We start from the raw sequence: 111,608 nt of genomic DNA, 5'->3' as shown, positions 1-111,608 counted from the left end.
CTGCCGCTGGAAGGTGGAGTCGGCCGAGGCCACCGACCACCTCTTCGTCGACTTCGAGCGGGTGGTGTCGTACGACGGTGCCGTGAGCGACGACAGCGAGGCCGAGCAGCTCTTCGCGAAGCAGGTGGAGGCGGCCGACCTGCCCGAACCGGTCGTCTCGGAGTCGGGTTCCGCCGACGACTCCCCGTCGGCCACCCCGTCCTCGGGCACCCCCGCCGCCGGCGCGGGCGGCACCCCCTCGTCCTCCTCGTCCTCTTCCCCCTCCCCCTCCGCCTCCTCGACCGCGGAGGTCCGGCCCCGGCTCCTGGACGACCTGGGCGACGAGGCGTTCGTCGACGACGCGCTCAGCAGCTCCGGTTCGACGGCGAAGCGGCGCACCGTGACTGTGGCGTTCCGCACGTCGAACGTCATGGTGACCGTCGAGTACGCGGAGCAGTCGGCGACGCTCGGCGTGGTGCCGGACAGTGAGGAAATGCAGGACATGGCGCGGAAACTGGCGTCCCGGCTGGCGGATTCCCTCAGCGGCTGAGTGCCGCCGGTACCCCCGCCCGCCCGCGCGCGGCGCGCCCGGAGCGGGGCCGCGTGTTTTGCCCACCGCGTACCGTGGCCCCTCGGACCCGTTCCGAACGCAGGAACCACGAGTGCCATGAGTGAAGGAACCATGCAGCTACGAGCCCAGCGTGACCAGCGAGACCAGCGAGCGAAGCGGGAGCGACTCACCCGCGTTCTTGTCGGCGCGGCCGCCGTACCCGTGATGCTGGTGGCAGCCGGCTGCTCCTCGGACTCCGGCTCGGGCGACGGCAAGGACAAGGCCGCGCAGGAGTCCACCGCGTCCGCGTCCGCGAGTCCGTCCCCGACGGTGCGCGAGGCGGCGTTCGGCAAGCTTCCCGAGCCGTGCTCGGCGGTGCCGAAGAAGACGCTGGACGACCTGGTGCCGAAGGCCGGTTCCGGCAAGGAGGGCCCGTCCAACGACACGGCGGTGCGGGTCAGTTGCTCCTGGGACAGCCTCGAAGACAACGGGGTGAAGGGCTCTCAGTTCCGCTGGCTGAGCGTGTCGATGCTGCGCTTCGAGTCGGACGTGAGGCGCGGCGAGGGCGACAAGCTGGCGCGTGACCACTACCAGAAGCAGCTCAAGGACGCGCAGACCGCCGAGGGCGCGAAGGGCGTCAGGACGACGCCGGTGAGCGGCACGGGCGACGAGGCGTCGGTGGTGCGCTACGACCTGAAGAAGAAGGAAGGCACCTACAAGCAGCAGACGGTCGTTGCGCGCGTCGAGAACGTCGTCGTCGCCCTCGACTACAACGGCGCGGGCCTGGCCGGCGACAAGACCCCGGACGCGGACGACCTGACGAAGGACGCGCAGAAGGCGGCCAAGGAGGTGGTGGCCGCGGTGAGGAAGGCCAACGCCAAGGCGTCGGGCGGCACGTCGAGCAGCGGTCCGTCGGCCTCCAAGTCCCCCTCCGACGCGGCCTCCCAGTCGGCCACGGCGTCCCCCGCGCAGTCGGGCTGACGGTCTGTTCGACCCCTCCGGCCACCCGTTCCCCGTACACATGTGCCACTCTGTTGCGCGCAACAACACGCACTGGGAGGGGAGTACGGGTGGCCGCGCCACTTCCGCTGACACGGGCGCATCGCGTTCTCATCGGCATGGTCGTCTTCGGTGCCGTCGTCATCGCCGGGATCGGCTTCGCGGGGTCTTACGCGGCGGTGCGGGAACTGGCCCTGCAGAAGGGCTTCGGCAACTTCAGTTACGTCTTCCCGATCGGCATCGACGCGGGCATCTGCGTGCTGCTGGCGCTGGACCTGCTGCTGACCTGGATCCGCATCCCGTTCCCGTTGCTGCGGCAGACGGCGTGGCTGCTGACGGCGGCGACGATCGCGTTCAACGGCGCCGCCGCCTGGCCCGACCCGCTGGGCGTGGGCATGCACGGCGTGATCCCGATCCTGTTCGTGGTGTCGGTGGAGGCCGCCCGGCACGCCATCGGCCGGATCGCCGACATCACCGCCGACAAGCACATGGAGGGCGTCCGCCTCACCCGCTGGCTGCTGTCGCCGGTGCCGACGTTCCTGCTGTGGCGGCGCATGAAGCTGTGGGAGCTGCGCTCCTACGAGCAGGTGATCAAGCTGGAGCAGGAGCGGCTCGTCTACCAGGCCCGGCTGCGGTCCCGTTTCGGCCGCTCCTGGCGGCGCAAGGCGCCCGTGGAGTCCCTGATGCCGCTGCGGCTGGCCCGCTACGGCGTCCCGCTGGCCGAGACCGCCCCCTCCGGCCTGGCCGCGGCGGGCATCGAACCGGCCCTGCTCCCGCCGGCGCCCGAGCCCGAGACGGCCGCGGTGGACCGAGCCGACGCCGGTACGGCTCCCGCCCCGCGGAAGGAGGCGCCGGCCGGGGAGCAGCCCCTGGAGCTGGAGGCCCGGCGGCGTGCCGAGCAGCGGCAGGTCCCCGAGGAGGAGCCCGAGCCCGAGCAGAGCCCCTGGTTCAACACCCGTCAGGTCGCCTACCAGGGCGGTTACGACCCCACCTACGACCCGGCCGAGCAGTACGCCCAGTGGTACGAGGAGCAGCAGCGGGCCGACCAGTACCGGGACCAGTACGAGGAGGAGCCGCCGCTCCAGGAGCCCTCGCCGGAGGAGACGGGCAGCTTCCCCATACCCGTCGTGCCGGGCCGCACCCGTGAGCTGGGCGAGGGCGGCGGTCCCGCGCCGCAGCAGCCGCAGCAGCCGCAGGGCCCGGACGAGGACGCGTACTACCAGGTCTTCAAGCAGTCGATCAACGGCAGCTACCCCACGCCGCGCGAGTTCGGCGACAACGTGGAGGCGACCTACGGCACGCCGCTGGCCGACCACGAGGCCAAGCGTCTGGTGACCCAGTTCACCAACCGCCACAGCGCGGAGCTGGAGGAGGACCACATCGCCTGACGCGCGCGCGTACGGCGAAGGGGGCGCCCGGCGGACACCGGGCGCCCCCTCGCGCGTGCCTCGTGCCGCCGTACTACTCCCCGAGCAGGGTCCGCACCCGGTCCTGTCCCACCGCGAGGAGCAGCGTGGGCAGGCGCGGGCCGGTGTCGCGGCCGACGAGCAGGTGGTAGAGGAGGGCGAAGAACGTCCGCTGGGCGGTCTTGATCTCCGGCGGCAGCTCCTTGGGCGTGGCGTCGGCGGGGAAGCCCGCCTGGACCTTGGGGACTCCGTAGACGTGGTGGGTGAGGCCGTCCAGGGACCAGTGGTCGGCCAGCCCGTCGAGCAGCAGCCGCAGCGACTGCCGGCTCGGCTCGTCGAGGGACTTCAGCAGCTCGGCGTCGGGCTCCTGGCGCACGATGGTGCGCTGGTCGGCGGGGACGTGGGTGTTGATCCACGCCTCGGCCTTGTCGTAGCGCGGCCGGGCCTGGTCCAGCGAGGCGATCGGGTTCGCCGGGTCCAGCTCGCCGAGGATGCGCAGCGCCTGGTCCTCGTGGCCGGCGGTGATGTCGGCGACGGAGGCCAGCGTGCGGTACGGCAGCGGCCTGGGCGTCTTCGGCAGCTCACCGGCGGCGGTGCGGACGGCGCGCGAGTGGGCGGCGGCGTCGGCGGGCAGGGCGCTGCCGTCGGCGACCTTGGCGTCGAGGCGGTCCCACTCGTCGTACAGCCGCTGGATCTCCTGGTCGAAGGCGATCTTGAAGGACTGGTTGGGGCGGCGGCGGGCGTACAGCCAGCGCAGGAGCTGAGGCTCCATGATCCGCAGCGCGTCGGCCGGGGTGGGCACGCCGCCCTTGGACGAGGACATCTTGGCCATGCCGCTGATGCCGACGAAGGCGTACATCGGCCCGATGGGCTGCTCGCCGCCGAAGATGCCGACGATCTGCCCGCCGACCTGGAACGAGGAACCGGGCGAGGAGTGGTCCACGCCGCTGGGCTCGAAGACGACGCCCTCGTAGGCCCAGCGCATGGGCCAGTCGACCTTCCAGACCAGCTTGCCGCGGTTGAACTCGCTCAGCCGCACGGTCTCGGAGAAGCCGCAGGCGGTGCAGGCGTACGTCAGCTCGGTGGAGTCGTCGTCGTACGCGGTGACCGTGGTCAGGTCCTTCTCGCAGTTGCCGCAGTACGGCTTGTACGGGAAGTACCCGGCGGAGCCGGAGCTGCCGTCGTCCTCGGCGGCGGCGCCGGAGCCCTCGGCGGCCTCCAGCTCGGCCTCGTCGACGGGCTTCTGCGACTTCTTGCCGGCGGTCTTCGGCCTGGTCCGGTACTGGGCGAGGATCGCGTCGATGTCCCGCCGGTGCTTCATGGCGTGCAGGATCTGCTCGCGGTAGACGCCGGAGGTGTACTGCGCGGTCTGGCTGATCCCGTCGAACTCCACGCCCAGCTCGGCGAGGGAGGCGGTCATCGCGGCCTTGAAGTGCTCCGCCCAGTTCGGGTGCGGGGAGCCCTCGGGGGCCGGGACGGAGGTCAGGGGCTTGCCGATGTGCTCGGCCCAGCTCTCGTCCACCCCGGGGACACCGGCCGGGACCTTGCGGTAGCGGTCGTAGTCGTCCCAGGAGATCAGGTGCCGCACCTGGTACCCGCGGCGGCGGATCTCGTCGGCGACCAGGTGCGGGGTCATGACCTCGCGCAGGTTGCCCAGGTGGATGGGGCCGGAGGGGGAGAGTCCGGACGCGACGACGACCGCTGGTTTGCCCGGGGCACGACGCTCCGACTCGGCGATGACCTCGTCCGCGAAACGGGAGACCCAGTCGGTGGTCTCTGTGCTCTGAGCCACGATCGGCACGTCCTCTTCCCTGAAACTTCTCTGGAACTTCTCCGGAGACAGCCGGGCGGTCGCACGGCTGTCCGCTCCATTCTCCCAGCCCGGCCCGCATCCGCGAAAACCGCTTTTCACCGCGTGGGATACTCGGTTTCTGTACTCCTTCCACGAACCCGAGCAGAACGGCAGCCACTCCATGGCCTCGGTCACGTCCCTCACCGACTCCGTCCAGCAGCAGCTCGCGTCCGCCCTCACGGCCACCCGGCCGGAGGCCGCCGGCGCCGACCCGCTGCTGCGACGCAGCGACCGGGCGGACTACCAGGCCAACGGCATCCTCGCGCTGGCCAAGAGGGCGAAGGCCAATCCGCGGGAGCTGGCGGCCGAGGTCGTGGCCCGCCTCACCACCGGCGACGAGCTGATCAAGGACGTCGAGGTCTCCGGGCCGGGCTTCCTCAACATCACCGTCGCCGACCGCGCGATCACCGCGAACCTCGCCGCGCGCCTCGCGGACGGCGAGCGCCTCGGCGTGCCGCCGAAGACGGACGCGGGCACCACGGTCGTCGACTACGCCCAGCCGAACGTGGCGAAGGAGATGCACGTCGGCCACCTGCGCTCGGCGGTGATCGGCGACGCCCTGCGCGCCATGCTCGACTTCACCGGCGAGAAGACCATCGGCCGGCACCACATCGGCGACTGGGGCACCCAGTTCGGCATGCTCATCCAGTACCTCTTCGAGCACCCCGGCGAGCTGGCCCCGGCCGAGGACGTCGACGGCGAGCAGGCCATGTCGAACCTGAACCGGGTGTACAAGGCCTCCCGCGCGCTCTTCGACTCGGACGAGGAGTTCAAGGAGCGGGCCCGCAAGCGGGTCGTCGCCCTGCAGTCCGGCGACAAGGAGACGCTGGAGCTGTGGCAGCAGTTCGTGGACGAGTCGAAGGTCTACTTCTACTCGGTCTTCGAGAAGCTGGACATGGAGATCCGCGACGAGGAGATCGTCGGCGAGTCCGCGTACAACGACGGCATGCCGGAGACCGCCCGCCTCCTGGAGGAGATGGGCGTCGCGGTGCGCTCCGAGGGCGCGCTCGTGGTGTTCTTCGACGAGATCCGCGGCAAGGACGACCAGCCGGTGCCGCTGATCGTGCAGAAGGCCGACGGCGGCTTCGGCTACGCGGCCTCCGACCTGACCGCGATCCGCAACCGCGTCCAGGACCTGCACGCCACCACGCTGTTGTACGTCGTCGACGTGCGCCAGTCCCTGCACTTCAAGATGGTCTTCGAGACCGCCCGCCGGGCCGGCTGGCTCGGTGACGAGGTCACCGCGCACAACATGGCCTACGGCACGGTGCTCGGCGCCGACGGCAAGCCCTTCAAGACGCGCGCGGGGGAATCCGTACGCCTGGAGGACCTGCTGGACGAGGCCGTGCAGCGGGCCGCCGAGGTCGTGCGGGAGAAGGCGCGGGACCTCACCGAGGACGAGATCCAGGAGCGGGCCGCGCAGGTCGGCATCGGGGCCGTGAAGTACGCGGACCTGTCGACGTCGCCGAACCGCGACTACAAGTTCGACCTGGACCAGATGGTCTCGCTCAACGGCGACACCAGCGTGTACCTGCAGTACGCCTACGCCCGGATCCAGTCCATCCTCCGCAAGGCCGGCGAGGTCCGCCCCGCCGCCCACCCGGAGCTGGCGCTGCACGAGGCGGAGCGCGCGCTGGGCCTGCACCTGGACGCGTTCGGGGACACGGTCTTCGAGGCGGCCGCCGAGTACGCCCCGCACAAGCTGGCCGCGTACCTGTACCAACTGGCCTCGCTGTACACGGCGTTCTACGACAAGTGCCCGGTCCTGAAGGCCGAGACGCCGGCGCAGGTGGAGAACCGCCTGTTCCTGTGCGACCTCACGGCCCGCACCCTGCACCGGGGCATGGCGCTGCTGGGCATCCGGACGCCCGAGCGGCTCTGAGCGCCGCCGCGCACGGCACGCGGCCCGTCCTCTCCCCCGTGGGAGGACGGGCCGCGGCACGTGTGCGGCCGGCCGGTGGGACCGGTTCAGCAGACGGAGGTGTAGTTCCAGAAGGCGGCCCTGGTGTCCGGTCCGGCGACCCCGTCGACGGCGAGGTTCTCGTCCGTGTAGTCGTTCAGGTAGCGCTGGAGCGCCCGGATCGTGTTGGGGCCGACGGCTCCGTCGATCTGGTTCTTGGGATAGCCCCAGTGCGTCGCGAACATGCGCTGGGCGGCCTTCCAACTGGTGGTGCCCAGTTGCCCGTCGATCGAGCCCGGGTTGTACCCCTTGTACTTCAGCCAGCACTGCCAGTTCTTGGCGTGCCTGGTGTCCAGCCCCAGGTTGTTCACGGCGAGGACGGAGACCGCCCCGGCGCTCACCGTCTGCTGCCGGGCCGGCGCGGGTGCGGCCGTCGCGGTGCCCGCCACCGCCAGTGAGCCGACGGCGATCCCGGCCGCGGTGCCCACACTCACGAGTGCCCTGGTCGAAGCGCGCATGGTTTCCCTCCGATGCGTTCGCGGTGCTGTCGAGGACGATCCTGCGGCCACGGCGGCGCACCGGGCGACGGCTGCCGCCCGACTGACGTGCACGCGGGACGTCCCGCCCTCCGACCTGCGGAGACGCCACGCGCGGAGGCGGCACGGCGGGACGACCGCGGTGCGGAGGGTGGCCGCCCGGCGGGCGGAGACCGAGGCCGAGCAGCGGCGGACCCCCGGCGTCGTCAGTCCCCGAGCAGCGTGAGCCCTGCGGGCGCGTCGATGCCGAACTCCTCCGCCAGCACGCGGCGGGCCTCCGCCTCGTCGGCCAGCTTCCGCTCGCCGACCGTGCCGTCGGCGGTACGGGTCACGGTGACGCGGTCGCCGTCGAGGAGCAGGTGGGCGTCCGGGGTGAGGCGCTGGACGTAGGGGCGGCGGGAGAACGGGGAGCGCGGGTTCGTGGCCACGTGCCAGTTGATCACCCCGTAGTCGGCCGGCTCGAACGGCTCCACGGTGAACGCGTACTGCGCCTGCCAGCCGTCCGCGGCGTACGCCTGCAGCACCCATGTCTCCAAGGGGCCCCGCTGCGGCGCGTGCACCAGCCGGTGCCGTCGTCCGGCGTCGTGGAACTCGGTGTCCGCGACCAGCGGCACCGGTGCCAGCAGCGAGCCGAGGGCGCCGAAGCCGACGTCGGCCAGGTACGGCCGCGGGTCGCCGGGCAGTTCGGCGAGCAGCGCCATGTGGGTGCGCGGCCGGTCCTCCATGCGGTCGGCGCCCAGGACGACCCGGGCGGTCAGCAGGGTCACGCGGACGCCGAGCGCCTCGAGGGCCGCCGCGAACAGCGTGTTGTGCTCGTAGCAGTACCCGCCGCGCCGTCGGCCGTCGATCAGTTTCGCCGTCAGGTCGGCGAGGTCGAGGGAGGGGGCGCGGCCGCCCAGGGCGTCGAGGTTCTCGAACGGGATGGCCCTCATGTGGGCGAGCTGCACGCCGCCCAGCGTGGCCGCGTCGGGCCGGCGGTCGCCCTCCCAGCCGATGCGCTCCAGGTAGGCGTCCAGGGAGAAGGGTGTCGTCGTCCGTGTGCTGTCAGCCATGACCTCACCGTACGTGCGGCGGGGACGCCCCCGCCCTCGTCCGTTGGGCCCACGGCGGGCCGACGCCGGTCCTAGGCCCTCCGGCGCACCGCCCCTCCCAGTCCCTCCGCGAGCCTCCGCAGCCCCTCCGTGATCTCGTCCGGGGTCTGCGTGACGTAGCAGAGCCGCAGCGTGGCGCGGTCGGGCTCGCCGGCGTGGAAGGGCGCGCCGGGGACGTAGGCCACGTCGTGCCGGACGACGTCGGGGAGCAGGGCGGTGGTGTCGTACCCGTCCGGCAGCCGGGCCCACAGGAACATGCCGCCCTCGGGCCGGGTCCACCGCGACCCCTCCGGCAGCGCGTCCGCGAGGCCCGCGAGCATGGCGTCCCGGCGGGTGCCGTAGGCGGCGGCGACGCGGGCGACGTGGGCGTCGAGGTCCCGGTCGGCGAGGTAGCGGGCGGCGGCGAGCTGGTTGACGGTCGGGGTGTGCAGGTCGGCGGCCTGCTTGGCGACCGCGCAGGCCCGGAGCAGCGCTGCGGGTGCCCGCAGCCAGCCCAGGCGCAGGCCGGGTGCCATGACCTTGGAGAAGGAGCCGAGGAGCACGGTCCGGTCGCGGGCGCCCTCGTAGGAGGCGATCCACGGCACCCGTTCGCCCTCGAAGCGCAGTTCGCCGTACGGGTCGTCCTCGACGATCCACAGCCCGCTCCGCCCGGCGACCTCGGCGACGGCGGCGCGGCGGTCGGCGGACATGGTGCGGCCGGTGGGGTTGGAGAAGGTGGGGACCGTGTAGAGCAGCTTGGGGCGTTCGCGCGCCACCAGCTCCTCCAGCGCCCGCGGGTCGATCCCGTCCTCGTCCCCGGGCACGGCCACCACGCGCGCGCCCGCGAAGCCGAAGGCCTGGAGCGCGGCCAGGTAGCAGGGGCGTTCGACGAGGACCGTGTCGCCGGGTTCGAGCAGGGCCGTGGCCAGCAGCGACAGGGCCTGCTGCGAGCCGGTGGTGACGAGGACGTCGTCGGCGTCGGTGGGCAGCCCGCGCGCCGAGGTCCGGGCGGCCAGCGCGGCCCGCAGGGTGGGCTCGCCCTCGGTGGTGGAGTACTGGAGGGCTCGCGCGGGCTCCGCCGCGAGCACGTCCCGGTACGCGGCGGCGATGCCCTCGGCGTCGAACAGCTCGGGGGCCGGCAGCCCGCCCGCGAAGTTGATCACCTCGGGGCGGGCGGTGACGGCGAGGATGTCCCGCACGGGCGAACCGCCGACCGAGCGGACCCGCGCGGCGAGGGGCGGCAGCGGAGCGGTCACGGCGGCGGTCGCGGCGGCGGTCGCGGCGGTCGCGGCGGTCGCGGCGGTCGCGGTCTCAGTCACGGTCATGGGCGCAGCGTAGAGAAGTACGTGCCGCCTACACACGGCTTTCCGCGATCCGGACACCCGTGCGACTCCCGTCGGCGGAAGGGAGCCGCCCGGCGGCCGTCGGCCCGCGGCTCGCCCTCAGTCGCCTCAGCCGCCCTCGACCAGCTCCCAGCCGCCACTGCCGCCCAGCGGATACGCGTAGTAGGAGGCGTCCTTGGAGGCGCTGGTGCGGAAGGGCCGGCCGTGGTCGTCGACGCGCGTGACCCCGTGCCGGCCGCCGCTGGACCACTCCAGCTCCAGGTACCAGATGACGTCGTGCCCGCTGGTGTGCGCGGTGACGTGGAAGACCTCCGCGTCGGACTCGCTGACGCTGTACGGGAAGTCCCGCTGGCCCCCGATGGGGGTCGCCGTCGGGGTGCCCAGGTCGAGCGAGACGTCGAAGGACTTGGTGTCCACCTCGCCGCCGCAGCCGTTGCCCATCACGTACTGGTTCCAGTTCAGCGCCGGCCCGCTGTTCACCACCTTGACGTGCAGGTCCTGCAGGATCACCGTCTCCTCGCCGGTGCCCTGCACGGTGAGGACCACCTCCTGCCGGTTCGCGGAGACCGCCTTGAGGGGAGCCGCCCAGCCGACGGCACCCTGCTGCGGCGGCGGCTTCGGCACGTTCTCCGGGCTGCGGTCGACCAGGAAGGCGTGGTCGCAGGGCAGGTACCAGTAGTAGGGGTTGGTCGACACGGTGAACGGGGTTCCGGTGGACGGTGCCCGCCGGGTCGGCGTGGGGGCGGCGCCCGTCGGCTTCGACGAGGCGGAGGAGGAGCCGGACGGGGAGAGGGAGGCGGACGGGGAGGACGACTCGGAGGCGCTCGTACTCGGACTCGGGGACGCCGTGCCGGTGACGGACGCCGACGCGGAGGACCCCGCGACGGCCCCGGCGGGACCGCGGCGCGCCCCGGTGTCGTCGGGGGACGACACGAGGTTCGCCACGAGCGCCACGGCGGCACTGACGGCGACGACGCCGGTCGCGGCCCAGAGCGCGGCGCGCGGGATCCGGCGGCGGGACGGTGCGGGGGCGTCGAGGACGGGCGGGGCGCCCTGGGCCGACGGGGCGTCGTCCGGTGCCGACAGGGGGTCGGCCGGTGCCGGCGGGGGCTGCGGTGCGGGGGATGCGGGTGGGGCCGGAGACGCCGACGCGACCGCTGGGACACCGTCCGCGACCGCACCGTCAGGAGCGTGCGCACCGCCGGGACCGTGCGCACCGCCGGGACCGTGCGCACCGCCGGGACCGTCCGCATCGCCGGGACCGTCCGCGGCCTCGGGCTCCCCGGCGTCCTCGGCGCCCTGGGCGCTCCCGGCCCCGGCGCCGCCGCCCTCCGCCTCCCCCTTCTTCACACCCCGCAGCGCGTCCGCGCGGATCCAGCGGCGGTGGAGTTCGAGCAGTTCCTCGGGCGTCGCCCGGCACACGCGGGCGAGGCGTTCCACGGGGGCGAACTCGACCGGGACCACCTCCCCGCTGACGTAGCGGTGCAGGGTCGAGCCGCTCATGTGCAGCCGCTTGCCGAGTGCCCCGTAACTGAGCCCGGACCGCTCCTTCAGCTCCCGAAGCAGTCCCGCGAAGTCGTCCCCCGCCACTGTTCCTCCCTCTTCTCGCATCCCCGTACCGCATCCCAGAAGAACACCGTTCCCGCAGGTCAGGGCGTTCCCGGCGTCCCATCGTCCCGCATGTTCCCCCGTCACTGGCGGCCGGGACGAGCACGACCGCAAGCTGTGGTCATCAAAGCAGCCGCTCCCGGTGAACGGTCGAGCGGCTCGCCCCGACTCCCCTCTCCGAAGGAGAACTTCCATGTCCGCACGCCGCATCACCCGTACCCGCCTGTTCGCCGCCACCACGGTCGCGCTGGCCGCGCTCTCCCTGACGGCCTGCGAGGGCGACGAACTCACGGGCAGCCCGTCCCCCGAGTCCTCCTCCTCCGCGTCGGCGGACGCGAACAGCAGCCGGCCGGCGGGCGAGGCGCAGCAGGCCGGTGTCTCGGGCGACACGGGGAAGACCGGCTCCACGGGCTCCGGCTCGAACGCCTCCGCCGGAAAGCAGGACGAGGCGTCGGGCTCCAGCTCGAACTCCGGCACCGAGGCCGGCAAGGGCTCCAAGGGTTCCGGCGGCTCCGACTCGTCCCTCCCCGGCAAGTGCTCCGCGAGCGACGTCCGCATCACCGCGGCCAACGCCCCCCGCCCGATCAACCACCTGCTGCTGACCGCCACGAACACCGGCTCGAAGACGTGCGCGCTGCCGCAGTACCCGGCGGCACGCTTCGGCGAGGCCCAGTCGGTGCCGCCGGTCGCGGAGTCCAGCAAGCCGCAGTCGCTGACGACGCTGGCGCCCGGCGAGTCGGGGTACGCGGGCGTGCGGCTGTCGTCCGGCGACGGCAGCGGCGAGAACGGCTACAAGACGACCGCCCTCACCGTCCCCTTCGAGGACGGCTCCATCGCCCGGGTCACGCTGCCCGCCGGCGGCGTGTACGTCGACACCGCGCTGATGGTCACCTACTGGCAGACCGACGCCTCCAACGCCCTCGAGTACTGAAGGGGTCCGCGCACCCGGACCCCCTGCACGAAGGGCCGGCACAGGTCGCTCAGCGCAGCGTGCGGGCGACCTCGGTCGCCCAGTACGTCAGGATGTTGCGCGCGCCCGCCCGCTTGATCCCGGTGAGGCTCTCCAGGATGGCCCGGTCGCGGTCGATCCAGCCCTTCTCGGCGGCGGCCTCGATCATCGAGTACTCGCCGGAGATCTGGTAGGCGGCGACGGGCACGTCGCTGGCCTCGGCGACCTTGGCGAGGATGTCGAGGTAGGGCCCGGCCGGCTTGACCATCACCATGTCGGCGCCTTCCTCCAGGTCCAGCGCCAGCTCCCGCATCGCGTCGCGCACGTTGGCCGCGTCCTGCTGGTAGGTCTGCCGGTCGCCCTTGAGCGACGAGCCGACGGCCTCGCGGAAGGGCCCGTAGAAGGCGGAGGCGTACTTGGCGGTGTACGCGAGGATCGCGACGTCCTCCCGCCCGATCTGGTCCAGGGCATCACGGATGACGCCGATCTGCCCGTCCATCATCCCGCTGGGCCCCACGACATGGGCCCCGGCGTCGGCCTGGACCTGCGCCATCTCGGCGTACCGCTCAAGAGTCGCGTCGTTGTCGACCCGCCCCTGGTCGTCGAGGACTCCGCAGTGCCCGTGGTCGGTGAACTCGTCGAGGCAGAGGTCGGACATGACGAGCAGTTCGTCCCCGACCTCGGCGCGCACGTCACGCAGCGCGACCTGGAGAATCCCCTCGGGGTCGGTACCAGCCGTTCCGACGGCGTCCTTGTTCCCCTCCTCCGGCACCCCGAAGAGCATGATCCCGGAGATCCCGGCGTCCACGGCCTCCGCGGCGGCCTTCTTCAGCGTGTCCCGGGTGTGCTGGACGACCCCGGGCATGGCCGCGATCGGCACCGGCTCGCTCACGCCCTCCCGGACGAAGGCGGGGAGGATGAAGTCGGCGGGGTGCAGCCGGGTCTCGGCGACCATCCGACGCATCACGGGGGTGGTCCGCAGCCGCCGGGGCCGGGTACCGGGGAAGGATCCGTACGTCGTCATACCACCTACGCTACGCCCGCCCCGCCCGTGCCTTTGCCGACGGCAAGTCGGCCCGCGCCGCCCCGCACCGGCCCGGGCGACGCTTGACCTCAACCGGACTTCAGCTTCTACGGTCGCCGCCATGGACTACTCACACACCGACGCCGAGCTGATCCGCCAGCCCATCGGCTACTGGAGCTGGGCGGCGTACAAGGCCGTCGTCGCGCGCACCCGGGCGGCCCTCGCCGAGATCGGCACCACCCAGCCCCAGTGGTGGGTACTCGCCCAGGTAGCCCGTGCCGACGCCCCGAGGACCCGCGCCGAGGTCTCGGGCCTCCTGCGGGGCTACCTCGACACCGGACCGGAGGGGATGGAGTCGGAGATCGACGCGACGATCGCGGCGGGCTGGATCGTGCAGACCGGCCCCGACGACCGGCTCTCCCTGACCCCGGAGGGCAGAACGTTCTTCGAAAGGGCCGCCGCCGTCCAGGACGACCTGTGGAAGGAACGCCACGCCGGGATCTCCGACGAGGAGTACCTGACCACGATGCGGGTGCTCCAGCGCTTCATCCACAACACGGGCGGCCGGGCCTGGCACCACTAGCCAGGCAGTTTCTTCACGTAGCCAGGCAGTGTCTCCACGCGATGGCGAGTGGGAGTTCGTCCGGCCGTTGCCGCCCGAGTCGTCGGTGCGGCCCTCGCGCGTCCGGGCGACAACGGCTGCGGCTCCACAGCGGTCCGCACCTGGCCGCGTCGGCGCGGTGTCAGCCGCACCACTGCCGAGCGGGCCGTCCTAGGGCACCTCGGGGAGCGTCTTCGGCCTCCGGCGTCCCACCTGGGTCCGTACCGCGCCCATGCTGGCGGCGATGACCAGGGCGATGGCGGCGGACTGGGTGGCGGACAGGGCCTGGTCGAGGACGAGGAAACCGGCCGCGGCGGCGATGGCGGGCTCCAGGCTCATGAGGATGGCGAAGGTCGGCGCGGGCAGGCGGCGCAGGGCGAGGAGTTCGAGGGTGTAGGGCAGCACGGAGGAGAGCAGGGCGACACCGGCACCCAGTCCGAGCGTCACCGGGTCGACGAGTTTCGGCCCGGACTCGGCGATGCCCAGCGGCAGGAACAGCAGCGCGCCGACCGCCATCGCCAGGGCCAGTCCGTCGGCCTGCGGGAAACGGCGCCCGGTGCGCGCGCTGAAGACGATGTACGCCGCCCACATCGCGCCCGCCGCCAGGGCGAAGGCGGCGCCGGCCGGGTCCAGGCCGTTGAAGCCGCCGCCGCTCAGCAGGAAGACGCCGGCCAGGGCGAGCCCGGCCCAGACCAGGTTGACCGCGCGACGGGAGGCGAAGACGGACAGGGCGAGCGGGCCGAGCACCTCCAGGGTGACGGCGGGACCGAGCGGGATGCGGTCGACGGCCTGGTAGAAGAGGCCGTTCATACCGGCCATGGCGATGCCGAAGACGACGACCGTGCCCCAGTCGGCCCGGGAGTGGCCGCGCAGCCGGGGCCGGCACACCAGCAGCATGACGACGGCGGCCACGGCCAGCCGCAGGGTCACCACGCCGAGCGCCCCGGCCCGCGGCATCAGGCTCACCGCCAGGGCGGCACCGAACTGCACGGAGAGGCCCCCGGCGAGGACCAGGCCGACCGGCCCGAGGGAACCGAAGCGACCGCCCGGCGCCCCGTCCGGCACCGGCGCGCGGCCCGCGGCGGACGCGACGTCGGGGGCGGCCCCGGCCGCGGCGGCGGGGGCCGCTGTGCCGGGTGTGGCGCTGGGGGTGGCGCTGGGGGTGGTCACGAGAGCTCCGGGACGGTGTACGGGGACGTTCGTCGTTCATCAGGCTGCACTGCTCAGTACAGAGTAATGGACTCCCCCGGATTCCCGGCCGGAGTTTCGCCCGGGAGCTGCGGACCATGAGCTCCCGACCGGGAGTTCCCGAACCGGAATGTCCTGGCCGCCCAGAAGTCCGACCACGGTCTCTGTCAGGCGCGTAGTGCTTTTACGCAACTGTCCGGTCCGGGGTGCCCGCCTGTCAAAGCGCGTCCGCGGTGCGGGCGGGACCGCCCGGATCCGCCGGCGGAGCGACCGGGTACCGTCCGGCCTGTGAGACGACTCCTGACCCGCCTCTGGCGCCTGCTGCGCCCCGTGCAGAGCCGCGTGATGTGGCTGGTGAACGCCAAGTTCGTGGTCGGCGTGACCGGCGTCGTGCGGGACGACGAGGGCAGGGTCCTGATGCTGAAGCACCGGATGTGGGCGCCGGGCCGCCAGTGGGGCCTGCCGAGCGGTTTCGCGCACAGGGGCGAGGACTTCCGGCAGACCGTGGTCCGCGAGGTCAAGGAGGAGACCGGCCTCGACGTGGAGGTGGGCCGGCTGGTCATGCTGAACAGCGGCCTGCGCACCCGACTGGAGGTCGCCTTCGAGGCCCGCCTGCTCGGCGGCGAGCTGTGCCTCGACCCCGCCGAGATCCTGGACGCCCGCTGGTGCCGCCCGGACGACCTCCCCGAGGACGCCCAGCCGGTGTGCGGCCCGCTGGTGCGGGGCGAGACGGCTCCCTGAGGCCGCGGCCCGGGGCCCGGGATCGTCGAGGACGGCGGTGCCCGAACGTCACCCTCGGCACCCCGGGCGGCGAGGACGGCGAGGGCGGCGAGGGCGGCGAGGGCGGCGAGCCGGTCCTCGCACGGCCCCGGCGGACCGTGCCGGTCAGCCCATGCTCTTGGCGCCGTCCAGGGACTCGCGGATGATGTCGGCGTGACCGGCGTGCTGGGCAGTCTCGGCCATGACGTGCATCAGCACCCGGCGGGCCGACCACTCGCTGTCGGCCTCGAACCACGGGGCCTTCGGCAACGGCTGCGTGGCGTCCAGGTCCGGCAGGGTGGCGATCAGTTCGTCGGTACGGCGGGCCACCTCGGCGTAGTCGGACAGCACGCCGGCCAGCGTCTCGCCGGGCAGCATCCGGAACTCGTCGGCCCGCCGGGCCCAGTCGGCCTCGGTCATGGCGGTGAAGTCCCCCATCACCGACGGACCCTTCACGATGAACTCGGCCCAGTTCCGCTCGACCGCGGCCACGTGCTTGATCAGGCCGCCCAGACACAGCTCGCTGGCGGTGGTCCGGAGCCCGGCCTGCTCGTCGGTGAGGTCACGGGTGGTGAAGCGCAGGAAGTGCCGGTGCTTGGCCAGCATCGCCAGCAGGTCGGCCCGTTCACCGATGACGGCCGGGGCCTGCGCCGGGTCGGAGCCGGTCCCCTCGGGGACGGTCTGGTCGGGGGTGGTCTGGTCGGGGGTGGTGGTCGGCTCGCTGGTGCGCGACGCGTCGAAGGTCATGTCTGGTCTCCGCCTTCCGGGTTCCGGCTTCCGGTGTTCCTGCTCCGTCGATCGAGAACCACGTTAGGAGCCCTCTAGGCCGGATCCCGTCCTACTTCGCGCGGTCCTGCTTCGCGCCGTCTTGCTTCGCGTCCGCCTGCTCCGCGTCCGCCTGCTCCGCGTCCTAGCGCGCGATCTGTCCCCCGCCCAACAGCAGCCCCAGCCCCTCGGTGTCGTCGAAGGCGTCCCCGGACAGCCGTGTGACGCCCGAGGCGGAGGGTCCGTCGGCGGTGCCCCGCAGTACGTACGCGACGCCGTCGACCGTGTCGCTGCCCGGCGCGGTCACCAGGAGATCGGCGTGGCCGTCGCCGTCCAGGTCGGTGAGGCCCACCGCGGTGCCGAAGTCGGCGGCCCCGTCCGGGGCGGCGCCGAGGTCGGCGCCGTCGAACAGCCGGGCGCCCGTACCGACGAGCCCGTCCGGCCCGCCCGGCAGGAACAGCACCTGCTCCGGCCCCGGCTCGCCGTAGACGTCCCACCGAGGGGCCCCGGCGACCACGTCCGCGTACCCGTCGCCGTTGACGTCCCCGGTGTCCAGGCTGGTGAAGACGGCGTCCTCGTCCTGGGGTTCCGCGCCGGGCACGCCGGGGGTGTCCCGGTCGACGGTCGTCCTGCGCCGCCCCGGACCGTCCGGCGTCCCGTACACCACCGTCACCGAGCTGCGGCTCGCGTCGCCGCCGCGGGGGCTGAGGACCAGGTCGTCGATGCCGTCGCCGTCCACGTCGCCGACCGCGCCGGTCCCCGCGCCGGGCAGGCGGACGCCCGCGGGCTGCGTGAACCCGTCCCGGCCGCCGCGCAGATAGCTCACCGGCCGGTTCAACCCGGCCCAGGCCGTCTCCGGTTCCGGGTCGGCGGCGTGGAAGCTCACCAGGTCGTCGACGCCGTCGCCGTCGAGGTCCCCGGCGAGGAGGTCGCCGTAGAGCGCGTTGCCGACGTCGGGGGAGGGCCGGCGCGGGGCGGGGACGCTGCCGGTCGCGGCGGGGGTGCCGTCGCGGTCGAAGGGCCCCTTGAGCAGCCCCTTGCCGGAGCCGAGCCCGAAGACCAGGTCGGGGTGGCCGTCCCCGTCGAAGTCCCCGGCGACGAGCTGTTCGTCCAGGATCGGGTCGTTGTCCCACGCGACGTGGCTGACGTCCGTCCCCGGCACCCGGGCGGCACGGGAGAGCCCGTCCCGCGACCCCCACATGATGATCACGCTGGGCTTCCAGTCGAAGACGGAGGCGGCGAGGTCGGTGTACCCGTCCCCGTCGAAGTCCCGCGCCACGACGTCCGTCCCGAAGAACGCCTCGTCGCGGTTCTTCCCCGGTATCCCGGGGTCGTCCTGCGTCAGGTACTGGCACCGGGCGATCGACGTCCCCTCCCCCGCCCCGTACAGGACCTCGATGCTCCCGCCGCCGGACCCGCCCTCCACGCTCCCCATCGACCCGAGGGCCAGGTCGGGATGCCCGTCCCCGTCGAAGTCGGCGGCACCCTCCGGGGCGCGCGCACCGGCCCCGGCGCCCCGGGCTCCGCCGGCCCCGCACTCGTACGGCGAGGCGATGCCGTCCGCCCCGCCACCGGCGGCCACCAGCACCGCGACGACCACCAGCGCGACAGCGGCCGCCCCGCCCCCGACCAGCCGGGCCCGCCCACCGAACCACCGCCGCGGCGCCACCGCCCGATCACCCGAACCACCCATACGAACGATCACGCGAGGACACCGCCCCCCGGTTCCGTGCTCTCAGCCAGTCCGGCGAGTCCGCCCGGCCGGACTCCCCGAGGCGCCCCTGCCCGCGCACGGGACCGGTCCGCCGCCCGCCGGACGAGCGCCGGCCGGGAGCCGGGGGCGCGGGCTCCGAGGCACGGACTGATACCACGGTGCCATCCGGACGCCGGGCGTCAGTCGTCGGTCGTACGCCCAAGTACCGCCCGAAGCCGACGCGTTGGGTGGTGGCGGGCACCTAACGTCGACTGCATGCCCAGCAGATCGAACACCTCACGCAGAACCGTCCTCACCGCACTGCTCGCGGGCGGTCTGTCCGTCCCCCTCCTGGGAGCGGCCCCCGCGTCGTCGGCCCCCGCCGCCGTACTGGCGTTGCCCTCCCCCTCCGGCCACCGCCCCGTGGGCCGCCGCACCCTGCACCTCGTCGACCGGCGCCGCGCCGATCCCTGGGTGCCGGCGGCGCGCGGCAGGGAGCTGATGGTGTCCGTGTCGTACCCGGCACGCCCGTCGGGCGGGTCCCCGGCGGCGTACATGACCGAGAGCGAGGCGCGACGGCTCCTGGAGGCCAAGGGGCTCGCCGGGGTCGTGCCGGCCACGACGGTCGCGGGAACGCGTACGCACGCGCGGGCCGACGTACCCCCCGCGCCGGGCCGCTTCCCCCTGGTCCTCCTGTCCCCCGGCTTCTCCATGCCGCGCACCACGCTCACCGCGCTCGCCGGGGAACTGGCCGCGGGCGGCTACGTCGTCGCCGCCGTGGACCACGCCTACGAGTCCGTCGGCACGGAGTTCCCCGGCGGGCGGGTCCCGCCCTGCGTGGCCTGCGACCGGGTCGGCGCCGGCGTCGAGGAGGCGGCGGTCGTGGAGGGCCGGGCCGCGGACCTGTCCTTCGTGATCGACGAGTTGACGGGCCACCGGGGAGCGGGGGCGCTCGCGCGCCTGATCGACGTGCGGCGCATCGGCGTCGCCGGGCATTCGATCGGCGGGGCGGCCGCCCTGGCGACGATGGCCGCCGACCGTCGCGTACGGGCGGGGGTCAACCTCGACGGGGGGTTCTTCGTGCCCGGCGCGGGGTCCGGGATCGGCCGGCGTCCGTTCATGATGGCCGGCGCCGAGGACATCCACGGTCCCGCCAACACCGGCAGCGACTGGGCCGCCACCTGGGGCCGCCTGCGCGGCTGGAAACGCTGGCTGACCGTGGCGGGGGCCGGGCACTTCTCCTTCACCGACATCCCCTGGCTGGCCGACCGGCTGGGGCTGGCCGATCCGGAGGTTCCGCTCTCGGGCGAACGGGGGTGGTACATCACCCGTGACTACGTCCGGGCCTTCTTCGACCTCCACCTGCGGGGCATCCCCCAGCCACTCCTCCAGGGCCCCACGGCCGCCCACCCCGAGGTGGCGTTCCACCGGCCGTAGCGGGCGCGTGGAAGACGGCACCCGCGCCCGCCCTCACCCCAGCCCCTCCGCCAGCACCTCCGCCAGATGCCGCCCCCGCACCCCCGCCAGGTGCTCCAACTGGGTCCGGCAGGAGAAGCCGTCCGCGAGGACCACCGCGCCGGCCGGCGCCTCGCGCACCGCGGGCAGGAGCTGGTCCTCCGCGCAGGCGGCCGACACCTCGTAGTGGCCGTCCTCGAAACCGAAGTTGCCCGCGAGTCCGCAGCAGCCGCCGCTCAACTCGCCGGTCAGGCCCGCCGCCCCGCGCAGCCTGCGGTCGGCCGCGTCGCCCAGTACGGCGTGCTGGTGGCAGTGGGTCTGGCCGACCGCCGGAAGGTTCACGGCCGGTGGGGTCCAGTCGGGGGCGTGGCGCTCCAGGGTCTCCGCGAAGGTCAGGACGCGCGCGGCGAGCCGGGCCGCGCGCGGGTCGTCGTGCAGCAGCTCGGGCAGGTCCGTGCGCAGGGCGGCCGCACAGCTCGGCTCCAGGACGACGACCGGCGCGGACGTCTCCAGCACCGGGGCCATCAGGTCCAGCGTGCGGCGCATCACCGCGCGGGCACGGTCCAGTTGGCCGGTCGAGACGTACGTCAGTCCGCAGCAGACCCGTCCCCGGCGGGCCGTCAGCAGCGCGAGAGCCGACGTCGCCCTGCCGTCGCCGATCACGGCACGGCCCCGCAGCGTGGGCGGCAGCACCACCCGCAGCCCCGCCGCCTCCAGCACCCGTACGGCCGCCCGGCCCACGGAGGGCGAGAGGTGCTCGGTGAACGTGTCCGGCCACAGGACCACGAGGTCGCCCCCGCCGACCGGCCCCCGGCGCCGCCCCCGCCACCACCGGCTGAACGTCTCCCCCGCGAGCGCCGGCACCTCCCGCTCCCGCGCGATGCCGCCCAGCTTCTTCGCCGCCGCGGCCAACGGCCGTACCGACGCGAGCGCGTTGACGACCGGCGCCGTCCGCGTGCGCGCCGCCCAGCGCAGCCACACCGGCAGCCACCCCATCGCGTAGTGGGCGGCGGGACGGCGGCGCCCCTCGTAGTGGTGGTGCAGGAACTCCGCCTTGTAGGTGGCCATGTCGACCCCGACCGGGCAGTCGGAACGGCAGCCCTTGCAGGACAGGCACAGGTCCAGGGCGTCCCGGACCTCGGCCGACCGCCAGCCGTCCGTCACCAGTTCGCCCGCCAGCATCTCGTGCAGCAGCCGTGCACGGCCCCGCGTGGAGTGCTCCTCCTCGCCCGTCGCCCGGAAGGACGGGCACATCACGCCCGCCCCGGACACCGACGTCGTACGGCACTTGGCGACCCCGACACAGCGGCGCACCGCCGCCGAGAAGTCGCCGCCGTCGGACGGGTAGCCGAACGCGACGTCCACCGGTTCGCGGGGCAGGACGGAGAAGCGCAGGTTCGCGTCGAGCGGTGCCGGGCGGACCAGCATGCCGGGGTTGAGGAGGTCGTCCGGGTCCCACACCGCCTTCGCGCGCTCGAAGAGGGCGACCGTCTCGGCGCCGTACATCCGCGGCAGCAGCTCCGCCCGCGCCTGCCCGTCCCCGTGCTCCCCGGACAGCGAGCCGCCGTGGGCCACCACCACGTCCGCCAGCTCCTGCGAGAACCGGCGGAAGCGGGCGACCCCGGCCTCGGTGAGCAGGTCGAAGTCGATGCGTACGTGGATGCAGCCGTCGCCGAAGTGCCCGTACGGCGTGCCGCGCAGGCCGTGGGCGGTCAGCAGCGCCCGGAAGTCGCGCAGGTAGCCGCCCAGGCGGGCCGGGGGCACCGCGCAGTCCTCCCACCCCGGCCACGCCTCCGAGCCGTCCGGCATCCGCGTCGCCGTACCGCTCGCGTCCTCCCGGATGCGCCACAGCGTCCGCTGCCCGGCGGGGTCGGTGACCACCAGCGCGTCCACGACGTCCGCCGCCCGCACGACCGCCTCCGCACGCGCGCGTGCCTCCGCCTCCGTGGCGCCGCCGGTCTCCACGAACAGCCAGGCCCCGCCCCTCGGCAGCCCCTGCGTGGACGGCACCAGGTCGACCGCCATGCCCTCCACCGTGAGCGGCCCGAGCGGCAGCAGCCCGGCCGCCGCCTCCGCCGCGCCCGCCTCGTCGGCGTAGCCCAGCACCGCCAGCGCACGCGCGCGCGGTGACTCGACCAGCCGTACGACGGCCTCCGTCAGCACGCCGAGCGTGCCCTCCGAGCCGCAGAAGGAGCGGGCGACGTCCGCGCCCCGCTCCGGCAGCAGGGCGTCCAGCGCGTAGCCGGAGATGCGGCGCGGGAGGTCGGGGAAGCCGGTGCGCAGGCGGGCCAGGTCGCCGTCCACCATCGCCCGCAGCCCCTCGGGCGCCCCGGCCCACTCCCGCCCCAGCCGCAGCCGCCGCCCCCGCGCGGTGAGCACGGACAGCTCGCGCACGCTGTCCGCCGTCGTGCCCCAGGCCACCGAGTGGGAGCCGCAGGAGTTGTTGCCGATCATGCCGCCGAGCGTGCAGCGGCTGTGGGTGGAGGGGTCGGGTCCGAACCGCAGCCCGTGCGGCGCGGCGGCGTCCTGGAGCCGGTCCAGGACCAGCCCCGGCTGGACGACGGCCGTACGCGCCTCGGGATCGATCCCGACCAGCCGGTTCATGTGCCGGGTGAAGTCCAGCACCACCCCCGTGCCGGTCGCCTGCCCGGCGATCGAGGTGCCGCCGCCGCGTGCCACGACCGGCACCCCGCGCTCCCGGCACACCTCCAGCACGGCCGCCACGTCGTCGGCGTCCTTCGGCGCCACGACACCGAGGGGGACCCTCCGGTAGTTCGACGCGTCCATGGTGGTCAGGGCCCGGGACGTGACGTCGAACCCGACCTCGCCGCGGACGGCCCTGCGCAGTGCTGCCTCCAGATCGGTCATGCCCTCCAGGATGGCGCTCGTAGCTCCCTACAGGTCCGCAGGGCGGAGATCTCGTCTCATCGGACGGACATGTCTTCGTCCGGTTTGGCCGAGGCGATACCCTCCGGCTCGTGGCTGAGATCCAGATTCCTGCTGACATCAAGCCCGCGGACGGTCGATTCGGCGCGGGTCCCTCCAAGGTGCGGGTTCAGGCGCTGGACGCCCTGGCCGCCACCGGTACGTCCCTGCTCGGCACCTCCCACCGCCAGGCGCCCGTCAAGAACCTGGTCGGCAAGGTCCGTGAGGGCATCCGCGAGCTGTTCCGGCTCCCCGACGGCTACGAGGTGATCCTGGGCAACGGCGGCTCCACCGCGTTCTGGGACGTCGCGACGCACGGCCTGATCGAGAACAAGTCGCAGCACCTGAGCTTCGGCGAGTTCTCCTCCAAGTTCGCCAAGGCCGCCAAGCTGGCCCCCTGGCTGGCCGAGCCGACCGTCGTCTCCGCCGACCCGGGCACCCACCCCGAGGCGCACGCCGAGGCGGGCGTGGACGTGTACGGCCTCACGCACAACGAGACGTCGACCGGCGTCGCCATGCCCATCAAGCGGGTGGCCGGTGCCGACGAGGGCGCCCTCGTCCTGGTCGACGCGACGTCCGGCGCGGGCGGCCTCCCGGTGGACATCACCGAGACCGACGTCTACTACTTCGCCCCGCAGAAGTCCTTCGCCTCCGACGGCGGCCTGTGGATCGGCGTCTTCTCCCCGGCCGCGCTGGAGCGCGCCGAGCGCGTGCACGCGTCCGGCCGGCACGTCCCGGAGTTCTTCTCGCTGCCGACGGCGATCGACAACTCCCGCAAGAACCAGACGTACAACACCCCTGCGCTGGCGACGCTCTTCCTCCTGGGCGAGCAACTCGACTGGATGAACGGCCAGGGCGGCCTGGACTTCACCACGGCCCGCACCAAGGACTCCTCGACCCGCCTGTTCGACCCGTCGGACGTCGAGGCGCTGACGAAGTGCGTGGACCACGTGATCGAGAAGCTGTAGCCGACACCACCGGCACGACAACGGAGGGCGCCCGGCGGATCATCCGCCGGGCGCCCTCCGTGCGTGCGATGCCTACGCGAACTGGCGCAGGAAGGCCTGCCAGCCGTCGCGCGAGACGGTGAGCAGGGGGCCGTCCTGCTGCTTGCTGTCGCGGACGGCGCGACCGCCGGGGGCCGTGTCGGCCACTTCGACGCAGGCGTTTTCCTGACCCGAGTACGACGACTTCCAGAAGGGGCTTACGACCTCGGTCACGATGCGTCTTCCTTCAAACTCCGGAGTATGCCCCGGATGAGCTGCGCACTCGCGTCCGGTGCCAACGCCGCCGATCGTAGTACGTCGTAGGCGTTGGCGTAAGCGGCGAGGTCCTCGGCGCCCTCCAGGACCGACGTACCTCGCAGGTTGTCCATGGCCACGGCTTCGACCGTGGGTTCTTCGTCAAAGCTGAAGGAGTAGAAGGCGGAGGAGTACCCGGCCAGTACGCCCGCACTGAACGGCAGCACCTGCACGGTGACGTTCTTGCGCTGCGCCACCTCAAGGACGGCCAACAACTGCTCCTGGTGAACCTCGGGCCTCACCAGTGGGTGCGCCAGGACCGCCTCCCAGAGAATGACGGTGTACGACGCACCGCCTTCCTCGATCTTCGCTTGCCGGGCCAGCCTCACCTTCACCAACTCGGCGATCCGCTCCGGCGCGAGGTAGTGGGGGCCACCGGCGACGACGGCCTCCGCGTAGGCCTGCGTCTGGAGTAGGCCGGGCACCATGACCGGCTGCCACTCCCGGATATAGGTCGCGTCGTCTTCCAGGGCGATGTGGTCCGCGTAGTCCGGCCGCAGATGCTCGGCATGCTCCAGCCACCAACCTCGATTCTTGGAGTGCTTGGCCAAGTACTCCAGTTTTGCGCGGACTTCCGTGTCCCGGACGCCGAACGCGTCCAGTAGAATTCGCCGTCCCACACATGCAGTGTTCGCGCCTCGCCGACGACGGCACTCCATGTCTCCTGCACAGGAGCGTGACCTGCCGCAAGCAGTCGTCGCCAGGATCGAATGTGGCTCTCGAAGCCTTGCAGACGAGCCTGTAGTTCGTCGAAAGCATCAGGCTGCCCCACCGCCTCGGCCCAGGCCCTGAGGTCGTCCTTCGTGGGGGTCTGTCTGCCGCTCTCCAGTTTGCTGACCTTCGACTGGGGCCACCCCAAGCGCCGGGCCAGCACCGTACCGGTGAGCCGGCCATCGGGGCCCTCTGCGCGCAGCTCCCGCAGCCTTCGGCCCAGTTCCTCACGCGCTCTCTGATAGTCCGTGCTCACCGGTGTCCGCTCTTGCCCCTACATCTCGCTGCGCATCTCCGCCATGAATCGCTTCCACGGTACGGCGTGGTGCCAAGCAGTGTCCCGCAGCATGCAGCAGCGCACGACCTCTGCGGGCTCGGTGATCAGGTCCACGTGTGTGAGCTGGTCGTCGTCATCGAAGCGCAGGAGCGCGACGAGGCGGCTGTCGAAGAGCCAGAAGTCCTCGGCGGGGAGTCGGAGCCGGTCCGCGTCGGCGCGTCGCATATTGCGGATGTCCTCGCCCGACTCGATGTTCCACCGGGCGTGCTCCAACAGGTAGCGCTGACCAGGGGTGGGCGGCGCATCCACCAGCCGCACCCGCTCGATGCGCTTTCCGAGTGCCGTCTGGGCCTGGACCGTCTTGCGGAAGGCACTGACCGAATCGCCTTTGGACCAGTCCTCCTCGACTCGTCCGGCCTCCATGAACTGCTTCCAGGAATCGCCCTCCTCGTCGCTCGCGTACCGCCGCCGCGTCTCCAGGCGCCACGCGGTGTGCTCGAACTTGCCGAACAGCCCGCTGAACTCGGCGAGATCGATCGTCTTTGCCTGCCGAGTCCGATCCTTCGGGGCCCAGTCCACCAGCAGGTCGCGCGGCACGACCACGGCGACCTCGCCTTCCGAGAAGTGCTGTAGCTGAGCGACATCCTCCTGACCGAGCGGAGGCCCGTGCACGATCACCTCGCCACTGTCCACGTCCTCGTGTACGGACGGGCATTCGCCACCGTTGCCGCCCGTCCCGTTGAACCGCAACCTGCGCGCCATGCGCACCAACCCCCATGGGTCTAGACCATGTTGTGCACCCAGCATGGTGGTGACCCTGAGTGAATGTCCACGCATTCAGAGTGGCTGCGTGAGAATAATGAAGAATATTCGCCCCGTTGCTTCCCTGTCCGTCCCTACGGTCGTCCCCAAGCCACACCGACCGCGAAGGGACAGATATGCCGCACCGAAACGACCTCTACCGACTCGACCTCACCAACGCCTCGTTCGCGACGGCGTGCGGAGGCAACACCCACCCCGACGGCGAGTCCAGCGTGACTCTCGCCCGCATCGGCAGCGACGCCTGGGCCCTCGGCGACAGCAAGCGGCCGGACGCCGAACCGCTCCGATTCACGATACTTGAAGCTGACACCGTGTGAGGGCCTAGCGTTTCCGTCGTGGACGACGGTACGTGGTGGACGGTGGGCGAACTGGCGCACGCGTCCGGGGTGTCGGTGCGGGTGTTGCGGCACTGGGACGCGTTGGGCGTGGTGTCTCCCGAGCGCACGCCGAGCGGTCACCGCCGTTACGGCCCCGAGCATGTCACGCGTCTCTACCGGGCGTTGGCCCTGCGCCGGACCGGCCTGGGGCTGCGACAGGTCGCCGCCATGCTGGACCGCGAGGATCCGGACCCGGCGGCGACGCTGCGCGCGCACCTCGACGACGTCGAGGAGGACCTCGCTCGGCGAAGCCGACTGCGCGACCGACTCGTGGCCGCGCTCGGGAGTGCGGGGCCGGACCAGATGATGAAGGTGATCGAGACCATGACCATGTTCGAGCAGTACGTGCACGGCTACCGGCCCGAGGAGAGCACCCGGCTCGCGGACCAGGCGGACGCCCTGGTCGAGCTGCTGCACGGCAACACCCGGTTCCAACCGGGCGAGCGGGTCCTGGAGATGGGGTGCGGCGTGGGGGCGCAGACCGTCGCCCTGGCCTCGCGCAGCCCGCACACGCGCTTCGTGTCGGCCGACATCGCCACCGACTCGCTGAAGTCGGCCTCGGGGCGCATCGCTGCCGCGGGGCTCACGAACGTCGAGTTCGCCGAGAAGGACGTCTTCGCGCTCCCCGAACCGGAGGGCGGGTTCGCCGAGGCATCCTTCGACCACGTCTTCGTGTGCTTCCTGCTGGAGCACCTGCCCGCTCCGGTCGACGCGCTGCGACGACTGCGGCGTCTCGTGCGGCCCGGCGGGACGATCACCGTGATCGAGGGCGACCACGGCTCGGCCTACTTCCACCCGGACGACGAAGCGGCGCGCGCTGCCGTAGCGTGCCAGGTGACGCTGCAGCGGCACGCCGGCGGTGACGCCCTCATCGGCCGGCGGCTCTTCCCCCTGCTGCACGAGGCGGACTGGTCGGACATCGCCGTCAGCCCGCGCACCGTCTACGTCGACGGCAGCCGGCCGGAGTTGGCCGACAGCTTCACCAGACGCACCTTCACCGCGATGATCTCGGGGGTCCGGGAGCCCGCCGTCGCGGCGGGGCTGATCGACGCGCGGACCTTCGACGCGGGCATCGCCGCCCTGCGGCGCACGGCCGAACCCGACGGGGTGTTCTGCTACACCTTCTTCAAGGCCGTGGCCCGCTCGACCCGTCGGACGTCGAGGCGCTGACGAAGTGCGTGGACCACGTGATCGAGAAGCTGTAGCCGACACCACCGGCACGACAACGGAGGGCGCCCGGCGACGCGCATCGCCGGGCGCCCTTCGCGTGCCTGGACGGCTCTACTCGTCGGCGAACAGTTCCTCGGCGCGCGTCACACTCAAAGAGCGGTCGAGCCATGTGCCCAGCACGCCGAGATCCGTGCAGCCGACGACTCGCTCCCGGACGGAGTCAGGGATCCCGATGCCCCGCGCCTCGAGAATGTGCAGGATGTCCTCGGCCTTGCCTTCGGCCTGGCCCTTGGCACGCCCGTCGAGCCAGGACTCCTCGACGATCGTGTTGCTGCCCGGGAAATTCGGGGTGTAAGTGGCCATCAGATTCCTCCAGTAGTCACGACCCGGGCCCTCGCCCAGACCGATCTCGACGATCTCCGCCCAGTCCACACGGTCGATGTCTCCATACCGGGGCTCTTCGGCGTCGTCCACCAGTCGCGGCACCCAGCGCCGCTCGGTGCGGCCGTGCTCGTCGGCGACGCGGAAACCGACGATCCCCAGCCTCGCGTCCGACGCGAACAGGTGCTGGACCTTGCGGAACACGTCCGAGTCGATGAGCAGTCCGTCGTCGTCCAGTTCGACGACGACATCGGTGTCGCCGTAGTCCCTCAACATCGCCAGACCGACGTTTCGGCCTCCCGGACATCCAAGGTTCTCCTCGAGCGGGACCTTGGTCACGTTCTGCGCGGTGTCCACGTCGGTCAGTGGAGTCGCGTTGCCGATCAGCATCACCCGTGCCGCCGGCACACTCTGCTTCTCCACCGAAGCGAGCAGTGCCGCCAGTTCACGCGGGCGCGTCCCCATGGTGACGATGACGACTCCGACACGCGGCAGCGACATGGGGCCAAACTCCAGTGATCGACAGGGTGCCGATGCTAGCGCGGGGGCCCGCCTCGCCCCGAGGGCGCGGCGGGCCGCCCCGGCTGGGTGGCCGCCCCCGGCTCCGGCCAGTCGTCCGGGACCGGACCGGTCCTACCGGCTCAGTCGCTGGAATCTCCGTACCGCCAGCGGGAGGAAGGCCGCTGTCAGGATCAGGGGCCAGACGCCCGCCATCAGCAGGGCGTGCTGTTCGATCCACGAGTCGCCGCCGCCCACCGGTGTGCCGAACAGGTCGCGGGCCGCGGCGGCCGTGGACGAGATCGGGTTCCACGCGGCCACCCAGCCCAGCCAGTCGGGCATGAGCTGCGGGGCGACGAAGATGCTGGAGATCATCGTGAGGGGGAAGGCCACCGCGAACAGGCCGCCCGCCGCCTCCGGGTTGGGGACCAGCAGGCCCAGCCACACGCCGATCCAGATCAGCGCGAACCGCAGCCACAGCAGGAGTCCGAACGCCGCCACGAAGCCCCAGCCACCGTCCGGACGCCAGCCCATGGCCATCGCCGTCAGCATCATGATGGCCAGCTCGGCGCAGGCGACCACGAGATCGGTCACCCCGCGCCCGGCCACCACCGCCGAGGACGCCATCGGCATGGAGCGGAACCGGTCGATGACGCCCTTCGTGGCGTCGTGCACGACGACCGTCGCGGTGTTGATGAAGCCGAACGCCATGGTCATCGCGAACATGCCCGGCATCAGGAAGTCCTTGTAGTCCCCGCCGCCCGGCACGGTCAGCGCGCTGCCGAAGACATAGCCGTAGAGGAGGACGGAGACGATCGGGAAGCCGAGCTGCCAGGCGATGTTGACGGGCTGGCGCTGGTAGTGGGTCAGGCCGCGGCGGACGACGTTGCCGCAGTCGGCGAGCAGCCAGTACAGCCGTCCGCGCTCGCGCGGGGCCGCCGCCGGGCCGGACGCGCCGCCGAGGTCGAGGGCGCTCATGCCGCCACCGCCTCCCGCTCCGTGCGCCGCGCGGGCTCCGCGCCCGTGCGGTGACCGGTCAGGCGCAGGAAGACGTCGTCGAGGCTCGGCCGGCGCAGTCCGATGTCCTCCACCGCGACCCCCTCGTCCTGGAGGGTGCGCGCCACCTCGGTCAGGGCCGGCACGCGGTCGGCCACCGGGGCGTGCACGCGCAGCGCCTCCTCCTCCACCTCCGGTTCGCCCTGGCAGACCCGGGCGACCGTCCTCACCACCCGCGGGATCTCGCCGCGGTCGGCGACCACGACCTCGATCCGGTCGCCGCCGACCAGGTCCTTCAGCCCGTCCGGGGTGTCGTCGGCGATGGCCCGGCCCCGGTCGATGACGGTGATGCGCGAGGCGAGCCTGTCGGCCTCCTCCAGGTACTGCGTGGTCAGCAGGACCGTGGTGCCGCCCGCCACCAGCGCGCGCACCGAGTCCCAGACCTCGCCGCGGCTGCGCGGGTCCAGCCCGGTCGTCGGCTCGTCCAGGAACAGGACGGCCGGGGCGAGGATCATCGACGCGGCGAGGTCGAGACGGCGCCGCATGCCGCCGCTGTACTTGCCCACGCCCCGGTCGGCGGCGTCGGTCAGGTCGAACTGCTCCAGCAGTTCGACCGCGCGGGCCGCGGCCCGCCTGCCGCCCAGGTGGAACAGGCGCCCGAACATCTCCAGGTTCTGCCGGCCGGTCAGCACCTCGTCCACGGCCGCGTACTGACCGGTGAGCCCGATCCGCGCCCGCACCTCGCGCGCCTGCCGGGCCACGTCCAGGCCCGCGACCTCGGCCCGTCCCCCGTCCAGCCGGATCAGCGTGGACAGGATGCGCACCGCCGTGGTCTTGCCCGCGCCGTTGGGCCCGAGCAGGCCGTGCACGGTGCCCTCGCGCACCGCGAGGTCGAAGCCGGCCAGCGCGTACTTGTCGCCGTACCGCTTCTCCAGGCCCTCCGCCCGCACCGCGTGTTTCTCGCCCATGGGTTCAGTCCCCCTTCCCGACTCACAACTGAGTACACCGTACCCGATAACGCGTACACCGTACCCAGTTTTTCGGCGCGGCTCTGCGGCGCGGTTCTAAACTGAGCCCATGGCGAGCGGCACGGAGACCAGCGGCAGCGGCGACATCGGCCGCACCCTCGAACTGTTGTGGGACACCGGCCGGCGCCCCAGCCGGGGCCCGCGGCCGGGCCTGACGCTGGACCGGATCGTCGAGGCCGCCGTCGAGGTCGCGGACCGGGAGGGGCTCGGCGCCGTCTCGATGCGCCGGATCGCCACCGAACTGGGCACCGGCACGATGTCGCTGTACCGCTACGTCCCCGGCAAGGCCGAGCTGCTCGACCTCATGCTGGACCGCGTGCAGCGCCCGTCCCAGGACCCCGCCGACCTCGGCGACGGCGACTGGCGCTCGGCGCTCCATGCCCTCGGCCACGCCACACTCGCCCTCTACCGGCGCCACACCTGGCTGCTGGCGGTCAACCAGTCCCGGCCGATCCTCGGCCCCTCCGCCCTGGACGGCATGGAGAAGGTGCTCGCCCGGATCAGGCCGATGGGCCTGACCGACCCCGAGCTGGTCTCGGTGATCGTCATGATCGACGGATACGTCGTCGGGGCCGCCCGCACACAGGTGTACGAGCGGGAGGCCGAGCGCAGCTCCGGGCTGACGGACGCGGAGTTCTGGCGGGCCCAGGAACCGGTGCTCGTGGAGGCCATGACGAGCGGGCGCTACCCCGTGCTGGCCTCCCTCTCCGAGGACGCCTTCGGCACCGGCTTCGACCACTTCGAGTTCGGGCTCCAGCGCATCCTGGACGGCCTGGAAGTGCTGGTGGCCTCGCGCCGGGCGGCGGCGGACGACCCCGCCGCGAGCGACCCGGCCGCGGACGAGCCTGCCGCGGCGAGCGGCTCAGCGGCGCCGGAGGACCCGGCGTAGACCGAACAGGGCGGCGAGCGCGACGAGCAGCCCGACCGCGCCGACCTTGAGCGTGTCCCCGCCCGCGGCGCCGGAGCCCTCGCCCGAGGCGTGGGACCCCGAACCCGCTCCGCCGCCGGAGTCGCCGCCGCCCCGCCCGGGCACGTCCTGGGCCTTCACGGGGCTGTTGACGCCCTCCATGCCGAGCAGCAGCTTCTTGCCGTCGATCGTGTACGTGGCGGACTCACCCTGCCCCAGGGGCACGTTGATCCGCCCGGTGCGCCGGATCCTGCCGCCGTTCCAGTCGTACCAGATGCCCCCGAGGTAGCCGCGCACGGCGAGTTGCCCACCGTCCGGGGAGAACGCGGCGTCCGTCGCCCAGAGGTCCACCGGGACCGTGGGCCGGAAGACGTTGGTGCCGGAGGACGACAGTTTCGCCGGGCCCTCGTACAGGTGCCCGCCGTCCTCGTGCTTGTCGATGATGTAGACCCGCCCGGTCTTCGGGTGGACCAGCATCGACTCCGCGTCGCGGGAACCGTCCGTGTACTTGACGACGTACTGCGTCGCCTTCACGGTCTGGTCCTTGAGTTCCGTCGGCTCGGGCAACTCGTAGATCCACACGTACGGCCAGGTCACGCCGTCGTTGTCCCCGATGTCGCCGACGAAGATCCGGTTGCCGGGGCCGATGGCGATCGCCTCGACGTCGCGGGGGGTGCCGACGCCGGACAGGGCGACGCGGGCGACGGTCTCGCCGGTGGCGCCGTCCACGGCGTAGATGTACGGCCCGGTGTCCTGGTCGTTGTGCGTCCAGTAGACGCCGGGGTGCAGGCGGGAGGCGGCCAGGCCGCTGGACTCGGTGATGCGCGGGTCCTTGATCGTGAACCCGTCGCTCCCGGCGGGCCCGTCGCCCCCGTCCGCCGCCGAGGCGGGCACGGCGAACGCGCCCACGAGGAGGGCCGAGGCGAGGAGGGCGAAGGGTCGGCGCATGCGCCAAGCCTGCCATCCCTCACGGGCGTTCACGACGGCGGTCACCCTGCGTGGGAGGTCTCACATCGCGCCGGCCAGGCCGATCGTCCATGATGAGCGGATGCTCAGGTTCATGTTCGTCGGCGACTCCATGACGATCGGGAGCGCCGGCGAACACACGTGGCGCTACCGGCTGTGGCAGCACCTGCGCGACTCCCACGGCCGCCCCTTCACCTTCGTCGGCCCGCGCGAGACCCTCCACGACCGGGGGACGGACGCCCCCACCTCGTACGCCTACGCCGACCCCGGCTTCCCCCGCGCCCACCTGGCCGGCTGGGGCGAGGGCTGGCACCACATGACCCCGCTGATCGGCGAGGCGGTGCGCTCCTGCCGCGCGGACGTGCTCCTCGTCTCCCTGGGCCTGATCGACCTCGGCTTCTACACCAACGCCGAGCAGACCGCCGCCAACGTCCGCGCCTTCGTGGCCGCCGCCCGCGCGGCCAACCCGCGCGTCCGCATCGCCGTGCTGCCGGTCCTGCACAACATCCGGGTGGACGCCGACGAGACCTTCGCCGAGCAGGTCGCCCACTTCAACGAACTCCTCGCCAAGACCCTCACCGACCTCGACGATCCCGGCGCCCCGCTGCTGCTCGTCCCGGCCCCGCCGGCGTACGACTTCCACACGGACACCTACGACGGCACGCATCCCAACGAGAGCGGCGAACACCGGATCGCGGAGGCGTTCGCGGAGGCGCTGCACGAGGAGTGGGGGCTGGGCGGACCGTACGCGGCCTCGTCGTAGGGCACCGAGCCTCCGGCACGTGCGCGTCCCCTCGTGTCCTGGCCGCCGTGCGTGTCGACGTACCGCGCGACCGTACTCGCGACACGGGTCGGCTCGACGAGACGGCCGAGCGACTCGAGAGGATGCCCGTCCCCGGGGGTTCGAGGTCGGGATCGTCGGCGGGGTTGTCCGCATGGCGCCGCAGCGGGACATCCACCGGCACACCGTCCTTGAGATCCTTCGGGCCCTGGAAGGATGACCGCCCGCCCCGCTTGCCTGGAGCGCACTCCAAGTCGTTGGCTTGGGGACCATGAAGTACACGCAGCTCGGACGCACGGGACTCAAGGTCAGCCGGCTCGTCCTCGGCACCATGAACTTCGGTCCGCAGACCGACGAGGCCGACAGTCACGCGATCATGGACGCGGCGCTGGACGCCGGCATCAACTTCTTCGACACTGCCAACGTGTACGGCTGGGGCGAGAACAAGGGCCGTACCGAGGAGATCATCGGCAACTGGTTCGCCCAGGGCGGCGACCGCCGCGACAAGACCGTCATCGCCACCAAGGTGTACGGCAACATGGGCGCCGACGGCGAGGCGTGGCCCAACCACGACAAGCTGTCCGCCGTGAACATCAGGCGGGCGGTCGACGCCAGTTTGAAGCGCCTGCGGACCGACCGCATCGACCTGTACCAGTTCCACCACATCGACCGCGCCACCGGGTTCGACGAGATCTGGCAGGCGATCGACACCCTGGTCCAGCAGGGCAAGGTGCTGTACGCCGGGTCGTCGAACTTCCCCGGGTACAAGATCGCGCAGGCCAACGAGACGGCCGCCCGGCGCGGCGGGACCATCGGCCTGGTCAGCGAGCAGTGCCTGTACAACCTGGCCGAGCGCCGCGCCGAGATGGAGGTGATTCCGGCCGCGCAGGAGTACGGCCTCGGGGTCATCCCGTGGTCGCCGCTGCACGGCGGGCTGCTCGGCGGGGTGATCAAGAAGGAGGTCCAGGGCGGGCGCCGGGCGTCCGGGCGCGCGGCCGACGCCCTGGCCGACCCGGCGAAGCGGGCGCAGATCCAGGCGTACGAGGACCTGCTCGACAAGCACGGGGTGGAGCCCGGCGAGGCCGCGCTGGCCTGGCTGCTGACCCGCCCCGGCGTGACCGGCCCCATCGTGGGCCCGCGCACGGCCGAGCAGCTCGCGTCGGCGCTCAGGGCCGTGGAGCTGGAGCTGTCGGACGAGCTGCTGACCGGGCTCGACGAGGTCTTCCCGGGGCCGGGGCCTTCACCGGAGGCCTTCGCCTGGTAGCCGGGGCGTCGGCGGGGTGAGCGTGGGCGGCGGCCCACGGGCAGGTCAGCCGAGGGCCGCCGCCACCGCCACCACGACGAGCATCAGCACGAGCACACCGGCCATGATCCGGTTCCGGGTCTTCGGGTCCACGCCCCGAGCCTAACCGGAGGCGCCGAGCGGACTGCGGGCGACCGCCTCGTAACGGGGCTGCTCGCCCGGCACGCCCGACTCCGGCAGGTTGCTGCGGACCAGCGCCAGGCCGGTCACCGTCCAGGCGGGTCCGGCGTAGCCGGCCAGTGCCTCGACGTGGGGACGGACGTCGAGGGCCCGCCTGCTGCGGGCCAGCGTCAGGTGGGGCCGGTAGCGCCGGTGCCCGCCCATGTCGACGCCCGCCCTGCGCCCCGCCGACTCCGCCCGGCCGGCCAGCAGCCGCAGGGTCGCCAGGCCGCCCTCCGCACCCACCCACAGCGCCCGGCCGCGCCCGAACTGCCCGCCGCCGCGCAACGCCAGCTCGAAGGGCGGGGTGCGGCGGGCTGCCCGCTCCAGGCGCGCCGCCAGGTCGGGTACGACGCCGTCGTCGACCTCGCCGTAGAAGGCGAGCGTGAGGTGCCAGCCGTCCCGCCCGGTCCAGCGCAGCCCGTCCGCCCCGGGCAGCCTCCGCAGCGCGGCCACCTCGTCGGCGAGGGAGGCGGTGACGTCCTCGGGGGGCAGCACGGCGGCGAACAGTCTCATGCCGGTCAGTCTTCCCCGGAGAACACGTGTACGTCCGCGCGTGGCCTGGTCACCGTGCGTATCGTTGTACCGCGCGGCTGCACTCGCGTCGGGGGCAGCCGGGGAGGAGCGCCACGATGACCGTCCTTGACGACAGGATCGAGATGGCCGAAGAGAGCACCGAGCTGACTCTGGACGTCATGTTCGAGTGGCTCGAGAAGATGCCCGTCCCCGAGGGATACAAGACCGAGATCGTCGGGGGTCACATCTTCATGACGCCGCAGCGGGACACCCACTGGGACATCATTCTGGACATCGTCGAGCAACTGCGGACCAAGTATCCCCGCAAGCGCGTGAAGTCCGACGTCCGTATGGACTACCCCGGTTATCTCAACGGTTTCGCCTCCGACGTCGTGGCCCTGGCCGAAGGGGCCCGGAAGGACGACAAGGGACACTGGCGGCCGGAGGACGTCGAGTTCGTCGCCGAGGTCGTCTCCCGGAGCACGGCCGGCAACGACCACGGACCCAAGAAGGACGCCTACGCCGCCGCCGGCGTCCCGGTGTACCTGATCGTGGATCCTTACGCCGGGGAGTGGCACCTGCACACTCTGCCGGAGGACGGCAAGTACCACGCGTGCGTCGGCTTCGGCTTTGGCGAGGACATCGACCTCACCCGCACCGTCGTCGGCCTCACCCTCAGGACCGACGACTTCCCCCGGGACTGACGGGAACCGCCCCCGTCCTACGCCACCGGCGCCAGTGCCTCCTGACGGTCCCGGGGGACGAAGCGGACCTGGGGGTGGCCGCGGTGCCAGCCGACGGAGAGGCGGAGGTTGCCGACGCGGGCCAGCACCAGGCCGATGACGAGTGCGGCGCTCGCCGCCACCGCGCCGCCCGCGGCGAAGCCGGCCCGGGCGCCGTAGGCGTCGGTGATCCAGCCGACGATCGGGGCGCCGATCGGGGAGCCGCCGAGGAAGACCATCATGTAGAGGGCCATCACCCGGCCCCGCATGGCCGGGTCGGTGGACATCTGGATGCTGGTGTTGGCGGTGACGTTGACCGTCATGCTGAAGACGCCGATCGGGACCATCAGCAGCGCGAAGAGCCACAGCCCGGGCGCCGCCGACGCGACGATCTCCAGGGCGCCGAAGCCGAGGGCCGCCGCGATCAGGACGCGCAGCCGGGCGGTGCCGCGCCGGGCGGCGAGCAGGGCGCCGGCCAGCGAGCCGACGGCCATGAGGGTGTTGAAGAGGCTGTACGCCCCCGCGCCCGCGTGGAAGACGTCGTCGGCGAAGGCGGACAGGAAGACCGGGAAGTTGAAGCCGAAGGTGCCGATGAAGCCGACCAGCACGATGGTCCAGATCAGCTCGGGGCGGCCGGCGACGTAGTGGAGGCCCTCGCGGAGCTGGCCCTTGCCGCGCGGGGTGCGCCGCACGGCGTGCAGGTCGCGGGCGCGCATCAGCACCAGGCAGGTGAGGGGCGCGACGAAGGACAGGCCGTTGGCGAGGAACGCCCAGCCGGTGCCCACGCCGGTGATCATCACACCGGCGACGGCGGGGCCGACCAGGCGGGCGGACTGGAAGTTGGCCGAGTTCAGACTGACCGCGTTCTGCAGTTGGTCCCGTCCGACCAGCTCGGCGACGAAGGACTGGCGGGCGGGGTTGTCGAGGACGGTGGCCAGGCCCATCGCGAAGGCGGCGACGTAGACGTGCCAGACCTGGACCTGGCCGCTGAGGGTGAGGACGGCGAGGGCGAGTGCGGACAGGGCCATCGCGGACTGGGTGAACAGCAGGGTGGTCCGCTTGCGCCAGCGGTCGACGAGGACGCCGCCGTAGAGGCCGAAGAGGAGCATCGGCAGGAACTGCAGGGCGGTGGTGATGCCGACGGCGGCCGAGGAGCCGGTGAGGCTGAGGACGAGCCAGTCCTGGGCGATGCGCTGCATCCAGGTGCCGATGTTCGAGACGACCTGGCCCAGGAAGAACAGGCGGTAGTTCCTGACCTTCAGGGAGGCGAACATCGACGTCTTGCGAGGGGTCCGGGGGGTCCCGGTGGGGTCGTCGTGGCCGTCGGGTGCGGGGGCGGAAGCTGCTCCGGGTCCCGTACTCAAAAGGGTTCGCCTCCTCGCGAGAACTGCTTCTACTTGTGTGCGAGCTTCTCCAGCACGGGGGCGGCGGCGCGCAGTGTGGCCCACTCGTCCTCGTCGAGTCCCTCGACCAGCGTGGCCAGGAACGCGTTCCGCCTGCGGCGGCTCTCCTCGAGCATCACCACGGCCTGCTCGGTCTGCGTCACGACCTTCTGGCGCCGGTCCTCGGGGTGCGGTTCCAGCCGGACCAGGCCCTTGGCCTCGAGCAGGGCCACGATGCGGGTCATCGAGGGCGGCTGGACGTGTTCCTTGCGGGCCAGCTCGCCCGGGGTCGCGCTGCCGCAGTTGGACAGGGTGCCCAGCACCGACATCTCGGTGGGGCTGAGTGACTCGTCGACCCGCTGGTGCTTGAGCCGACGGGACAACCGCATCACGGCGGAGCGCAGGGAGTTCACGGCGGCGGCGTCGTCGCCATGCTTGAGGTCCGGCATGTTCATTAGCGTAACTCATTAGTCTCGCGAAATACCACCGCTCGGGCGTCCGCTTGCCCGTGACGCCCGCCACTGAAACACACAGTTCACCCGTACGAGTGAGTCGTTTCCGGAAATCGGAGCGTCACCCGGCGGACCCGGCGACCCTCGTGCTCATGGGGACCAGCGTGCTCAGCCTGCGGATGGACAGGGAGCTGCTCGACCGGCTCCGGGACCATGCGGCCAAAAGAGGAATGAGCGTCCAGGACTATGTCGTCCGGACGCTCATTCGGGATGACTTCGACGAGCGGTTCCAGTCCGCCGTGGAGGAGACGGAACGGTTCTACGGGGTCACCTGAGGCGGCCCCGCGGGTCTCACGTCAGACCCAGGGCCGGCATCAGGTAGTAGAAGGCGAAGACCACCGACACCACGTGCATCGCCACCGGCACCTCACGGCCCCGCCCGGAGGCCAGGCGCAGCACCGAGAAGGTGATGAAGCCCATGCCGATGCCGTTGGTGATCGAGTAGGTGAACGGCATCATCAGCATCGTCACGAAGGCCGGGATGGCGATCGTGAAGTCGGACCAGTCGATCTCCCTGATCGAACCGGCCAGGATCAGGAAGCCGACCGCGATCAGTGCCGGGGTCGCCGCCTGGGACGGCACCATGGTGGCGACCGGCGTGAGGAACAGCGCCACGGCGAACAGCGCGCCGGTGACGATGTTGGCGAAGCCGGTGCGGGCGCCCTCGCCGACACCGGCCGTGGACTCCACGAAGCAGGTGGTGGCGGAGGCGGAGCTGGCACCGCCGGCGGCGACCGCGACACCGTCGACGAACAGGACCTTGTTGATGCCCGGCATCTGGCCCTCGCCGTCGGTCAGCTTGGCCTCGTCGCTGACGCCCATGATCGTGCCCATCGCGTCGAAGAAGCACGACAGCAGCACGGTGAAGACGAACAGGACGCCGGTCAGGACGCCGACCTTGCCGAACCCGCCGAACAGGCTGACCTCGCCGACCAGCCCGAAGTCGGGCGTGGCCACGGGGTTGCCGGGCCACTCGGGCGTGGTCAGGCCCCAGGACGGGATGTCGGTGACGGCGTTGACGATCACCGCGATCACGGTCATCACGACGATCGAGATCAGGATGGCGCCCGGCGTCTTGCGGACGATCAGCGCGAGGGTCAGCAGCACACCGAGGACGAAGATCAGCACCGGCCAGCCGTGCAGGTGGCCGCCGACGCCGAGCTGGAGCGGGACGGTGGTCTGCGCGGCGTCCGGCATGCGGGTGACGAAGCCGGAGTCGACGAGGCCGACGATCATGACGAAGAGGCCGATACCGATGGAGATGGCCTTGCGCAGGCCGTAGGGAACGGCGTTCATGACGCGCTCGCGCAGACCGGTGGCGACCAGCAGCATGACGACGAAGCCGGCCAGCACCACCATGCCCATGGCGTCCGACCAGGACATCCGCGGGGCGAGCTGGAGGGCGACGACCGAGTTCACGCCGAGGCCCGCGGCCAGCGCGATCGGGACGTTGCCGATGACGCCCATCAGCAGGGTGGTGAAGGCGGCCGTCAGCGCGGTCGCCGTGACGAGCTGGCCGTTGTCGAGCTGGTGGCCGTACATGTCCTTCGCGCTGCCCAGGATGATCGGGTTCAGCACGATGATGTAGGCCATCGCGAAGAAGGTGGCGAAGCCGCCTCGGATCTCACGGGGCAGGGTGCTGCCGCGCTCGGAGATCTTGAAGTAACGGTCGAGACCGTTCTGCGGGGGCCGCCGGTCCTCCGGCGGCTCGGGGGACGGGGGGACCTTGGCGGTGGCCGAGGTGGACATGCGTGGACCTCATCACCAACAGGTTCCCCCACGGCCTTGTCGGTGTTCCTCTTGGTGTTTTCTACGAATGAAAGCGGTCAGAGACAAACGGGTTCAGTATGAACGTATGAGCCGCAGATCGCTATCTCCGCGCGTAGACATCGGGTGGTGCCGCGCCGTCACCCCGCCCGCGTGCTCCTCGTAAGCTGTACGCATGACGAAGTGGACACCCACGCACGAGGCACCGGAGCCCCTGGAGGGCCCCGTGGTACCGACCGTCGTCGGCGGCACCGTCCTCTGGTTCGTCCTCTTCCTGGTGCAGCTCCCCTTCTACGGCTGGTTCGACGACCACGGGCACGCCTGGTGGGTGTGGACCTGCCTGGCCGGCGCCGGTCTCGGCCTGATCGGCATCTGGTACGTCCGGGGCCGCGACGCCGCGCTCAAGCGGCAGGCCGCCGCCCGGGACGCCGGGGGCCCGCAGGCGGATCAGCCCACCGCCTAGTACCGGTGTAGTACCGCAGCAGCAGACCGCGCCGCACCCCCTCGTACCCAGGTCGGATCTTCGCCCTGCTCGGTGGGTGGAGGGGCGGAACCGCACGTACCGTCGAATGCATGACGCATCTCGACGCGGACAGACGCGACCCCGCGCCCGCGCACGCCGTGGACAGCCCCTCGCCCGCGACCGGACTGACGGCGGCCGACGTCGCCGAGCGGACCGCCCGCGGCCAGGTCAACGACGTGCCGGTGCGCAGCAGCCGCTCCCTGGCCGAGATCGTCCGCGCCAACGTCTTCACCCGGTTCAACGCGATCATCGGCGTGCTCTGGGTGATCATGCTGTTCGTCGCGCCGATCCAGGACAGCCTGTTCGGCTTCGTGATCCTCGCCAACACCGGCATCGGCATCGTCCAGGAGTGGCGGGCGAAGAAGACCCTGGACTCCCTGGCGGTGATCGGCGAGGCCCGGCCCACGGTCCGCCGGGACGGGAAGCCCACCGAGGTCAGTACGTCCGCGATCGTGCTGGACGACGTCATCGAGATCGGCCCGGGCGACAAGGCGGTCGTCGACGGGGTGTGCGTCGAGGCCGACGGGCTGGAGATCGACGAGTCCCTGCTGACCGGCGAGGCCGACCCGGTCGTCAAGCGGCCCGGCGACGCGATCATGTCGGGCAGCTTCGTGGTCGCGGGCGGCGGCGCGTTCCGGGCGACCAAGGTGGGGCGCGAGGCGTACGCCGCGCAGCTCGCCGAGGAGGCGTCCCGCTTCACGCTGGTCCAGTCGGAGCTGCGCAGCGGCATCTCGACGATCCTCAAGTACGTCACCTGGATGATGGTCCCGACGGCGATCGGCCTGGTCCTCAGCCAGTTGCTCGCCAAGAACCACGCGCTGGACGACTCGATCGCGCGCACCGTCGGCGGCATCGTGCCCATGGTCCCCGAGGGCCTGGTGCTGCTCACCTCCGTGGCCTTCGCGATCGGTGTCGTCCGGCTGGGCCGCAAGCAGTGCCTCGTGCAGGAGCTGCCGGCCATCGAGGGCCTGGCCCGCGTCGACACCGTCTGCCTGGACAAGACCGGCACCCTCACCGAGGGCGGCATGGACGTCACCGGCCTGCGCCTGCTCGGCGGCGCCGACGAGGAGTACGTCCGCGGCGTGCTCGGCGCCCTGGGCCAGTCCGACCCGCGTCCCAACGCCTCCCTCCAGGCGATCGTCGACGCCTACCCGGTCACCGGTGCCGCCGCCGCGTGGACGTGCACGGGGGCGCTGCCCTTCTCCTCCGCCCGCAAGTACAGCGGCGCCGCCGTCGACGAGGGCGACGGCACCACCGGTACGTGGCTGCTGGGTGCGCCGGACGTGCTGCTGGCCGAGGACGACCCGGCGCTCGCGGAGACCGGGCGCCTCAACGAACAGGGCCTGCGCGTCCTGCTGCTGGCCCGCGCCCGGCGGGGCCTGGACGACGCGGAGGTCGCCGAGGGGGCCGAGCCCACCGCCCTGGTCGTCCTGGAGCAGCGGCTGCGCCCGGACGCCGCGGACACACTGCGCTACTTCGCCGACCAGGACGTCCGCGCCAAGGTCATCTCCGGCGACAACGCGGTGTCGGTGGGCGCGGTGGCGGCCAAGCTCGGGCTGTCCGGCACCACCGTCGACGCGCGCCGGCTGCCCGCCGAGCCGGAGGAGATGGCGGGTGCCCTGGACGAGGGCACGGTGTTCGGGCGGGTCACCCCGCAGCAGAAGCGGGACATGGTGGGCGCCCTGCAGTCGCGCGGCCACACGGTCGCGATGACCGGCGACGGCGTCAACGACGTCCTCGCGCTCAAGGACGCCGACATCGGCGTGGCGATGGGTTCCGGCTCGGAGGCGACCCGGGCGGTCGCGCAGATCGTGCTGCTCAACAACAGCTTCGCCACCCTGCCGTCGGTGGTGGCCGAGGGCCGCCGGGTGATCGGCAACATCACGCGCGTGGCGACCCTGTTCCTGGTCAAGACGGTGTACTCGGTGCTGCTCGCCGTCCTGGTGGTCTGCTCGCAGGTGGAGTACCCGTTCCTGCCCCGCCACCTGACCCTGCTCTCCACGCTCACCATCGGCGTCCCCGCCTTCTTCCTGGCCCTCGCCCCGAACAAGGAACGGGCCAGGCCCCACTTCGTACGGCGCGTGATGCGGTACGCGGTCCCGGGCGGGGTGGTGGCCGGTGCGGCGACCTTCGTGACGTACCTGGTCGCGCGGCACCACTACACCGGTCCGGACGCGCTGAACGCCGAGACGAGCGCGGCGACGCTGACCCTGTTCCTGATCTCGATGTGGGTGCTGGCGATCATCGCGCGGCCGTACACGTGGTGGCGGGTGGCGCTGGTGGCGGCGATGGGCCTGGCCTTCGTGGTGGTGCTGGTGGTGCCGTGGCTGCAGAGCTTCTTCGCGCTGAAGCTGGTGGGGGTGACGATGCCGTGGACGGCCGTGGGCGTCGCGGTGGTCGCGGCGGCCGCCCTGGAACTCCTGTGGAGGTGGGTCGACCGCCGCTTCCCCGTCTGACCGCCGCTCGCCCAGGGGGCTACTTCACGTCGACGAAGTCGGAGACCGAGGTGATCGCCCCGGACGTCGAGTTGCCGGCGAAGACGTAGCGGTAGTAGCCGTCCGCGGTGGCCTTGACGGTGGTGCTGAGGTTGCCCGACGTGTTGGACTTGACGGTCTTCAGCGTGGTGTAGCTCTTGGCGCCCTTCTTCAGGTACTGGAGCTGCACCGACTGCCCGCTGTACGCCCCGTACTTGAGCGTCTCCCAGTTGGCGCGGCTGAGCTTGCCGGTGACCGTGAGGGTCTTGCCCTTCTTCACCGGCTCCGGCGAGGCGTTGGTCGTCAGGGCGCTGCCGCGCTGGAACTTGAAGGACCCGGCCTTGTCCTTCCACACGTAGTCGTGGTCGTTGGCGTCGATCCACACGCCGACGTACCAGGTGCCGGCCATCGCGTTGCTGAGGTAGTCCGTCCGCGGGTCGGTCTTCACCGAGGCTGTGCAGGTGGAGGTGGTGGCGCTGACCTTCTTGCAGGACGGCTTGCCCGTCGACTCGAAGCCGTACCCCGGGCCCGCCAGCGTGAAGGAGTCGGCGCCCGCGATGCCGGAGTCGTCGGTGGCGGTGACGCTGACCGAGAAGGTCTTGGCGGAGCCGGTGCCGATGGTCACCTTGTTGTCGCCGTCGACGACGACCTTGGTGATCCGGATGTCGCCGCTCCCGCCGTCGGCCTGCGCGGCCGGGACGGCGAGGGCGGTCAGGGCCAGGGCGCCGGTGGCGGATGCCGCCAGGACTCGTGTGCGCATGTGTTCCCCACGTGGTGACGAGGGACCCCGGCGGTCTTCGCCGCGCCGGGGCCTGGAGGGTCGTGAGCCTGCTGACTCGCCTCGTAGATCCCCGGCGGGGCGCGATGGTTGTACGGGAGGTGAAGGAAATGTGCGCCCGCCTTCACATCCGGTGGGTTCAGTTGGCTTCAGTCGAACCAGCGGTCCCTGGCCAGCTCCTCCGTCCGCGACTCGTCCTCCAGCAGCGCCGCCACCTCGAACCGCCGCGGCCACTGCCCCGCCGCCCAGGCGAGCCCCGCGGCCACCCCTTCCAGCGTCGCCGCGTGCAGCGCCCCGTCGTCCGTCAGGCGCCAGTCGATCTCCACGCCGTCGACGACCAGTTCCCCGTGCTCCACGTACGACGCCGGGGTCCGCGCCCCCAGCAGCACCCGCACCGGCTCCGGCACGGCGTGCTCGGTGCCCTCGGAGTCGACGCGGCCGGTGACGGACTCGCTCAGGCGCCGCACCTGGAACAGCTCGGCCAGTTCGGCGGCCCGCGCCGGGCGGACCGGCAGCAGCGGCACGCCGGAGGTGAAGGGCAGCAGGTCGGGCGAGTCGACCACGACGGCGTCGGCGGCGTCCACCACCCGCACCTCGCCGTCGACCACGGCCCGCACCTCGTCCGGCAGGGTCACCTGCTCCGGGTCCAGCTCGGCCAGCGCGCCGTACAGGGCGTGCAGTTGGGCGGCCGTGACCGGGCGGTCGGGATCGGCGAGGCGGTCCAGGAGTTCGGCCGCGCCGCCGGGCTCGTCGAGGAGGGCGGCGACCGAGGTGCGCACGCCCAGCGCCCGCAGCACCTGCTCGTCCTCGAAGCCGGTCGCGTCGGCCTCGTCGTACAGGCCCCGCAGCAGCGGGTCGCCGCCCGCCGAGCGCAGTCCGGCCGGGCGGCGTCCGCCGAGCACCGGGTGCCCGCGCAGCCACCACGCGGTGTAGGGCCGTACGACCTCGTGGGTGCCGTCGTGCAGCAGGACGCGCACCGGCTGGACGAGCGCGTCGCGCAGGGGCGGCCGGGACAGCAGGGCGAGGGCCTCGGGCCAGTGGTCGTCGTCCACGAGGTCGAGGTCGCGCACGGCGACGATCTCGGTGGCGACCGGCGGGACGGGGCTGTCCGGGAAGCGGTCGAGGACGTCCTCGCTCCACACGTCCACGGCGTCCAGCAGCCCGGCGTCGTCCGGTTCGGCGAAGTCGCCCTCGCGGGGCTCCAGTTCGTCGGGGTCCAGGACGACGTCGGTGGCGCGGACCAGGGCGAAGGTGACGAGGACGCCGCAGGCGGCCAGCGGTTCGGGGCCCCACTTCTCGGCGAGTTCGGCGTCCACGGCGGCGAGTTCGTCCTCGCGCATGACCCGGGCGAACGGACCGCCGGGGAAGACGAGTTCGCCCGCCGGGGAGAGTTCGCCGTCCTCGTCGGGCAGGGCGAGGGCGCCCAGCCAGGGCTCGTCCCCGGGGTCGATTCCGGCGTCGCGGACCAGGCCGAGCACGGTGTCGGCCAGTTCCTCGGCGTCGAGGGCGTCCTCCTCCCAGTTGGTCCCGCCCTCGTCGTCCAGGGAGGCGGCGACGGCGGCCCGGACCTGCGGGGTGGTGAGCACGGCGCGCGGGGTGGCCGGGAGGGCGCCGAGCTTCTCCAGGAGCGGGTGCGCGGCGTCCGGGTGGGCGATCTTGAGGCCGAGCCGGGTGAGGACCTCCGGGTCGAGGGAGACGGCCTCCGGGGAGGGCAGCAGCACCTGCCGGGGCCCGATGGTCGTACGCCCTCCCCCAGAGCCGAAAGCCTGGGAGGTACCCCCAGCCAGCGGCACCGGCAGCCCGGACAGCCGGTCGAGGTCGACCCCGGCGAGGCTGTCGTAGAGGCCGCGCCACCAGGCGGGGTCCTTCTCCAGGCCCGCCAGCCGGTCGATCGCGTCGGTCAACGGCACCCGGGCCACGCCCAGCGTGCGCAGTTCGGCGCGGCGTTCGAGCCCGGCGGGCAGCAGTGTCGGCAGCACCTCGGCCAGCACCCGCACGGTGTCGGCGCCCGCGCCCTCCACCACCTCGGCGTCGCGGGGCCGCAGGGACTGCGGAAGACCGTCCTCCGCGTCCTCGCCCGCGGAGGGGACGGCGGGCGGCAGGAAGGAGGTGCGCGGGAGCCGGGCGAGGATGGCCCGGCGCAGTACGCCGTCCAGTTCGCCCCGGCCCAGCGCGCCGGGCACCAGGTCGACGAGACCGGCGGTGACCGGCCGCCAGTCGGCGAGCAGCCCGGCGTAGGCGTCGGCGGCCCGCTCGGTCAGGAAGTCGGTCAGCGGCCCCGGCGCGGTGTGCCGGCGGGTGGAGTCCAGCGGGTAGGACGCGATGAGCAGCGCGGGCACGCCGAGCGGCTCGTCGCTGGGGGTGGGCGCGTGCACCACGGGGCTGGTGCGGGGGCGGGCCGGGGCACCGTCGGCGTCGACGGGGACCGCCCAGGTCACGGACCAGTGCGGACGCAGCCGCTCCTCGACCGGGCGGTCGGCGAGCAGGTCGGGGGTGAGGGGGCCGTGCGCGGCGGCGGTGCGCCAGCGGGTGGCGCCGTGGGCGGAGTCCTCCACCACGGTCAGGGCGCCCTCGACGCGGCGCGAGAGGGTCCGTACGTCGTCCCCGGCCTCGATCACCACCTCCTCCAGGCCCGGCAGGGCGAGCAGCAGGGCGTCGTCCACGGCGTGCAGCAGCCGTTCGGCGAGGTCGGCGGCGGCCGTGTCCCGCAACGGGAGGATGACGGCGGTGTCGTACGGGGCGGGGGCGCTGCCCTCGGCGGGGAACGGCAGCCGCAGCAGCGGTACGTGCCCGTCGCGGCGCCGGATCTCGTCGCCCAGGCCGGGGCTGTGCCGGGCCGTGTCGGCGGCCAGGTCGTGCGCCTCGGCCAGCGACCAGCGCACCCCGCCGTGCCGTCCGACGACGGCGGGCTCGTCGGTGACCGCCAGGACGGCGGCGAAGCCGACCCCGAACCGGCCGACCGAGCCGTCCGCCGCCTCCCGCTTGGCGGAGGCGCGCAGCGTGGACAGCGACTCGACGCCGGTCGCGTCCAGCGGGGCACCGGTGTTGGCGGCGACCAGGACACCGTCGCGCAGGGTCAGGCGGAGCCGGCCGGGCACGCCGGACCGCGCGGCGGCGTCGGCGGCGTTCTGTGCCAGTTCGACGACCAGCCGGTCGCGGTAGCCGCCGAGGACGAGGTCCTCCTCCGCGTTGGCGTCCTCACGGAAGCGGGCCGGGCTGGTCGCCCAGGCGTCCAGCACCCCGCGCCGCAGCCGTGCCGTACCGAACGGATCGGCACCCTCGGTGGCAGGCCGTACGAACATGCTCACGGTGACTCTCCTCATCGACGGACCACGAAGGTACCGCCCCGGCACCCACCCGTCGGCGCCCACGACGGCGCACCGTCATGCCGACGGCGCTCCGCGCGCTCCGGCCGGCGTCGTCCAGCCCGTCCTCGGGGTACCCGCTCGGGGGAGTTCGAGGGCGGGGCCGTCGAAGCAGGCGGGGCCCGGCAGCGGAACCGCCGCCCACGCACTCGCGCCCTACGAGTGCCCCAGCTCCGCCGACTCCTGGTCCTCGACCACCGGCACCGACCCGGAGTCGGCCGCCGGCCGCAGCGGGAACGGGTCCACGCGCGTCTCGTCGATCACCGGCGGAGCCACCCGCGGCGGCTTCGGCATGACGGCCGCCTCGGAGTGCCCGCCGCAGCCGTAGGCCAGCGACACCACGTGTCCGTCGGCCGGGGAGAACTCGTTGGCGCACACCCCGAAGGCCTGTCCGAGCGAGCCGCCGATGCGGGCGAGGAAGCCGCAGCTCACGCAGGAGGCGGGCGCCGCCTGGGCCATCGCGGTCTTCGGGCCGTAGCCCTCCTCCCAGCGGTCGGCGGCGACGTGCAGCCCGTACCGGGACAGCACCCGGGGGCGGCGCAGCCCCAGCTCCTCGGCGATCCCCGCGATCGTGCCGCGGGCCGGGACGGCCGGCAGCTCGGCGGGCGGACCGGCGGTCACCTCGGCGTCCTCGGCCTCGACCAGGTCGGCCATCTCGTGGGAGACGGCGGAGTTGGGCGGCGGCTCGTCCTCGCCGGTCCAGCCGGGCTCCAGGCGCAGGTCGTCGGCGTCCGTGGGCAGCAGGTCGCCGGGGCCCATGTCGCCGGGGCGCAGCCGCTCGCTCCACGGCACCCACTCGGGGGCCAGCAGCGCGTCGGGGCCGGGCAGCAGCACCGCCTCGTCCACCGTGACGACCTTCGCGCGGGAGGCGCGAGCCACCGTCACGGCCCAGCGCCAGCCCCGGTACCCCATCTCCTTGCAGGCGAAGAAGTGCGTGACGACCCGGTCGCCCTCCGACACCATGCCCTCGTGCTCGCCGACGACGCCGGGGGCGGCGGCCTCCTCGGCGGCTCCCCGGGCGAGGTCGACGGCCTCGGCGCACAGGCGGTCAGGGGTGCGGCTTCGCGTTGTCGCTGCGCTCACAGGTATCGCTTCTCTCCATACGCCGTCTCACGAGTGCGCCGCTGCCTGCGAGGGGGCGGACGGAGCGGACCCGTGGACCGCGTCGACGTCCGCGCCCGATCGCGCTCGGGCGCACCTACGTCATCCATTCTGCGGGATGGCCGTAAGGCGCGCGGCCGAGAACGTTCGCCACGGCGCGCTAGGCACGCTACCTGCTCATGTGCGCTGGGCCTACACCGACGGGAGTTTCGGCGGGGTACGACCTCGCGTTCCCGGGCGGGGCGGGGGCCGGTGTCACCCGACTCGATCACCGCCATACGTGCCGTATCGGCGCTACAGCCGCCGCGGACGGGGCACTATGACGGGGTGGCAGCCGCACGGACGGAGTTCAAGGGCGGGAGCCGCGGGCGCGGCCCCGGCTCCCGGTTCCGTGCGGTCGGCCGGGCGCTGCGCCTGCCGGTGACCGGTACGGCGCGCGGCATCCGCCGGGCGACGCACGCGCACGGCGCGGGCGAGTCGGGCCTCGGCAAGCTGATCGAACTGCACGGGGTGAACGGCGCCGGTGACGTGATGATCACCGTCGCGCTCGCCTCCACCGTCTTCTTCTCCGTGCCCACCGACGAGGCGCGCGGGCGGGTCGCGCTCTACCTCGCCATCACCATGGCGCCGTTCACGCTGCTCGCGCCGGTGATCGGCCCGCTCCTGGACCGGCTGCCGCACGGTCGCCGCGCGGCGATGGCCTGCGCGATGGCCGCCCGGGCACTGCTCGCGCTGGTGCTGTCGGGCGCGGTCGTCACCGGCGGCATCGAGCTGTACCCGGCGGCGCTGGGCGTGCTGGTCGCCTCGAAGGCGTACGGCGTGGTCAGGAGCGCGGTGGTGCCGCGGCTGCTGCCGCCCAAGGTCTCCCTGGTGAAGGCCAACTCGCGGGTCACGCTGTGCGGGCTGCTGGCCACCGGGGCCGCGGCGCCGATCGGCGCGGGGCTCCAGCAGGTGGGACCGCGGTGGCCGCTGTACGGCGCCTTCGTGATCTTCGTGGCGGGGACCGTGCTGTCCTTCACGCTGCCGCGGAAGGTGGACTCGGCCCGCGGCGAGGCCCGGGCGCTGCTCGCCGCGGACGAGAAACACCTGCCGGGGCCGCTGCGGGAGCGGGGCAGGCGTCCGGGGCTGCGCACGGTGGGACCGGCGGTGACCCACGCGCTGGCCGCCAACGCGGCCATCCGCTGTCTGACCGGCTTCCTGATCTTCTTCCTGGCCTTCCTGCTGCGGGTGCACCCGCTGACCGGCCAGAGCGCGGCGGTGTCGCTGGGCATAGTGGGCGTCGCGGCCGGCGCGGGCAACGCGCTGGGCACGGCGGTCGGGGCGTGGCTGCGGTCCCGGGCGCCGGAGGTCATCATCGTGACGGTGGTCGCGGTGGTGCTGGGCACGGCGGTGGTGGCCGCGGTGTTCTTCAGCGCGTTCCTGGTGACGTGCCTGGCGGCGGTCGCCGGGTTCGCGCAGGCGCTGGCCAAACTGTCCCTGGACGCGCTGATCCAGCGGGACGTGCCGGAGCTGGTGCGCACGTCGGCCTTCGCGCGCTCGGAGACGCTGCTCCAGGTCTCCTGGGTGTTCGGCGGCGCCGTCGGCATCGTGCTGCCGCTCAACGGCACGCTGGGCCTGTCGGTGGCCGCCGCGATCATCGCCGCCGGGTGGCTGGCGACCGTGCGGGGGCTGCTCGACTCGGCGCGGCACGGGGGGAGGACCCGGCCGAGGGTGGCGTGACCACGCCACGCCGTACCCAGGTGGGGAGCGGGGCAGGAGCGGCGTATAGCCTTCCGCCATGACCACGTTGCCCCGCGGCACCGCCGCTCTCGGACACCGCGTTGTGCGACGCCGCCGCGCCGTCGCCGCCGCAGGCGCCGTGTCCGCCGGACTTCTCCTGCTGTCCGCCTGTGACAAGCCGACGCCGATCGCGACGATCACGGTCGGCAGTGACTCGGTCAGCTCCCAGGCCACCTGCGGCGGGGAGGGCAAGACCCTTTCGGCCGCCGAGATCACCAAGTGCCTGAAGGACAAGAACGCGAAGTCCATCACCGTCGACCAGGACGAGACCGTGCGCTTCGGTGTCGACCCGGACCTCGCCGACAAGCACTGGACGATCCTGATGAACGGTCAGCAGCTCGTCGAGGACAGCGACAAGACGTACCGCACGGTGCCGGGCAGCGTGTTCTTCAACGCGCAGTACGGCGCCCAGGGCAACTCGACGAACGTCGCCGTCGCGGTCCGGGACGGCAAGGACAACAGCCAGAACATCACCGGTGTGTGGGTGTTCGAGCTGAAGAAGGACTGACCCCCACGTCCTCCGTGCACTTCCTCGTGGCCACCGCGGTCCCCGTCGAACGGGACGCGGTGGCTCGGGCGTTCCCGGGTCCGGGCACGGACGTGTCCCGGCCGGGGATCGCCCTGCACCGGCTGCCGGGCGGCCCGGACCTGCTGGCCGCCGGGGTCGGTCCGGCCCTCGCGGCCGCTTCCACGGCCGCCGCGCTGACCGCCGCGGCCCTCGGCGGCGCGCCGTACGACCTGGTCGTCTCGGCCGGCATCGGCGGCGGCTTCGCCCCGCACGCGCCGGTCGGCTCGCTGGTCGTCGCCGACGCGATCACCGCCGCCGACCTGGGCGCCGAGACCGCCGACGGCTTCCTGCCGGTCACCGAACTCGGCTTCGGCACCGTCACCCACCACCCGCCCGCCGGCCTCGTCTCCGCCGTCGCCGACGCGACGGGCGCCCGTCGTGGCACCGTCCTGACCGGGTCGACCGTCACGGGCACCGCCGAGCGCGCCGCGCTGCTGCGCGAGCGCCACCCGGCCGCCCTGGCCGAGGGCATGGAGGGCTTCGGCGTCGCCGAGGCCGCCGCCGCGCACGGCGTGCCGGTGCTGGAACTGCGCGCGGTCTCCAACCCGGTCGGCCCGCGCGACCGCGCCGCCTGGCGCATCGGCGAGGCCCTCGCGGCGCTGACGGACGCCTTCGGGAAGCTCGCCCCCGTCCTCACGAGTTGGAAACCGCATGAGCGCTGACACCCTGCAGATCGCCTACTCCCCCTGCCCCAACGACACCTTCGTCTTCGACGCCCTCGCCCACGGCCGCGTCCCCGGCGCCCCCGCCCTCGACGTGACCTTCGCCGACATCGACGTCACCAACGGCATGGCCGAGCGCGGCGAGTTCGACGTGCTGAAGGTGTCGTACGCCGTGCTGCCGTACGTCCTCGGCGAATACGCCCTGCTGCCCTGCGGGGGCGCGCTGGGCCGGGGCTGCGGCCCGCTGGTGCTGACCCGGGGGGCCGGTGCCGACCTGCGCGGCCGCACGGTCGCCGTGCCCAGCGAGACCTCCACGGCCTACCTGCTCTTCCGCCTGTGGGCGGCGGACACCGTGCCCGGAGGCGTCGGCGAGATCGTGGTGATGCCGTTCCACGAGATCATGCCGGCCGTGCGGGACGGGAAGGTCGACGCGGGACTGGTGATCCACGAGGCGCGCTTCACGTACCAGAACTACGGGCTGCACAAGCTCGCCGACATGGGCGAGCACTGGGAGCGGACCACGGGGCTGCCGATCCCGCTCGGCGCGATCATCGCGAAGCGCTCGCTGGGCGCCGGCACGCTGAACCGCCTCGCCGACGCCGTCCGCGGCTCCGTGCGCGCGGCCTGGGACGACCCGGAGGCGTCCCGGCCGTACGTCATGGCGCACGCGCAGGAGATGGACCCGGCCGTCGCCGACCAGCACATCGGGCTGTACGTCAACGAGTTCACCGCCGACCTGGGCGAGGACGGCTACGCCGCGATCCGGGGCCTGCTGACCCGCGCGGCGGCCGAGGGCCTGGTGCCGGCCCTCGGCCCGGACGCGCTGGCGTTCCCGTAACGCGACGGCGGGTCAGACGTCGAGCTGGTCGGCGACCGCGCGGAGCAGCCCGGCGATCTTCTTGCCCGCCGTCTTCTCCGGGTAGCGGCCGCGCTCCAGCATCGGCGTGATGTTCTCCAGGAGCGTCGTCAGGTCCTGCACGATGGAGGCCAGCTCGTCGGGCTTCTTGCGCTGCGCGGCCGCGACCGAGGGGGCCGGGTCGAGGAGGGCGAGCGAAAGTGCCTGGTCGCCGCGTTGTCCGGCGACGACACCGAACTCGACGCGCTGTCCCGGCTTCAGGCTCTCGACTCCGGCGGGGAGGACCGAGGAATGGACGAAGACGTCACCGCCGTCGTCGCGGGAGAGAAAGCCGAAGCCCTTCTCGCTGTTGAACCACTTGACCTTGCCGGTAGGCACGTCTGTCCTCGTCCTCGTACTCGTCGGGAAAACTGCTCGGAAACGGCTCTTGATAGCACTTGGGCGGGTCGTCCGGACCCGCCGGTACCAAGGCTAATGGTCTGTGACCGGGTGACAAGACGTCCCCCGGCCGATCCCCAGGCCTGGGAACTACCCTGGTCGGGTGCGTGAACAAACCCAAACGAATTCCGCCGCGCCCGGTGACGGTCTGATCCGTGCCGGTGCGATCATCTTCTTCGTCGGCGCCGTGGCCACTCTGGTCACGGTGGCCCCGCTGCTGCTGGGCACGACGCCCTTCCCCACCTTCATGTTCCTGCTGAGCATGCTGATGGGCGTGGGCTTCCTGGTCGCCGGTGCCGGGGTGTTCCGGTCGGTCGCCGCCGGGCGGCGTCAGGCGCGCGCCGCGTCCCGCCCCTCGGTCTCGCCCTCGCCGTCCCGGTAGGCCGCGAGCCACGCCGGGAAGGCGGTGAGGTCGGCGAGGACCACGTCGGCACCGGCCTCGCGCAGTTCCCCGGCGTCGCACGGCCCGCTGGCCACCGCCACCGAGCGGGCCCCGGCGGCGCGGGCTCCGCGGACGTCGCCGACGTGGTCGCCGACGTAGACGTCCGCGTCGTGCTCGCGCAGGGCGACGGCCTTCTGCTCGGCCCACAGGCCCCCGACGACGGCGTCCGGCTCGATGCCGAGGTGGGCCAGGTGCAGCTTGGCGTTCGGCTCGTACTTGGCGGTGACGACCACGGCCCGCCCTCCGGCTTCGCGCACGGCGGCGACGGCCTCGCGGGCGCCGGGCAGCGCGAGCGTGGGCCCGATCGCGTACGCCGGGTAGATCTCCCGGTACAGGTCGGCGACGGCCTCGATCTCCTCGGCCGGGAACCAGTGGCCCAGCTCCTCGGCCAGCGGCGGTCCGAGCCGGGTGACGGCCAGGTCGGCGTCCACGTACGTCCCCGTGCGCGCGCTCAGCTCCAGATAGCAGGCGCGGATGCCGGGCCGCGAGTCGATCAGCGTCATGTCGAGGTCGAAACCGACGGTGGGCGCGGGGCGGGTCGAGGAGGCCATGGCTCCCATTGTGCCGGGCGCCCGACGAACCCCGTCGGCCACGGGGCGGGCCGTCCACGCAAGCCGTCCACCGGGTCGGCGGGTCGGCGGGTCGGCGGGTCGGCGGGTCGGCGGGTCGGCGGGTCGGCGGGTCGGCCACGGTAGCCGTCGGCCCGAGCCGTTGCCCGCGACGCAGCCTTCGGCCGGAGGGTGGTCGGGCGCGGAAGCAGCCCGCTCCCAGGAGCGACCAGCCGCGGCGACGGACCGCCACGGCACCCGAACGCCGCCCGCAAGCCCCTCGACCCGGACCACGGTCAGCCACGCACGCCCGTCACCACGGACACCGGCCCGCCACGCAAGCAACCCACCCCCAGGACCAGGCAGCCGCAACGGCGTACCGCCACGGGACCCGCACGGCCACGCAAGTCCGTCGCCCCGGGCCCGGCCCGCCGCGCAAGCCCCTCGCCTCCGGGCCGCGGTCGGCCGTGGCGGGGCTGCCGCGGAACCGGGTGGCCGCACGCGGCAGCCGGCCCGGGGTGGTCAGCCGTGGGGGCGGCGGGAGCGCCACAGGAGGTACAGGGCGGTGGCCACGGCGGCGGAGCGCAGGACCCAGGGCCAGGTGTCGGCGACGGCGTCGCTCAGGTGCCCCTCGGCGACCGGGTCGCCCCAGCGGCCCTCGGTACGGCCCCACAGCCAGACCGCGCCGGCGGCGGCGACCGTGCCGGGCAGGCCGAGGACCGCCCACTTCGACTGGGCCGGGGTCAGCCGGCGGGTGAGGTAGGCGATCAGCCAGCCGAGGCCCAGCGGGACCAGGCTGCCCAGGACGGCCCCGGCGATCAGGAGGGCCGCGGCGAACAGCAGCAGGGGGTTGTTCCAGCCGCCCTCGGGCCACAGGCGGGGCAGGCGGCGGCCCTGGCGCCCCCCGGCGGCCTCGACGGCCGGCTCCTCGGCCTCCTCCGGTGGGACCTTCGCCCCGGCGGCGTCCTCCTTCTCCGCCTCGTCCGCCATGCTCGGCGGCTTCCTCAGCAGCTCCGGGATCTCGACGCCGCCGACGAAGCCGGGGACGCTGTCGCCGAGACCCATGCCGGCGAAGGGCCCGTCGTCGACCCGCCACCAGTCCGGCTGCCCGTCGCCCGCCTCGCCCAGTTCCCCGGCGCCCGCCAGATGGGGCGGGGCGGCGGCCTCGGGTGCGGCCGGGGCCTCGGGCTCGGGGCGCCGCCGGGCCCTGCGCCGCTCGGCCCGGCGGGGCTGGGGGTCCGCGGCCTCGGGGTCCCGCTGCTCGGGTACGGCGGTGGGGGCCGGCGCCTGGTCGCGTACGCCGCTCGTACCGCCCGCCGCGGTGACGACGTCGTCGGGGTCGCCAAGGCGGTCCAGGATGCGGCGGACGGCGGCGGGACTGTCCACGGCGGTCTTCGCCCGGTGCCGGTCGATCTCGTTGCGCAGCTCCGACACCAGCCGCATCCGGGTGGCCGACGGCAGTTGCCGCTGCTGGGCCACGTCGCCGACGCGGCTCAGGTACTCGAAGACGACCTGGTCGCTCTCGATCCCCATGTTCCCCTCCGGGGCGGTGCGTTGCGGTACCCGGCGTACCCCGTCGGACGAAGGTACCGAATCTTCCCCGTACGGCCGACGGCACCGCGCCCTCGCACGCGCACCTCCCCCGTCACACCCACCCGCTACCGTGGGCAGGATGAGCACCGAGGAGAAGTCCGCGGCCCCCCGGTCCCTCGCGGAGGCGCTCCGCGTCAGGGACGACGTCTCGCTGGCCGCCCTCCTGCGCAGCCGTCCCGACCTCGTCACCCCCGTGCCGACCGACCTCACCCAGCTCGCCACCCGCGCCGGCACCCGCGCCTCGGTCGTGCGGGCGCTGGAGCGGCTGGACCGGTTCGCGCTGCAGACCGCCGAGGCGCTGGCCGTCGCGCCGGACCCGGCGTCGTACGGCGAGCTGCTCGCCCTGATGGGCGGCGACGAGCAGGACCCGGCCGTCGCCGCCGCCCTGCCCCGGGCCACCGCGCTGCTGCGCGAACAGGCGCTGGTGTGGGGCGCCGACGACCGGCTGCGGCTGGTGCGCACCGCCCGTGAACTGCTCGCGCCCTCTCCGCAGCACCCGTCCCCGACGGGGCTCGGCCCGACCGTGCGGGAGGCGACGGCGGGGATGTCGCCGGGCCGGATCCAGGAGATCCTCGGCGCCGTCGGCCTGCCCTCGACCCACGACCCGGTCTCCGCCGTGTCCGCGCTCGGCGCCCTGTTCGCCGACCGGCGCCGGACCGCGGCGCTCCTCGCCGGACTGCCCGAGGAGTCCCGGGAGGTGCTGGCCCGCCTGGTGTGGGGGCCGCCGTACGGCCAGGTCACCCATGATCCGGCCCCGCACCTGCGCGCGCTGCTCGACCGGGGCCTGCTGCTGCCCACCGCGCCGGGCACGGTGGTGCTGCCCCGCGAGGTCGCCCTGCACCTGCGCGCGGGCCGGGCGCACCGGGCGCCGGAGCCGGTGCCGCCGCCGGTGGAGGCCGCCGCCGCGCACCGTCCGCAGATCGTGGACGCCACCGCGGCCGGGCAGGCCCTGGCGGCGCTGGCGACCGTCGAGGAGTTGCTGAAGGAGTGGGACGAGGGCGGCCCGGCGGTGCTGCGCGCGGGCGGCCTGAGCGTGCGGGACCTGAAGCGGACCGCGGTCGCCCTGGACGTGCCCGAGCCGGTCGCCGCGTTCTGGGTCGAGCTGGCCTACGGCGCCGGTCTGATCGCCTCGGACGGCGAGGCCGACGAGCGGTACGCCGCGACCCCGGCGTACGACGAGTGGCGCGAGCTGCCGCCCGCCGAGCGCTGGGCGCACCTGGCGGGGGCGTGGCTGGCGGCCACCCGGACGCCGGGCGTGGTCGGCGGGCGGGACGCGAAGGACCGCGCGCTCTCGGCGCTGGGCCCGAACCTGGACCGTTCGGCGGCGCCCGAGGTGCGGCACCGGGTGCTGGCCCTGCTGGCGGGCCTGCCCGAGGGCGCCGCGCCGGTCGAGGAGTCGGTGCTGGCCCGGCTGCGCTGGGAGCGTCCCCTGCGCGGCCCGCAGCGGGAGCAGCACGCGTCGGGCGCGGCGCGGGACGAGGACCTGCGCAGCCGGATCGCCCGCTGGACGCTGTCCGAGGCCGAGCTGCTGGGCGTCACCGGGCGCGGCGCGCTGGCGGCGCCGGGCCGGGCGCTGATCGGTGCCCCCGGGGCGCACCGACCGGCGGCGGAGGACGAGCCCGAGGGTCCCGGCGACAAGCTCCCCGTCCACCACCACCGCATGCCCCCGGCGGCGGCTCCCCCGACCCCCGCCGAACGGGCCGCGGCCACCGCGACCGCCGCCCGGCTGCTGGCCCCGCTCTTCCCCGAACCGCTGGACCACGTGCTGCTCCAGGCCGACCTGACGGCGGTGGCGCCGGGGCCGCTGGAGCGGGAGCTGGCCGACGTGCTGGGGGTGCTCGCGGACGTCGAGTCCAAGGGCGGGGCGACCGTCTACCGGTTCACGCCGGGCTCCGTGCGCCGCGCGCTAGACGCCGGGCAGAGCGCCGCCGACCTGCACGCCTTCCTCGCCCGGCACTCCCGTACGCCGGTCCCGCAGCCCCTGACGTACCTGATCGACGACGTGGCCCGGCGGCACGGACGGCTTCGGGTGGGGGCGGCCTCGGCGTACGTGCGCTGCGACGACGACGCGACGCTGGACGAGATCCTCGCCGACAAGCGGGCCGCCGCCCTGGGCCTGCGCCGCCTGGCGCCCACCGTGCTGGCCGCGCAGGCGGAACCGGCGGCGCTCCTCGAGGGGCTGCGCGCGATCGGGTTCGCGCCGGCCGCCGAGTCCGCCGCCGGTGACGTGCTGATCGCCCGCGCGGACTCCCACCGCACCCCGCCGCGGGCGGCGCCGGAGCCGGTCCCGGACGGGCCGCCGGTCCCCGACGACACGCTCCTGGCGGCGGCGGTCCGCGCCGTGCGCGCCGGTGACCTGGCCTCCACGGCCCCGCGCAAGCCGGGCCCCGGCGACGGGGGCAGGGGCGGGGCGGGCGGTGCGCCGGGCGGCTCGCTGCCCCGCACCGGCGCCGCCGAGACGCTGGCCACGATGCAGGCGGCCGTCCTGACCGGCGAGGCGCTGTGGATCGGCTACGTGAACGCCGAGGGCGCCGCCAGCCAGCGCGTGATCGCGCCGATCCGGGTCGAGGGCGGCTTCGTCACGGCGTACGACCACACGGCGGACGAGGTGCGCACCTACCCGCTGCACCGGGTCACGGGCGTCGCGGAGCTCGCCGACGACTCGGGCTGACCCCGCCGCGCGGCGCCGTCACCGTGCCGGCCTCCACGTCCCGGCCTCCACCGCCGCGCCGGTCACGGCGTTCGCCGGAACGCGCGTGGCAGTGGTCCGTCTTCCCTCCCCCGGGGGGTACGGACCACTGCCTGCGGGCCGGGACGAGCTAGCCCTTGACGGCCTTGAGCAGGACCTGCACGTCGTGGCCCTTGTGCCAGCCCGTGTCGATCAGCGGGCTGTGCTTGCTCTCATTGCCCCAGCTGTAGTAGCGGTGCCAGCTCTCCCGCCATGAGCCGTTCACGTTGGAACCCGTGGCCGTGAAGGCCTGGGCGATCTTGCCGTCGTGCTTGTTGTCCCACAGGTAGAGCTGTGCCTTCGTCTGCGTCCTGGAGCCGCTGTACCGGTCGCACTCGCGGTACTTGAGCCCGGTGGCGTTGTGCGAGGTCTGGATGATCCGCCAGCCGGTGCAGGCTCCCTCGGCGGAGGCGGACGGGGCGAGCGCGATCCCGAGGCCGCCGATGCTCAGGACGGCTGCCAGGCCGGCCGTCGTGAACCGCGTACGTGTCTTCATGATCCGGTGGTCCCTTCGGTGTGCGTCGACGGGCCGACGCGGTCGGTTGCGCCGCCCTGCTTGCACCACCGAGATTGACGGCCGTGCGCGGACCGGGCCAGGGAAGCGGGTCCCGTCGGGACACCGCGGGACGTCGGCGCGTTGACCTGCTGGGACGTCCGGCGGGACGCGGCAGGGCCGGGACGTCCGGCACCGGCGGGGACCGGCCCGCAGGGTGCGGCGACCCGCGGTGCGGCGGCGAGGGAACGCCTGCCGTTGCGGCAGGTCTTCGGTGGGGTCTCCTTCGCGCCATGGGCGACCATGGAGAGCGGCGCGCGCACCCGGCGCGCGGCGGGGACGCCCTTCCGGCGTCGGGCACGGGGCATAGCCCGTGCGGTGACGAGCGTTGTGCCTGTCATGAGACGACCCCACCCCTGGAGGTATGTGTGTCCTGCCTGATCGTCCAGTCCGACAAGACCCTGCTCCTCGAAGTCGACCACGAGCAGGCCGGCGCGTGCCGTCGGGCCATCGCGCCCTTCGCCGAACTGGAGCGGGCCCCGGAGCACATCCACACCTACCGGGTCACCCCGCTGGGCCTGTGGAACGCGCGGGCGGCGGGCCACGACGCCGAGCAGGTCGTGGACGCGCTGGTCGAGTACAGCCGCTACCCGGTGCCGCACGCGCTGCTGGTCGACATCGCCGAGACGATGGACCGCTACGGCCGCCTCACCCTCACCAAGCACCCGGCGCACGGCCTGGTCCTGACGACCACCGACCGGCCGGTGCTGGAGGAGGTGCTGAAGTCGAAGCGGATCGCGCCGCTGGTCGGCGCCCGCATCGACGCCGACACGGTGGCCGTGCACCCCTCCGAGCGCGGGCAGATCAAGCAGACGCTGCTGAAGCTGGGCTGGCCGGCCGAGGACCTCGCCGGGTACGTCGACGGCGAGGCGCACCCGATCGACCTGGCCGAGGACGGCTGGTCGCTGCGCCCCTACCAGAAGCAGGCGGTGGAGAACTTCTGGCACGGCGGCAGCGGCGTCGTCGTCCTCCCCTGCGGCGCGGGCAAGACGCTGGTCGGCGCGGGCGCGATGGCGCAGGCCAGGTCGACGACGCTGATCCTGGTCACGAACACCGTCTCCGCCCGGCAGTGGAAGCACGAGCTGGTGAAGCGGACCTCCCTGACCGAGGACGAGATCGGCGAGTACAGCGGCACCCGCAAGGAGATCCGGCCGGTCACCATCGCCACGTACCAGGTGCTGACGACCCGGCGGAAGGGCGTCTACCCGCACCTGGAGCTGTTCGACTCCCGCGACTGGGGTCTGATCGTCTACGACGAGGTGCACCTGCTGCCCGCGCCGGTCTTCAAGTTCACCGCCGACCTCCAGGCCCGCCGCCGCCTCGGGCTGACCGCGACGCTGGTGCGCGAGGACGGCCGCGAGTCGGACGTGTTCTCGCTGATCGGCCCGAAGCGGTTCGACGCGCCGTGGAAGGAGATCGAGGCGCAGGGCTACATCGCGCCCGCCGACTGCGTGGAGGTCCGGGTCAACCTCACCGACTCCGAGCGGCTCGCGTACGCCACCGCGGAGGCGGAGGAGAAGTACCGCTTCTGCGCGACGACCGACACCAAGCGGAAGGTGACGGAGGCCATCGTGCGGCGGTTCGCCGGGCAGCAGATCCTCGTCATCGGCCAGTACATCGACCAGCTCGACGAGCTGGGCGAGCACCTGGGGGCGCCGGTCATCAAGGGCGAGACGTCCAACGCCCAGCGGGAGAAGCTCTTCGACTCCTTCCGGGAGGGCGAGATCAGCGTGCTGGTCGTGTCGAAGGTCGCGAACTTCTCGATCGACCTGCCGGAGGCGACGGTCGCCATCCAGGTCTCGGGCACCTTCGGGTCGCGGCAGGAGGAGGCCCAGCGTCTGGGCCGGGTGCTGCGGCCGAAGGCCGACGGCCACCAGGCGCACTTCTACTCGGTCGTCGCCCGCGACACCCTCGACCAGGACTTCGCCGCCCACCGCCAGCGCTTCCTGGCGGAACAGGGCTACGCCTACCGGATCATGGACGCGGACGAGGTCCTGGCGGAGGAGGGCTGAGACCGGCGGTCCGGTCCCGGCGGCCTCCGGGGCTCAGTGGCGGCGGACGCCGGCCTCCTCGCCGTACTCGCCGAGTATGACCACGTCGAAGGCGGCGCCCGCGAACACTCTGACGGCGCGCAGGGTGTCGCCGAGCCGGTGCCGGTGGCTGCCGGCCACGGGCGTGGCACCGGACGCGCGGCCCGGTGCCGGGGCGGGGGAGATGGTTGCTGCGCTCATGTCTCCATGGTGCGACCGCCCGCCCCCGGCCGGCATCGGTCTGCGGAGCCAACCTCCGGCCTCCTTTCCTACGACCCTGGGGGGAGCGCAACACCCCGGCGCGGAGGAGGTGATCCCCTAGGGGTCCAGCGCCGGGTGGAGACAAAAACGGTTGGCCGTGCCGCCCCCCGCTCCCCTAGAATCTCCGCTCTTGCCCGCCTCCCCACCGGAGTGCTGCCGTCCGGACGGAAACCGGCCGGCCCACCGCGAAACCGCGCGTCCCGCGCCCACCCCACCGCAGGTCATCCGGAGGCACCCCCTTGTCCACGCCCGTCCACGACGACCCCCTCTCCAGGGAACGCGCCCACCTCGCCGCGTCCCGTTCCGCGCTGCGCGCCATGCGCGAGGACGTCGAGTCCCTCGACATCACCGACGTCACCACGAACTGGGTCAACGCCGCCGTCCTGAAGAGCCAGATCGAACAGCGCATCGAGGCCCTCGCCGACCTCAGCGAGACCCCGCTCTTCTTCGGCCGGCTCGACTACCTGCACGCTCCGGGCGCCGGGCAGGCCGAGGGCGGCGAAGGGGAACGCCCGCGGCCGGAGGACGCCGGTCAGACGCTGCACGTCGGGCGGCGGCACGTGCACGACGCGGACGGCGACCCGATGGTCGTCGACTGGCGGGCGCCGGTCTCCCAGCCGTTCTACCGGGCGTCCAAGAAGGACCCACAGGACGTCTCGCTGCGCCGCCGCTTCGGCTACACCGGCGGGGACCTGACCGCCTACGAGGACGAGCACCTGCTCGACCCGTCCGAGGCGGCGACCACCAGCAGGCTGCTCCAGGAGGAGATCGAACGGCCCCGCGTCGGACCGATGCGGGACATCGTGGCGACGATCCAGCCCGAGCAGGACGAGATCGTGCGCGCCGGGCTGACCGGCTCGGTCTGCGTACAGGGCGGCCCCGGCACCGGAAAGACCGCGGTGGGCCTGCACCGGGTCGCCTACCTCCTGTACGCGCACCGCGAGCGCCTGGCCCGCACCGGCACCCTGGTCATCGGCCCGAACCGGTCCTTCCTGCACTACATCGAGCAGGTCCTGCCGGCGCTCGGCGAGCTGACGGTCCGCCAGGCCACCGTGGACGACCTGGTCGCCCGTGTCGAGGTGCGCGGCACGGACGAGGCGGCGACGGCGGTGGTCAAGGGCGACGCCCGGATGGCGGAGGTCCTGCGCCGGGCCCTGTACTCCCACGTCGTCCCGCCCGCCGAGGGCGTGGTCGTGGTGCGCGGCTCGCGCCGCTGGCGGGTGCCGGCGCACGAGCTGGAGGAGATCGTCCGCGAACTGCTCGCCCGGGGCATCCGCTACGGCGCCGCCCGCGAGGCGCTGCCGCAGCGGATCGCACACGCCGTGCTGGTGCAGATGGAACGGGCGGGCGAGGCGCCGGACGACCGGGTGCAGAACGCGGTGGCGCGCAACGCGGCCGTGAAGGCGCTGGTGAAGTCGGTCTGGCCGCAGGTGGACCCGGCCAGGCTGGTCCTGCGTCTTCTCGCCGACGCGGACTTCCTCGCCGAGCACGCCGAGGGGATCCTCACCGCGGACGAGCAGAAGGCGGTGCTGTGGGCGAAGCCCGCCCGCTCGGTGAAGGCGGCCAGGTGGTCGGCCGCCGACGCCGTGCTGATCGACGAGGCGGCCGACCTGATCGAGCGCACCCACTCCCTCGGGCACGTGGTCCTCGACGAGGCGCAGGACCTCTCCCCCATGCAGTACCGCGCGGTGGGCCGGCGCTGCACCACCGGCTCGGCGACCGTCCTGGGCGACCTGGCGCAGGGCACCACGCCCTGGGCGACCCGGAGCTGGGAGGAGGCGCTCGGGCACCTGGGCAAGGGCGAGGCGGTGATCGAGGAGCTGACGGCGGGTTTCCGCGTGCCGACGGACGTCATCACGTACGCCTCCCGGCTGCTGCCGCACATCGCGCCGGGCCTGACGCCGGTGGCGTCGATCCGCGAGAACCCGGGCTTCTTCGACATCCGTACGGCGCCGGACGGGGCCGCCGACGTCGTGGCGGCCTGCCGTGAGCTGCTGGAGCGGGAGGGGTCGGTCGGACTGATCGCAGCCGACGCGCGGGTGCCGGAGCTGGCGGCGGCCCTGGCCGCGGCCGGGATCGGCCACGTCGGCCCCGGCGAGGAGACCACCCGTGCCACCCGGCTGACCCTGGTCCCGGCCTCGCTGGCCAAGGGCCTGGAGTACGACTACGTGGTCCTGGACGAGCCGCGGGCCGTGGTCGACGGCGAGCCGGACGAACGCACGGGACTGCGGCGGCTGTACGTGGCGCTGACCCGCGCGGTGTCGGGGCTGATCGTGACCCACGCAACGGGGTTGCCGCCGCAACTGACCTGACCCCCCGTAGCCGCGGGCGGCCGTGCCGCCGGGGCAACCCGTGCCGTCGCGGGCGGGGTCGCCGGGGGTACCTCCCGGGCCGTACAGGCACTGGGGGAGGCACGACTGCCCGCTGCGGGGGTGCGGCTACTCCCCCAACACCCGCCGCCACTCCGCGACCGCGTCCGCCGACACCGGCCCGCCCCACCCGGCGGGCCGCGCCGCGCCGCCGATGTGGAAGCCGTCGATCCCCGCGTCCAGCAGCACCGGCACGTGGTCGAGGCGCAGTCCGCCCCCCACCAGCAACTGCTGCTCGTACCCCGGCTCACCCCGCCGCCGTGCCTCCGCGAGCAGCACGTTCAGGCCCTCGTCGACGCCGCCGGCCGCCCCGGCCGTCAGGTACGTGTCGAGGCCCGGGAAGTCGGCGAGCTGCTTGCGCAGCGCGTCCCGGTCGGCGGCGCGGTCGATCGCGCGGTGGAAGGTCCACCGGCACCCGTCCAGCACCTTGGCGATCCCCTCCACCGCCCCGAGGTCCACGCCGCCGCCGGCGTCCAGGAACCCCAGGACGAACTGCGTGGCCCCGGCCTCCCGCAGCTCACCGGCGACGCGGGTCAGCCGCTCGACGTCACCGGCGGCGAACCCGTCCGCGAGCCGCAGCATCACCCGCAGGTCGATGTCGACCGCGGCCCGGATCGCGGCGACGGTCGCGGCCGACGGGGTGAGTCCGTCGGCCGCCATGTCGGTGACCAGTTCGAGGCGATCCGCGCCTCCGGCCCGGGCGGCGACCGCGTCCTCGACGTCGAGGGCGATCACCTCCAGGACTGCACGCTTGCTCATGGGACCCCATTCGTCGGCCTGCTACAGGTCTAGTCCAATCAAAGACTACGCCCCGACGGCAGGCCGGGGAGCCCGCGCCGCCGCTCAGTCGCCGAAGATGTTCAGCTCCGCGGCCTCCACCCCGGCCAGCTCGTACCCCGCCGCCCCGTCCAGGGGGCGACCCGCGTAGAGCCGTACGAGAGTGGCGCCGTCGCCGATGTACCGGCCCGGCGTCCGCTCGCCGCTCGCCCCGCCCAGCCTCAGGGGCTCGTCGAGGTCGTCCACGTCGGCGTGGAGCGGCACGTGGCCGCGCGCCCGCGTGACCGCGCCGAGCAGCGCGAGCGCCTCCGGTAGCCCGCGCCCCGCGTACGCCCCCGGCTCGCTGAAGGTCACCCGGAGATCACCGGCGTGCACCCACTCGCCCAGGGCGACGGCGTCCAGCACGCCGCCCGCGCGGGCGATCGCCGGGCCGGCCTCGGTCATGCCGCGTTCCAGTTCGTCGAGGACGCGGGCGTGGCTCCAGTCGGCGCGTTCGGCGATGTCGCGGTCGTTGCACTCGGGCGAGAAGACGCCCTTCTCGAAGCGGCTCTCCACCACCCGGACCAGCGCGCTGGAGCAGTGCGCCACCACGTCGCGCACGGTCCAGCCGGGACACGCGGCCACCGGCAGCGCGAAGTCGGCGTCGGGGCGGGAGCGCAGCAGGGGCACCAGCGCGTCGCGTTCGAGGGTCAGCAGCCGGCCGGGGAGTTCGGGGTCGCGTACGTCGCTCAGGTCTGCGGGAGTCGTCATGGACTCCACGTTAGGGGCCGAGCAGGTCCTGGAGTTCGGCCTCGAAGAGAAGGGCGGGATCGAATCCCATCCCGGTGAACTGTCCGGCGAGTTCCAGGGACAGCACGCCGTGCAGCCGGGTCCAGAAGGACAGGGCCCGGTGCAGGACGGCCGGGCCGGCCGCGCGGTCGCCCGCCCACTGCCGGTGGGCGTCGAGGTGCGCGTCGAACGCACCGCCCGCGCCGTCCGGCGACGGCAGCGCGGCGCAGGCGTCGACGATGACCGCCATGGTCTCGGCGGCGATCTCGGTGATGTCGTCCGGCGCGTGGTAGCCGGGGACGGGGGTGCCGTGGATGAGGAAGTAGCGCTGCGGGTCGTCCAGCGCCCAGGCGCGCAGGGCGCGGGCGAGCCCGGCCAGGCCGGCGCCCGCCCCGGCGGCCGTGCGGAAGGTGTCGGCCTGGCTGCGGTAGGCGTCCCGGATGAGTTCCGTGATCAGTTCGTCGCGCCCGTCGAAGTACCGGTAGAGCGCGGGCCCGCTCATGCCCATCCGCTTGGCGATCGCGTTGAGGGAGAGCGCGGAGGCGCCCGCCGTGGCGATCTGCTCCCAGGCGTGTTCCTTGATCTCCGCGCGCACCTGGGCGCGGTACCGCTCGCGCGGGGTGCTGGTACCCGCCTTCGGCATGGCCCGTCCGCCGCCTCTCCGGCTCCCGCCCGGCCCGACCGGCCGGGACGTCCACACGGTGGTTCCTCGTGGTGGTTCCACATGGGGGTTCCATGAAGGTTCCCCATGGCCGTTCCACCTGACGGTTAGAAGCTATCACGAACATTATCTGGGAGAATGCGCCCATGGCCGCCCTCACCGAACCCGCCGGTCCCGCCGCCCTCGACGCCCTGCGCGCCCGCTTCGCCCGCGCCCTGGAAGGGGCCCGCGGGCCGGGCGGCGGCCCGGATCCGCTGCCGTACGCCGACAACCTGCTCGCCCGCTGGCAGGAACCCCAGCGGCGCTACCACACCCTGGCCCACCTGACCGCCGTCCTGGACCACGTCGACGTCCTGGCGGAGCACGCCGAGGACGCGGACGTCGTACGCCTGGCCGCCTGGTTCCACGACGCCGTCTACCTGCCCGACCGGTCGGAGAACGAGGAGCGCTCCGCCCGGCTCGCCGAGCGCGCGCTGCCCGAGGCCGGGGTTCCGGCGGCGAAGACGGCCGAGGTGGCCCGGCTGGTCCGGCTCACCGTCACCCATGCCCCGGCCCCCGACGACCGCGACGGACAGGTGCTGTGCGACGCGGACCTGGCGATCCTCGCGTCGCCGCCGTCGGCGTACGCGGCGTACACGGCGGCCGTCCGGGAGGAGTACCACTTCGTCCCGAACGAGGCGTTCCGTGGTGGCCGGTCCGCGATCCTGCGCCAACTCCTCGGTCTGGACGCCCTGTTCCACACCCCGCACGGGCGGCGGGAGTGGGAGGCGACCGCCCGCCACAACCTCACCGGGGAGCTGGAAATGCTGTCGCTGCCGGACACGCCGGAGGGCTAGCCTGCCCGGCATGCGAAGCATGGGCGGGGAACAGGTGGAGGAGGCCGTCGCGGGCGCCGTGGCGCTGCTGCGGACGGCGACGGACCGGGACTGGCGCGCGACGCGGGCCGGACGGCTGGAGTGGGACTGCCGGTACACGGCGGAGCACATCGCGAGCGACCTCATCGCCTACGCCGGTCAACTGGCCGGACGCGCCACCGAGGCGTACGTCCCGTTCGAGATCACCCTCGACGAGGGCACCGGCAACGACGACGTCCTCCAGGTGATCGAGACGACCGGCGCCCTGCTCGCCGCCACCGTCCGCACCACCCCGCGCGAGGTGCGGGCCTTCCACCCGTACCCCTTCCGCAGCGCGGACCGCGAGGGCTTCGCCGCGATGGGCGTCACCGAGGTGTTCCTGCACACCCACGACATCGCCGAGGGCCTCGGGCTGGCCTACGCACCGCCCGCCGAGGCGTGCGCGGACCTCCTCGCCCGGCTCTTCCCGCACGTCCGGCCGGGCACCGACCCCTGGCGCACCCTGCTGTGGGCCACCGGCCGCGGCGACCTGCCCGGACGCGCCCCGGTCACCGAGTGGCGCTGGCGCAACAACCTGGTGATCCCCGCCGAACGGCTCACCCTCCAGGGCGTCACCCCCGCCGCCGCCACCGACCTCGCCGCGGGCGGGGACGGCGGCTTCACGTGGGTCGGCAGCGGGCCCTTCCAGGGCACCCGGGACGCCGCCGGGATGCTGCTGAAGGCGTACGAGGCGGGTACGCACCGGCCGGAGTGGGGCGTCTTCGCGCTCGTGCGGAAGGAGGACGGCCGGGCGGTCGGCGCCATGGGCTTCCACGGCCCGCCGGACGAGGACGGCCGGGCCGAGATCGGCTACGACCTCGCCGAGGACGGCCGCGGCCGGGGGTACGCCACCGAGGCGCTGCGCGCGCTGTCGGCATGGCCGCCCGCGCGGCAGGACGGCACCACGCTCCTGGCGAAGATCGACCGGACGAACATACGCTCGCAGGCCGTCGTCACCCGGGCCGGCTACCGCCTGACCGCCGAGGACGGGGAACTGCTCACCTACGAGCTGCGCGACTGAGACCGGGCACGGGGGCGCGATTCGGACCCGGCGCCGGTGGAGCCCTTGCGCCGGCGCAGTCCGGCCGCGTGCAGCAGCCGCACCACCTCGCGGCTGCCGACCTCCAGCGCGCCGGCCGACACCGCGTCGGCGTACCGCTGGGCGGGCAGGTCGTAGTGGTCGCGCTCGAAGGCGCGGCGCGGAACGCCCAGGGCCGCGGCGAAGGCGTGCAGTTCGGCGTAGGAGACGTCGCTGACCAGGTGCGACCACAGGCGTCCGTGGCCCGGCCAGGTCGGGGGATCGATGTAGACGGTCACCGGAGGGTCCTCACGAGGCGGTGCCGCCGGTGGCCGCACCCAGCGAGCCGACCGCCGCGACTTTCACGCCGGCCTTGCCGCACACCCAGTGCGGGTCGGGCCCCAGCTCGGGTTCGACGTCCAGCGCGTGCGGGTCGCCGGAGCCGCACACCGGGCACAGCGGCCAGCGGCCGTACCGCTCCAGCAGGGCGTCCTGCACGTCCTGCGCCACCAGCCCCGCCACGAACTCCGCGCCCTCGGGCCACTGCTCGACCCACCATCGCCGCTGCACGACGGACTCCTCGACCAGCGAGACGACGTCCGGCTCGGCGACCTCGCCCGCCACCAGGTCGGCGAGCACGAGGGCGCGTGCGGCGTGCAACGCCTGCTCCAGGGAGCTGATGGGGTTCATACACCCATTGTGCGCACTCTTGACCCGCGAGCCGAAGCGAAAATATCTTTCATGAGTGACCGATGAAGTGAAGGAAACTTTCGCCCCCCTCGCCGGGGGCCGCCGCGCCACCGGCGGTGGCGGCGCGCCGCCCGCGCCCGCCGCCCTCGCGGCCAAGGTCCGCACCCTGGCGCCGTCGATGACGCGGTCCATGCAGCGGGTCGCCGAGGCGGTCGCGGGCGACCCGGCCGGCTGCGCGGCCCTCACGGTCACCGGCCTGGCCGAGCTGACCGGCACCAGCGAGGCCACCGTCGTGCGCACCGCCCGGCTGCTCGGCTACCCCGGCTACCGCGACCTGCGCCTCGCACTGGCCGGGCTCGCCGCCCAGCAGCAGTCCGGCCGCGCGCCCGCCATCACCACCGACATCGCGGTCGACGACCCGATCGCCGACGTGGTCGCCAAGCTGGCCTACGACGAGCAGCAGACCCTCGCGGACACCGCCGCCGGTCTCGACACCGTCCAGCTCGGCGCGGCCGTCGCCGCACTGGCCGCCGCCCGCCGCACCGACGTGTACGGCATCGGCGCCTCCGGCCTGGTCGCCCAGGACCTCACCCAGAAGATGCTGCGCATAGGGCTCATAGCCCACGCCCCGGGCGACACGCACCTCGCCGTCACCAACGCGGTGCAGTTGCGCGCCGGGGACGTGGCCCTGGCGATCACCCACTCCGGCTCGACGGGGGACGTGATCGAACCGCTGCGGGTCGCCTTCGAGCGCGGCGCGACGACCGTCGCGATCACCGGCCGCCCCGACGGCCCCGTCACCCAGTACGCCGACCACGTGCTGACCACGTCCACCGCGCGGGAGAGCGAGCTGCGGCCGGCGGCGATGTCCTCGCGGACCAGCCAGCTCCTGGTGGTGGACTGCCTGTTCGTGGGGGTGGCGCAGCGGATCTACGAATCGGCCGCGCCGGCTCTGGCGGCGTCCTACGAGGCGCTGGCGCATCGGCACGGGGCGCTCCGCGGGGACCGCGGCAGGTGATCGCCGTGCGCGACCGCGGGTTCGTCGCGGCCGGCCGCGCCCACGCGGCGGAGCCGCACACCGGCACAGCCCCGCGCCCCTCGGAGCCTCGCACCACCCGGCATCCACACGTCACCGGAAAGAGCCATACCCTCATGACCTCCACCCCCCATCACCCCGACCTGCGTTCCCAGTTGGAGACGTTGGCCACCGAGGCGTTCCGGCCCGAGCTGGCCGAGATCGACCGGATGTCCACGCTCGACATCGCGCGGCTGATGAACGGCGAGGACGCCGCCGTGCCCGCCGCCGTCGCCGAGCGGCTGCCCGAGATCTCCGCCGCCATCGACGCCGTGGCCGTCCGGATGGCGCGCGGCGGGCGGCTGGTCTACGCGGGCGCCGGTACGGCCGGCCGGCTCGGTGTGCTGGACGCCTCGGAGTGCCCGCCCACCTTCAACACCGCCCCCGGGCAGGTCGTCGGCCTGATCGCGGGCGGCCCGGACGCCATGGTCACCTCCGTCGAGGGCGCCGAGGACTCCCCGGAGCTGGCCCGCGCCGACCTGGACGCCCTCGCGCTGACCGCCGACGACACGGTGGTCGGCGTCTCCGCCTCCGGGCGCACCCCGTACGCGGTCGGCGCCGTCGGGTACGCCCGCTCGCTCGGGGCGCTGACCGTGGGCCTCGCCTGCAACCGGGGCAGTGCGCTGGCCGCCGCCGCCGAGCACGGCATCGAGGTGGTGACCGGGCCCGAGCTGCTCACCGGGTCCACCCGGCTGAAGGCGGGCACGTCGCAGAAGCTGGTCCTGAACATGCTGTCGACGATCACCATGATCCGGCTCGGCAAGACGTACGGGAACCTGATGGTCGACGTCCGCGCCTCCAACGAGAAGCTGCGGGCCCGCTCGCGCCGCATCGTCGCGCTCGCCACCGGCGCCGCCGACGACGAGATCGAGCGCGCCCTGACGGCGACCGGCGGCGAGGTCAAGCACGCGATCCTGGTCCTGCTGGCCGACGTGGACGGACCGACGGCCGCGCGCCTCCTCCAGGAGGCCGACGGGCACCTGCGGGCGGCCCTGGCGGCGGCGCACGGCTGACCGTCCGGGCCGTCGGCGCGGTGTGCGATTCTGAGGAACATGAACCACGCCCAGCTGACCGCCCTGGGCCGCGCCCTGCGCCTCCTCGGTGAGCACGGCGAGGCCCTGACCGCCGACACGCCCGAGGCCAAGCTGCACGAGGTCCGCGCGGACCTGAAGCGCGCGCTGGACCAGTTGGAGGAGGGCGTCACCTCGACGGCCCCCAGCACGCGCTGCCCGGAGCATCCGAACGGGCCGGTCGACAAGGCCGCCCCCGACCTGTGCCTGCTGTGCGAGACCCGCCGCCGCACGGCCCGCCGCGCCGAGTACGGCGGCGGGCCGGTGCCGTCCCGCCCCGCCGAGCCGGTCCAGTCCCGGTACGGCGTGCGGGGCGACCGGCCGCAGCCCCAGCAGCGCTGGCTGCCCGAGCTGTGGAACGGCCAGGCGTGGCAGCTCTGCGGCACCCCGCGCCGGGACCGCCGCGAGGCCGAGCTGTACGTCGCGGCCCAACTGCGCGGCCCGCACGCGGCGACGGCGTACCGGATCGTCCACGAGTTCACCGACTACGAGGTCCTGCGCGTGTGGGGCACACCGGTACGGGCGGACATCGAGCCGATGGGCGGCCTCTGAGCCGTCGGAACCGTCGCGCCATCACGACACTCCGGCCGTAGTACTCTGACCGCAGTGGTCTGGTCCCGGCGGCCTGACCGCAGTTGCCCGCGAGCGAACTGTCGGGAGACGAACATGGTGAGACGGAACGACCAGCGCCGCGCCGCCCTCGTCGACGCCGCGATCGAGGTGCTGGCCGCGCAGGGCGCCCGGGGGCTGACCTTCCGGGCGGTGGACACGGAGGCCGCCGTGCCGGCCGGTACCGCGTCCAACTACTTCGCGAACCGCGACGACCTGCTCACGCAGGCGGGCGCCCGGGTCTACGAGCGCCTGCACCCCGACGAGGCCACCCTCGCCCGCCATCGCACGGCCGACCGCGACCGGGACACGTACGTGCTGCTGATGCGCGAACTGGTCGACCGCATCGCCTCGTTCCGCACCGGCTACCTCGCCCTGCTGGAACTGCGGCTGGAGGCCACCCGGCGCCCCGGTCTGCGCGCGGTGCTGACCGACCGCATCCGCGAGGACGTCGCGGCCAACGTCGCCTACCACGAGGCATCCGGTCTTCCCGGCGACGCCATGGCCGTCAAGCTGCTCTACCTGGCCCTCAACTGGCTGGTCGTCGAACAGCTCACCCTGCCGGACGTGTTCACCCCGGCCGAGCGCGACGAGCTGGTGGCGGCGGCGGTCGAGCGGATCGTGACGGCGGACGGGGACCGGCAGCCCTCCTGAGCCCTCCCCGCCCGGTCCGTCAGGCGCGACGGCGTTTCGGGCCGAGGCGGCCGACGACCACGAGCACGCCCGTCGCGCCGTAGCCGAACCACAGGCCACCGGTCCGAAGGTCGCTGCTCCTGGCCTCCTCCTGCGCCTTCTTCTGCTGCTCGTAGGTCCGCGTGCCCGACGAGCGGCCGTCGGCGAAGTCGTACAGGTCGCACGTCTCGCCCGGCTTCATGGGACCGGAGCGCTCCGCGTCCCCGTACTCCTGGATGATGCCGTCGCACCGGGGCGTGCCGTCGGCGGTCGCCGCCGCGGCGAGGAAGTACCCGCCGACGACGACCGGGACGGCGAACAGGCCCAGCAGCAGTCCTCGCAGGCTCACGCCTTCGGGTCCACCAGCGGCAGCGGCGCGAACGCGTGGCCCTCCCACAGGCGCCGGGAGACCTCCTCCGGGTACGGCGCGACGGCCGGCTCCTCGTCGAAGACCCGTACGAGGCGCTGCCGCGTGTCGTACGCGGGCCAGCCCGGGTCGCCGGTGCGGGCGAACGCGGTCCAGGCGGCGCGGAACCGGGACGACAGGGCCAGCGCCTCCTCGGACGGCTCCGCGCCGCCGAACTGGAGCAGCGCCAGGTCGGCCTGGAAGGTGCCGAAGAGGAGGGGGATGTCCAGGGCGTGACAGGCGCCCAGGGCGCCGCCGAACCCCGGCGCGGGCCAGGTCAGTTCGTAGAAGTGGGCCCGGCCGCCGCCCGCGAGGTGGGCCTCGGCCAGGTGGAGGGAGGGCATCGCGAACAGCCAGTCGGTCTGGACCTGTTCGTAGAGTTCGTCGGCCGACGCCCCCGGGAACGCCGCACGGTAGGCCGCTTCGCCGCCCGGGGCGTACAGGCGCAGGGCGGCGCTCGCGCGGTCCTCGCCGATTCCGCCGCCGAGCTTGCCCGCCATCGCGGTGAACAGGCGGTTCTCGTCCCGGTTGTGACCGGTCATCAGGTCGACGTCGCGGGCCGCACCGGACGCCAGCGCCTGCCACGGGGTGACCGGCAGAATCTCGCCGTCCACGACGGGTGCGTACGGGGTGATCGTGGGCGCCGCCTGTCCCCAGCGGGCGACGTTGCCGGGCATCTTCGGGGCGAGGAGCTGGCCGGCCCTGACGAGTTCGCCGGGGGCCAGGTCCGAGAGGTCCGCGACGGTCGGGCTCAGGCCCACCTCCGCGGCCAGCTCCCTACCGATGTCCCGGGCGAGTTCCGGGGAGAAGAACGCGCCCGGCACGCTCTGGGCGACGGCCCGGTGGAACAGTCCGGCCGCGCGGGGCATCGCCAGCAGGGAGGCCACGGAACCGGCGCCCGCCGACTCGCCGAAGACGGTGACCCGGTCGGGGTCGCCGCCGAACGCGGCGATGTTGTCCTGCACCCAGACCAGCGCGGCCACCTGGTCGAGCAGCCCCCGGTTGGCGGGGGCGCCCTCGATGTGGGCGAAACCCTCCATGCCGACGCGGTAGTTGAGGGTGACGACGACGAGGTCGCCGTCGGCGGCGATGCGGCGGGCGTCGTAGGCGGGACTGCCGGAGTGGCCGAGCTTGTAGGCGCCGCCGTAGATCCAGACCATGACCGGGCGGCGCGCGGCCGGGTCGGGCTCGGGCGTCCAGACGTTGACCGTCAGCCAGTCGTCGCCCCCGGGGGCGTCCGGGGGACCGGCGGTGTCCGCGACGCCCAGGTCCTGCGGGGGCGGCGGGCCGAAGGCGTACGCGTCGCGTATGCCGTCCCAGGGGCGGGCGCGGCGGGGGGCGGCGAACCGGGCCTCCCCCACCGGGGGCTGGGCGAAGGGGATGCCGCGGAAGACGGACAGGCCGTCCTCCCGCCGGCCGCGCACCGCGCCGCCGGCGGTGCGCACCACGGGTTCCACTGACTCGACGGGTCCAGGAATCGTCATCCTCCGGACCCTACGCCGTGGTGCGCTCGGCCCTCAGCTCAGGGTCTTCAGCGACTCCGCGTCGTACGGGGCGAGTTCGCCGAAGCGGCCGGAGAGGACCTTCTCGGCCCACCGCGGGTCCTGGAGCAGGGCGCGGCCGACGGCGACGAGGTCGAACTCGTCGCGCTCCAGGCGGTCGAGGAGGTTGTCGAGGCCGCGGACGGAGGCGCCCTCGCCCTGGAAGGCCCTGTCGAAGTCGCCGTCGAGGCCGACCGAGCCGACGGTGATGGCGGTCTTGCCGGTGAGCTTCTTGGTCCAGCCGGCGAGGTTGAGGTCGGAGTCCTCGAACTCGGGGAGCCAGTAGCGGCGGGTGGAGGCGTGGAAGGCGTCGACACCGGCCGAGGCGAGCGGGGTGAGGATGGCCTCCAGCTCCTCGGGGGTCTCGGCGAGGCGGGCGTCGTAGGCGTCCTGCTTCCACTGCGAGTACCGGAAGATCACCGGGAATTCGGCGGAGACCGTCTCCCGTACTGCGGCCACGATCTCGGCGGCGAACCGCGTGCGGGCCACGGGGTCGCCGCCGTAGGCGTCGGTGCGGCGGTTGGTGCCGGCCCACAGGAACTGGTCGACGAGGTAGCCGTGGGCGCCGTGGATCTCCACGCCGTCGAAGCCGATGCGCTCGGCCGCCGCGGCGGCCTCGGCGAAGGCGCCGATGACGTCGTCCACGTCGCGCTGGGTCATCGCCGTGCCGGTGACCTCCTCCTCGCCGATGCGCAGGCCGGAGGGGCCGACGGCGGGGGCGTCCGGGTAGGGCTGCTGGCCGGCCTTGCGGACCATGCCGATGTGCCAGAGCTGGGGCACGATCGTGCCGCCCGCCGCGTGCACCGCCTCGGCGACCTTCGCCCATCCGGCGAGCTGCTCGTCGCCGTGGAAGCGCGGCACGCGGTCGCTCAGCCCGGCGGACTCGTGGCCGACGTAGGTGCCCTCGGTGACGATCAGTCCGACTCCGGCGGCGGCGCGGCGCGCGTAGTACGACACCACGTCCTCGCCGGGGACGCCGCCCGGGGAGAACATGCGGGTCATCGGGGCCATCGCGATGCGGTTCGGCACGGTGAGGCCGTTGATCACGGCGGGGCGGGCGAGGAGCTGGGCGGCGCGGGTGGCGGCCTCGGTGGGGGTGGCGGTCACGTGCGGACTCCCTGGGGTCGGTACCGGACGGTATGTGCGCGCGCATTCATCGCACTCCTGGGAGAACCGCCGGGCCCGGCCGGGTCATTCCGTCCGTGGCCGCCGGGCCGCCGTGACCCGGGCCACACCCGGCCTCGGGGGCGGTACGGAAACGCCCGAGGGCGGCACCCCCCTCTCGGGGAGTGCCGCCCTCGGTCCGTACGGGACGGCCGATCAACCGGAACCGGTCGATCAGAAGTCCATGTCACCGCCCGGCATGCCGCCCGGGGCGCCCGCCGGAGCGGCCTTCTCCGGCTTGTCGGCGATGACGGCCTCGGTGGTGAGGAACAGCGCGGCGATGGAGGCGGCGTTCTGCAGCGCGGAACGGGTCACCTTCGCCGGGTCGATGATGCCCTCGGCGATCATGTCGACGTACTCACCGGAGGCGGCGTTCAGGCCGTGGCCGACGGTCAGGTTGCGGACCTTCTCCACGACGACGCCGCCCTCGAGACCACCGTTGACGGCGATCTGCTTCAGCGGGGCCTCCAGGGCGAGCTTCACGGCGTTGGCGCCGGTCGCCTCGTCACCCGACAGCTCCAGCTTCTCGAAGACCTGGGAGGCCTGGAGCAGGGCCACGCCACCACCGGCGACGATGCCCTCCTCGACGGCCGCCTTCGCGTTGCGGACGGCGTCCTCGATGCGGTGCTTGCGCTCCTTGAGCTCGACCTCGGTGGCGGCACCGGCCTTGATGACGGCCACGCCGCCGGCCAGCTTCGCCAGGCGCTCCTGGAGCTTCTCGCGGTCGTAGTCCGAGTCGCTGTTCTCGATCTCGGCGCGGATCTGGTTGACGCGGCCCTGGACCTGGTCGGCCGAACCGGCGCCGTCCACGATCGTGGTCTCGTCCTTGGTGATGACGACCTTGCGCGCGCTGCCCAGCAGGTCCAGCGTGGCGTTCTCCAGCTTGAGGCCGACCTCCTCGGAGATGACCTCGCCGCCGGTGAGGATGGCGATGTCGCCGAGCATGGCCTTGCGGCGGTCGCCGAAGCCCGGGGCCTTGACGGCGACGGACTTGAAGGTGCCGCGGATCTTGTTGACGACCAGGGTCGACAGGGCCTCGCCCTCGACGTCCTCGGCGATGATCAGCAGCGGCTTGCCCGACTGCATGACCTTCTCCAGGAGCGGCAGCAGGTCCTTGACGTTGCCGATCTTGGAGTTGGCGATCAGGATGTACGGGTCGTCGAGCGACGCCTCCATACGCTCCATGTCGGTGGCGAAGTACGCCGAGATGTAGCCCTTGTCGAAGCGCATACCCTCGGTGAGCTCCAGCTCCAGACCGAAGGTCTGGGACTCCTCGACGGTGATGACGCCTTCCTTGCCGACCTTGTCCATGGCCTCGGCGATGAGCTCGCCGATCTGGGTGTCGGCGGCGGAGATGGAGGCCGTGGAGGCGATCTGCTCCTTGGTCTCGACATCCTTGGCCTGCTCGAGCAGGGCGGCGGAGACGGCCTCGACGGCCTTCTCGATACCGCGCTTGAGGGCCATCGGGTTGGCGCCGGCGGCGACGTTGCGCAGACCCTCCTTGACCAGGGCCTGGGCGAGGACGGTCGCGGTGGTCGTACCGTCACCGGCGACGTCGTCCGTCTTCTTGGCGACTTCCTTGACCAGCTCGGCGCCGATCTTCTCGTACGGGTCCTCGAGCTCGATCTCCTTGGCGATGGAGACACCATCGTTGGTGATCGTGGGGGCGCCCCACTTCTTCTCGAGGACGACGTTGCGGCCCTTGGGGCCGAGCGTCACCTTGACGGCGTCCGCGAGCTGGTTCATGCCGCGCTCGAGGCCGCGCCGCGCCTCCTCGTCGAACGCGATGATCTTGGCCATGTGAAGTGGTCCCTCCAGGACTGGGGGTGATTCCTTCGGACCGCGCCCGCGCCCGCGACGGACGGCTCGCCGGCCTTGTGGTTCCTTCCCCACCCGGCCCGCGGGCCTCACCGACCCGGTCCTTCGTTGTCACTCTCACCTTCAGAGTGCTAACGCCAATGATTAGCACTCGGCATGCCCGAGTGCAAGGTGCGCCCGCGAAGCGGGCTCGCCGAGGGGCGGTGGCCGGCCGGCGGCGGACAGGCCGAAGGGCCCGTACCCGGTGGGTACGGGCCCTTCGGACGAAGGCCGGGTGCTGCGGTGGCCGCGCGTCTCAGGCGCTGAGGCGAACCATGTCGGCCTGCGGGCCCTTCTGACCCTGCGAGATCTCGAACTCGACCCGCTGGCCTTCTTCGAGGGTGCGGTAGCCGTCCATCTGAATCGCGCTGTAGTGGACGAAAACATCCGCACCACCGTCGACCGCGATGAAGCCGTACCCCTTCTCCGCGTTGAACCACTTGACGGTGCCCTGAGCCATGCCTAACTCCCCTATTACTGGCCCTTGCACAGATCCGCACTTCGCGGACCCGGGTCAGACCTCACCCCCCACGACTGGGGGCGTGCGCCGGAACGCGTCGACCGCGGCTGAATGTATCTGTCCAACTGCCGTCTGCAACAGGTCAATCGGACGAGAAATCTGGACGCGCCCGGTCCGGAATGTAGCGAGAATTCGCCTGAATACGGGTCAAGTCGGGGCACGCAAAGGGAACAAAAGCCGCAGAACACGCTCGCACTTTGGCTGCTTCTTGTCGGGCGGGCGGCAGGAATTAACGGTTCCCGTTGTGCTGATCGGGAGCGCGTTCCCCAACTCTACCGCGCTCAATCCCATGGAATTGCCCCCTCCGTTTCTCTCACGGAGAGGGCAATACGCACTACAAGGTGTATCTGCGGCGGTCTGCGCCGCAGAGGTCAGCCGCCGGCGACCGCCGGGATGATCGAGACGCCCGCGCCGTCCGGCGTCGCGGTCTCCAGGCCCTGCTCGAAGCGGACGTCGTCGTCGTTGACGTAGACGTTGACGAAGCGGCGCAGCTTGCCCTGGTCGTCCAGGACGCGGGCGGCGATGCCGGTGTGGTTCTTCTCCAGGTCGGAGATGACCTCGCCGAGGTTGGCCCCCTCGGCGCTGACTTCGGCCCTGCCGCCGGTGTAGGTGCGCAGGATGGTCGGGATACGGACGGTGACGCTCACGTGGAACCTCCGGTCAGGTGTCTTGCCTGGGGGCGCGGGGCGGTTGTGCGGCCGCCGCCGCGCGGGCGCGGCCGGCCGCATGCGGTCCGCGGCCGAAGAACGAGGGAGCCGGGCCCCTAGGCGAGGCCGGCCGCGCGGAAGGAGTCGAGGCTGGGACGAATCGTGGCGGTGAGGCCGGTGCCGGCCACCGCGTCGAGGGTCTTGAGGCCGTCACCGGTGTTGAGGACGACCGTGGTGAGCGACGGGTCCAGCAGGCCGTTCTCGATCAGCTTCTTCGTCACGCCGACGGTCACGCCGCCCGCCGTCTCGGCGAAGATGCCCTCGGTGCGGGCGAGCAGCTTGATCGCGTCCACGACCTGCTCGTCGGTCACGTCCTCCACGGCGCCGCCGGTGCGGCGGGCGATGTCGAGGACGTAGGGGCCGTCCGCCGGGTTGCCGATGGCCAGGGACTTGGCGATGGTGTCCGGCTTCTGCGGGCGCACCACGTCGTGACCGGCCTTGTACGCCGTGGAGACCGGCGAGCAGCCCTCGGCCTGCGCGCCGAAGATCTTGTAGGGCCGGTCCTCGACCAGACCGAGCGCGATCAGCTCCTTGAGCCCCTTGTCGATCTTCGTGAGCTGGGAGCCGGAGGCGATCGGCACGACGAGCTGGTCGGGCAGCTTCCAGCCGAGCTGCTCGCAGATCTCGTACGCGAGCGTCTTGGAGCCCTCGGCGTAGTAGGGCCGCAGGTTGACGTTGACGAAGCCCCAGCCCTCGCCGGCCGGGTCGCCGATCAGCTCCGAGCAGAAGCGGTTCACGTCGTCGTAGTTGCCCTCGATGCCGACCAGCTCACCGCCGTAGACGGCGGCCATGACGACCTTGCCCTGCTCCAGGTCGTGCGGGATGAACACGCAGGAGCGGAAGCCGGCCCGGGCGGCGGCGGCGCCGACGGCACCGGCGAGGTTGCCGGTGGAGGAGCAGGACAGGGTGGTGAAGCCGAAGGCGCGGGCGGCCTCCAGCGCCTGGGCGACGACCCGGTCCTTGAAGGAGTGCGTCGGGTTGCCGGAGTCGTCCTTGACGTACAGGCCGCCGGTGACGCCCAGTTCGCGGGCGAGGTTGTCGGCCTGGACGAGCTTGGTCCAGCCCGGGTTGATGTTCGGCTTGGTCGCCACGTCGGCGGGGACGGGGAGCAGGGGGGCGTAGCGCCAGATGTTCGCGGGGCCCGCCTCGATCCGCTTGCGCAGCTCGTCGGCGTCGTAGGCGGAGAAGTCGTAGGCGATCTCGAGGGGGCCGAAACACTCCTCGCAGGCGAAGACCGGTCCGAGCGGGACCTTGTGGCCGCACTCCCGGCAGCTCAGGGCGGCGGCGGGGCCGAGGTCGACCGCGGGGTTCGTGGTGTTCGTGGCGGTTTCGGCAGTCTGCACAGCCATGGAGGCGAGGCCCTTTCTCCTCATCTTCCTCACGACGCATCTCGCCGTGAGACGGATTTGGCACCTTCCCTAGCCGGGAGCCTCGCCACGTCTGTGTGACAAGAACCGACTGGAGGGTTGCCGGGGCTTCATCGGGCCGTATCCCTCTGCCCCTCTGGATGAGCGGTATGCGGTTGTTGTTCGGTTGTGCGCGCGGCGACCCCGGCATGCGGTGGTCCCACGCGTTGTTCAAGACTGTAACCGACGGCCAGGACGGTTGAGATAGTCGTCCGTAAGGCGAGATGGATCACAAAGGAGCCACCGGACGTGCTGGAAGAAGTCGAGCGCTGGCTGAACGCGCGCTCCTGGTCCGCCGGGGACCGGCCGCTCCAGCACCTCCTGTCCGCGAAGCACGCCACCGGGCAGTCGGTCAGCGTGGTGCTCCCCGCCCTGGACGAGGAGGCGACGGTCGGCGACATCGTCACGGTGATCCGGCGGGAGCTGATGCTCCGGGTTCCGCTGGTCGACGAGATCGTGGTCGTGGACTCCGGCTCCAGCGACCGCACGGCGCAGGTCGCCGCGGCGGCGGGAGCGCGCGTCGAGCACCGGGACGCGATCCTCCCCCGCATCCCCGCCCTGCCGGGCAAGGGCGAGGTGCTGTGGCGGTCGTTGCTGGTCACCGGCGGGGACATCGTCTGCTTCGTCGACGCCGACCTGCGGGAGTTCTCCGCCGACTTCGTCTCCGGGATCGTGGGCCCGCTGCTCACCGACCCGGATGTGCACCTCGTCAAGGCCATGTACGACCGCCCGCTGGGCACGGCTCCCGGGCAGGGCGGCCGGGTCACGGAACTGGTGGCCCGTCCGCTGCTCAACATGCACTGGCCGCGGCTGGCCGGCTTCGTCCAGCCGCTGGGCGGCGAGTACGCGGCCCGCCGCTCCCTGCTGGAACGGCTGCCCTTCCCGGTCGGCTACGGCGTCGAGCTGGGCATGCTGGTCGACGCCCTGCACCTGGTGGGCCTGGACGCGCTCGCCCAGGTCGACGTCGGCGTCCGCGTCCACCGCCACCAGGACGGCCGGGCCCTGGGCCGGATGGCCGCCGCGATCTACCGGACCGCCCAGCTCCGCCTGGCCCGCGGCCACCTGGTCCGCCCGACGCTCACCCAGTTCGAGCGCGGCGCCGACGGCTTCGAGCCGCGCACCTACCCCGTGGACACCGAGGAGCGCCCGCCGATGACGGAGATCGCGGAGTACGCGGCCCGGAGGGTGGCCTGAGGGCCGGCCTCAGCCGGCAACGCCGTCCGACCAGCGCCACCTGCCGCCGGAGTCGCGCTCGCAGGTCAGGTACTCGCCGCCGCGGCCGTGGGTGCTCAGCCCGTGGTGCTTGTTGGCGCAGAACTGGCCGTCGGCGTAGCAGTTCCCGGCGGGGCTCTTCAGCTCGCACACCGCGCCGCCGCCTCCGCCGCCCCCGCTCGTGCCGCCGCCGGTGCTGCCGCCGCCGGTTCCGCCCGTGGCGCCGCCCGGGGCCTTCGTCGGCAACGGGGCCGGAGGCGGGGTGTGCAGCAGGCGCCCGGCGCAGTCGCGGCCGTCGCGGGGGACGGTGAAGGTCACGGCGCCGGGGCCGCCGCTCTGCTCGCAGACCTTCTCGTCGAGGCCCCAGGAGGAGGCCCGCCGTCCCGTGCCCTGGAGGAGCACGGTGTAGTCGACGTGCGCGCCCTTGGCGGCGAGGACGGCCGAGCCCATGGTGCGGCCGGTGAAGTCCTCCAGCGTCACGGCGGTCGGGGTCGGGGTGGGGGTCGGGGTGGGCGTCGCGGTCCCGGTGCCGGCCGCCGCCTCGGGGGTGGGGCTGTCGCTCGGCGTGGCGGTCGCGGTGGCCGCCGCAGGCGTCCTGTCCGCCTTCGTGCTCGCGCCGTCGCCGTCGCCGCCGTCGCCGCAGCCCGCCAGGGTCAGCGCGCAGGCCGCGATCAGTGCGGTCGCGGCGGCGAGTCCGCTCGTGCGCCGGTGTCGTGTACGTATGCGTGCGCGCATGGGCATGGTTCGCCCGCCCCCCAGAAGTTGAAATGTGCACCGCATATCCTCGGGCTTTTCACAGTTCCCACACAAGAGGCGTGACCGAATCGTCGTCGAGGTGACGCCGGGAAACGTTTGAGGTTCGTGGGGCCGGGCTAGGTTGAGGCGTATGGCTTCAAGCTTCGGTGCTGCTCAGGTGCTGGTCGCCTCCAACCGGGGGCCGGTCTCGTACGAGGTGCGGGAGGACGGGTCGCTGCACGCCAAACGGGGTGGTGGCGGGCTCGTGTCGGGACTGTCGGCCATCGGGCCCGACGCCGGCGCGCTGTGGGTGTGCTCGGCGCTCGGCGACGGCGACCGCGAGGCGATGCGGCGCGGGGTCGGCGAGGACGGCGTACGGATGCTGGACGTACCGGCCGACGTGCACGCGGACGCGTACAACGGGATCGCGAACTCGGTGCTGTGGTTCGTGCACCACATGCTGTACCAGACGCCCCTGGAGCCGGTCTTCGACGCGGAGTTCCGGCGGCAGTGGGCCTCCTACGAGGCGTACAACCGGGCCTTCGCCGAGGCCCTGGCCGAGGAGGCGGCCGAGGGCGCGGTCGCGATCGTGCAGGACTACCACCTGACGCTGGTGCCGGGGATGCTGCGCGAGCTGCGTCCGGACCTCAGGATCGGCCACTTCTCGCACACGCCGTGGGCCCCGGTGGACTACTTCCGGCTGCTGCCGGACGACATCGCCGAGCAGGTGCTGCGCGGGATGCTGGGCGCCGACCGGCTCGGGTTCCTCACCCGGCGCTGGGCCGACGCGTTCACCGCCTGCTGCGACGCCGTCGTGGGCGGGCTCGACGGCACGGAGATCGGCGTGCACGGGCTGGGCGCCGACGGGGACTTCCTGCGGAAGCGCTCGCACGAGGCCGACGTCGAGGAGCGGATGGCGGAGCTGCGGGCGGAGATCGGGGAGGGGCGCCGCACGATCGTGCGGGTGGACCGGACCGAACTGTCCAAGAACATCGTGCGGGGGCTGCTCGCCTACCGCGAGCTGCTGGCCGGGCGGCCCGAGTGGCGCGAGCGGGTCGTGCACGTCGCGTTCGCCTACCCCTCGCGGCAGGACCTCGCCGTGTACCGGGAGTACACCGCCGAGGTGCGGCGGGTCGCGGAGGCGGTCAACGAGGAGTTCGGCACGCCGGGGTGGACGCCGGTCGTGCTCAATCTGAAGGACGACTTCGCACGGTCGCTGGCGGCGTACCGGCTGGCGGACGTGGCGCTCGTCAACCCCGTCCGGGACGGGATGAACCTGGTCGCGAAGGAGGTGCCGGTCGTCTCCGACCAGGGGTGCGCGCTGGTGCTGTCGCGGGAGGCGGGGGCGTACGAGGAGCTGGGCGCGGACGCGGTGGTGGTGAACCCGTACGACGTGGTGGGCACGGCGGACGCGCTGCACGCGGCGCTCGGCCTGCCGGCGGGGGAACGGGCCGAGCGGTCGAAGCGGCTGGCGGCCGCCGGTACCGCGTTGCCCCCGGCGCGGTGGTTCCTGGAGCAGTTGGACGCGCTGCGCGGCTGACGGGCTACTCGGCCCGGACCGGCGGGCAGTGGCCGGTCTCCTCGCCGATCGAGTTGATCTCGGCGTTCGACCGCGGGTCGCCGGCGTAGTTCACCTGGTCCGTGCACTTCACCCCGTCCTGCTTCGGGGTGCCCGACGGGGTGCCGGCCGCCTGCGGCTCGGGGCAGGTGCCGGTCTCCTCGCCGATCGAGTTGATCTCGGCGTTCGACCGCGGGTCGCCGGCGTAGTCCATCCGGTCCGTGCACTTCTGTGCCTGGTCCGGCTTCGTCGCCTCCGGGGCGCGCGAGGACGTGCCGCCGGTGGCGCTCCCCCCGGGCGCGGACGCGTCGTCCCCGGCGGGGGAGTGCGCGGCGCTCGGCGCGCCGGCCGTGGGGGAGCCCGAGGCGAGGGCGTCGTAGGGGGCGGTGTCGCCGCCGTTGCCGCAGGCGGTGAGTGCCAGGCCGAGGGCCACGGCGGCGAGGGCGAGGATCGGGGTCTTGCGAGCGGACATGGCGGGTTCCTCCACGGTCTTGGGCCTCCCTGAGGGGCTCTACGACCTGCAAGAACGCGGGGCCGCCGGACCGGGTTGCCCCACCCGCGGGGTCCGGACACGTCTGTGACGGACGGGGGAACCGTCCGTGACGTTGTCTCAGGCCAGCCGGTGGGCGAGGGCCGCCAGGAGGGCGACCACCCCGGCGGGGCCGGGGACCTCGACGTCCGCGCGCTTGCGCAGTTCCGTCACCTCGTCGCTGGCGCTGCAGACCAGGAGCCCGGGGGTGCCCTCGGCGCGGAGGGCGTCGACCGCCGCGTAGGCCGGGAGGTCGCCGAGGTCGTCGCCGGCGAAGAGGACGCAGGCCGCGTCGAGGGAGTGGGCGTACGAGCGCAGCGCAGCGCCCTTGTCCATGCCGGGCGGGCGCAGTTCCAGGACCATGCGGCCGGGCTCGACGATCAGGCCGTGGCGCCGGGCCAGGTCGGCGAGCGGGGCGCGCAGGGCTTCGAAGGCGGCGTGCGGGTCGGGGGCGCGGCGGGTGTGGACGGCGACCGCGTGGCCCTTGTCCTCCGTCCAGGTGCCCCGGGCCGCGGCCCCGGAACGCTCCAGCAGCCCCGGCAGTTCGGCGCGGACGGCGGCGACGCCGGGGTGCGGTGCGGGGGTGTCGAGGGTCCCGGTGGCGGCGTCCCAGCGCTCGGCGCCGTAGTGGCCGAGGACGACGAGGTGGTCCAGGCCGGGGACGTCCGCGAAGCCGCCGTGGTGGACGGCGACCTCGGCGGGGCGGCCGGTGAGGACCGCGACGGAGGCGACCTTCGGGGCCAGGGCGGCGAGCGCCGGAACGGCCTCCGGGTGGGCGCGGGCCTGGTCGGGGTCGGGCACGATCGGGGCGAGCGTGCCGTCGAAGTCGAGCACGACCAGCGCACGGCCGGGGTCGGCGAGGAAGGCGTCGAGCCCTTCGCGTCCGGCGGCCGTCACGGGCGTCGGCAGGGAGTGTGGGGAGTCGTCTCGGGTGGAGTCCTGGTGGCTGCCCATACCGGGAACCTATCCCGCCGGAGCCGGCGGCACGCCTCGGACGCGTCCACGCCACGACGGCCGCGTCCCGCGCACCGGTGCCGCCCTGCCGCCCCTCCACCGGACCGTCCCGGCGGGTCGCACCACCGGGCGCACCCCACACGGACCGGCACGGGCTCCCCGCCCCCGTACCCACCCGGAGACACCGCCCCGGGACCGGCCGGTGCGGGTCGCCCTGCAGGTCGGCGTACGCGCGCCGGGGGCCGGTGACCCGTCGCGTGGGCGGGTCAGCGCTCCGCGCGGCGGGAGTCGCGTACGCGGCGCAGGCGGTTGACCGTGACCGGGTCGGCGGCCAGGGCGCGGGGGTCGTCCAGGAGGGCGTTGAGGAGCTGGTAGTAGCGGACGGGAGCCAGGCCCAGCTCCTCGCGGACGGCGCGCTCCTTGGCGCCGGGGCCGGAAAAGCCCCGGCGCTCCATCGCGAGGATGCTCAGCTCCCGCTCGGCCAGCTCACCCGGGTCCATGTACGGCACCGTAACGCCCGCCGCCGACAACGCGGCCGCTACCCCTCGCTGCCCGCCCGCATGGCCGCGGTCTGGATCTGGCCGAGGACCTCCTTGGGGCTGCCGCCCGGGGCGACCGCCTCGCCGATGTGCTTCTTGACGTCCGCGCTGACCGAGGCCCAGGAGGTCTTGCCGACCGGGTAGAGCTGGGAGAGCAGCAGTTCGTCCAGAAACGGCTTGAGCTTCCGGTCCTCCGCCGCCGCGCTCATGGTCCGCGAGGCGGAGGTGGTCACCGGCAGCAGGCCGTACTCGCGGGAGAAGTCGACGACGTTCTCCTCGCTGTAGACGTAGTCGAGGAAGTCGCCGATCTCGTCCTGGTGGCCGTTCTTCTTGAAGGCCGTCATCCAGTCGGTGACGCCGAGGGTGTTCCTGCTCTCGCCGTCGACGCCGGGGGTGGTCACCATGCCGTACTTCACCCCCTTGCCGGAGGCCGCCTTCATCAGCGAGGGGTGGCCGTTGAGCATGCCCACGTCGCCGTTGGCGAAGGCGTCGAAGGCGGCGGCGCGGTTGAGCTTGCCGGGGGCGACGGGGCCGGTGAGGCCCTTGCCGACCAGTTCGTCGCGCAGCCAGGTGAAGGTGGTGACGTTCTGCGGGGAGTCGACGGAGTAGGTGCCGACGTCGTCGGTGTAGCCGCCCCCGCCGCTGAGCATCCACTGCATCGTCTCGGCCGGCGCCTCCTCGGGCCCCAGCGGCAGGGCGTACGGGTACTTCACGCCCTCCTCCTCGAGCGCCCCGGCGGCCTTCGCGAGGTCGTCCCAGGACTTGGGCGGCCGGAGGCCGGCCTTGTCGAAGAGGGTCTTGTTGTAGAAGAGCACGCGCGTGGAGGCCGCGAAGGGCAGGCCGTACTGCACGTTGTTGACCTGGCCCGCGCCGGCCAGCTGGGAGACGAAGTCGGCCTGGACCGGTATGGAGAGGACGTCGTCGGCCCGGTAGAGCAGGCCCTCGGCCGCGTAGTCGGAGTAGGCGCCGATCTGCGCCATGTCGGGCGCCTTGCCCGCCTCGACCATCTCGCGGACCTTGCGGTCGACGTCGTTCCACGAGTAGACGGTGACGTCCACGTGCACGTCGGGGTTCTTCGCCTCGTAGGACTCGACCAGCGCGTCCCAGTACTTCTGGGAGCTGTTCTCCTTGCCGTCGCCGTAGTCGGCGGCGACCAGCTTCAGGGTCACCCCGTCCGAGTCGCCGGTCAGCCCGCAGCCGCCGAGGACCGCCGTCATGCCCAGTGCGGACACCACCGCGATCGTTCCTGTCCTACGCCGCCGCACCCTGAATCCCCAACCCTGCGTCTGTCCGCTTACCGGATTAAGGTCTACACCACGCGAGTGGACTAGACCTCTCCCGGGTCAACGGGCCACACTGTCCCCGTGAGACATGTCATCGCCCTCGATGTGGGCGGCACCGGGATGAAGGCCGCCCTGGCGGGACCTGGGGGCGAACTGCTGCACCAGGCCCGCCGGGCCACCGGTCGCGAGCGGGGCCCCGAGGCGGTCGTCGCGGGCATCCTCGACTTCGCCGCCGAGCTGCGTGCCTACGGTGCCGACCGCTTCGGCGAGCCGGCCCGTGCCGCCGGTGTCGCCGTGCCCGGCATCGTCGACGCCGAGCAGGGCGTCGCGGTGTACGCGGCCAACCTCGGCTGGCGCGACGTACCGCTGCGCGGGCTGCTCGGCGAGCGGCTCGGCGGCATCCCGGTCGCCCTCGGCCACGACGTGCGCACCGGCGGGCTCGCCGAGGGCCGGATCGGCGCCGGACAGGGCGCCGACCGGTTCCTGTTCGTGCCGCTGGGCACCGGGATCGCGGGCGCCATCGGCATCGACGGCCGGGTGGAGGCGGGCGCCCACGGCTTCGCGGGCGAGATCGGCCACGTCGTCGTGCGCCCGGGCGGCATCGCCTGCCCGTGCGGGCAGCGGGGCTGCCTGGAGCGGTTCGCGTCCGCGTCGGCGGTCAGCCAGGCGTGGGCCGAGGCCTGCGGCGACCCCGAGGCGGACGCCGCCGACTGCGCCAAGGCCGTCGAGTCGGGCGACGCCCGCGCGCTCGCCGTGTGGCGGGACGCCGTGGACGCGCTCGCCGACGGACTGGTCACCGCGCTCACCCTGCTGGACCCGCGGGTCCTGATCATCGGTGGCGGCCTCGCCGAGGCGGGGGAAACCTTGTTCACACCGCTGCGGGACGCCGTCCGGCGGCGCGTCACCTTCCAGAGGCTGCCGGAGATCGTCCCCGCCGCGCTCGGGGACACCGCCGGCTGCCTGGGTGCCGGGCTGATGGCCTGGGACCTGCTCGACACCGCTGCTCCGTCCGCCCGTGCCGACACGGCCACCACGACCGACACGGCCGCCACATCCGCTACGGCTCCCACGGCCGACCCGACTTCCACGGCTCCCACGGCCGTGACTCCCCGGAGGTAACCACCTGATGGCCCCAAGCAAGGTTCTCGCCGGTGCCCGGGTGGTGCTGCCCACCGGGACCGTGGACGACGGCCGCCTCGTCGTCGACGGCACGCGGATCGCGGACACGGCTCCACCGCAGGCCGAGGTCGTCGACCTGACGGGCCACTGGGTGGTGCCCGGCTTCGTCGACATCCACAACCACGGCGGCGGCGGCGCCTCCTTCGCCGGCGGCACCGCCGAGGAGATCCTCAAGGGCGTCGAGACCCACCGGCGGCACGGCACCACCACGGTGGTCGCCTCCGCCGTCACCGGTGAGCTGGACTTCCTCGCCCGGCACGCCGGGATGCTCGCCGAACTCGCGCAGCAGGGCGACATCGTTGGCATCCACTTCGAGGGGCCGTTCATCTCCCCCTGCCGCAAGGGCGCCCACGACGAGCAACTGCTGCGCCACCCGGACCCGGCCGAGGTCCGCAAGCTGATCGACGCGGCGCACGGCCACGCGAAGATGATGACCCTGGCGACGGAGCTGCCGGGCGGCCTGGACTCCGTACGGCTGCTCGTCGAGCACGGCGTGATCGCGGCCGTCGGCCACACCGACGCGACGTACGAGCAGACCGTGCAGGCCATCGACGCGGGCGCCACCGTCGCCACGCACCTCTTCAACGCCATGCCCCCGGTCGGCCACCGCGCCCCGGGCCCGATCACGGCGCTGCTGGAGGACGAGCGGATCACCGTCGAGCTGATCAACGACGGCACGCACCTGCACCCGGCCGCGCTGCAACTGGCCTTCCACCACGCGGGCGCCGCCCGGGTCGCCTTCATCACCGACGCGATGGACGCGGCCGGTTTCGGCGACGGCCGGTACCTGCTCGGCCCCCTGGAGGTCGAGGTCGCGGACGGCGTGGCCCGGCTGGTGGAGGGCGGCTCGATCGCGGGCTCCACGCTCACGCTGGACCGCGCCTTCAAGCGGGCGGTGACGGTGGACCGGCTGCCCGTCGGGGACGTCGTCGCGGCGATCTCCGCCAACCCGGCGCGGCTGCTCGGCCTGGACGACCGCGTCGGCTCCCTGGAGCCCGGCAAGGACGCCGACCTCGTGGTCCTGGACGACGCCTTCGACCTGGTGGGCGTGATGCGCCGGGGCGAATGGGTGGTCGATCCCCGACTGGGCTGATCCGTCCCCGGGTCCGCTGCCGGACCGGCCTCCCCGGGGACTGGGCCGACCGCCCGCCTTTTGGCATGATCGTGTCGTGGAGCACCGCTCCGCGGGCATACCCAGCCGCACACGATCGGGGGAGGTCGGCACGGTGATCCTCACCGTCACTCTCAACACCGCGCTCGACATCACCTACCGCGTCCAGGGCCTCAGGCCCCACGCCTCGCACCGGGTGACGGAGGTGACCGAGCGGCCCGGCGGCAAGGGGCTCAACGTGGCCCGGGTGCTGGCGGCCCTCGGGCACGAGGTGACGGTCACCGGCTTCGCGGGCGGCACCACCGGCGCCGTCGTGCGCGAGCACCTCACCGGCGTGCGCGGCGTGACCGACGCGCTGGTGCCGGTCGAGGGGGCCACACGGCGCACCGTGGCCGTCGTCGACGAGCGCACCGGCGACACCACCCAGCTCAACGAGCCGGGCCCGGCCGTGTCGCCCGCCGAGTGGAACGCCTTCCAGGACGCCTACGAGGACCTGCTGGACGGTGCCGCCGCGGTGGCCCTGTGCGGCAGCCTGCCGCCGGGCGTCCCGGTGGGCGCGTACGCCGGGCTGGTGCGGGCCGCGCGGGCCGCGGGCGTGCCGGTGCTGCTCGACACGAGCGGGGAGCCGCTGCGGCGGGGCCTTGCCGCCCGCCCGGACCTGATCAAGCCGAACGCCGACGAACTGGCCGAGCTGACCGGCTCGCACGAGCCGCAGCGGGCCGCGCAGGCCGCCCGGCGCCGCGGTGCCCGTTCGGTGGTCGCCTCGCTGGGCGCCGAGGGGCTGCTCGCGGTGACCCCGGAGGGCCGCTGGCGCGCCGCCCCGCCGGCCCACGTCCACGGCAACCCGACGGGCGCGGGCGACTCCGCGGTCGCGGGCCTGCTCTCCGGGCTGGTGGAGCACCTGCCCTGGCCGGACCGGCTGACCCGCGCGGTCGCCCTGTCGGCGGCGACGGTGCTGGCGCCGGTGGCGGGCGAGTTCGACCGGGCGGCGTACGAGGAGCTGCTCGGCCGCGGGGTCGCGGTGACGGCGGAGGCGGGGGCGGCCTGAACACACCCCCTAGTTCTTGACCTGGCCCTTCTTCAGGGAGAACTGGTCCAGCAGGACGTCGCACTTGTCGCCGTCGGTGCAGGACAGGGTGATGGTGTTGGTGCCCTTGTTGAGGGTGGGCCAGGCGTAGGTTTTGGTCCAGCCCTTGGCGAAGTCGCCGTCCTCGGCCTGCGCGAAGTTGCCCAGGTTCAGCTTGCTGCCGAACTCCTTGCCGTTGACCGTGAGGGTCATCGACTGGTCCTCGCCGGCCGCGCTGTAGGTGGTGAAGAGGGTGTAGAGGCCGTCCTCGGGGATGCCGTTCACGGTCCAGGTGACCGAGGCGCCCGGCTGGTTGAGGTTGGCCACGTAGACGCCGCCGTCCGACTCGGCGCCCTCGACGTCCGAGGCGAGGGAGGCCGGGCCGCCGAGCCGCATCGCCTTCGCGTCGGCGGAGGGCAGGTCGACCTCCTTCTCGGCATCGTCGTCGCTCGCCGACGGGCTCGGGTCGGTGCTCTGGGACTGGGTGGGGGTCGGGTCGCCGCCCGCCTCGTCGCCGCTCTTGTCGTCGTCGGTGCCGCTGCTCGTCATGGCCACGGCGATGCCGATGACCACGGCGGCGACGACCGCGACCGCGCCGATCAGCAGCCCCTTGGTGTTGGGGCCGCGGCGCCCGCCGCCCCCGCCGTGCCCGGACGGCTGCTGCGGGGCACCGGGGCCGCCACCGCCGGGGAAGGTCTCCGGCGCCGCGTAGTGCGCGTTCGGCTGTCCGTACGCGCCCTGCGGCTGGCCGTAGGCGCCCTGCTGGGGCGGGGCGGCCTGGCCCTGCGGTGCGCCGTACTGCCGTGTGCCGACGGGACGCACCCGGTTGACGGAGTTCGGGTAGCCGTAGCCACCGGACGGCGGCTGGGCCCCGTTGGCCTGCCCGTCGGCGTAGAGGTAGCCGAAGGGGTCGTCGTCCTCGGGCGTGCTCGCGCCGTTGTTGCCGGGCGTCATCCCTTGGTCTCCTAACCAGATGCGGTGCGTGGTACGGGTGGGTGAGAGAGCGAGCCTACCCGCTCCCGCTGACCCGAACGGGTGACCCAAACCGCATCAACGCGCTGACCTGCTGATCATCCGGCTCGGCGGTGCTGTTTGGGACGAGATCGTTTCTCGACGTACATCCGTTCGTCAGCCGACTTCAGGACTTCGTCCGCCGTCATGCCGCAGTGGGCCCAGCCGATGCCGAAGCTGGCGCCCACGCGGACGGCCCGGCCCTCGGCCCGGATCGGCTGGATGATCTCGTTGCGCAGCCGTACGGCGAGGTCCTCGGCGTCGGCCCGGCCGAGCCCGTTGGCGAGGATCACGAACTCGTCGCCGCCGAGCCGGGCCACGGTGTCGCCGTCGCGGACGCCGCCGCTGAGCCGCCGGGCGACCTCGATGAGCACGGCGTCGCCCGCGTTGTGCCCGAACCGGTCGTTGATCGACTTGAAGCCGTCCAGGTCGCAGAAGAGGACCGCGAGCCCCTTGGTGCCGTCGTCGCGGCCGTCCTCGGGAGCCACGGCGTGCTCGTGGTGGTCGAAGGCGCCGTACGGCTCGGGGGCGGCGGAGAAGTCGAAGGTGTGGCCGCCGGAGTCGAAGAGGGCGGGGTGCCCGTAGGCGGCGTCCATGGCGTCGGCCACCGCCGCGTGCGAGGACTGCGGGCGCTGGCACAGCCGGGCGGCCAGCCGGGAGCGCAGCTCGGCGCTGTTGGGCAGGCCGGTGAGGGAGTCGTGGGAGGCACGGTGGGCGAGCTGGAGCTCGCGGCGCTTGCGCTCCTCTATGTCCTCGACGTGGGTGAGCAGGAAGCGCGGCCCGTCGGCGGCGTCGGCGACGACGCTGTTGCGCAGCGAGACCCAGACGTAGGTGCCGTCGCGGCGCCCCAGGCGCAGCTCGGCCCGGCCGCCCTCGGCGGAGGTGCGCAGCAGGGTGCCGATGTCCTCGGGGTGCACGAGGTCGGAGAAGGCGTAGCGGCGCATCGCGGAGGCGCGGCGGCCCAGCAGGCGGCAGAGCGCGTCGTTGGTGCGCAGGATGCGGCCGTGCTGGTCGCCGCCCATCTCGGCGATGGCCATGCCGGAGGGGGCGTACTCGAAGGCCTGGCGGAAGCTCTCCTCGCTGGCCCTGAGCGCCTGCTGGTCGCGCTCCAGGCGGACCAGGGCGCGCTGCATGTTGGAGCGGAGCCGCGCGTTGCTGATCGCGATGGCGGCCTGGAACGCGTACATCTGCAAAGCCTCGCGGCCCCAGGCGCCGGGGCGGCGGCCGTTGCGCGGCCGGTCCACGGACAGGACGCCGATCAGCTCGCCGCTGCTGCCGCCGCCCTGCGGGCCCGGCGCGTACATCGGGGCGAAGAGCCGGTCCGAGGGGTGCCACTCGTCCTCGAAGCGGGGCGCGGGGCCGTCGGTGTACCACTGCGGGACGTCGTCGTCGTCGAGGACCCAGCCCTCGGTGTGGGGTATGAAGATCAGGTCGCCCCACTGCTCGCCCATGCTCAGGCGCCGGTCCCAGGACGCGCGGGAGCCCGAGCGGCCGGTGATGAGCGCCTCGGCGGCCTGGTTGCCCGCGAAGGCGGCGACGACGAGGTCGCCGTCGGGGCCGACCAGGTTGACGCACGCCAGTTCGTACCCGAGGGACTGGACGACGCCGTCGGCGACGGCCTGCAGGGTGTCGGCCAGACTGCGGGCCTTGTTCATGTCGGCCATGGCCTGGTGCAACTGCCGCAGGGACGCAAGGCGGACATAGGGCTCCGAGTCGGTCTCCATGCTCGCCCTCCCCCCGAGACCTCGCAGTGAATCAAGGGTTGTCTTCGGCGCCTTTACTGATGGTGCCCTTGCAGGTTCCCCGCCACTGAATCACAGCGCGCTCCCCACTCGGTACACAGGGTCAACAATTACCGCCCCTTGTGACTCAAGTCACAGCAAAACCTGAACAATTGAGAGGGCATTCCGTGTTTTCCCGGCAGGTTTACCGATCGCAAAGTCCAGGCGGAAGCGCACCCTCCGTCCCTGGTCCTAGGTCCCGGTTGGGACCAGGGTCCGATGCCGGGCCCGTGTGCCGGAGATTAGCGTGACGGGGTGCCGAACACTTCGTCCCTCGCCTCCCCCGCGTCCCCGTTGCCGTCGCCCGCCTCCGGGCATTCTGAGGGGGTGAGCAACGAGGAGTTCCGTGCCGCCATGTCCCGGCTGGCCTCCGGCGTGGTCCTGGTGACCGCGCAGGAGCCGCCGCTGGACCCCGACGACCCGCTGGCGCCGCGCGGCGAGGACGTCGGCATGACGGCCACCGCGTTCGTGTCGGTCTCCCTGGACCCGCCGCTGGTCCTGGTCAGCCTGCGCGAGGGCTCCCGCATGGACGACCTGCTCGACGAGCAGCCCCTGTGGGCGGTCTCCGTCCTCTCCGAGAGCCAGCGGCACATCGCGGGCCGCTTCGCGATGAAGGGCCGCGTCAGCGACCGCCTCCTGTTCGCCGACATCCCCTACGTGCGCGGCGAGGCGACCGGGGCGCCGCTGGCGGGCGGCGCGCTGGCGACCCTGGAGTGCCGCACCGAGCAACGGGTCCCGGCAGGCGACCACACCCTCGTCATCGGCCGCGTCCTGACCGCCTCGCTGCCGAGCGCGGACGGCGGGCCGCTCACCTACTTCCGGGGGCGGTACCGGAAGCTGGACTGAGCGGCCGTCGCCCACCGGCCCGGTGGCGGGCCCCCGGTCAGTCCCAGCCGCGCGCCGAGCGGCCCCGTTTGGTCTGCGCGCGCTGTTTCTTCTCCCGCAGCCGGCGTTCGTTGATGCCGCGCGGGACGCGGGTCGGCCGGCGGGGCCTGGGCGGCGGGGCGGTGGCCTCGGCGAGGAGACCGGCCAGGCGCACGGCGGCGGTCTCGCGGTTGCGCCACTGGGAGCGGTGCTCGGAGGCGCGGACGGTGACGACCCCGTCGTTCAGGCGCCCGGCCAGCCTCTCCAGCGCCCGCTGCTTCCACACCTCGGGCAGGGCCTCGGTCCGCGCCAGGTCGAAGCGCAGTTCCACCGCCGTGTCCGTGGTGTTGACGTGCTGTCCGCCGGGCCCCGAGGAGCGCGAGAAACGCCAGACCAGCTCGGCCTCGGGCAGGGAGACGGAGCCGCGGATGACATGGGGACCGGACATGCCCTCCATGTTCCCGCCCCCCGGCGGCCGGAGTCACCCGAATATCCCCCGCCCGGCGTTCCGGTCCGGCGTCCCCGGTCCCGGTTCCGGCCCGGGTAAAGAAAGTAAAGACAGGCGGAACCTTGTGGACCCCTCTCGACGTTCATGGTGGTAGCTGTAGCTTTCTTGCCGTACGTAAACGAGGGAAGGGACTCCCAACAATGGCTGTAAGCCTGTCCAAGGGTGGCAACGTCTCGCTCACCAAGGAGGCTCCGGGCCTGACCGAAGTCACCGTGGGGCTCGGCTGGGACGTCCGCACCACCACCGGCACCGACTTCGACCTCGACGCCTCCGCGATCGCGGTCAACGCGGAGGGCAAGGTCTACTCCGACGCCCACTTCGTCTTCTTCAACAACAAGCAGACGCCGGACAACACCATCGTCCACACCGGTGACAACCGCACCGGCGAGGGCGCCGGCGACGACGAGGCGATCAACGTCAACCTGGCCGGTCTCCCGGCCGACATCGACAAGATCGTCTTCCCGGTCTCGATCTACGACGCCGAGAACCGCTCGCAGAACTTCGGCCAGGTCCGCAACGCCTACATCCGCATCGTCAACCAGGCCGGCGGCGCCGAGATCGCGCGCTACGACCTGTCGGAGGACGCGGCCACCGAGACCGCCATGGTCTTCGGCGAGCTGTACCGCAACGGCGCCGAGTGGAAGTTCCGCGCCGTCGGCCAGGGCTACGCCTCGGGCCTGGTGGGCATCGCCCAGGACTTCGGCGTGAACGTCTGACGTTCACCCGCCGGTTCGCCGCGTACGAAGGTCCCCCGGACGTCCGGCCGGGGGACCTTCGGCGTTCCGTCACGGCAGCAGGCGCTGCTCCTTGGCCACCGCGACCGCTCCGGCGCGGGTGTCGACGCCGAGCTTGTCGTAGATGCGGCGCAGGTGCGTCTTCACCGTGGCCTCGCTGATGTACAGGGCGCGGGCGATCTCCCGGTTGCCGAGTCCGGTGGCGAGCTGGGCCAGGATGTCGCGTTCGCGGCCGGTGAGGGCGGGGCGGGGACTGCGCAGACTGGCCATCACCCGGCCGGCGACGGGCCCGGACAGTGCCGGACGGTCCTGAGCGGCGGCGTGGATGGCCGCGAACAGTTCCTCGGGGCGTTCGGCCTTGAGCAGGTAGCCGGTCGCGCCCGCCTCGATGGCACGGGTGATGTCGGCGTCGGTGTCGTAGGTGGTCAGCACCAGCACGCGCGGCACGCGCCCGGTGCCCGTGGTGAGGCGGCGGGTGGTCTCCACGCCGTCGATGCCGGTGCCGAGCTGAAGGTCCATCAGGACCACGTCCGGCGCCAGTCGCCCGGCGAGCGCGAGCGCCTCCTCGCCGGTGCCCGCCTCGCCCACCACCTCGATGCCGTCGGCGCTGTCCAGCAGGGCGAGCAGCCCGGCGCGTACGACGACGTGGTCGTCGCAGACCAGGATGCGGACGGGTGCGGCGGGTCCGCCGGCTGCCGGGTCGGTCATCGGGGTGCCTCCTGCGGGTCGGCGGGGCCCGGCGGGTGCGCCGGACCGGTGCGGGGCGGGTCCAGCGGCACGGCGGCGGACAGGGCGGTGCCCTCGCCGGGCGCGGACTCGACGGTCAGGGTGCCGCCGAGCTGGCGCAGCCGGGCGCGCATGGCGGGCAGTCCGTGGCCGCGCACCCCGGCCCCGGCACCTGTCCCGGCACCTGCACCGGCTCCCGTGTCGGACGACCGCGCCGGGTCGAAGCCGTGCCCGTCGTCGGTGACGTCCAGGACGACCTCGTCGTCGAGGAGGGTGAGGCTGAGCGCGGCCGTGGACGCCCCCGCGTGCTCCCGGACGTTGGCCAGGGCGTTCTGGGCGACCCGCAGCAGTGCCGACTCGACGCGGGCGGGCAGCGCCGGGAGGCGGGCACCGTCGTCGACGTGGACGCGCACGGTGAGGTGCTCGCCGGACTCCCGCTCGGCCAGCGACCGCAGCGCCGCCTCCAGGCCGCCGCCCCGGGCGAGGTCGGCCGGGGCCAGGTCGTGGACGAAACGGCGGGCCTCGGCGAGGTTGTGCTCGGCGACGGAGGCGGCGCCCCGGACGTGGGTGCGGGCCTTGTCCCGGTCCGACTCCCAGACCCGTTCGGCGGCCTGGAGCAGCATCCGCTGGCTGGACAGGCCCTGGGCGAGGGAGTCGTGGATCTCCATCGACAGCCGCTGGCGTTCGGCGAGGGTGCCCTCGCGGCGCTCGGAGGCGGCGAGTTCACGTCGGGTGCGGATCAGGTCGTCGATCAGGGCGCGCTGCCGGGCGGCCTGCCGTTCGGTGTGCAGGAACACGGCGGCGGCGAGGGCGGCGACGGCGGGCGGGGCGAGCAGCAGGTTCGGGTCGAAGCCCCCGGCGAGCCGCAGTTGCGCGGCGACGACGAACACCGTCAGGACCGTGACCAGGCCGAGCGCCGCCCGGGCCGGCAGGGTGCGCAGGCCGGTGTAGAACAGGGGCACCGCGCACCAGGCGAAGCTGGGCGCGAGCACGACCAGCACCATCCACACCGCGACAACCGGACCCAGCCGGGCCAGGCGTCGCCGGACGGGCACGGCACCGGGCACGGACGGCTGGGGCCCGCCCAGGACCGGCCCGAGCAGGTGCAGCACCGCGAGGGTGAGGGACAGGGCGAAGATCCACGGCGTGCGGGGTTCGCCGGGGTGGCGCAGCAGGAAGCGGGCCAGGGCTCCGCCGAGCAGCAGGAAGAACGCCACGTGCATGACGGCGCCGAGCCACCGGGCGTCCGGGTGGTGGTCGTACGGCTTCGCCCCGGCCATCCCGCACCCGCCTCCTCTCGTCCGGTACTCCGGTCCGTCCGTCACCCGTCTCCTTCCCGCCCCGTCTTCCGCCGCGCGGCTCTGCAACGCGTCGCAGAAGACGGCTGAGCTGCGCGAACACTCCCATGGTGCCCGCTTCGGACGTCTTTCGGGTCAGCCGATCGGACGACCCGGCCGTCGCCCGTTCCGCCGCCCACGAGCAGCCGGAACGCCGACCGCGGGTGCCCGGTTCCGGCCGGAGGGTGGAGAGCACGAAGCCGACCGCCCCCAACCGGAGGAGCAGCCCACCATGAAGAAGACCCTCTCCCGTCGTGCCCGCGTCGCCACCGGCGGTGCCGTGCTCGCCGCCGTCGCCGCCGGCACCTTCGGCACGGTGGCCGCGAACGCCTCCGCCCCCGCGAGCGCCCAGGACTCCGCGGTGGCCGCCGCTCCCGTCGCCGCGGGCAAGCGGGACACCACCACCTCCACGCACCTGACGATCGACGCCGCCACCAAGGCCGCGCAGGCGGCGCTGAAGGCCGCCACGAAGGAGGGCCAGCGAGTCACGGTCGCGGTCGTCGACCGCAACGGCAACACGATCCTCACCCTGCGCGGCGACGGCGCGGGGCCGCAGTCCTACGAGTCGGCGGAGCGGAAGGCGTACACGGCCGTCTCCTGGAACGCGCCGACCAGCGAGCTGGAGGGCCGCCTGGAGAGCGCGCCCAACCTGAAGGACATCCCGGGCACCCTGTTCCTGGGCGGCGGCGTGCCGGTCACCGCCGGCAAGGCGCCGATCGCCGGCATCGGTGTCGCGGGCGCCCCGTCCGGCGCCCTGGACGAGAAGTTCGCACAGGCGGGCGCGGCGGCGCTGAACTAGGTCCTCCCGGGGCGCTCCGGGGTCCCAACAGCCGTTGCCGGCGGGCGTTTCACGTGAAACACCCCATAGGATCACGAGGTGCGCACCCCCCGTCTGCTCGTGACCGCCGCCACCGCCCTCGCCCTCACGGCGTGCAGCGGAGGCGGCTCGGTCGATGGCACCCCCGGTGGCTCGGGGGTGCGCGACCCGTACTTCCCCAAGGCCGGCAACAGCGGCTACGACGTCGGCCACTACGACCTGACCCTGGACTACGACCCCGACACGGACGCCGACGCCGGGCACCTCGCCGGCACGGCGGTGATCACCGCCCGCGCGACCGAGGACCTGTCCGCCTTCAATCTCGACCTCAAGGGCATGGACGTCGAGAAGGTCGAGGTCGAGGGCCGGGAGGCGCGCTTCAACAGGGCCGGGCAGGAACTGACCGTGCGCCCCGCCGACGAGTTGCACGACGGGGAGACGTTCCGCGTGAGCGTCCGTTACTCCGGCGGCCCGGAGACCATCACCGACCCGGACGACTCCGAGGAGGGCTGGCTGCCCACCGCCGACGGCGCGGTCGGGCTGGGCGAACCGACCGGCTCGATGGCCTGGTTCCCCGGCAACCACCACCCCTCCGACAAGGCGACGTACGACATCAGGATGACCGTGCCGAAGGGTCTGGGCGTGGTCTCCAACGGTGAACTGCGCGAGGAGCGCACCCGCAACGGCCGTACGACGTTCACCTGGCACACCGCCGAGCCGATGTCCAGCCACGTGGTCACGGTCGCGGTGGGCACGTGGGAGACCGCCCGCTCCACCACCGACGACGGCCTGTCCGTCTACACGGCGGTGGACCCGACACAGGCCGACGCGAGCCGGAAGGTCCTCAAGCGCATCCCCGAGATCATGGAGTGGGGACAGGAGAACTTCGGCCCCTACCCCTTCTCCTCCACCGGCGCCATCGTCGACCGCGACGAGGACGCCGGGTACGCCCTGGAGACCCAGAACCGGCCCTACTTCCCCGGCGCCCCCGACACCGTCCTGCTCGTCCACGAGCTGGCCCACCAGTGGTACGGGAACTCCGTCAGCCCGAAGACCTGGCGGGACATGTGGCTCAACGAGGGCTTCGCCACCTACGCCGAGTGGCTGTGGGAGGAGGACCACGGCGGCGACTCCGCCCAGGAGACCTTCGAGGCGCTCTACGACGGGACGTACTACGACGACGAGGACGCGAACGACTCGGTCTGGGCGTTCCCGCCCGCGGACCCGCCCGACGCGGCGCACATCTCCGACAGCCCGGTCTACCAGCGGGGCGCGATGGTCCTGCACAAGATCCGCCGGACGGTCGGCGACGACGCCTTCTGGGACCTGCTGCACGGCTGGTCCGCGGCCCGTCGCCACGGCAACGCGGACACCGAGGACTTCACGGCGTACGTGGAGAAGTCGGCGCCGGACGAGGACTTCTCGGAGATCTGGAAGGACTGGCTGCACGGGGACGGCAGGCCGGACAGCCCGTGAGGAGCACCGGCGTGCCCCTCCGGTCCGGGTGGGCGTCCGGTCCGTGACACCATCACCTGCGTGCTCGACATCGGCTACGCCCTCTCCACCCGCTTTCCGGACCCGCCGCAGACGGACTACCGGCGCGCGGACGTCCACGCCCTGCGCCACGACCTGTTCTGCGGGGACGTCTACCTCGCCGACACCAAGGCGGACCGGGAACTGTCCACAGCCTGGGGATGGGTGCCGGTGCTCGACTTCGCCTGGGCGCTGTGCGACATCGTGGAGCAGATCGACCGGGACCCGGCGGGCTCCCGGGCCGCCCGGCCGCAGCGGGCCGAGCTGGACTTCACCGAGTCCACCGACCGCCTGCTCTTCGAGCGCCGCTTCGGCTGGGTCGACGTCGAGGCGGAGTGGCTCCCGGCGGACGAACCCCCGCTCTCCTTCTCCCACACCGAACTGCGCCGGGAGGCACGGGACTTCCTGCACGACCTCCTCGCCGACCTCACCGACCTCCACGAGGACCTGGCGGACAACCCCGCGGTCTGGTCCCTCCAGGCCCGCTTCCCCCGCCTGCCCTGACCGCCGGGACGACCGGAACGGCCCGACGACCGGAGCGGCCCCGCGCCGCTACCCCTCCGCCAGCACCCGCACCCCCAGCTCCGCCGCCAGCACCGGGGCCAGGTCGAGGAGCTGGGTGGGGCTGATCACGGCGCCGGAGAGACGGTCCACGCCGCGGGCGAGTTCCAGCGGGGCGGCGCCGCGCAGGTCGACGTCGGTGAGGGTGGCCGCGCTCAGGTCAGCCTGCTTCAGGGCGCAGTCCACGAACTCGACCCGCTCCAGACGGGCGCCCCCGAAGTCCGGCTCGACCAGGACGCAGCCCTCGAAGACGACGTCCTTGAGACGGGCCCGGCGCAGGTTGAGGTAGTCGATCTTGCCGCCGCGGACCAGGACACGCTCCAGCACGGCGCCGTGGAGCTGGGTGCCGCCTAGGCGGGCGTCGAGCAGCTCGACGTCGCGCAGGGTCGCCTCCGCGAGGTTCGTGCCCACGCCCCGGACGCCGGTGAGCACCGTGTCCAGCAGCCTGGCCCGGGGCAGCGACGCCTCGTCCAGGGCGCAGCCCGTCAGCGCGCAGTCCATGAAGCGGGCGCCCGCGCCGTCCTGGCCGGTGAAATCCGCCTCCCGGAAGTCCAGCGCGTCGTAGTCCCCGTCCGGCTCCAGTCCCCCGCCGTCCTCGTACGGCGTGAGCGGCGGCAGACGCAGCTCGGGGCGTCTCGCGCCGCGCACCGTCGTCGTACCGCGCCCGCCCGTCGTTGATCCCGCCGCTCTCCTCGCCATGGGCCCATGCTGCACCCCGGCACTGACAACCGCCTCCGACCTGCGCCAACACCCCTCTCCCCGGCCGTATGTCACATCCGGCGCGCCCTCGGACGTCGTAGGGGCGGACAGGCGCCGTGCCAGGCGGCGCGACCGCGACCCGAGGGAGAACCCGAGCCATGCACCGCATCACCGTCATCGGTGGCGGCTTCGCCGGACTGACCGCGGCCATCACCGCCGCCGAGGCCGGTGCCAAGGTCACCGTCCACGAGGCCCACCACACCCTGGGCGGGCGGGCCCGGACGTCCGACGGCCCCTACCGGACCAACGACGGTCCGCACGCTCTCTACAACGGCGGCCCGCACTGGGCCTGGCTGCGCCGGCGCGACCTGATCGGACCGCTCGCGCCGATCCCGCCGCTGGAGGCGGCCCGGCTCAGGCTGCGGCACAAGGGAGCGCTGCGCCGCACCCCGCCGTTCGCCATGCTGAAGCTGCTGCGCCGGGGCGTGGGGCCCGCGCCGGTCGACACCGACTTCCTGACCTGGGCGACCGGCATCGCGGGCGAGGAGGGCGCCCGGGCCGCCGCCCACTACTGCGCCGTGGCCCTCTTCCACCACGACCCGGGTTCGCTGTCCGCCGCCTTCGTGCAGGAGCGGCTGCGGCGGGCCGCCAAGCTGCCGCCCGAGGCGCACTACCCGCGCGGCGGCTGGGCCGGGGTCGTGGACCGGATGGCCGCCCTGGCCTGGAACCTCGGGGTCCGGGTGGAGACGCTCTCCCGCGTGGACACGCTGCCCACCGACACGCCCGTCGTCGTCGCCACCTCCCTCGACGCGGCCCGCCGTCTGCTGGACGACCCCACGCTGACCTGGCCGAGCGGCCGCACCGCCCTGGTCGACCTGGCCGTACGGACCCGGCGAGGGGACGCCTTCGCCGTCTCCGACCTGGACGCGCCCGGGTGGATCGAGCGGTTCACGGCGCAGGACCGCACGCTCGCGCCGGCGGGGGAGCAACTGATCCAGGGGCAGATCCCCCTCGCGCCGCACGAGTCGAAGGCCGACGGCACCGCGCGGGCCGAGCGCCTGCTCGACCTGGCCTTCCCCGGCTGGCGGGAGCGGCTGACCTGGCGGCGCGAAGGCGTCGCGAACGGCCGTACCGGCGCCGTCGACGCGCCCGGCACCACCTGGCGCGACCGGCCGGCCCTCGACCGCGGCGACGGCGTCTACCTCGCCGGCGACCAGGTCGCCTCGCCCGGTCTGCTCTCCGAGGTCTCCTTCAACAGCGCCCTGACGGCGGTCTCCCTCGCCCTCGGGCGGCACGGGCTTGACCTCGAGCGAGCTTGAGGTCGTTGGGTGGGGACCACAGCAGCCGCAGCGCTCTCTTCTCTGGGGGTTACGTCATGCACGCCATCCGTCTGCACGCCTTCGGTCCGGCCGGGAACCTCGTCCTGGACGAGGTCGAGGACCCGGCGCCGGGCCCCGGCCAGGTCCGGATCGCCGTCCGCGCGGCGGGCGTCCACCTCCTGGACGCCGCCCTGCGCGAGGGCGTCCGGGGCCCGGCTCCCGCCCTCCCCGAGCTGCCCACGATCCCCGGCCGGGAGGTCGCCGGGGTCGTCGACGCGCTCGGGGAGGGCACGCCGGAGAGCTGGCTGGGCCGGCGCGTCGTCGCCCACCTCGGCTTCGCCCCGGGCGGCTACGCCGAACTCGCCGTCACCGACCTCGCCCGCGTCCACGAGGTCCCCGCGAACCTGGACTTCGCCCAGGCCGTCGCCATGATCGGCACGGGGCGTACGGCGATGGGGATCGTGCAGTTCGCCGAGCTGGGCCCCGGCGCCGTGGCCGTGGTCCCGGCCGCCGCGGGCGGCATCGGCACGCTGCTGGTGCAGTACGCCAAGAACGCCGGTGCCACGGTGATCGGCCTCGCCGGCGGCCCGTCGAAGACCGCGCTCGTCGCGGCGAACGGCGCCGATCTCGCCGTCGACTACACGGACCCCGGGTGGCCGGCGAAGGTCCGCGCCCACCTGGACGGCGAGGCCGCCACCGTCGTCTTCGACGGTGTCGGCGGGGACGTGGCCCGCGAGGCCGTCGCCCTGCTCGGGCCCGGCGGGCGGCACGTGGTCTTCGGCTGGTCGGCACAGGGCCTGCTCGACGGTGCCCCCTACCTCGTCGACGGCGTCTCCGAGCAGGTGCTCGGCCCGGCGATGAGGGAGCGCACCGGCGGCGCCGACCCCGTGCGCACCCTCGAACTGCGCGCCCTCGCCGAGGCCGCGGCGGGCCGGCTCGTGCCGGCCGTGCACCGCTTCCCGCTCGCCGGGGCCGCCGCCGCGCACCGCGCCCTGGAGAACCGGGCGACGACCGGGAAGGTGGTCCTGGAGCCATGACCGGCGGCCGGTGGAGCCGGGCCGGACGGCGGCCCGCGCAACGGGATGCGACACGTCCCGAATCGTGGTCTTCTGGCCAGATGAGTGGCTCCCGGACAGGTCGGACAGGCGAACCCGCGGCCACGCCCCCGAAGACCGATCCGCATCGCTGGTGGGGGCTGGTGGTGATCGCCCTGGCCCAGTTGATGGTCGTCCTCGACGCGACGATCGTGAACATCGCGCTGCCCTCGGCCCAGCGCGACCTGCACATGTCCGACGCCAACCGCCAGTGGGTGATCACCGCCTACACCCTCGCCTTCGGCGGTCTGCTGCTGCTCGGCGGGCGGGTCGCGGACCTGGTGGGACGCAAACGCACCTTCGTCATCGGGCTGATCGGCTTCGCCGCCGCCTCCGGGATCGGCGGCGCCGCCACCACGTCGGCGATGCTCTTCGGCGCCCGCGCCCTCCAGGGCGTGTTCGCCGCAGTCCTCGCGCCGTCCGCGCTGTCCCTGCTGACGACGACCTTCACCGACCCGAAGGAGCGCGGGAAGGCCTTCGGCATCTACGGCGCGCTGGCCGGCTCCGGCTCCGCGATCGGCTTCATCGTCGGCGGCGTGCTCACCGAGTACCTGAACTGGCGCTGGTGCCTGTACGTCAACGTCCCCATCGCGATCATCGCGGTGATCGGCGCCTTCGCCCTGCTGCACGACCGGCCCGGTCACGCCGACGCCCGGCTCGACGTGCCCGGCGTGGTCCTCGGCTGCGGCGGCCTGGTCGCCCTCGTCTACGGCTTCAGCGAGGCCCAGCCCCGCGGCTGGACCGACCCGCTGGTGCTGTCCCTGTTCGGGCTGGCCGCGGTCCTGCTGGCGGCGTTCGTGTGGTGGCAGACCCGGGCACCGACGCCGCTGCTGCCGCTGCACGTCATCCGGGAACGCAACCGCGCCGGCTGCTTCCTGACGATGATGCTGGCGGTCATCGGCATGTTCGGACTGTTCCTGTTCATGACCTACTACCTCCAGGTCATCCTCGGCTACTCCCCCGTGCGGACCGGCCTGGCGTTCCTGCCGCTGACCGCCGCGATCATCGTGGGCTCCACCCAGATCTCCGCGCGGCTGCTGCCGCACGTCAGCCCGCGCACGCTGATGGTGCCCGGCATGCTCCTCGCCTCGGGCGGCATGGTGATCCTCACGCGGATCACCGTGCGCTCGGAGTACGTGACCGAGATCCTCCCCGCGCTGCTGCTGATGGGCCTCGGCATGGGCCTGACCTTCATGCCGGTCTTCTCCACGGCCACCGCCGGGGTGGCCCCCCGGGACTCCGGCGTCACCTCCGCGACGGTCAACACCTCGCAGCAGGTGGGCGGCTCGATCGGCACGGCGCTGCTCAACACCATCGCGACCAGCACCAGCGTGTCCTGGATCACCGCGCACCTGACGAACCCCGCCCAGCGGGAGCAGATCGTGCGGGAGGGGATCGTGCACGGGTACACGGTCGCCATCTGGGTGGCCGCCGGGGTGATGCTGCTGGCGGGCGTGGTCGCGGGCGTGATGGTGACGGCGAAGGCGCCGAAGCACGGGAACCCGGCGGGCCGTCCGGTGACGGAGCCGGTGGCCTGAGGGAGCCCGCCGGGGAAGCAGCCGGGGGGCAGTCGGCTCCCCGCGGTGCTGCGGTGCGGGCGTTCGGGCCCGGCCAAAGGGACGGCCCGGTAACCTCGTTGACCGTGATCGACGTTCCGGACGCACTGGCCGTCTCTCTGAAGAAGTACAACGGCGAGGCCGGACGTGCCTTCGTCGCGGGGCTGCCCGCGCTGGCCGCCGGGTTCCTGGAGCGGTGGGAGCTGCGGCTGGAAGGGCCGCCGATGCACGGCTGGGCGGCGCTGGTGCTGCCGGTCGTGCGGGGCGACGGCGTCGAGGCGGTGCTGAAGCTGCAGGTCCTCGACGCGGAGACCGAGGGCGAGCCCCTCGCACTGCGGGCGTGGGGCGGGGACGGAGCGGTGCGGCTGCTCGACCACGATCCGGCGACCGGGACCATGCTCCTGGAGCGCCTGGACTCCGGCCGCATGCTCAGTCACGTCGCGGACTCCCGCGAGGCCGTCCTGGTCGTCGCCCGGATGCTCGCGCACCTCACCGCGAGGCCCGCGCCGCCCGGTCTGCGCCGGCTCGGGGACATCGCGCGGGGCATGCTGGAGCGGACGCCCGGGACGCTGGAGCGCATCGCGGACCCGGCGGACCGGCGGCTGGTCGCCGACTGCGCCGCCGCCGTGCGCGAGGTCGCCGACGAGCCGGGCGACCGGCTGCTGCACTGGGACCTGCACTACGAGAACGTCCTCGCCGCGGACCGCGCCCCCTGGCTCGCCATCGACCCCAAACCGCTGGCCGGCGACCCGGGCTTCGACCTGCTGCCCGCGCTCCACAACCGCTACGACCCGGCCGAGACCCGGTGGCGTTTCGACGCCATGACCGACGTCCTCGGCCTCGACCGGCAGCGCGCCCGCGCCTGGTGCCTGGGCCGGGTGCTCCAGAACAGCCTGTGGAACGTCGAGGACGGCGACCCGCTGGAGACCGAGCAGATGGAGATCGGCCGGCTGCTGCGCGGTCTGTGAGGGGTGCCGCAGCGGACCCGGTCAACAGCGGGTGTCGGGGCGCGCCTCCCGCTCCCGGTGCCCGCCGCGCTCGCGGTGCCCGCCGCGCTCCAGGGCGCCCGGCAGCTCCGTCCGGCGGCGTATCCGCAGCTTGCGGTAGGTGCTGGTCAGGTGGGTCTCCACGGTGCGCCGGGCGAGGTGGAGGAGTTCGGCGATCTCGGTGTTGGTCCGTCCGTCGGCGGCCAGTTCGGCGACCCGGCGCTCGCTGCCGGTCAGCGCGTCGGCCCCGGAGCGGTCCGCCGCGGAGTTCCGGGCGCCGCCCTCGCGCAGCGCCTGCCCGGCCAGCGTGAGCCAGCGCCGGGCGCCCTTGTGTTCGGCCAGGTCGGCGGCCTCCCGCAGCCGGGCCCGGGCGCGTCCGTGTTCGCCCGCGTCGAGGAGCTGGCGGCCCTGGGCGAGCAGGGCGGGGATCAGCTCCATGTCGGTGTCCGCGGACGCGTCGCGCAGGGTCCGTACGGCCTCCTCGGCCAGTTCGAGACCGCGCCGTCCGCCGGTCGCGGTACCCAGTACGCGCAGGGCCCGGCCCACGGTGCGCGGGGTGTTCCACACCCGGGCCAGCCTCAGTTCCTCCGTCGCCAGGGCCAGCGCCTCGGGGCCGCCGCCGAACGCCAGCCGTATCTCGGCGGCGGCGGTGCGCCACGGGGTGACGACCGGGCTGACCACCTCGCGGGCCGACTGGCGCCGCCCGCACTCCAGGAAGTCGTGGAGCGCTCCCGTGGGGTCCCCGGTGGCGGCGCGCAGCACGCCCCGCGCGTACAGGTAGCGGTTCAGCTCCCAGTTCTCCGGCGCCTCGCGCAGGTCGAAGCGGTCGGCGTGGCGCAGGGCCTCGTCGGCGCGGCCGGTCTCGACGAGCGCGATCAGGGCGTGGGCGTCGCGGTTGGTGGGTCCGGGCCCGGGCCCCGGGTCGGCGGCGAGGGCGAGCAGCCGGGCGTGGTCGCCGCGGGAGGCAACGATGTCGGCGCGGGTGTTGAGCAGGGCGTGCTGCATCGGGTGCAGCAGGGCGGGGTGCTGTCCGGCCAGGCCGCGTTCCACGAGCCGTTCCGCCTCGTCGAGTTCGTCGGCCCACTGGGCGACGGCTGCGGCCGTGCCCAGCAGGAAGGGCTCGGCGAGCGGGTCGGCGGGCTGGGCGAGCAGGTGGCGCACCCGGGTCATGGCCTCGTCGGCGGAGATCAGGGCGGCCGTCGCCGCGTACCGCACCAGCAGGGCCTGTCCGGCGGTGCCGACCAGTTCCGGGGAGTGCCGGCCGGTGTCGCACAGCCACCGGTACACCTCCTGCCGGGTGGCCAGGTCCTCGTCGGACAGCAGCGCGGTGGCGGTCTGCACGGTCCGGGCGAGGTCGGGGTGGCGGGAGAGCCGGCCCTCGGTGCGGCGCAGCACCTCCATCGCCGTACGGATCTCGCCGCGCCCGGCCAGGGCGGTGCCCAGGGCGACGGCCGTGCGCACCTGGTTGCGGGGCTCGGCCGGCAGGTGCTGGGCCTCGGCGAGGCGCGCGATGGCGGCCGGGGTGTCGGCCGACGCGTACTCCAGGGAGCCCAGTTCGGTCAGCAGGCGCTGGCGCAGGTCGTCGGTCAGCGGTTCGTCCAGGGCCCGGCGCAGGTAGCCGACGGCGTCGGCGGGCCGGGCGTCGTGCATGGCGACCGTCACGGCGTCGCGCAGGACGCGCAGCGCCCAGGACAGACCGACGGCCGGGGTGCGCAGCAGGTGCCGGGCGACCGCCTCGACCCGGCCGCCTCGGCGCAGCAGTGCCTGTGCCGCCGAGCGGTGCACGGCCTCGCGGCGCGGGCGGGGCCAGCCGGTGAGCACGGCGTCGCGCAGCAGCGGGTGCGCGTAGCGCGGGCGGCCGGCCGCGTCGGGGCGCAGCAGGCCGAGCCGGGTCATGGCGGCGAGCCATCCCTCGGTCCGCACGGGGTCGGCCCCGGCCGCCTCGGCGAGCACGTCGACCGGGTCCCCGGCCGCCCCTCGCGCCGGGGGCACGAGGGGCGCGGGCCGCGGTGCCGTCCGGTGGGCGGGGTGCGGGGGCGGGTCGGTGCGGCCGTAGTCGCCGGGCGCGGGCGCCGGGCGGATGCCGTACGGGGCGTGCACAGGACCGGGATACGGGTCCCGGTGGGGCGGGTACGGCACCTCGGCGGCGGGTTCGGTGGGGTGCGGGTAGGGGCCGTGCTCGGGCGGGACGGCGAGGGGGCCCGTTCCCCCGGACGCCGGGAGCGCCGCCGCGTCCGCGCTCCACACGTCCCGGCAGCCCGGGGCGGTGTCCCCGGGCCGGCGCGCCCGCACCGCGGGAGCGTCGTGCGGGTGCTCGAACGGCGGGGTCCGCGGGTGCGGGAGGGCAGGCCGGGGCGCGCCCCGGCGCGGCGGCGCACCGGCGGGCGCGGCCTGCTCCAGGGCCGCCAGGCAGCGGGCCACGTCGGCCGTCGCGGTGCCCGCGCTCTCCAGCCACCAGGACACGGCGGCCGGGTACGACCCGGGGTACAGCGCGGCGCAACTGGCCGGCACGGGCGGGGTGCCGTCGGGGTGCGGGGTGCCGCCGAGGTCGTCCAGCAGGGCGTGCAGGAGCAGCGGGCTGCCCGCACCGGCCAGCACGACCTCCCGCGTCCAGGAGGCGGGCGCGTCGGGGAAGGCGTCCTGGACCAGCCCGGCCGCCGCCGCGTCGCTGAGCGGGGCGAGGGTGTGGGTGCGCACCAGGGACGGCGACAGGGCCCGGGTGAGGCCGGGGGGCCGGGGGTCGATGTCGTACTGGCTGCGCTCGGTGGCGACCAGCAGTACTGGTAATCGGTCGACGTGCCGGGCCGCCTCCGTCAGCCAGCGGCGCGAGGGCTCGTCGGCGAGGTGGACGTCGTCGACGGCCACCAGGACCGGGCCCTCGGCGGCGTACGCGCGCAGCAGCCGCCACAGCCGGGCCGCGTCGGCCCGGTCGCCGCCGTCGAGCAGTACGTCGGTGAACTCCGGTACGCAGGCGAGCAGTTGGAGGACCGTCGCGAAGGGCACCGAGGTGTCCTCGGGCGAGCAGCGCACGCGCAGCACCCGCAGGCCGCGCTCCTCGGCGTGCCCGGCGGCGGCCTCCAGTACGGCGGTGCGGCCGGTGCCGCCGGCACCGCGCAGCAGGACGAGGCGGCCGGTGCCGGCCCGGGCGCGCTCGATCTCGGCGGCCAACAGCGCGTGCGCGTCGTCGCGTTCACGGAGCGGTCCGGTCATCGGTGCCTCCTGTGGTGGACGGTGCTCCCCCGGTGTGTGAGACGAACGTCCGCGGCCGACGGTGGTCCGAAGTGGCGCGGGTCACGTGGGCGCGCGGTCGCCGCCCCGGGCCCCCGCGTCCTTGTGCGGACCCTGTGGACTGCCCCGACTCCTGCCCCACGGCCCCTTGTGGCCGCCGACGCGCCGGTCTCGTGGTCCACCTCGTGGTGGTCCACGATTGCGAAGTCCCAGCGGCCCCACAAGTGTGGAACACGCACATCCGCCATGGGTCTGCGCCGCATTGCGGGCACGTGAACAGGGGGGAAACGGTTGCTCAACTCACCCCGGGCCACCACCACATCCATCACGACCACCACCTCGGCACGCGGCTCCGGCCCGGCCGCCGGCGTGGTCGACCGGCGGGTCCCGGTGGCGGTGTCCGCCCCGGACCCGATCAGCCGCGAGGGTGCGGTCAGCCAGTTGCGGCGGCACCCGGAGATCGACCTGCGCGAGGAGTCGGGCCCCGGCACGGTCGCCCTGCTCATCGAGGACGCGCTCGACGACGCGGCGCTCACCCGGCTGCGCCGGATCGTGCGCAGTGAAGGGGCGCGCGCCGTCCTCGTGACCGGCACGATCCGCGAGAGCGAACTGCTCGACGTCGTCGAGTGCGGCGTCGGCGCGATCGTCTGGCGGCACGAGGCCACCGCCCACCGCCTGGTCCAGGCCGTCCTGGCCGCCTCGCGCGGCGACGGGGACCTGCCCGCGGACCTGCTGGGCCGGCTCATCAGCCAGGTCGGCACCCTGCACCGGGGCGCGGCGGGCCGCCCCGGGGCCCCGTCGCTGGGCCTCGCACCCCGAGAGGTGGATGTCCTGCGGCTGGTCGCCGAGGGTCTCGACACCGGAGAGATCGCCGGCAAGTTGTCCTACTCCGAACGCACCGTCAAGAACGTCATGCACGGACTGACGACACGGCTCCATCTGCGCAATCGCGCCCACGCCGTGGCCTATGCCCTTCGGGAAGGCTACATCTGACCGAACGGGCAACCGAGGCTGGGCTCCCGGGCCCGCACGGGCAGGGTGTCCTGCCCGGCCGCCGTCCCCGTGGCGCGTGCGGGCGAAAGGGGCGCCGGGGCACGATCGACGGTGGATGTCCATGACGGTCAAGGCGGGAGCACGAGCGTGATCCACGAGGTGGACGAGGTCCTCAAGACCCTCCTCAAGAGCGGGGCGTTGACGGACTCGGGCATCGACGTGGCCTTCGAGGCGCCCACCCGTGACTGGGCGGCCCGCCGCAACGCCCCCGTCGTCAACGCCTACCTGTACGACATCCGCGAGGACGTGAACCGCAGGCACCGCGGCCAGATGGCGGTGCGCGACCAGGACGACATCGTCATCAAGCGCCGCCAGCCGCCGCGCTGGTTCCGGCTGTCGTACCTGGTGACGGCGTGGACCAAGACCCCGCAGGACGAGCACCGGCTGCTGTCCGCCGTCCTGGCGACCCTGCTGCCCCGCGAGCTGCTGCCGCCCTCCGAACTCCCGGGCTCGCTCGGCGCGCTGAACCTCTCCGTGCCGCTGACGGTGGCCGGCATCCAGTCGGAGTCCCGTTCCCTCGCCGAGATCTGGTCCGCCCTGGGCGGCGAACTCAAGCCGTCCCTCGACCTGGTGGTGACCGCGCCCTTCCCGGCCTTCCCCGAGTACGACGCCGGGCCCCCGGTCACCGAGGGCGCGACGGTCCGGATCGGCGGCAGGGAGGGCGACCCGCCGCTGCCGGAGGGACGCTCGCACCGGCCGCACCAGGTGGCGGCGGCACGCGTCGCCCGCAGGGCCGCCCAGGACGGCCGTACGAAACGACAGTGACACCAGTGACCCCCGCGACGACCATGCACACCCCAGGCACCGGCCCCGCCGCCGACCCGTCCGGCGACTGCGCGCAGGCGCTGCTCGCCCGGCTGGGCATCCTGCGGGAACGCGTGGCCGCACTGGTGGACCACCGCAGCGCCGACGACCCCACGGCCGAGGACCCGCTGCGCGGCCTGTACCTGCCCGACGAGGCCGTCCACCACCTGCTGCGCACCTGGCCGGACCCCGCCGGAGCGGCCGGGCCCGGGGAGCCGCCGGCCCACGTCGGCGGCCCGGCGGGCCCCGCGGACCGGCTGGCGGCGCTGGGCGGGCGGGCGCGGCTGACCGAGCTGGACACCGCCGTCCTGCTCGTCGCCCTCGCTCCCGACGTCGACCGCGCCTTCGAACCGCTCTACGGCTACCTCAACAACGACGTGAGCCGCCGCCGCGCCACCGTGGGCCTCGCCCTCGACCTGTGCGGGGTGCCCGCGCACGCCTCGGCCGCCCGGGCCCGGTTCCACGCCTCCGCGCCGCTGCGCACCCTCGGCCTGCTGGAGCTGGAGGAGCCCGAACGGCCCTTCCTCACCCGTTCGCTGAAGGTCCCGGACCGGCTGATCGGCCATCTGCTCGGCGACGACACCCCGGACGCCGCACTCCTCGGCCTGCTGCTCCCGATGCCGGACCCGCTGCCCGCGGCGGACCCCGGCGCCGAGGCGTTCGTACGCCGGCTGGCCGCCCTGCTGCGCGAGGGCCCGCTCGTCGCCCACCTGCGCGAACCCCGCGAGGGCGACGGCCTGGCCGCCCTCGCCGCCGCCCTGGACGCCGCGGGCGTGGACGCGCTGCGCTGCGGCGAGCCCGCGGACCACGTGCCCGAGCTGCTGCGCGAGGCCCGCCTCAGCGGCCGGGCCCTCGTGGTGGCGGGCCTGCCCGAGAAGCCGGGCGCGCTGGTGCGGACGCTGACCGCGGCGCGGGACGTGACCGTCCTGATGACGGACCCCCGCCCCTACGACCCGCACTGGTCGCCGGCCGACCCCCTGGTCCTGGATGCCCCGGGGCGCGGGGCCGGTGGCGCCGCCGCCTGGCGGGCCGCGCTGGGCAGCGACGCCGACGGCTTCGACCTGGCCTCGGCCGTCGCCCCCTACCGGCTCGGCGGGGACCGCATCCAGCGCGCCGCGCACACCGCCCGCGCCCTCGCCGCCTTCGACGGCACCCCGGTCACCGCCGACCACGTCCGGCTCGCCGCCCGCCGGCAGTCGGCCTCCGGCCTGGAGAGCCACGCCCGGCGCATCCGGCCCGCCGTGGACTGGCGGGACCTGGTGCTGCCCGACAAGCCCCTGGTCCAGCTCCGCGAACTCGCCCTGCGCGCCCGCCACCGCGACCGCGTGCTGGGCGACTGGCGGCTCAGCGCGGGCGGCGGACGCGGCCGGGGCGTCCTCGGCCTGTTCGCGGGCGAGTCCGGCACCGGCAAGACCCTGTCCGCGGAGGTGGTCGCCGCCGACCTGGGCCTGGACCTGTACGTGGTGCAGTTGTCGTCGGTGGTGGACAAGTACGTCGGCGAGACCGAGAAGAACCTGGAGCGGATCTTCACGGAGGCCGACCGCACCGACGCCGTACTGCTCTTCGACGAGGCGGACGCCGTCTTCGGCAAGCGCTCCGAGGTCAAGGACGCGCACGACAAGTACGCCAACATGGAGAGCGCCTACCTGCTCCAGCGCCTGGAGTCCTTCGACGGCATCGCCCTGCTCACCACCAACCTGCGGGCCAACATCGACGAGGCCTTCACCCGGCGCCTGGACCTCGTGGTGGACTTCCCCTTCCCGGACGTCGAGCAGCGGCTGGCGCTGTGGCGGCACGGCCTGTCCCGGGTCCCGTCCGACGACGGCATCGACCTGGAGCCGCTGGCCCGGGAGTTCGAGCTGGCGGGCGGCTCGATCCGCAGCGCCGTGGTCACCGCCGCCTACCTCGCCGCCGGGCGCGACGACACGGTGACGGCGGACGACCTCCTGGAGGGCGCCCGCCGCGAGTACCGCAAGGCCGGCCGGCTGGTCCCGGGGGAAGGCGGCTGGTGACCGCCGCCGGGACCGCCTGAGCCTCAGCCCCTCTTCGGGTGGATGATCTCCCACTCCTGGTCGTCGACGTTGGTGCAGTCGTCGAGCACCAGCTTGGAGAAGAGGGCGCCGCCGTTCGCGCCCTCCACGCCCAGGCACTTCTGGTTGCTGGAGAAGTTGCGGATCCAGTAGGCCCCGCTCTCCTGCTTGTCGACCCACCAGACCTGGTTGTCGGTCGGGACCTCGTTGTCGCAGTGGAACTCGGTGATGGGCGTGCCCACGGCGGCGGAGGTGTGGTCGGGCAGGTCCATGCAGTACTTGTCCTTGATGTTCCGGATCTGGAAGAGGTCCGCCCCGCCGGGGCCGGCCTTCTTGAACCGGACCTCAAGGTTCCAGATCTGGTTGTCCCCGTCGGTGTCGTCGCAGACGGCCTGCTGGACCGGCCCGTCGAGTTCGCCCTTCTCCCGGCCCGGGAGTTCGGCGCACATGTGGCTGGTGGTGTTGCGCAGCAGGATGTTCTCGGCGGGCACCACCGGCTTGGCGGCCGGCTTCGCGGGCTTCTTGGCCTCCCCGCCGCCGCCCTTGTCCCCGTCGCCCTTGTCACCGCCGCCGTCGTCCTTCGACTCCTGCGTGACGGGCTGCTCCACCTTCGGCTCTTCGACGGGCGCGGACTCGGCGCTGCTGGGCAGTGTCTCCGGGGTGGCGCTGGGGGACAGCGCGACACCCGCCTGCTGCGTCTGCTCGGTGGCACTCGTACGGA

The 111,608-nt window shown here is 73.5% G+C and carries 103 protein-coding genes, 1 pseudogene and 1 riboswitch (1 of these 105 running past the window's edge); of the genes and pseudogenes, 49 read left to right on the top strand and 55 right to left on the bottom strand.

From position 1 onward, the window contains the following. The 3 genes from IG88_RS0124775 to IG88_RS0124765 form a co-directional block, all read left to right on the top strand. Positions 1 to 529, top strand: partial view of a hypothetical protein gene (locus IG88_RS0124775; protein ID WP_031045279.1) — the 3' portion only. The gene continues 302 nt to the left of window position 1, outside the view; only the last 529 of its 831 coding nucleotides appear in the window; its start codon lies beyond the left edge, outside the window; its stop codon occupies positions 527 to 529. 117 nt (positions 530 to 646) lie between these two features. Further along, on the top strand, positions 647 to 1,510 hold the full coding sequence (locus tag IG88_RS0124770) for a DUF3558 family protein (protein WP_031045276.1): 864 nt from the start codon (positions 647 to 649) through the stop codon (positions 1,508 to 1,510). A gap of 89 nt (positions 1,511 to 1,599) precedes the next feature. Next, positions 1,600 to 2,916, top strand: a complete 1,317-nt coding sequence (locus IG88_RS0124765) for a DUF2637 domain-containing protein (RefSeq protein ID WP_031045273.1) — start codon at positions 1,600 to 1,602, stop codon at positions 2,914 to 2,916. A gap of 73 nt (positions 2,917 to 2,989) precedes the next feature. On the opposite strand, the gene lysS is transcribed toward IG88_RS0124765, so the two are convergent. Beyond that, positions 2,990 to 4,735 carry a lysine--tRNA ligase gene (gene lysS / locus IG88_RS0124760; RefSeq protein WP_031045270.1) on the bottom strand — a complete coding sequence of 582 codons (1,746 nt, stop codon included), beginning with the start codon at positions 4,733 to 4,735 and terminating at the stop codon, positions 2,990 to 2,992. Positions 4,736 to 4,907: 172 nt separating this feature from the next. On the opposite strand from lysS, the gene argS reads away from it, so the two are divergent. Next, positions 4,908 to 6,668 (top strand): arginine--tRNA ligase, encoded by a 1,761-nt coding sequence (gene argS / locus IG88_RS0124755; RefSeq protein WP_031045268.1) that lies wholly within the window; start codon positions 4,908 to 4,910, stop codon positions 6,666 to 6,668. Between the two features lie 86 nt (positions 6,669 to 6,754). On the opposite strand, the gene IG88_RS0124750 is transcribed toward argS, so the two are convergent. The 4 genes from IG88_RS0124750 to IG88_RS0124735 form a co-directional block, all read right to left on the bottom strand. Next, on the bottom strand, positions 6,755 to 7,204 hold the full coding sequence (locus IG88_RS0124750) for a peptidoglycan-binding domain-containing protein (RefSeq protein ID WP_031045264.1): 450 nt from the start codon (positions 7,202 to 7,204) through the stop codon (positions 6,755 to 6,757). Between the two features lie 224 nt (positions 7,205 to 7,428). Further along, positions 7,429 to 8,274 (bottom strand): arylamine N-acetyltransferase family protein, encoded by an 846-nt coding sequence (locus IG88_RS0124745; RefSeq protein WP_031045262.1) that lies wholly within the window; start codon positions 8,272 to 8,274, stop codon positions 7,429 to 7,431. Positions 8,275 to 8,345: 71 nt separating this feature from the next. Further along, positions 8,346 to 9,617 (bottom strand): PLP-dependent aminotransferase family protein, encoded by a 1,272-nt coding sequence (locus tag IG88_RS0124740; RefSeq protein WP_031045257.1) that lies wholly within the window; start codon positions 9,615 to 9,617, stop codon positions 8,346 to 8,348. A gap of 126 nt (positions 9,618 to 9,743) precedes the next feature. Next, positions 9,744 to 11,225 carry a helix-turn-helix domain-containing protein gene (locus IG88_RS0124735; protein WP_037836575.1) on the bottom strand — a complete coding sequence of 494 codons (1,482 nt, stop codon included), beginning with the start codon at positions 11,223 to 11,225 and terminating at the stop codon, positions 9,744 to 9,746. 211 nt (positions 11,226 to 11,436) lie between these two features. Between IG88_RS0124735 and IG88_RS0124730 the strand changes: the two genes are divergently transcribed. Then, positions 11,437 to 12,174: a DUF4232 domain-containing protein gene (locus IG88_RS0124730; protein ID WP_031045251.1), complete on the top strand. Its 738-nt coding sequence runs from the start codon at positions 11,437 to 11,439 to the stop codon at positions 12,172 to 12,174. Positions 12,175 to 12,223: 49 nt separating this feature from the next. Here IG88_RS0124730 and hemB read toward each other — a convergent pair whose 3' ends face one another. Next, positions 12,224 to 13,216 carry a porphobilinogen synthase gene (gene hemB / locus IG88_RS0124725; protein ID WP_031045247.1) on the bottom strand — a complete coding sequence of 331 codons (993 nt, stop codon included), beginning with the start codon at positions 13,214 to 13,216 and terminating at the stop codon, positions 12,224 to 12,226. Positions 13,217 to 13,337: 121 nt separating this feature from the next. On the opposite strand from hemB, the gene IG88_RS0124720 reads away from it, so the two are divergent. After that, complete coding sequence (locus IG88_RS0124720) at positions 13,338 to 13,799, top strand: MarR family winged helix-turn-helix transcriptional regulator (RefSeq protein WP_031045244.1); 462 nt, start codon at positions 13,338 to 13,340, stop codon at positions 13,797 to 13,799. Between the two features lie 189 nt (positions 13,800 to 13,988). Here the strand turns inward: IG88_RS0124720 and IG88_RS0124715 are convergent, their stop codons facing one another. Beyond that, positions 13,989 to 14,987 (bottom strand): EamA family transporter, encoded by a 999-nt coding sequence (locus IG88_RS0124715; protein ID WP_031045242.1) that lies wholly within the window; start codon positions 14,985 to 14,987, stop codon positions 13,989 to 13,991. A 306-nt stretch (positions 14,988 to 15,293) separates the two neighbouring features. Here IG88_RS0124715 and IG88_RS0124710 point away from each other — a divergent pair, with 306 nt between their 5' ends. Continuing rightward, complete coding sequence (locus tag IG88_RS0124710; protein ID WP_031045239.1) at positions 15,294 to 15,746, top strand: NUDIX hydrolase; 453 nt, start codon at positions 15,294 to 15,296, stop codon at positions 15,744 to 15,746. A gap of 144 nt (positions 15,747 to 15,890) precedes the next feature. Here IG88_RS0124710 and IG88_RS0124705 read toward each other — a convergent pair whose 3' ends face one another. Then, positions 15,891 to 16,511 (bottom strand): DinB family protein, encoded by a 621-nt coding sequence (locus IG88_RS0124705; RefSeq protein WP_078861593.1) that lies wholly within the window; start codon positions 16,509 to 16,511, stop codon positions 15,891 to 15,893. 163 nt (positions 16,512 to 16,674) lie between these two features. Further along, positions 16,675 to 18,234, bottom strand: coding sequence for an FG-GAP-like repeat-containing protein (locus tag IG88_RS0124700; protein ID WP_234332263.1), 1,560 nt, complete (start codon positions 18,232 to 18,234; stop codon positions 16,675 to 16,677). A 264-nt stretch (positions 18,235 to 18,498) separates the two neighbouring features. On the opposite strand from IG88_RS0124700, the gene IG88_RS0124695 reads away from it, so the two are divergent. Then, positions 18,499 to 19,659: an alpha/beta hydrolase family protein gene (locus IG88_RS0124695; protein ID WP_031045230.1), complete on the top strand. Its 1,161-nt coding sequence runs from the start codon at positions 18,499 to 18,501 to the stop codon at positions 19,657 to 19,659. A 33-nt stretch (positions 19,660 to 19,692) separates the two neighbouring features. On the opposite strand, the gene IG88_RS0124690 is transcribed toward IG88_RS0124695, so the two are convergent. Then, positions 19,693 to 22,545, bottom strand: coding sequence for an FAD-binding and (Fe-S)-binding domain-containing protein (locus tag IG88_RS0124690; protein ID WP_031045228.1), 2,853 nt, complete (start codon positions 22,543 to 22,545; stop codon positions 19,693 to 19,695). A gap of 110 nt (positions 22,546 to 22,655) precedes the next feature. On the opposite strand from IG88_RS0124690, the gene serC reads away from it, so the two are divergent. After that, complete coding sequence (serC, locus tag IG88_RS0124685) at positions 22,656 to 23,570, top strand: phosphoserine transaminase (protein WP_078861592.1); 915 nt, start codon at positions 22,656 to 22,658, stop codon at positions 23,568 to 23,570. 72 nt (positions 23,571 to 23,642) lie between these two features. On the opposite strand, the gene IG88_RS0124680 is transcribed toward serC, so the two are convergent. From IG88_RS0124680 to IG88_RS0124670, 4 genes and pseudogenes are all read right to left on the bottom strand, one after another. Further along, positions 23,643 to 23,822, bottom strand: coding sequence for a DUF397 domain-containing protein (locus IG88_RS0124680; RefSeq protein ID WP_031045225.1), 180 nt, complete (start codon positions 23,820 to 23,822; stop codon positions 23,643 to 23,645). After that, entirely contained in the window at positions 23,819 to 24,454 is a 636-nt protein-coding gene (locus IG88_RS0124675; RefSeq protein ID WP_324609010.1) for a DUF5753 domain-containing protein, read from the bottom strand. The genes IG88_RS0124680 and IG88_RS0124675 overlap by 4 nt, the downstream gene beginning before the upstream one ends. A gap of 62 nt (positions 24,455 to 24,516) precedes the next feature. Next, positions 24,517 to 24,870, bottom strand: a pseudogene (locus IG88_RS45320) (helix-turn-helix domain-containing protein); the annotation flags it as partial. A gap of 18 nt (positions 24,871 to 24,888) precedes the next feature. Next, positions 24,889 to 25,653, bottom strand: coding sequence for a DUF6879 family protein (locus IG88_RS0124670; RefSeq protein ID WP_031045221.1), 765 nt, complete (start codon positions 25,651 to 25,653; stop codon positions 24,889 to 24,891). A gap of 176 nt (positions 25,654 to 25,829) precedes the next feature. Here IG88_RS0124670 and IG88_RS0124665 point away from each other — a divergent pair, with 176 nt between their 5' ends. Both IG88_RS0124665 and IG88_RS38970 read left to right on the top strand, forming a co-directional pair. After that, the gene (locus IG88_RS0124665) at positions 25,830 to 26,030 is read left to right on the top strand and encodes a hypothetical protein (RefSeq protein WP_031045218.1); all 201 of its coding nucleotides are present in this window, start codon (positions 25,830 to 25,832) and stop codon (positions 26,028 to 26,030) included. An 18-nt stretch (positions 26,031 to 26,048) separates the two neighbouring features. Continuing rightward, positions 26,049 to 27,260 carry a methyltransferase domain-containing protein gene (locus IG88_RS38970; protein WP_031045215.1) on the top strand — a complete coding sequence of 404 codons (1,212 nt, stop codon included), beginning with the start codon at positions 26,049 to 26,051 and terminating at the stop codon, positions 27,258 to 27,260. A gap of 111 nt (positions 27,261 to 27,371) precedes the next feature. On the opposite strand, the gene IG88_RS44420 is transcribed toward IG88_RS38970, so the two are convergent. The 3 genes from IG88_RS44420 to IG88_RS0124645 all read right to left on the bottom strand — a co-directional run bounded on the left by IG88_RS44420 (position 27,372) and on the right by IG88_RS0124645 (position 30,103). Continuing rightward, positions 27,372 to 28,142, bottom strand: coding sequence for a glycosyltransferase family 2 protein (locus tag IG88_RS44420; RefSeq protein WP_234332262.1), 771 nt, complete (start codon positions 28,140 to 28,142; stop codon positions 27,372 to 27,374). Positions 28,143 to 28,274: 132 nt separating this feature from the next. Further along, the gene (locus IG88_RS0124650; protein WP_031045210.1) at positions 28,275 to 29,117 is read right to left on the bottom strand and encodes an ABC transporter permease; all 843 of its coding nucleotides are present in this window, start codon (positions 29,115 to 29,117) and stop codon (positions 28,275 to 28,277) included. Further along, positions 29,114 to 30,103 (bottom strand): daunorubicin resistance protein DrrA family ABC transporter ATP-binding protein, encoded by a 990-nt coding sequence (locus IG88_RS0124645; protein WP_031045207.1) that lies wholly within the window; start codon positions 30,101 to 30,103, stop codon positions 29,114 to 29,116. The genes IG88_RS0124650 and IG88_RS0124645 overlap by 4 nt, the downstream gene beginning before the upstream one ends. Positions 30,104 to 30,212: 109 nt before the next feature. On the opposite strand from IG88_RS0124645, the gene IG88_RS0124640 reads away from it, so the two are divergent. After that, positions 30,213 to 31,052, top strand: a complete 840-nt coding sequence (locus IG88_RS0124640) for a TetR/AcrR family transcriptional regulator (protein WP_031045204.1) — start codon at positions 30,213 to 30,215, stop codon at positions 31,050 to 31,052. Here IG88_RS0124640 and IG88_RS0124635 read toward each other — a convergent pair. Beyond that, a complete protein-coding gene (locus IG88_RS0124635; RefSeq protein WP_031045201.1) occupies positions 31,026 to 32,018 on the bottom strand; it encodes a hypothetical protein in 993 nt (330 codons plus the stop codon). The two genes, IG88_RS0124640 and IG88_RS0124635, sit on opposite strands and share 27 nt — an antisense overlap. 100 nt (positions 32,019 to 32,118) lie before the next feature. Between IG88_RS0124635 and IG88_RS0124630 the strand changes: the two genes are divergently transcribed. Further along, positions 32,119 to 32,799 (top strand): GDSL-type esterase/lipase family protein, encoded by a 681-nt coding sequence (locus tag IG88_RS0124630; RefSeq protein WP_031045196.1) that lies wholly within the window; start codon positions 32,119 to 32,121, stop codon positions 32,797 to 32,799. A 289-nt stretch (positions 32,800 to 33,088) separates the two neighbouring features. Then, positions 33,089 to 34,081, top strand: coding sequence for an aldo/keto reductase (locus IG88_RS0124625; RefSeq protein WP_031045192.1), 993 nt, complete (start codon positions 33,089 to 33,091; stop codon positions 34,079 to 34,081). A 141-nt stretch (positions 34,082 to 34,222) separates the two neighbouring features. Here IG88_RS0124625 and thpR read toward each other — a convergent pair whose 3' ends face one another. After that, positions 34,223 to 34,795, bottom strand: a complete 573-nt coding sequence (gene thpR, locus IG88_RS0124615; protein ID WP_031045190.1) for an RNA 2',3'-cyclic phosphodiesterase — start codon at positions 34,793 to 34,795, stop codon at positions 34,223 to 34,225. A gap of 116 nt (positions 34,796 to 34,911) precedes the next feature. Between thpR and IG88_RS0124610 the strand changes: the two genes are divergently transcribed. Continuing rightward, complete coding sequence (locus tag IG88_RS0124610) at positions 34,912 to 35,499, top strand: Uma2 family endonuclease (protein ID WP_031045187.1); 588 nt, start codon at positions 34,912 to 34,914, stop codon at positions 35,497 to 35,499. 17 nt (positions 35,500 to 35,516) lie between these two features. On the opposite strand, the gene IG88_RS0124605 is transcribed toward IG88_RS0124610, so the two are convergent. Both IG88_RS0124605 and IG88_RS0124600 read right to left on the bottom strand, forming a co-directional pair. Then, a complete protein-coding gene (locus IG88_RS0124605; protein WP_031045184.1) occupies positions 35,517 to 36,881 on the bottom strand; it encodes an MFS transporter in 1,365 nt (454 codons plus the stop codon). Positions 36,882 to 36,910: 29 nt separating this feature from the next. Further along, positions 36,911 to 37,348 (bottom strand): MarR family winged helix-turn-helix transcriptional regulator, encoded by a 438-nt coding sequence (locus IG88_RS0124600; protein WP_031045181.1) that lies wholly within the window; start codon positions 37,346 to 37,348, stop codon positions 36,911 to 36,913. A gap of 149 nt (positions 37,349 to 37,497) precedes the next feature. Here IG88_RS0124600 and IG88_RS0124595 point away from each other — a divergent pair, with 149 nt between their 5' ends. After that, positions 37,498 to 37,686 carry a hypothetical protein gene (locus IG88_RS0124595; RefSeq protein WP_030399344.1) on the top strand — a complete coding sequence of 63 codons (189 nt, stop codon included), beginning with the start codon at positions 37,498 to 37,500 and terminating at the stop codon, positions 37,684 to 37,686. A gap of 16 nt (positions 37,687 to 37,702) precedes the next feature. Here the strand turns inward: IG88_RS0124595 and IG88_RS0124590 are convergent, their stop codons facing one another. Next, on the bottom strand, positions 37,703 to 39,160 hold the full coding sequence (locus IG88_RS0124590) for an NCS2 family permease (RefSeq protein ID WP_031045178.1): 1,458 nt from the start codon (positions 39,158 to 39,160) through the stop codon (positions 37,703 to 37,705). 193 nt (positions 39,161 to 39,353) lie between these two features. Between IG88_RS0124590 and IG88_RS0124585 the strand changes: the two genes are divergently transcribed. Together IG88_RS0124585 and IG88_RS0124580 are read left to right on the top strand one after the other, a co-directional pair. Then, on the top strand, positions 39,354 to 39,641 hold the full coding sequence (locus IG88_RS0124585) for a DUF2530 domain-containing protein (RefSeq protein ID WP_031045175.1): 288 nt from the start codon (positions 39,354 to 39,356) through the stop codon (positions 39,639 to 39,641). A gap of 110 nt (positions 39,642 to 39,751) precedes the next feature. Next, a complete protein-coding gene (locus IG88_RS0124580) occupies positions 39,752 to 42,157 on the top strand; it encodes an HAD-IC family P-type ATPase (protein WP_031045172.1) in 2,406 nt (801 codons plus the stop codon). Between the two features lie 19 nt (positions 42,158 to 42,176). Here the strand turns inward: IG88_RS0124580 and IG88_RS0124575 are convergent, their stop codons facing one another. From IG88_RS0124575 to IG88_RS0124565, 3 genes are all read right to left on the bottom strand, one after another. Further along, positions 42,177 to 42,935 (bottom strand): hypothetical protein, encoded by a 759-nt coding sequence (locus tag IG88_RS0124575; protein WP_031045170.1) that lies wholly within the window; start codon positions 42,933 to 42,935, stop codon positions 42,177 to 42,179. A gap of 167 nt (positions 42,936 to 43,102) precedes the next feature. After that, complete coding sequence (locus tag IG88_RS0124570; protein ID WP_037836565.1) at positions 43,103 to 46,261, bottom strand: sacsin N-terminal ATP-binding-like domain-containing protein; 3,159 nt, start codon at positions 46,259 to 46,261, stop codon at positions 43,103 to 43,105. A 213-nt stretch (positions 46,262 to 46,474) separates the two neighbouring features. Further along, positions 46,475 to 47,401: a DUF3027 domain-containing protein gene (locus tag IG88_RS0124565; RefSeq protein ID WP_031045168.1), complete on the bottom strand. Its 927-nt coding sequence runs from the start codon at positions 47,399 to 47,401 to the stop codon at positions 46,475 to 46,477. A 345-nt stretch (positions 47,402 to 47,746) separates the two neighbouring features. Between IG88_RS0124565 and IG88_RS0124560 the strand changes: the two genes are divergently transcribed. Genes IG88_RS0124560 through IG88_RS0124545 form a run of 4 tightly spaced genes read left to right on the top strand, consistent with a single transcriptional unit; the run spans position 47,747 to position 51,266 of the window. Next, positions 47,747 to 49,138, top strand: coding sequence for an MFS transporter (locus tag IG88_RS0124560; protein ID WP_031045167.1), 1,392 nt, complete (start codon positions 47,747 to 47,749; stop codon positions 49,136 to 49,138). A gap of 58 nt (positions 49,139 to 49,196) precedes the next feature. After that, the gene (locus tag IG88_RS0124555; protein WP_199807495.1) at positions 49,197 to 49,706 is read left to right on the top strand and encodes a DUF2771 domain-containing protein; all 510 of its coding nucleotides are present in this window, start codon (positions 49,197 to 49,199) and stop codon (positions 49,704 to 49,706) included. Between the two features lie 26 nt (positions 49,707 to 49,732). Then, the gene (locus tag IG88_RS0124550) at positions 49,733 to 50,428 is read left to right on the top strand and encodes a futalosine hydrolase (RefSeq protein ID WP_031045161.1); all 696 of its coding nucleotides are present in this window, start codon (positions 49,733 to 49,735) and stop codon (positions 50,426 to 50,428) included. Then, the gene (locus tag IG88_RS0124545) at positions 50,418 to 51,266 is read left to right on the top strand and encodes a 1,4-dihydroxy-6-naphthoate synthase (RefSeq protein ID WP_031045158.1); all 849 of its coding nucleotides are present in this window, start codon (positions 50,418 to 50,420) and stop codon (positions 51,264 to 51,266) included. The genes IG88_RS0124550 and IG88_RS0124545 overlap by 11 nt, the downstream gene beginning before the upstream one ends. A 12-nt stretch (positions 51,267 to 51,278) precedes the next feature. Here the strand turns inward: IG88_RS0124545 and IG88_RS45160 are convergent, their stop codons facing one another. Then, the gene (locus IG88_RS45160) at positions 51,279 to 51,662 is read right to left on the bottom strand and encodes a cold-shock protein (RefSeq protein ID WP_003974650.1); all 384 of its coding nucleotides are present in this window, start codon (positions 51,660 to 51,662) and stop codon (positions 51,279 to 51,281) included. Positions 51,663 to 51,825: 163 nt separating this feature from the next. On the opposite strand from IG88_RS45160, the gene IG88_RS0124535 reads away from it, so the two are divergent. Next, positions 51,826 to 52,104, top strand: a complete 279-nt coding sequence (locus IG88_RS0124535; protein ID WP_031045156.1) for a hypothetical protein — start codon at positions 51,826 to 51,828, stop codon at positions 52,102 to 52,104. Here the strand turns inward: IG88_RS0124535 and IG88_RS0124530 are convergent. Both IG88_RS0124530 and IG88_RS0124525 read right to left on the bottom strand, forming a co-directional pair. Then, positions 52,053 to 52,715, bottom strand: a complete 663-nt coding sequence (locus IG88_RS0124530; RefSeq protein WP_031045153.1) for an HAD family hydrolase — start codon at positions 52,713 to 52,715, stop codon at positions 52,053 to 52,055. The genes IG88_RS0124535 and IG88_RS0124530 overlap by 52 nt on opposite strands. A gap of 519 nt (positions 52,716 to 53,234) precedes the next feature. Then, positions 53,235 to 54,245 (bottom strand): membrane protein, encoded by a 1,011-nt coding sequence (locus tag IG88_RS0124525; RefSeq protein WP_031045151.1) that lies wholly within the window; start codon positions 54,243 to 54,245, stop codon positions 53,235 to 53,237. A gap of 139 nt (positions 54,246 to 54,384) precedes the next feature. On the opposite strand from IG88_RS0124525, the gene IG88_RS0124520 reads away from it, so the two are divergent. Beyond that, positions 54,385 to 56,976: a helicase-associated domain-containing protein gene (locus IG88_RS0124520; RefSeq protein WP_031045148.1), complete on the top strand. Its 2,592-nt coding sequence runs from the start codon at positions 54,385 to 54,387 to the stop codon at positions 56,974 to 56,976. A gap of 148 nt (positions 56,977 to 57,124) precedes the next feature. On the opposite strand, the gene IG88_RS0124515 is transcribed toward IG88_RS0124520, so the two are convergent. Next, positions 57,125 to 57,529, bottom strand: coding sequence for a hypothetical protein (locus tag IG88_RS0124515; protein ID WP_031045147.1), 405 nt, complete (start codon positions 57,527 to 57,529; stop codon positions 57,125 to 57,127). A 425-nt stretch (positions 57,530 to 57,954) separates the two neighbouring features. Between IG88_RS0124515 and IG88_RS0124510 the strand changes: the two genes are divergently transcribed. Then, positions 57,955 to 59,598 (top strand): DNA repair helicase XPB, encoded by a 1,644-nt coding sequence (locus IG88_RS0124510; protein ID WP_031045144.1) that lies wholly within the window; start codon positions 57,955 to 57,957, stop codon positions 59,596 to 59,598. A gap of 33 nt (positions 59,599 to 59,631) precedes the next feature. Here IG88_RS0124510 and IG88_RS0124505 read toward each other — a convergent pair whose 3' ends face one another. Then, the gene (locus tag IG88_RS0124505; RefSeq protein WP_030399360.1) at positions 59,632 to 59,817 is read right to left on the bottom strand and encodes a hypothetical protein; all 186 of its coding nucleotides are present in this window, start codon (positions 59,815 to 59,817) and stop codon (positions 59,632 to 59,634) included. Between the two features lie 299 nt (positions 59,818 to 60,116). Here IG88_RS0124505 and IG88_RS0124500 point away from each other — a divergent pair, with 299 nt between their 5' ends. Further along, a complete protein-coding gene (locus IG88_RS0124500; protein WP_031045141.1) occupies positions 60,117 to 62,189 on the top strand; it encodes a HelD family protein in 2,073 nt (690 codons plus the stop codon). 126 nt (positions 62,190 to 62,315) lie between these two features. Here the strand turns inward: IG88_RS0124500 and IG88_RS0124495 are convergent, their stop codons facing one another. The 3 genes from IG88_RS0124495 to IG88_RS0124485 all read right to left on the bottom strand — a co-directional run bounded on the left by IG88_RS0124495 (position 62,316) and on the right by IG88_RS0124485 (position 64,434). Continuing rightward, positions 62,316 to 63,005, bottom strand: a complete 690-nt coding sequence (locus tag IG88_RS0124495; protein ID WP_031045138.1) for a copper homeostasis protein CutC — start codon at positions 63,003 to 63,005, stop codon at positions 62,316 to 62,318. Positions 63,006 to 63,089: 84 nt separating this feature from the next. Beyond that, positions 63,090 to 63,773, bottom strand: a complete 684-nt coding sequence (locus IG88_RS0124490; protein ID WP_031045135.1) for a maleylpyruvate isomerase family mycothiol-dependent enzyme — start codon at positions 63,771 to 63,773, stop codon at positions 63,090 to 63,092. Between the two features lie 10 nt (positions 63,774 to 63,783). Next, the gene (locus IG88_RS0124485) at positions 63,784 to 64,434 is read right to left on the bottom strand and encodes a TetR/AcrR family transcriptional regulator (protein ID WP_031045132.1); all 651 of its coding nucleotides are present in this window, start codon (positions 64,432 to 64,434) and stop codon (positions 63,784 to 63,786) included. A gap of 164 nt (positions 64,435 to 64,598) precedes the next feature. Here IG88_RS0124485 and IG88_RS0124480 point away from each other — a divergent pair, with 164 nt between their 5' ends. Both IG88_RS0124480 and IG88_RS0124475 read left to right on the top strand, forming a co-directional pair. Then, positions 64,599 to 65,288, top strand: a complete 690-nt coding sequence (locus IG88_RS0124480; RefSeq protein WP_031045129.1) for a hypothetical protein — start codon at positions 64,599 to 64,601, stop codon at positions 65,286 to 65,288. A 10-nt stretch (positions 65,289 to 65,298) separates the two neighbouring features. Beyond that, on the top strand, positions 65,299 to 66,366 hold the full coding sequence (locus IG88_RS0124475) for a GNAT family N-acetyltransferase (RefSeq protein WP_107452290.1): 1,068 nt from the start codon (positions 65,299 to 65,301) through the stop codon (positions 66,364 to 66,366). Here the strand turns inward: IG88_RS0124475 and IG88_RS0124470 are convergent. Together IG88_RS0124470 and IG88_RS0124465 are read right to left on the bottom strand one after the other, a co-directional pair. Next, entirely contained in the window at positions 66,348 to 66,662 is a 315-nt protein-coding gene (locus tag IG88_RS0124470) for a DUF4031 domain-containing protein (RefSeq protein WP_031045126.1), read from the bottom strand. The genes IG88_RS0124475 and IG88_RS0124470 overlap by 19 nt on opposite strands. A gap of 10 nt (positions 66,663 to 66,672) precedes the next feature. After that, positions 66,673 to 67,053, bottom strand: coding sequence for a hypothetical protein (locus IG88_RS0124465; RefSeq protein ID WP_031045124.1), 381 nt, complete (start codon positions 67,051 to 67,053; stop codon positions 66,673 to 66,675). Positions 67,054 to 67,120: 67 nt separating this feature from the next. On the opposite strand from IG88_RS0124465, the gene IG88_RS0124460 reads away from it, so the two are divergent. The 4 genes from IG88_RS0124460 to IG88_RS0124445 all read left to right on the top strand — a co-directional run bounded on the left by IG88_RS0124460 (position 67,121) and on the right by IG88_RS0124445 (position 70,461). Continuing rightward, positions 67,121 to 68,071 (top strand): MurR/RpiR family transcriptional regulator, encoded by a 951-nt coding sequence (locus IG88_RS0124460; RefSeq protein ID WP_031045122.1) that lies wholly within the window; start codon positions 67,121 to 67,123, stop codon positions 68,069 to 68,071. 134 nt (positions 68,072 to 68,205) lie between these two features. Next, positions 68,206 to 69,141, top strand: coding sequence for an N-acetylmuramic acid 6-phosphate etherase (gene murQ, locus IG88_RS0124455; RefSeq protein WP_031045120.1), 936 nt, complete (start codon positions 68,206 to 68,208; stop codon positions 69,139 to 69,141). A gap of 39 nt (positions 69,142 to 69,180) precedes the next feature. Continuing rightward, on the top strand, positions 69,181 to 69,750 hold the full coding sequence (locus IG88_RS0124450; RefSeq protein ID WP_031045115.1) for a hypothetical protein: 570 nt from the start codon (positions 69,181 to 69,183) through the stop codon (positions 69,748 to 69,750). 114 nt (positions 69,751 to 69,864) lie between these two features. Continuing rightward, positions 69,865 to 70,461, top strand: coding sequence for a TetR/AcrR family transcriptional regulator (locus IG88_RS0124445; RefSeq protein ID WP_031045112.1), 597 nt, complete (start codon positions 69,865 to 69,867; stop codon positions 70,459 to 70,461). Between the two features lie 19 nt (positions 70,462 to 70,480). Here IG88_RS0124445 and IG88_RS0124440 read toward each other — a convergent pair whose 3' ends face one another. The 7 genes from IG88_RS0124440 to thrC form a co-directional block, all read right to left on the bottom strand. Then, on the bottom strand, positions 70,481 to 70,828 hold the full coding sequence (locus IG88_RS0124440) for a hypothetical protein (RefSeq protein ID WP_031045109.1): 348 nt from the start codon (positions 70,826 to 70,828) through the stop codon (positions 70,481 to 70,483). Next, a complete protein-coding gene (locus tag IG88_RS0124435) occupies positions 70,825 to 72,369 on the bottom strand; it encodes a carboxylesterase/lipase family protein (RefSeq protein ID WP_031045107.1) in 1,545 nt (514 codons plus the stop codon). The genes IG88_RS0124440 and IG88_RS0124435 overlap by 4 nt, the downstream gene beginning before the upstream one ends. Before the next feature lie 33 nt (positions 72,370 to 72,402). Next, entirely contained in the window at positions 72,403 to 73,533 is a 1,131-nt protein-coding gene (locus tag IG88_RS0124430) for an NADH:flavin oxidoreductase (protein ID WP_031045104.1), read from the bottom strand. A 231-nt stretch (positions 73,534 to 73,764) separates the two neighbouring features. After that, a complete protein-coding gene (groL, locus tag IG88_RS0124425; RefSeq protein WP_030399380.1) occupies positions 73,765 to 75,390 on the bottom strand; it encodes a chaperonin GroEL in 1,626 nt (541 codons plus the stop codon). A gap of 313 nt (positions 75,391 to 75,703) precedes the next feature. Beyond that, positions 75,704 to 75,907 (bottom strand): cold-shock protein, encoded by a 204-nt coding sequence (locus tag IG88_RS0124420; RefSeq protein ID WP_004929928.1) that lies wholly within the window; start codon positions 75,905 to 75,907, stop codon positions 75,704 to 75,706. Between the two features lie 431 nt (positions 75,908 to 76,338). Beyond that, positions 76,339 to 76,614: a MoaD/ThiS family protein gene (locus tag IG88_RS0124415; RefSeq protein WP_031045100.1), complete on the bottom strand. Its 276-nt coding sequence runs from the start codon at positions 76,612 to 76,614 to the stop codon at positions 76,339 to 76,341. Positions 76,615 to 76,730: 116 nt separating this feature from the next. Next, the gene (gene thrC, locus IG88_RS0124410; RefSeq protein ID WP_031045097.1) at positions 76,731 to 78,023 is read right to left on the bottom strand and encodes a threonine synthase; all 1,293 of its coding nucleotides are present in this window, start codon (positions 78,021 to 78,023) and stop codon (positions 76,731 to 76,733) included. A gap of 17 nt (positions 78,024 to 78,040) precedes the next feature. After that, a riboswitch (SAM riboswitch) is annotated at positions 78,041 to 78,188 on the bottom strand. 141 nt (positions 78,189 to 78,329) lie between these two features. On the opposite strand from thrC, the gene IG88_RS0124405 reads away from it, so the two are divergent. Next, positions 78,330 to 79,274, top strand: coding sequence for a glucosyl-3-phosphoglycerate synthase (locus tag IG88_RS0124405; protein ID WP_031045094.1), 945 nt, complete (start codon positions 78,330 to 78,332; stop codon positions 79,272 to 79,274). Positions 79,275 to 79,283: 9 nt separating this feature from the next. Here the strand turns inward: IG88_RS0124405 and IG88_RS0124400 are convergent, their stop codons facing one another. Beyond that, a complete protein-coding gene (locus IG88_RS0124400; protein WP_324609008.1) occupies positions 79,284 to 80,027 on the bottom strand; it encodes a hypothetical protein in 744 nt (247 codons plus the stop codon). A 151-nt stretch (positions 80,028 to 80,178) separates the two neighbouring features. Between IG88_RS0124400 and IG88_RS0124395 the strand changes: the two genes are divergently transcribed. Next, entirely contained in the window at positions 80,179 to 81,567 is a 1,389-nt protein-coding gene (locus tag IG88_RS0124395; RefSeq protein WP_031045088.1) for an alpha,alpha-trehalose-phosphate synthase (UDP-forming), read from the top strand. A gap of 4 nt (positions 81,568 to 81,571) precedes the next feature. Here the strand turns inward: IG88_RS0124395 and IG88_RS0124390 are convergent, their stop codons facing one another. The 4 genes from IG88_RS0124390 to IG88_RS0124375 form a co-directional block, all read right to left on the bottom strand. Continuing rightward, the gene (locus tag IG88_RS0124390; RefSeq protein ID WP_031045083.1) at positions 81,572 to 82,057 is read right to left on the bottom strand and encodes a hypothetical protein; all 486 of its coding nucleotides are present in this window, start codon (positions 82,055 to 82,057) and stop codon (positions 81,572 to 81,574) included. 138 nt (positions 82,058 to 82,195) lie between these two features. Beyond that, a complete protein-coding gene (gene otsB, locus IG88_RS0124385; RefSeq protein ID WP_031045080.1) occupies positions 82,196 to 83,068 on the bottom strand; it encodes a trehalose-phosphatase in 873 nt (290 codons plus the stop codon). A gap of 266 nt (positions 83,069 to 83,334) precedes the next feature. Continuing rightward, on the bottom strand, positions 83,335 to 83,568 hold the full coding sequence (locus IG88_RS0124380) for a DUF3263 domain-containing protein (protein WP_030399388.1): 234 nt from the start codon (positions 83,566 to 83,568) through the stop codon (positions 83,335 to 83,337). A 38-nt stretch (positions 83,569 to 83,606) separates the two neighbouring features. Then, on the bottom strand, positions 83,607 to 84,824 hold the full coding sequence (locus IG88_RS0124375; protein WP_199807497.1) for an extracellular solute-binding protein: 1,218 nt from the start codon (positions 84,822 to 84,824) through the stop codon (positions 83,607 to 83,609). 147 nt (positions 84,825 to 84,971) lie between these two features. Here IG88_RS0124375 and IG88_RS0124370 point away from each other — a divergent pair, with 147 nt between their 5' ends. The 3 genes from IG88_RS0124370 to IG88_RS0124360 all read left to right on the top strand — a co-directional run bounded on the left by IG88_RS0124370 (position 84,972) and on the right by IG88_RS0124360 (position 88,228). Next, positions 84,972 to 86,009 (top strand): ROK family protein, encoded by a 1,038-nt coding sequence (locus IG88_RS0124370; RefSeq protein WP_267884666.1) that lies wholly within the window; start codon positions 84,972 to 84,974, stop codon positions 86,007 to 86,009. A 7-nt stretch (positions 86,010 to 86,016) separates the two neighbouring features. Beyond that, entirely contained in the window at positions 86,017 to 87,162 is a 1,146-nt protein-coding gene (gene nagA / locus IG88_RS0124365) for an N-acetylglucosamine-6-phosphate deacetylase (protein ID WP_031045074.1), read from the top strand. 133 nt (positions 87,163 to 87,295) lie between these two features. Further along, positions 87,296 to 88,228, top strand: coding sequence for a 1-phosphofructokinase family hexose kinase (locus IG88_RS0124360; RefSeq protein ID WP_031045071.1), 933 nt, complete (start codon positions 87,296 to 87,298; stop codon positions 88,226 to 88,228). Positions 88,229 to 88,237: 9 nt separating this feature from the next. Here the strand turns inward: IG88_RS0124360 and IG88_RS0124355 are convergent, their stop codons facing one another. Further along, positions 88,238 to 89,200: a carbohydrate-binding protein gene (locus tag IG88_RS0124355; protein ID WP_031045068.1), complete on the bottom strand. Its 963-nt coding sequence runs from the start codon at positions 89,198 to 89,200 to the stop codon at positions 88,238 to 88,240. 116 nt (positions 89,201 to 89,316) lie between these two features. Beyond that, a complete protein-coding gene (gene cdgB / locus IG88_RS0124350) occupies positions 89,317 to 90,981 on the bottom strand; it encodes a diguanylate cyclase CdgB (protein ID WP_031045066.1) in 1,665 nt (554 codons plus the stop codon). A 312-nt stretch (positions 90,982 to 91,293) separates the two neighbouring features. Between cdgB and IG88_RS0124345 the strand changes: the two genes are divergently transcribed. Further along, the gene (locus IG88_RS0124345; protein WP_063760639.1) at positions 91,294 to 91,884 is read left to right on the top strand and encodes a flavin reductase family protein; all 591 of its coding nucleotides are present in this window, start codon (positions 91,294 to 91,296) and stop codon (positions 91,882 to 91,884) included. Between the two features lie 37 nt (positions 91,885 to 91,921). Here IG88_RS0124345 and arfB read toward each other — a convergent pair whose 3' ends face one another. Next, complete coding sequence (gene arfB / locus IG88_RS0124340) at positions 91,922 to 92,359, bottom strand: alternative ribosome rescue aminoacyl-tRNA hydrolase ArfB (protein ID WP_031045061.1); 438 nt, start codon at positions 92,357 to 92,359, stop codon at positions 91,922 to 91,924. A gap of 191 nt (positions 92,360 to 92,550) precedes the next feature. Here arfB and IG88_RS0124335 point away from each other — a divergent pair, with 191 nt between their 5' ends. Further along, positions 92,551 to 93,126: a TerD family protein gene (locus IG88_RS0124335; protein WP_030399397.1), complete on the top strand. Its 576-nt coding sequence runs from the start codon at positions 92,551 to 92,553 to the stop codon at positions 93,124 to 93,126. 69 nt (positions 93,127 to 93,195) lie between these two features. Here IG88_RS0124335 and IG88_RS0124330 read toward each other — a convergent pair whose 3' ends face one another. Together IG88_RS0124330 and IG88_RS0124325 are read right to left on the bottom strand one after the other, a co-directional pair. Continuing rightward, positions 93,196 to 93,852 carry a response regulator gene (locus tag IG88_RS0124330; RefSeq protein ID WP_031045057.1) on the bottom strand — a complete coding sequence of 219 codons (657 nt, stop codon included), beginning with the start codon at positions 93,850 to 93,852 and terminating at the stop codon, positions 93,196 to 93,198. Next, the gene (locus tag IG88_RS0124325) at positions 93,849 to 95,150 is read right to left on the bottom strand and encodes a sensor histidine kinase (protein WP_031045054.1); all 1,302 of its coding nucleotides are present in this window, start codon (positions 95,148 to 95,150) and stop codon (positions 93,849 to 93,851) included. Before IG88_RS0124325 ends, IG88_RS0124330 begins: the two co-directional genes overlap by 4 nt. Before the next feature lie 289 nt (positions 95,151 to 95,439). Here IG88_RS0124325 and IG88_RS0124320 point away from each other — a divergent pair, with 289 nt between their 5' ends. From IG88_RS0124320 to IG88_RS0124310, 3 genes are all read left to right on the top strand, one after another. Continuing rightward, positions 95,440 to 96,006, top strand: coding sequence for a GlcG/HbpS family heme-binding protein (locus IG88_RS0124320; protein WP_031045051.1), 567 nt, complete (start codon positions 95,440 to 95,442; stop codon positions 96,004 to 96,006). A gap of 78 nt (positions 96,007 to 96,084) precedes the next feature. Beyond that, positions 96,085 to 97,500, top strand: coding sequence for a M1 family metallopeptidase (locus IG88_RS0124315; RefSeq protein WP_031045048.1), 1,416 nt, complete (start codon positions 96,085 to 96,087; stop codon positions 97,498 to 97,500). 60 nt (positions 97,501 to 97,560) lie between these two features. Further along, a complete protein-coding gene (locus IG88_RS0124310) occupies positions 97,561 to 98,061 on the top strand; it encodes a hypothetical protein (RefSeq protein WP_031045045.1) in 501 nt (166 codons plus the stop codon). Positions 98,062 to 98,109: 48 nt separating this feature from the next. Here IG88_RS0124310 and IG88_RS0124305 read toward each other — a convergent pair whose 3' ends face one another. Then, the gene (locus IG88_RS0124305; RefSeq protein WP_031045042.1) at positions 98,110 to 98,817 is read right to left on the bottom strand and encodes a pentapeptide repeat-containing protein; all 708 of its coding nucleotides are present in this window, start codon (positions 98,815 to 98,817) and stop codon (positions 98,110 to 98,112) included. A 158-nt stretch (positions 98,818 to 98,975) separates the two neighbouring features. Between IG88_RS0124305 and IG88_RS0124300 the strand changes: the two genes are divergently transcribed. The 4 genes from IG88_RS0124300 (at position 98,976) to IG88_RS0124285 (ending at position 103,754) form a co-directional block, all read left to right on the top strand. Further along, entirely contained in the window at positions 98,976 to 100,136 is a 1,161-nt protein-coding gene (locus IG88_RS0124300) for an NAD(P)-binding protein (RefSeq protein ID WP_031045039.1), read from the top strand. Positions 100,137 to 100,192: 56 nt separating this feature from the next. Next, complete coding sequence (locus tag IG88_RS0124295; RefSeq protein ID WP_031045036.1) at positions 100,193 to 101,173, top strand: zinc-binding dehydrogenase; 981 nt, start codon at positions 100,193 to 100,195, stop codon at positions 101,171 to 101,173. Positions 101,174 to 101,253: 80 nt separating this feature from the next. Next, on the top strand, positions 101,254 to 102,768 hold the full coding sequence (locus tag IG88_RS0124290) for an MFS transporter (RefSeq protein ID WP_037836545.1): 1,515 nt from the start codon (positions 101,254 to 101,256) through the stop codon (positions 102,766 to 102,768). Between the two features lie 104 nt (positions 102,769 to 102,872). Next, positions 102,873 to 103,754 carry an aminoglycoside phosphotransferase family protein gene (locus IG88_RS0124285; RefSeq protein WP_031045030.1) on the top strand — a complete coding sequence of 294 codons (882 nt, stop codon included), beginning with the start codon at positions 102,873 to 102,875 and terminating at the stop codon, positions 103,752 to 103,754. A gap of 21 nt (positions 103,755 to 103,775) precedes the next feature. On the opposite strand, the gene IG88_RS0124280 is transcribed toward IG88_RS0124285, so the two are convergent. After that, entirely contained in the window at positions 103,776 to 106,982 is a 3,207-nt protein-coding gene (locus IG88_RS0124280) for a helix-turn-helix transcriptional regulator (protein WP_031045028.1), read from the bottom strand. A 309-nt stretch (positions 106,983 to 107,291) separates the two neighbouring features. Here IG88_RS0124280 and IG88_RS0124275 point away from each other — a divergent pair, with 309 nt between their 5' ends. The 3 genes from IG88_RS0124275 to IG88_RS0124265 all read left to right on the top strand — a co-directional run bounded on the left by IG88_RS0124275 (position 107,292) and on the right by IG88_RS0124265 (position 110,869). Then, positions 107,292 to 107,993 (top strand): response regulator transcription factor, encoded by a 702-nt coding sequence (locus IG88_RS0124275; RefSeq protein ID WP_031045025.1) that lies wholly within the window; start codon positions 107,292 to 107,294, stop codon positions 107,991 to 107,993. Positions 107,994 to 108,140: 147 nt separating this feature from the next. Continuing rightward, positions 108,141 to 108,818: a DUF4255 domain-containing protein gene (locus tag IG88_RS0124270; RefSeq protein ID WP_031045020.1), complete on the top strand. Its 678-nt coding sequence runs from the start codon at positions 108,141 to 108,143 to the stop codon at positions 108,816 to 108,818. Between the two features lie 23 nt (positions 108,819 to 108,841). Continuing rightward, positions 108,842 to 110,869 carry an ATP-binding protein gene (locus tag IG88_RS0124265; protein ID WP_031045017.1) on the top strand — a complete coding sequence of 676 codons (2,028 nt, stop codon included), beginning with the start codon at positions 108,842 to 108,844 and terminating at the stop codon, positions 110,867 to 110,869. Positions 110,870 to 110,892: 23 nt separating this feature from the next. Here the strand turns inward: IG88_RS0124265 and IG88_RS0124260 are convergent. Beyond that, a partial coding sequence (locus tag IG88_RS0124260; protein ID WP_031045015.1) for an RICIN domain-containing protein occupies positions 110,893 to 111,608 on the bottom strand: 716 nt, incomplete at its 5' end.

Origin of the sequence: Streptomyces sp. NRRL F-5650 (genome assembly GCF_000721365.1) — a bacterium.
GTDB lineage: Bacteria > Actinomycetota > Actinomycetes > Streptomycetales > Streptomycetaceae > Streptomyces > Streptomyces ardesiacus.
This window is presented reverse-complemented; position numbering and strand designations above follow the sequence as displayed.

Bases quoted from the DNA above. Each gene is read 5' to 3' on its own strand.
- IG88_RS0124610 (WP_031045187.1), top strand. From the start codon at position 34,912: ATGACCGTCCTTGACGACAGGATCGAGATGGCCGAAGAGAGCACCGAG.
- IG88_RS0124530 (WP_031045153.1), bottom strand. From the start codon at position 52,715: ATGGCCTCCTCGACCCGCCCCGCGCCCACCGTCGGTTTCGACCTCGAC.
- IG88_RS0124585 (WP_031045175.1), top strand. From the start codon at position 39,354: ATGACGAAGTGGACACCCACGCACGAGGCACCGGAGCCCCTGGAGGGC.
- IG88_RS0124635 (WP_031045201.1), bottom strand. From the start codon at position 32,018: ATGCGCCGACCCTTCGCCCTCCTCGCCTCGGCCCTCCTCGTGGGCGCG.
- IG88_RS0124590 (WP_031045178.1), bottom strand. From the start codon at position 39,160: ATGTCCACCTCGGCCACCGCCAAGGTCCCCCCGTCCCCCGAGCCGCCG.
- IG88_RS0124295 (WP_031045036.1), top strand. From the start codon at position 100,193: ATGCACGCCATCCGTCTGCACGCCTTCGGTCCGGCCGGGAACCTCGTC.
- IG88_RS44420 (WP_234332262.1), bottom strand. From the start codon at position 28,142: ATGTCGCTGCCGCGTGTCGGAGTCGTCATCGTCACCATGGGGACGCGC.
- IG88_RS0124480 (WP_031045129.1), top strand. From the start codon at position 64,599: ATGGCCGCCCTCACCGAACCCGCCGGTCCCGCCGCCCTCGACGCCCTG.
- groL (WP_030399380.1), bottom strand. From the start codon at position 75,390: ATGGCCAAGATCATCGCGTTCGACGAGGAGGCGCGGCGCGGCCTCGAG.
- IG88_RS0124670 (WP_031045221.1), bottom strand. From the start codon at position 25,653: ATGGCGCGCAGGTTGCGGTTCAACGGGACGGGCGGCAACGGTGGCGAA.
- IG88_RS0124740 (WP_031045257.1), bottom strand. From the start codon at position 9,617: ATGACCGTGACTGAGACCGCGACCGCCGCGACCGCCGCGACCGCCGCG.
- IG88_RS0124720 (WP_031045244.1), top strand. From the start codon at position 13,338: ATGGACTACTCACACACCGACGCCGAGCTGATCCGCCAGCCCATCGGC.
- IG88_RS0124650 (WP_031045210.1), bottom strand. From the start codon at position 29,117: ATGAGCGCCCTCGACCTCGGCGGCGCGTCCGGCCCGGCGGCGGCCCCG.
- hemB (WP_031045247.1), bottom strand. From the start codon at position 13,216: ATGACGACGTACGGATCCTTCCCCGGTACCCGGCCCCGGCGGCTGCGG.
- IG88_RS0124505 (WP_030399360.1), bottom strand. From the start codon at position 59,817: ATGAGCGCAGCAACCATCTCCCCCGCCCCGGCACCGGGCCGCGCGTCC.
- IG88_RS0124665 (WP_031045218.1), top strand. From the start codon at position 25,830: ATGCCGCACCGAAACGACCTCTACCGACTCGACCTCACCAACGCCTCG.
- IG88_RS0124490 (WP_031045135.1), bottom strand. From the start codon at position 63,773: ATGACGACTCCCGCAGACCTGAGCGACGTACGCGACCCCGAACTCCCC.
- IG88_RS0124400 (WP_324609008.1), bottom strand. From the start codon at position 80,027: ATGCGCGCACGCATACGTACACGACACCGGCGCACGAGCGGACTCGCC.
- IG88_RS0124325 (WP_031045054.1), bottom strand. From the start codon at position 95,150: ATGGCCGGGGCGAAGCCGTACGACCACCACCCGGACGCCCGGTGGCTC.
- IG88_RS0124575 (WP_031045170.1), bottom strand. From the start codon at position 42,935: ATGCGCACACGAGTCCTGGCGGCATCCGCCACCGGCGCCCTGGCCCTG.
- IG88_RS0124395 (WP_031045088.1), top strand. From the start codon at position 80,179: ATGGCTTCAAGCTTCGGTGCTGCTCAGGTGCTGGTCGCCTCCAACCGG.
- IG88_RS0124335 (WP_030399397.1), top strand. From the start codon at position 92,551: ATGGCTGTAAGCCTGTCCAAGGGTGGCAACGTCTCGCTCACCAAGGAG.
- thrC (WP_031045097.1), bottom strand. From the start codon at position 78,023: ATGGCTGTGCAGACTGCCGAAACCGCCACGAACACCACGAACCCCGCG.
- IG88_RS0124580 (WP_031045172.1), top strand. From the start codon at position 39,752: ATGACGCATCTCGACGCGGACAGACGCGACCCCGCGCCCGCGCACGCC.
- arfB (WP_031045061.1), bottom strand. From the start codon at position 92,359: ATGGAGGGCATGTCCGGTCCCCATGTCATCCGCGGCTCCGTCTCCCTG.
- IG88_RS0124695 (WP_031045230.1), top strand. From the start codon at position 18,499: ATGCCCAGCAGATCGAACACCTCACGCAGAACCGTCCTCACCGCACTG.
- IG88_RS0124640 (WP_031045204.1), top strand. From the start codon at position 30,213: ATGGCGAGCGGCACGGAGACCAGCGGCAGCGGCGACATCGGCCGCACC.
- IG88_RS0124495 (WP_031045138.1), bottom strand. From the start codon at position 63,005: ATGAGCAAGCGTGCAGTCCTGGAGGTGATCGCCCTCGACGTCGAGGAC.
- IG88_RS0124645 (WP_031045207.1), bottom strand. From the start codon at position 30,103: ATGGGCGAGAAACACGCGGTGCGGGCGGAGGGCCTGGAGAAGCGGTAC.
- IG88_RS0124770 (WP_031045276.1), top strand. From the start codon at position 647: ATGAGTGAAGGAACCATGCAGCTACGAGCCCAGCGTGACCAGCGAGAC.
- IG88_RS0124520 (WP_031045148.1), top strand. From the start codon at position 54,385: ATGAGCACCGAGGAGAAGTCCGCGGCCCCCCGGTCCCTCGCGGAGGCG.
- IG88_RS0124730 (WP_031045251.1), top strand. From the start codon at position 11,437: ATGTCCGCACGCCGCATCACCCGTACCCGCCTGTTCGCCGCCACCACG.
- IG88_RS0124280 (WP_031045028.1), bottom strand. From the start codon at position 106,982: ATGACCGGACCGCTCCGTGAACGCGACGACGCGCACGCGCTGTTGGCC.
- argS (WP_031045268.1), top strand. From the start codon at position 4,908: ATGGCCTCGGTCACGTCCCTCACCGACTCCGTCCAGCAGCAGCTCGCG.
- IG88_RS0124750 (WP_031045264.1), bottom strand. From the start codon at position 7,204: ATGCGCGCTTCGACCAGGGCACTCGTGAGTGTGGGCACCGCGGCCGGG.
- IG88_RS0124630 (WP_031045196.1), top strand. From the start codon at position 32,119: ATGCTCAGGTTCATGTTCGTCGGCGACTCCATGACGATCGGGAGCGCC.
- cdgB (WP_031045066.1), bottom strand. From the start codon at position 90,981: ATGGAGACCGACTCGGAGCCCTATGTCCGCCTTGCGTCCCTGCGGCAG.
- IG88_RS0124445 (WP_031045112.1), top strand. From the start codon at position 69,865: ATGGTGAGACGGAACGACCAGCGCCGCGCCGCCCTCGTCGACGCCGCG.
- nagA (WP_031045074.1), top strand. From the start codon at position 86,017: ATGGCCCCAAGCAAGGTTCTCGCCGGTGCCCGGGTGGTGCTGCCCACC.
- murQ (WP_031045120.1), top strand. From the start codon at position 68,206: ATGACCTCCACCCCCCATCACCCCGACCTGCGTTCCCAGTTGGAGACG.
- IG88_RS0124515 (WP_031045147.1), bottom strand. From the start codon at position 57,529: ATGAAGACACGTACGCGGTTCACGACGGCCGGCCTGGCAGCCGTCCTG.
- IG88_RS0124305 (WP_031045042.1), bottom strand. From the start codon at position 98,817: ATGGCGAGGAGAGCGGCGGGATCAACGACGGGCGGGCGCGGTACGACG.
- IG88_RS0124600 (WP_031045181.1), bottom strand. From the start codon at position 37,348: ATGCCGGACCTCAAGCATGGCGACGACGCCGCCGCCGTGAACTCCCTG.
- IG88_RS0124320 (WP_031045051.1), top strand. From the start codon at position 95,440: ATGAAGAAGACCCTCTCCCGTCGTGCCCGCGTCGCCACCGGCGGTGCC.
- IG88_RS0124355 (WP_031045068.1), bottom strand. From the start codon at position 89,200: ATGACGCCCGGCAACAACGGCGCGAGCACGCCCGAGGACGACGACCCC.
- IG88_RS0124485 (WP_031045132.1), bottom strand. From the start codon at position 64,434: ATGCCGAAGGCGGGTACCAGCACCCCGCGCGAGCGGTACCGCGCCCAG.
- IG88_RS0124690 (WP_031045228.1), bottom strand. From the start codon at position 22,545: ATGACCGATCTGGAGGCAGCACTGCGCAGGGCCGTCCGCGGCGAGGTC.
- IG88_RS0124420 (WP_004929928.1), bottom strand. From the start codon at position 75,907: ATGGCTCAGGGCACCGTCAAGTGGTTCAACGCGGAGAAGGGGTACGGC.
- IG88_RS0124290 (WP_037836545.1), top strand. From the start codon at position 101,254: ATGAGTGGCTCCCGGACAGGTCGGACAGGCGAACCCGCGGCCACGCCC.
- IG88_RS0124265 (WP_031045017.1), top strand. From the start codon at position 108,842: ATGCACACCCCAGGCACCGGCCCCGCCGCCGACCCGTCCGGCGACTGC.
- IG88_RS0124745 (WP_031045262.1), bottom strand. From the start codon at position 8,274: ATGGCTGACAGCACACGGACGACGACACCCTTCTCCCTGGACGCCTAC.
- IG88_RS0124465 (WP_031045124.1), bottom strand. From the start codon at position 67,053: ATGAACCCCATCAGCTCCCTGGAGCAGGCGTTGCACGCCGCACGCGCC.
- IG88_RS0124330 (WP_031045057.1), bottom strand. From the start codon at position 93,852: ATGACCGACCCGGCAGCCGGCGGACCCGCCGCACCCGTCCGCATCCTG.
- otsB (WP_031045080.1), bottom strand. From the start codon at position 83,068: ATGGGCAGCCACCAGGACTCCACCCGAGACGACTCCCCACACTCCCTG.
- IG88_RS0124390 (WP_031045083.1), bottom strand. From the start codon at position 82,057: ATGTCCGCTCGCAAGACCCCGATCCTCGCCCTCGCCGCCGTGGCCCTC.
- IG88_RS0124375 (WP_199807497.1), bottom strand. From the start codon at position 84,824: ATGACGGCGGTCCTCGGCGGCTGCGGGCTGACCGGCGACTCGGACGGG.
- IG88_RS0124555 (WP_199807495.1), top strand. From the start codon at position 49,197: ATGACCACGTTGCCCCGCGGCACCGCCGCTCTCGGACACCGCGTTGTG.
- IG88_RS0124705 (WP_078861593.1), bottom strand. From the start codon at position 16,511: ATGACCTTCGACGCGTCGCGCACCAGCGAGCCGACCACCACCCCCGAC.
- IG88_RS0124300 (WP_031045039.1), top strand. From the start codon at position 98,976: ATGCACCGCATCACCGTCATCGGTGGCGGCTTCGCCGGACTGACCGCG.
- IG88_RS0124545 (WP_031045158.1), top strand. From the start codon at position 50,418: ATGAGCGCTGACACCCTGCAGATCGCCTACTCCCCCTGCCCCAACGAC.
- IG88_RS0124380 (WP_030399388.1), bottom strand. From the start codon at position 83,568: ATGGACCCGGGTGAGCTGGCCGAGCGGGAGCTGAGCATCCTCGCGATG.
- thpR (WP_031045190.1), bottom strand. From the start codon at position 34,795: ATGAGACTGTTCGCCGCCGTGCTGCCCCCCGAGGACGTCACCGCCTCC.
- IG88_RS0124525 (WP_031045151.1), bottom strand. From the start codon at position 54,245: ATGGGGATCGAGAGCGACCAGGTCGTCTTCGAGTACCTGAGCCGCGTC.
- IG88_RS0124435 (WP_031045107.1), bottom strand. From the start codon at position 72,369: ATGACGATTCCTGGACCCGTCGAGTCAGTGGAACCCGTGGTGCGCACC.
- IG88_RS0124450 (WP_031045115.1), top strand. From the start codon at position 69,181: ATGAACCACGCCCAGCTGACCGCCCTGGGCCGCGCCCTGCGCCTCCTC.
- IG88_RS0124625 (WP_031045192.1), top strand. From the start codon at position 33,089: ATGAAGTACACGCAGCTCGGACGCACGGGACTCAAGGTCAGCCGGCTC.
- IG88_RS0124475 (WP_107452290.1), top strand. From the start codon at position 65,299: ATGCGAAGCATGGGCGGGGAACAGGTGGAGGAGGCCGTCGCGGGCGCC.